Source organism: Afifella marina DSM 2698 (assembly GCF_900102695.1).
Taxonomy (GTDB): domain Bacteria; phylum Pseudomonadota; class Alphaproteobacteria; order Rhizobiales; family Afifellaceae; genus Afifella; species Afifella marina.
The window spans coordinates 337,097-448,998 of record NZ_FMVW01000002.1; the positions used below are offsets into that span (position 1 = coordinate 337,097).

106 protein-coding genes (1 of these 106 cut by a window edge) are annotated in these 111,902 nt (G+C 63.5%); 57 read left to right on the plus strand and 49 right to left on the minus strand.

The annotated features are described in order from the left end of the window. Positions 1–46 precede the first annotated feature (46 nt). On the plus strand, positions 47–403 hold the full coding sequence (locus BLP76_RS06365; protein ID WP_139163708.1) for a hypothetical protein: 357 nt from the start codon (positions 47–49) through the stop codon (positions 401–403). A 581-nt stretch (positions 404–984) separates the two neighbouring features. On the opposite strand, the gene BLP76_RS06370 is transcribed toward BLP76_RS06365, so the two are convergent. Genes BLP76_RS06370 through BLP76_RS06380 form a run of 4 tightly spaced genes read right to left on the minus strand, consistent with a single transcriptional unit; the run spans position 985 to position 4,964 of the window. Next, positions 985–2,091, minus strand: a complete 1,107-nt coding sequence (locus BLP76_RS06370) for a radical SAM protein (protein WP_170130487.1) — start codon at positions 2,089–2,091, stop codon at positions 985–987. Next, positions 2,088–3,839, minus strand: a complete 1,752-nt coding sequence (locus BLP76_RS18555) for a radical SAM protein (protein WP_139163709.1) — start codon at positions 3,837–3,839, stop codon at positions 2,088–2,090. Before BLP76_RS18555 ends, BLP76_RS06370 begins: the two co-directional genes overlap by 4 nt. Continuing rightward, on the minus strand, positions 3,832–4,551 hold the full coding sequence (locus BLP76_RS06375) for a phosphodiester glycosidase family protein (protein ID WP_092810737.1): 720 nt from the start codon (positions 4,549–4,551) through the stop codon (positions 3,832–3,834). The genes BLP76_RS18555 and BLP76_RS06375 overlap by 8 nt, the downstream gene beginning before the upstream one ends. Positions 4,552–4,565: 14 nt before the next feature. Next, positions 4,566–4,964, minus strand: a complete 399-nt coding sequence (locus BLP76_RS06380; RefSeq protein ID WP_092810739.1) for a hypothetical protein — start codon at positions 4,962–4,964, stop codon at positions 4,566–4,568. A gap of 553 nt (positions 4,965–5,517) precedes the next feature. On the opposite strand from BLP76_RS06380, the gene BLP76_RS06385 reads away from it, so the two are divergent. From BLP76_RS06385 to BLP76_RS06400, 4 genes are all read left to right on the plus strand, one after another. Beyond that, positions 5,518–5,979 (plus strand): GNAT family N-acetyltransferase, encoded by a 462-nt coding sequence (locus BLP76_RS06385; protein ID WP_092810741.1) that lies wholly within the window; start codon positions 5,518–5,520, stop codon positions 5,977–5,979. A 58-nt stretch (positions 5,980–6,037) separates the two neighbouring features. After that, entirely contained in the window at positions 6,038–7,621 is a 1,584-nt protein-coding gene (gene guaA, locus BLP76_RS06390) for a glutamine-hydrolyzing GMP synthase (protein WP_092810743.1), read from the plus strand. A 343-nt stretch (positions 7,622–7,964) separates the two neighbouring features. Further along, entirely contained in the window at positions 7,965–8,912 is a 948-nt protein-coding gene (locus tag BLP76_RS06395) for a hypothetical protein (RefSeq protein WP_139163710.1), read from the plus strand. Between the two features lie 450 nt (positions 8,913–9,362). Further along, positions 9,363–10,694: a sodium-dependent transporter gene (locus BLP76_RS06400; protein ID WP_092810747.1), complete on the plus strand. Its 1,332-nt coding sequence runs from the start codon at positions 9,363–9,365 to the stop codon at positions 10,692–10,694. A 103-nt stretch (positions 10,695–10,797) separates the two neighbouring features. On the opposite strand, the gene BLP76_RS06405 is transcribed toward BLP76_RS06400, so the two are convergent. Then, the gene (locus tag BLP76_RS06405) at positions 10,798–11,301 is read right to left on the minus strand and encodes an Lrp/AsnC family transcriptional regulator (protein WP_092810749.1); all 504 of its coding nucleotides are present in this window, start codon (positions 11,299–11,301) and stop codon (positions 10,798–10,800) included. 99 nt (positions 11,302–11,400) lie between these two features. On the opposite strand from BLP76_RS06405, the gene BLP76_RS06410 reads away from it, so the two are divergent. Then, complete coding sequence (locus BLP76_RS06410) at positions 11,401–11,808, plus strand: DUF2000 family protein (protein WP_092810751.1); 408 nt, start codon at positions 11,401–11,403, stop codon at positions 11,806–11,808. Positions 11,809–11,996: 188 nt separating this feature from the next. Here the strand turns inward: BLP76_RS06410 and BLP76_RS06420 are convergent, their stop codons facing one another. Then, a complete protein-coding gene (locus BLP76_RS06420; protein ID WP_092810755.1) occupies positions 11,997–12,896 on the minus strand; it encodes an SDR family oxidoreductase in 900 nt (299 codons plus the stop codon). Between the two features lie 94 nt (positions 12,897–12,990). Here BLP76_RS06420 and BLP76_RS06425 point away from each other — a divergent pair, with 94 nt between their 5' ends. Together BLP76_RS06425 and BLP76_RS06430 are read left to right on the plus strand one after the other, a co-directional pair. Beyond that, positions 12,991–13,830 carry a helix-turn-helix transcriptional regulator gene (locus tag BLP76_RS06425; RefSeq protein WP_092810757.1) on the plus strand — a complete coding sequence of 280 codons (840 nt, stop codon included), beginning with the start codon at positions 12,991–12,993 and terminating at the stop codon, positions 13,828–13,830. A gap of 561 nt (positions 13,831–14,391) precedes the next feature. Further along, on the plus strand, positions 14,392–15,222 hold the full coding sequence (locus BLP76_RS06430) for a hypothetical protein (RefSeq protein WP_092810759.1): 831 nt from the start codon (positions 14,392–14,394) through the stop codon (positions 15,220–15,222). A 15-nt stretch (positions 15,223–15,237) separates the two neighbouring features. Here BLP76_RS06430 and BLP76_RS06435 read toward each other — a convergent pair whose 3' ends face one another. Then, positions 15,238–16,050 (minus strand): IclR family transcriptional regulator, encoded by an 813-nt coding sequence (locus BLP76_RS06435; RefSeq protein ID WP_092810761.1) that lies wholly within the window; start codon positions 16,048–16,050, stop codon positions 15,238–15,240. Between the two features lie 118 nt (positions 16,051–16,168). Here BLP76_RS06435 and BLP76_RS06440 point away from each other — a divergent pair, with 118 nt between their 5' ends. From BLP76_RS06440 to BLP76_RS06495, 12 genes are all read left to right on the plus strand, one after another. Next, positions 16,169–17,728 carry a M81 family metallopeptidase gene (locus tag BLP76_RS06440; protein ID WP_092810763.1) on the plus strand — a complete coding sequence of 520 codons (1,560 nt, stop codon included), beginning with the start codon at positions 16,169–16,171 and terminating at the stop codon, positions 17,726–17,728. A gap of 39 nt (positions 17,729–17,767) precedes the next feature. After that, positions 17,768–19,378 (plus strand): ABC transporter substrate-binding protein, encoded by a 1,611-nt coding sequence (locus tag BLP76_RS06445; RefSeq protein ID WP_092810765.1) that lies wholly within the window; start codon positions 17,768–17,770, stop codon positions 19,376–19,378. A 99-nt stretch (positions 19,379–19,477) separates the two neighbouring features. Beyond that, positions 19,478–20,419, plus strand: coding sequence for an ABC transporter permease (locus tag BLP76_RS06450; protein ID WP_092810767.1), 942 nt, complete (start codon positions 19,478–19,480; stop codon positions 20,417–20,419). Between the two features lie 94 nt (positions 20,420–20,513). Further along, the gene (locus BLP76_RS06455) at positions 20,514–21,308 is read left to right on the plus strand and encodes an ABC transporter permease (protein WP_244514501.1); all 795 of its coding nucleotides are present in this window, start codon (positions 20,514–20,516) and stop codon (positions 21,306–21,308) included. Position 21,309: 1 nt separating this feature from the next. Continuing rightward, positions 21,310–22,995, plus strand: a complete 1,686-nt coding sequence (locus BLP76_RS06460; RefSeq protein ID WP_092810771.1) for an ABC transporter ATP-binding protein — start codon at positions 21,310–21,312, stop codon at positions 22,993–22,995. After that, positions 22,992–24,161, plus strand: a complete 1,170-nt coding sequence (locus BLP76_RS06465; protein ID WP_092810773.1) for a M20 aminoacylase family protein — start codon at positions 22,992–22,994, stop codon at positions 24,159–24,161. Before BLP76_RS06460 ends, BLP76_RS06465 begins: the two co-directional genes overlap by 4 nt. 79 nt (positions 24,162–24,240) lie before the next feature. Next, positions 24,241–25,377: a M20/M25/M40 family metallo-hydrolase gene (locus BLP76_RS06470; RefSeq protein WP_171904377.1), complete on the plus strand. Its 1,137-nt coding sequence runs from the start codon at positions 24,241–24,243 to the stop codon at positions 25,375–25,377. Beyond that, positions 25,377–26,942 (plus strand): gamma-glutamyltransferase family protein, encoded by a 1,566-nt coding sequence (locus BLP76_RS06475; protein ID WP_092810777.1) that lies wholly within the window; start codon positions 25,377–25,379, stop codon positions 26,940–26,942. Before BLP76_RS06470 ends, BLP76_RS06475 begins: the two co-directional genes overlap by 1 nt. Before the next feature lie 9 nt (positions 26,943–26,951). Then, positions 26,952–28,469, plus strand: a complete 1,518-nt coding sequence (locus BLP76_RS06480) for an amidase (protein ID WP_092810780.1) — start codon at positions 26,952–26,954, stop codon at positions 28,467–28,469. Between the two features lie 108 nt (positions 28,470–28,577). After that, on the plus strand, positions 28,578–29,198 hold the full coding sequence (locus BLP76_RS06485; RefSeq protein ID WP_092811348.1) for a biliverdin-producing heme oxygenase: 621 nt from the start codon (positions 28,578–28,580) through the stop codon (positions 29,196–29,198). A 292-nt stretch (positions 29,199–29,490) separates the two neighbouring features. Then, the gene (locus BLP76_RS06490) at positions 29,491–31,965 is read left to right on the plus strand and encodes a hybrid sensor histidine kinase/response regulator (RefSeq protein ID WP_092810782.1); all 2,475 of its coding nucleotides are present in this window, start codon (positions 29,491–29,493) and stop codon (positions 31,963–31,965) included. Beyond that, a complete protein-coding gene (locus BLP76_RS06495; protein WP_092810784.1) occupies positions 31,962–32,330 on the plus strand; it encodes a response regulator in 369 nt (122 codons plus the stop codon). Before BLP76_RS06490 ends, BLP76_RS06495 begins: the two co-directional genes overlap by 4 nt. A gap of 25 nt (positions 32,331–32,355) precedes the next feature. Here BLP76_RS06495 and BLP76_RS06500 read toward each other — a convergent pair whose 3' ends face one another. The 3 genes from BLP76_RS06500 to BLP76_RS06510 form a co-directional block, all read right to left on the minus strand. Then, positions 32,356–32,655, minus strand: coding sequence for an Hpt domain-containing protein (locus BLP76_RS06500; protein ID WP_092810787.1), 300 nt, complete (start codon positions 32,653–32,655; stop codon positions 32,356–32,358). 245 nt (positions 32,656–32,900) lie between these two features. After that, complete coding sequence (locus BLP76_RS06505; RefSeq protein ID WP_338081425.1) at positions 32,901–33,611, minus strand: HAD family hydrolase; 711 nt, start codon at positions 33,609–33,611, stop codon at positions 32,901–32,903. Positions 33,612–33,647: 36 nt separating this feature from the next. Continuing rightward, positions 33,648–34,685 (minus strand): LacI family DNA-binding transcriptional regulator, encoded by a 1,038-nt coding sequence (locus BLP76_RS06510; RefSeq protein WP_092810792.1) that lies wholly within the window; start codon positions 34,683–34,685, stop codon positions 33,648–33,650. A gap of 509 nt (positions 34,686–35,194) precedes the next feature. Between BLP76_RS06510 and BLP76_RS06515 the strand changes: the two genes are divergently transcribed. The 5 genes from BLP76_RS06515 (at position 35,195) to BLP76_RS06535 (ending at position 40,969) form a co-directional block, all read left to right on the plus strand. Then, a complete protein-coding gene (locus BLP76_RS06515; RefSeq protein WP_092810794.1) occupies positions 35,195–36,100 on the plus strand; it encodes a substrate-binding domain-containing protein in 906 nt (301 codons plus the stop codon). Between the two features lie 144 nt (positions 36,101–36,244). Next, positions 36,245–37,762: a sugar ABC transporter ATP-binding protein gene (locus BLP76_RS06520; RefSeq protein ID WP_092810797.1), complete on the plus strand. Its 1,518-nt coding sequence runs from the start codon at positions 36,245–36,247 to the stop codon at positions 37,760–37,762. Next, positions 37,759–38,718, plus strand: a complete 960-nt coding sequence (locus BLP76_RS06525; protein ID WP_092810799.1) for an ABC transporter permease — start codon at positions 37,759–37,761, stop codon at positions 38,716–38,718. Before BLP76_RS06520 ends, BLP76_RS06525 begins: the two co-directional genes overlap by 4 nt. Before the next feature lie 14 nt (positions 38,719–38,732). After that, positions 38,733–39,683 (plus strand): tagatose kinase, encoded by a 951-nt coding sequence (locus BLP76_RS06530; protein WP_092810802.1) that lies wholly within the window; start codon positions 38,733–38,735, stop codon positions 39,681–39,683. Next, positions 39,680–40,969 carry a D-tagatose-bisphosphate aldolase, class II, non-catalytic subunit gene (locus tag BLP76_RS06535; protein WP_092810804.1) on the plus strand — a complete coding sequence of 430 codons (1,290 nt, stop codon included), beginning with the start codon at positions 39,680–39,682 and terminating at the stop codon, positions 40,967–40,969. Before BLP76_RS06530 ends, BLP76_RS06535 begins: the two co-directional genes overlap by 4 nt. Before the next feature lie 99 nt (positions 40,970–41,068). Here the strand turns inward: BLP76_RS06535 and BLP76_RS06540 are convergent, their stop codons facing one another. After that, on the minus strand, positions 41,069–42,082 hold the full coding sequence (locus tag BLP76_RS06540; protein ID WP_092811350.1) for an NADP-dependent oxidoreductase: 1,014 nt from the start codon (positions 42,080–42,082) through the stop codon (positions 41,069–41,071). Between the two features lie 134 nt (positions 42,083–42,216). On the opposite strand from BLP76_RS06540, the gene BLP76_RS06545 reads away from it, so the two are divergent. The 4 genes from BLP76_RS06545 (at position 42,217) to BLP76_RS06560 (ending at position 46,140) form a co-directional block, all read left to right on the plus strand. Beyond that, on the plus strand, positions 42,217–42,774 hold the full coding sequence (locus tag BLP76_RS06545; RefSeq protein WP_092811352.1) for a flavin reductase family protein: 558 nt from the start codon (positions 42,217–42,219) through the stop codon (positions 42,772–42,774). A 7-nt stretch (positions 42,775–42,781) separates the two neighbouring features. Further along, the gene (locus BLP76_RS06550; protein WP_092810806.1) at positions 42,782–43,360 is read left to right on the plus strand and encodes an HD domain-containing protein; all 579 of its coding nucleotides are present in this window, start codon (positions 42,782–42,784) and stop codon (positions 43,358–43,360) included. 105 nt (positions 43,361–43,465) lie between these two features. Beyond that, complete coding sequence (locus tag BLP76_RS06555; RefSeq protein ID WP_092810807.1) at positions 43,466–44,677, plus strand: putative DNA modification/repair radical SAM protein; 1,212 nt, start codon at positions 43,466–43,468, stop codon at positions 44,675–44,677. Further along, positions 44,677–46,140, plus strand: coding sequence for a UdgX family uracil-DNA binding protein (locus BLP76_RS06560; RefSeq protein ID WP_092810809.1), 1,464 nt, complete (start codon positions 44,677–44,679; stop codon positions 46,138–46,140). Before BLP76_RS06555 ends, BLP76_RS06560 begins: the two co-directional genes overlap by 1 nt. A 61-nt stretch (positions 46,141–46,201) precedes the next feature. On the opposite strand, the gene BLP76_RS06565 is transcribed toward BLP76_RS06560, so the two are convergent. Together BLP76_RS06565 and BLP76_RS06570 are read right to left on the minus strand one after the other, a co-directional pair. Next, positions 46,202–46,909 carry an LrgB family protein gene (locus BLP76_RS06565; RefSeq protein ID WP_092810811.1) on the minus strand — a complete coding sequence of 236 codons (708 nt, stop codon included), beginning with the start codon at positions 46,907–46,909 and terminating at the stop codon, positions 46,202–46,204. Further along, positions 46,893–47,315: a CidA/LrgA family protein gene (locus BLP76_RS06570; RefSeq protein ID WP_092810813.1), complete on the minus strand. Its 423-nt coding sequence runs from the start codon at positions 47,313–47,315 to the stop codon at positions 46,893–46,895. Before BLP76_RS06570 ends, BLP76_RS06565 begins: the two co-directional genes overlap by 17 nt. A 91-nt stretch (positions 47,316–47,406) precedes the next feature. Here BLP76_RS06570 and BLP76_RS06575 point away from each other — a divergent pair, with 91 nt between their 5' ends. The 6 genes from BLP76_RS06575 (at position 47,407) to BLP76_RS06600 (ending at position 52,846) form a co-directional block, all read left to right on the plus strand. After that, complete coding sequence (locus tag BLP76_RS06575; protein ID WP_092810815.1) at positions 47,407–48,315, plus strand: LysR family transcriptional regulator; 909 nt, start codon at positions 47,407–47,409, stop codon at positions 48,313–48,315. A 98-nt stretch (positions 48,316–48,413) separates the two neighbouring features. Next, positions 48,414–48,869, plus strand: a complete 456-nt coding sequence (locus tag BLP76_RS06580; protein WP_092810817.1) for an RrF2 family transcriptional regulator — start codon at positions 48,414–48,416, stop codon at positions 48,867–48,869. A 129-nt stretch (positions 48,870–48,998) separates the two neighbouring features. Next, positions 48,999–50,027: a sulfate ABC transporter substrate-binding protein gene (locus BLP76_RS06585; protein WP_200170530.1), complete on the plus strand. Its 1,029-nt coding sequence runs from the start codon at positions 48,999–49,001 to the stop codon at positions 50,025–50,027. Positions 50,028–50,039: 12 nt separating this feature from the next. Next, positions 50,040–50,888: a sulfate ABC transporter permease subunit CysT gene (gene cysT / locus BLP76_RS06590; RefSeq protein ID WP_092810821.1), complete on the plus strand. Its 849-nt coding sequence runs from the start codon at positions 50,040–50,042 to the stop codon at positions 50,886–50,888. Further along, on the plus strand, positions 50,878–51,771 hold the full coding sequence (cysW, locus tag BLP76_RS06595) for a sulfate ABC transporter permease subunit CysW (RefSeq protein ID WP_092810823.1): 894 nt from the start codon (positions 50,878–50,880) through the stop codon (positions 51,769–51,771). The genes cysT and cysW overlap by 11 nt, the downstream gene beginning before the upstream one ends. Positions 51,772–51,778: 7 nt before the next feature. Then, entirely contained in the window at positions 51,779–52,846 is a 1,068-nt protein-coding gene (locus BLP76_RS06600; RefSeq protein ID WP_092811354.1) for a sulfate/molybdate ABC transporter ATP-binding protein, read from the plus strand. A gap of 184 nt (positions 52,847–53,030) precedes the next feature. Here BLP76_RS06600 and BLP76_RS06605 read toward each other — a convergent pair whose 3' ends face one another. From BLP76_RS06605 to BLP76_RS06625, 5 genes are all read right to left on the minus strand, one after another. After that, entirely contained in the window at positions 53,031–54,191 is a 1,161-nt protein-coding gene (locus BLP76_RS06605) for an HlyD family secretion protein (RefSeq protein ID WP_092810825.1), read from the minus strand. A gap of 5 nt (positions 54,192–54,196) precedes the next feature. After that, positions 54,197–55,786, minus strand: a complete 1,590-nt coding sequence (locus tag BLP76_RS06610; protein ID WP_092811356.1) for an efflux MFS transporter permease — start codon at positions 55,784–55,786, stop codon at positions 54,197–54,199. A gap of 249 nt (positions 55,787–56,035) precedes the next feature. Next, complete coding sequence (locus BLP76_RS06615) at positions 56,036–56,482, minus strand: MarR family winged helix-turn-helix transcriptional regulator (protein WP_092810827.1); 447 nt, start codon at positions 56,480–56,482, stop codon at positions 56,036–56,038. A gap of 147 nt (positions 56,483–56,629) precedes the next feature. Next, a complete protein-coding gene (locus BLP76_RS06620; protein WP_244514503.1) occupies positions 56,630–57,088 on the minus strand; it encodes a MarR family winged helix-turn-helix transcriptional regulator in 459 nt (152 codons plus the stop codon). Between the two features lie 29 nt (positions 57,089–57,117). Beyond that, positions 57,118–57,537: an organic hydroperoxide resistance protein gene (locus tag BLP76_RS06625; protein ID WP_092810831.1), complete on the minus strand. Its 420-nt coding sequence runs from the start codon at positions 57,535–57,537 to the stop codon at positions 57,118–57,120. A gap of 124 nt (positions 57,538–57,661) precedes the next feature. Between BLP76_RS06625 and BLP76_RS06630 the strand changes: the two genes are divergently transcribed. The 3 genes from BLP76_RS06630 to BLP76_RS06640 all read left to right on the plus strand — a co-directional run bounded on the left by BLP76_RS06630 (position 57,662) and on the right by BLP76_RS06640 (position 59,091). Beyond that, positions 57,662–58,138 (plus strand): MarR family winged helix-turn-helix transcriptional regulator, encoded by a 477-nt coding sequence (locus BLP76_RS06630; protein ID WP_092811358.1) that lies wholly within the window; start codon positions 57,662–57,664, stop codon positions 58,136–58,138. Then, positions 58,135–58,581: a hypothetical protein gene (locus BLP76_RS06635; protein ID WP_092810833.1), complete on the plus strand. Its 447-nt coding sequence runs from the start codon at positions 58,135–58,137 to the stop codon at positions 58,579–58,581. The genes BLP76_RS06630 and BLP76_RS06635 overlap by 4 nt, the downstream gene beginning before the upstream one ends. A 78-nt stretch (positions 58,582–58,659) precedes the next feature. Then, complete coding sequence (locus BLP76_RS06640; RefSeq protein WP_092810835.1) at positions 58,660–59,091, plus strand: PRC-barrel domain-containing protein; 432 nt, start codon at positions 58,660–58,662, stop codon at positions 59,089–59,091. Between the two features lie 74 nt (positions 59,092–59,165). On the opposite strand, the gene BLP76_RS06645 is transcribed toward BLP76_RS06640, so the two are convergent. From BLP76_RS06645 to BLP76_RS06660, 4 genes are all read right to left on the minus strand, one after another. Beyond that, positions 59,166–60,650: a PAS domain-containing methyl-accepting chemotaxis protein gene (locus BLP76_RS06645; RefSeq protein ID WP_092810837.1), complete on the minus strand. Its 1,485-nt coding sequence runs from the start codon at positions 60,648–60,650 to the stop codon at positions 59,166–59,168. Between the two features lie 108 nt (positions 60,651–60,758). Further along, a complete protein-coding gene (locus BLP76_RS06650) occupies positions 60,759–61,742 on the minus strand; it encodes a CAP domain-containing protein (protein ID WP_092810839.1) in 984 nt (327 codons plus the stop codon). Positions 61,743–61,887: 145 nt separating this feature from the next. Continuing rightward, positions 61,888–62,298, minus strand: a complete 411-nt coding sequence (locus BLP76_RS06655; RefSeq protein ID WP_170130486.1) for an EF-hand domain-containing protein — start codon at positions 62,296–62,298, stop codon at positions 61,888–61,890. A 333-nt stretch (positions 62,299–62,631) separates the two neighbouring features. Further along, positions 62,632–63,267, minus strand: coding sequence for a cytochrome b/b6 domain-containing protein (locus BLP76_RS06660; protein WP_139163712.1), 636 nt, complete (start codon positions 63,265–63,267; stop codon positions 62,632–62,634). Positions 63,268–63,353: 86 nt separating this feature from the next. Here BLP76_RS06660 and BLP76_RS06665 point away from each other — a divergent pair, with 86 nt between their 5' ends. Further along, the gene (locus BLP76_RS06665) at positions 63,354–63,722 is read left to right on the plus strand and encodes a PH domain-containing protein (RefSeq protein ID WP_092810845.1); all 369 of its coding nucleotides are present in this window, start codon (positions 63,354–63,356) and stop codon (positions 63,720–63,722) included. 462 nt (positions 63,723–64,184) lie between these two features. Here the strand turns inward: BLP76_RS06665 and BLP76_RS06670 are convergent, their stop codons facing one another. Then, positions 64,185–64,559 carry a hypothetical protein gene (locus BLP76_RS06670; protein ID WP_092810847.1) on the minus strand — a complete coding sequence of 125 codons (375 nt, stop codon included), beginning with the start codon at positions 64,557–64,559 and terminating at the stop codon, positions 64,185–64,187. A gap of 167 nt (positions 64,560–64,726) precedes the next feature. Here BLP76_RS06670 and BLP76_RS06675 point away from each other — a divergent pair, with 167 nt between their 5' ends. Beyond that, positions 64,727–65,218, plus strand: a complete 492-nt coding sequence (locus tag BLP76_RS06675; protein ID WP_092810849.1) for a class I SAM-dependent methyltransferase — start codon at positions 64,727–64,729, stop codon at positions 65,216–65,218. A gap of 95 nt (positions 65,219–65,313) precedes the next feature. Here BLP76_RS06675 and BLP76_RS06680 read toward each other — a convergent pair whose 3' ends face one another. Continuing rightward, complete coding sequence (locus tag BLP76_RS06680) at positions 65,314–65,802, minus strand: YciE/YciF ferroxidase family protein (RefSeq protein ID WP_092810851.1); 489 nt, start codon at positions 65,800–65,802, stop codon at positions 65,314–65,316. Between the two features lie 410 nt (positions 65,803–66,212). On the opposite strand from BLP76_RS06680, the gene BLP76_RS06685 reads away from it, so the two are divergent. The 5 genes from BLP76_RS06685 (at position 66,213) to der (ending at position 71,432) form a co-directional block, all read left to right on the plus strand. After that, on the plus strand, positions 66,213–66,788 hold the full coding sequence (locus BLP76_RS06685; protein WP_092810853.1) for an NnrU family protein: 576 nt from the start codon (positions 66,213–66,215) through the stop codon (positions 66,786–66,788). 64 nt (positions 66,789–66,852) lie between these two features. Further along, on the plus strand, positions 66,853–67,680 hold the full coding sequence (gene panB / locus BLP76_RS06690) for a 3-methyl-2-oxobutanoate hydroxymethyltransferase (RefSeq protein ID WP_092810855.1): 828 nt from the start codon (positions 66,853–66,855) through the stop codon (positions 67,678–67,680). Between the two features lie 125 nt (positions 67,681–67,805). Continuing rightward, positions 67,806–68,651, plus strand: a complete 846-nt coding sequence (locus BLP76_RS06695) for a tetratricopeptide repeat protein (RefSeq protein ID WP_092810857.1) — start codon at positions 67,806–67,808, stop codon at positions 68,649–68,651. A 36-nt stretch (positions 68,652–68,687) separates the two neighbouring features. Next, positions 68,688–70,004, plus strand: a complete 1,317-nt coding sequence (locus tag BLP76_RS06700; RefSeq protein WP_092810859.1) for a PQQ-binding-like beta-propeller repeat protein — start codon at positions 68,688–68,690, stop codon at positions 70,002–70,004. A gap of 21 nt (positions 70,005–70,025) precedes the next feature. Beyond that, positions 70,026–71,432, plus strand: a complete 1,407-nt coding sequence (gene der, locus BLP76_RS06705; RefSeq protein WP_092810861.1) for a ribosome biogenesis GTPase Der — start codon at positions 70,026–70,028, stop codon at positions 71,430–71,432. A 37-nt stretch (positions 71,433–71,469) separates the two neighbouring features. On the opposite strand, the gene BLP76_RS06710 is transcribed toward der, so the two are convergent. The 9 genes from BLP76_RS06710 to rpsF all read right to left on the minus strand — a co-directional run bounded on the left by BLP76_RS06710 (position 71,470) and on the right by rpsF (position 79,969). Beyond that, positions 71,470–72,216 (minus strand): SDR family NAD(P)-dependent oxidoreductase, encoded by a 747-nt coding sequence (locus BLP76_RS06710; RefSeq protein WP_092810863.1) that lies wholly within the window; start codon positions 72,214–72,216, stop codon positions 71,470–71,472. Between the two features lie 2 nt (positions 72,217–72,218). After that, complete coding sequence (gene purF, locus BLP76_RS06715; RefSeq protein ID WP_092810865.1) at positions 72,219–73,688, minus strand: amidophosphoribosyltransferase; 1,470 nt, start codon at positions 73,686–73,688, stop codon at positions 72,219–72,221. A 3-nt stretch (positions 73,689–73,691) separates the two neighbouring features. Continuing rightward, a complete protein-coding gene (locus BLP76_RS06720) occupies positions 73,692–74,315 on the minus strand; it encodes a CvpA family protein (protein WP_092810867.1) in 624 nt (207 codons plus the stop codon). A gap of 55 nt (positions 74,316–74,370) precedes the next feature. Further along, positions 74,371–75,762, minus strand: coding sequence for a DNA repair protein RadA (gene radA, locus BLP76_RS06725; RefSeq protein WP_092810869.1), 1,392 nt, complete (start codon positions 75,760–75,762; stop codon positions 74,371–74,373). Further along, positions 75,762–76,892 carry an alanine racemase gene (gene alr / locus BLP76_RS06730; protein WP_092811360.1) on the minus strand — a complete coding sequence of 377 codons (1,131 nt, stop codon included), beginning with the start codon at positions 76,890–76,892 and terminating at the stop codon, positions 75,762–75,764. The genes radA and alr overlap by 1 nt, the downstream gene beginning before the upstream one ends. Before the next feature lie 35 nt (positions 76,893–76,927). Beyond that, positions 76,928–78,415: a replicative DNA helicase gene (locus BLP76_RS06735; RefSeq protein ID WP_092810871.1), complete on the minus strand. Its 1,488-nt coding sequence runs from the start codon at positions 78,413–78,415 to the stop codon at positions 76,928–76,930. A gap of 228 nt (positions 78,416–78,643) precedes the next feature. Continuing rightward, positions 78,644–79,258 carry a 50S ribosomal protein L9 gene (gene rplI, locus BLP76_RS06740; RefSeq protein WP_092810873.1) on the minus strand — a complete coding sequence of 205 codons (615 nt, stop codon included), beginning with the start codon at positions 79,256–79,258 and terminating at the stop codon, positions 78,644–78,646. Positions 79,259–79,338: 80 nt separating this feature from the next. Then, a complete protein-coding gene (gene rpsR, locus BLP76_RS06745; protein WP_026379016.1) occupies positions 79,339–79,587 on the minus strand; it encodes a 30S ribosomal protein S18 in 249 nt (82 codons plus the stop codon). A gap of 4 nt (positions 79,588–79,591) precedes the next feature. Next, the gene (rpsF, locus tag BLP76_RS06750; protein ID WP_092810875.1) at positions 79,592–79,969 is read right to left on the minus strand and encodes a 30S ribosomal protein S6; all 378 of its coding nucleotides are present in this window, start codon (positions 79,967–79,969) and stop codon (positions 79,592–79,594) included. 385 nt (positions 79,970–80,354) lie between these two features. Here rpsF and BLP76_RS06755 point away from each other — a divergent pair, with 385 nt between their 5' ends. The 8 genes from BLP76_RS06755 (at position 80,355) to gmk (ending at position 89,706) form a co-directional block, all read left to right on the plus strand. Continuing rightward, positions 80,355–83,147 (plus strand): mechanosensitive ion channel domain-containing protein, encoded by a 2,793-nt coding sequence (locus BLP76_RS06755; protein ID WP_092810877.1) that lies wholly within the window; start codon positions 80,355–80,357, stop codon positions 83,145–83,147. A 147-nt stretch (positions 83,148–83,294) separates the two neighbouring features. Further along, on the plus strand, positions 83,295–84,248 hold the full coding sequence (gene fabD, locus BLP76_RS06760; protein WP_092810880.1) for an ACP S-malonyltransferase: 954 nt from the start codon (positions 83,295–83,297) through the stop codon (positions 84,246–84,248). A 25-nt stretch (positions 84,249–84,273) separates the two neighbouring features. Next, entirely contained in the window at positions 84,274–85,011 is a 738-nt protein-coding gene (gene fabG / locus BLP76_RS06765) for a 3-oxoacyl-[acyl-carrier-protein] reductase (RefSeq protein ID WP_092810882.1), read from the plus strand. Positions 85,012–85,190: 179 nt separating this feature from the next. Next, positions 85,191–85,433, plus strand: coding sequence for an acyl carrier protein (locus BLP76_RS06770; RefSeq protein ID WP_092810884.1), 243 nt, complete (start codon positions 85,191–85,193; stop codon positions 85,431–85,433). A gap of 29 nt (positions 85,434–85,462) precedes the next feature. Beyond that, the gene (gene fabF / locus BLP76_RS06775) at positions 85,463–86,725 is read left to right on the plus strand and encodes a beta-ketoacyl-ACP synthase II (RefSeq protein WP_092810886.1); all 1,263 of its coding nucleotides are present in this window, start codon (positions 85,463–85,465) and stop codon (positions 86,723–86,725) included. Between the two features lie 79 nt (positions 86,726–86,804). Then, the gene (gene mltG, locus BLP76_RS06780; RefSeq protein WP_092810888.1) at positions 86,805–88,061 is read left to right on the plus strand and encodes an endolytic transglycosylase MltG; all 1,257 of its coding nucleotides are present in this window, start codon (positions 86,805–86,807) and stop codon (positions 88,059–88,061) included. A 68-nt stretch (positions 88,062–88,129) separates the two neighbouring features. Continuing rightward, positions 88,130–89,011, plus strand: coding sequence for a YicC/YloC family endoribonuclease (locus BLP76_RS06785; protein ID WP_092810890.1), 882 nt, complete (start codon positions 88,130–88,132; stop codon positions 89,009–89,011). Beyond that, positions 89,008–89,706: a guanylate kinase gene (gene gmk / locus BLP76_RS06790; protein WP_092810892.1), complete on the plus strand. Its 699-nt coding sequence runs from the start codon at positions 89,008–89,010 to the stop codon at positions 89,704–89,706. The genes BLP76_RS06785 and gmk overlap by 4 nt, the downstream gene beginning before the upstream one ends. On the opposite strand, the gene rsmA is transcribed toward gmk, so the two are convergent. The 6 genes from rsmA to lptF are packed head-to-tail and all read right to left on the minus strand — an operon-like array spanning position 89,676 to position 97,277. Next, positions 89,676–90,542 carry a 16S rRNA (adenine(1518)-N(6)/adenine(1519)-N(6))-dimethyltransferase RsmA gene (rsmA, locus tag BLP76_RS06795; protein WP_244514480.1) on the minus strand — a complete coding sequence of 289 codons (867 nt, stop codon included), beginning with the start codon at positions 90,540–90,542 and terminating at the stop codon, positions 89,676–89,678. The genes gmk and rsmA overlap by 31 nt on opposite strands. Then, positions 90,539–91,546 carry a 4-hydroxythreonine-4-phosphate dehydrogenase PdxA gene (gene pdxA / locus BLP76_RS06800; protein WP_092810894.1) on the minus strand — a complete coding sequence of 336 codons (1,008 nt, stop codon included), beginning with the start codon at positions 91,544–91,546 and terminating at the stop codon, positions 90,539–90,541. Before pdxA ends, rsmA begins: the two co-directional genes overlap by 4 nt. A 6-nt stretch (positions 91,547–91,552) precedes the next feature. Beyond that, positions 91,553–92,506, minus strand: coding sequence for a SurA N-terminal domain-containing protein (locus BLP76_RS06805; RefSeq protein ID WP_092810896.1), 954 nt, complete (start codon positions 92,504–92,506; stop codon positions 91,553–91,555). Positions 92,507–92,560: 54 nt separating this feature from the next. After that, entirely contained in the window at positions 92,561–94,969 is a 2,409-nt protein-coding gene (locus BLP76_RS06810; RefSeq protein WP_170130483.1) for an LPS-assembly protein LptD, read from the minus strand. 23 nt (positions 94,970–94,992) lie between these two features. After that, positions 94,993–96,066, minus strand: coding sequence for an LPS export ABC transporter permease LptG (gene lptG, locus BLP76_RS06815; protein WP_092810900.1), 1,074 nt, complete (start codon positions 96,064–96,066; stop codon positions 94,993–94,995). Then, positions 96,063–97,277, minus strand: a complete 1,215-nt coding sequence (gene lptF / locus BLP76_RS06820) for an LPS export ABC transporter permease LptF (protein ID WP_170130482.1) — start codon at positions 97,275–97,277, stop codon at positions 96,063–96,065. Before lptF ends, lptG begins: the two co-directional genes overlap by 4 nt. A 172-nt stretch (positions 97,278–97,449) precedes the next feature. On the opposite strand from lptF, the gene BLP76_RS06825 reads away from it, so the two are divergent. Both BLP76_RS06825 and BLP76_RS06830 read left to right on the plus strand, forming a co-directional pair. Then, positions 97,450–98,943 (plus strand): leucyl aminopeptidase, encoded by a 1,494-nt coding sequence (locus BLP76_RS06825; protein ID WP_092810904.1) that lies wholly within the window; start codon positions 97,450–97,452, stop codon positions 98,941–98,943. A 29-nt stretch (positions 98,944–98,972) separates the two neighbouring features. Further along, a complete protein-coding gene (locus BLP76_RS06830; protein WP_092810906.1) occupies positions 98,973–99,422 on the plus strand; it encodes a DNA polymerase III subunit chi in 450 nt (149 codons plus the stop codon). A 29-nt stretch (positions 99,423–99,451) separates the two neighbouring features. Here the strand turns inward: BLP76_RS06830 and BLP76_RS06835 are convergent, their stop codons facing one another. The 3 genes from BLP76_RS06835 to BLP76_RS06845 form a co-directional block, all read right to left on the minus strand. Continuing rightward, positions 99,452–100,414, minus strand: coding sequence for a CHAD domain-containing protein (locus BLP76_RS06835; RefSeq protein ID WP_170130481.1), 963 nt, complete (start codon positions 100,412–100,414; stop codon positions 99,452–99,454). 36 nt (positions 100,415–100,450) lie between these two features. Continuing rightward, positions 100,451–100,921 carry a CYTH domain-containing protein gene (locus BLP76_RS06840; RefSeq protein WP_092810910.1) on the minus strand — a complete coding sequence of 157 codons (471 nt, stop codon included), beginning with the start codon at positions 100,919–100,921 and terminating at the stop codon, positions 100,451–100,453. 62 nt (positions 100,922–100,983) lie between these two features. After that, entirely contained in the window at positions 100,984–101,898 is a 915-nt protein-coding gene (locus BLP76_RS06845) for a LysR family transcriptional regulator ArgP (RefSeq protein ID WP_092810912.1), read from the minus strand. A 96-nt stretch (positions 101,899–101,994) separates the two neighbouring features. Here BLP76_RS06845 and BLP76_RS06850 point away from each other — a divergent pair, with 96 nt between their 5' ends. Then, complete coding sequence (locus tag BLP76_RS06850; protein ID WP_200170525.1) at positions 101,995–102,603, plus strand: LysE/ArgO family amino acid transporter; 609 nt, start codon at positions 101,995–101,997, stop codon at positions 102,601–102,603. 129 nt (positions 102,604–102,732) lie between these two features. On the opposite strand, the gene BLP76_RS06855 is transcribed toward BLP76_RS06850, so the two are convergent. The 4 genes from BLP76_RS06855 to BLP76_RS06870 form a co-directional block, all read right to left on the minus strand. Then, on the minus strand, positions 102,733–103,011 hold the full coding sequence (locus BLP76_RS06855; RefSeq protein WP_200170524.1) for a high-potential iron-sulfur protein: 279 nt from the start codon (positions 103,009–103,011) through the stop codon (positions 102,733–102,735). A 73-nt stretch (positions 103,012–103,084) separates the two neighbouring features. Next, on the minus strand, positions 103,085–105,403 hold the full coding sequence (locus BLP76_RS06860; RefSeq protein WP_092810914.1) for an MtrB/PioB family decaheme-associated outer membrane protein: 2,319 nt from the start codon (positions 105,401–105,403) through the stop codon (positions 103,085–103,087). 131 nt (positions 105,404–105,534) lie between these two features. Beyond that, the gene (locus tag BLP76_RS06865) at positions 105,535–106,464 is read right to left on the minus strand and encodes a DmsE family decaheme c-type cytochrome (protein WP_244514485.1); all 930 of its coding nucleotides are present in this window, start codon (positions 106,462–106,464) and stop codon (positions 105,535–105,537) included. Between the two features lie 824 nt (positions 106,465–107,288). Further along, positions 107,289–109,175 (minus strand): ABC-F family ATP-binding cassette domain-containing protein, encoded by a 1,887-nt coding sequence (locus BLP76_RS06870; protein ID WP_092811367.1) that lies wholly within the window; start codon positions 109,173–109,175, stop codon positions 107,289–107,291. Positions 109,176–109,275: 100 nt separating this feature from the next. On the opposite strand from BLP76_RS06870, the gene BLP76_RS06875 reads away from it, so the two are divergent. Then, the gene (locus BLP76_RS06875; RefSeq protein WP_092811370.1) at positions 109,276–110,055 is read left to right on the plus strand and encodes a dimethylarginine dimethylaminohydrolase family protein; all 780 of its coding nucleotides are present in this window, start codon (positions 109,276–109,278) and stop codon (positions 110,053–110,055) included. Between the two features lie 12 nt (positions 110,056–110,067). On the opposite strand, the gene speB is transcribed toward BLP76_RS06875, so the two are convergent. The 3 genes from speB to rpsI all read right to left on the minus strand — a co-directional run. Continuing rightward, positions 110,068–111,021 carry an agmatinase gene (gene speB / locus BLP76_RS06880; RefSeq protein ID WP_092810918.1) on the minus strand — a complete coding sequence of 318 codons (954 nt, stop codon included), beginning with the start codon at positions 111,019–111,021 and terminating at the stop codon, positions 110,068–110,070. Positions 111,022–111,260: 239 nt separating this feature from the next. Then, positions 111,261–111,500 carry a hypothetical protein gene (locus BLP76_RS06885; RefSeq protein WP_139163715.1) on the minus strand — a complete coding sequence of 80 codons (240 nt, stop codon included), beginning with the start codon at positions 111,498–111,500 and terminating at the stop codon, positions 111,261–111,263. Between the two features lie 114 nt (positions 111,501–111,614). Further along, positions 111,615–111,902 carry the 3' portion of a 30S ribosomal protein S9 gene (gene rpsI / locus BLP76_RS06890; RefSeq protein WP_092810922.1) on the minus strand. The gene runs 192 nt beyond the window's last position, so the window shows 288 of its 480 coding nt (coding positions 193–480); the start codon falls outside the window, past its right edge — the gene reads right to left on this strand; its stop codon occupies positions 111,615–111,617.

Genomic DNA, 111,902 nt, shown 5'->3' on the forward strand with positions numbered 1-111,902 from the left:
ACATACCGCTTCGACAGACACCACATTCTGAATTGGAGAGCGAACGATGACGAAAATGCTGATCATGGCCGCCAGGGTGTTGGCCCTCGTTGCCCTGGCCCTCGGGGCGGCTTGGTGGTTCGGTTATTACGAATTGCCCATCCATCTTCACATGACGTTCGGCGGGCTTTTCGTGCTGACCTTGTGGGCGCTGGCGCTCAAGGTGATGCCGGTGTCGAAGGGGGTGGCCGCGGGGGCTTTCCTGCTCGGTCTCGCTCTGCCCCTCGTCGGGCTGGCGCAGCTCCATATGCCGATCGCGAGCGCGCCCTGGCTCCTGAAGCTCGTGCATGTGGTGGTCGCCCTTGCCGCCATCGGCATCGCCGAAGCGGCAGCAAAGCGCGCCAAGCTCGTGTCAAATGCGTGACGGCGGGGAGTAGCGAAAAGTCGATGCGCGGGCATCGCGCGATCTCTGCGCGAGCGCTTCGGTTACTCTAAGGTTTTAAGAACAAAAAGGCGACTGCACTTGCGTGCAGCCGCCTCCACAATACCTGGACTGGAAGAGATTACTTCTTGCCGCCCTTACCGCCCTTCGGATCCTTCGGGCCCGGCTTCGGAGTATTTGCCATCGTCTCTATCCTGAAAGCATCGGCGGTGTTGGCTGGGCCGGAATTGGCCTTTAGAGCTCACCGTCGATAGATGAAATCTTGTTTTTGACTTGTGTCCGCGTTGAGGCGGAAATGCGGCGCAAATCCGGCATCGTGAAGGTAATGCCGCGACTTTGCGCCGGCGAATGAACGGGCCGAAGCGCGGGGGCGCCGGTTTGGAAAGCACTGCTGCGCATGCGAGCGAACGGCCGGTTCTCAGCCCTTCACGTAGCACGTGTTTTTAACGTAGCAGGTATCCTTCACGTAACAGGTGTCCTTCACGTAACAGGTGTCCTTCACGTAACAGGTGTCCTTCACGTAGCAGGGATCTTTGACGTAGCAGCTCGCGCGGACATGAAGGTCATCCGCCTCCGCAGCCGGTTGCGATGGCCCCGGTTCCGCGATCTGCTCCCGCCTGTGGCTTCGGCCATAGGCGCTCAGCGTGTAGGTCTTCTTCATCGTGGCTCCTTCGTTCGGCTGTGGCCAGCGGCTTGAAGGCGAGACAGCCGCCCTGGCAGATATCGAGGGTGCGCCATTTGCAGGTCTCACACGCCTTCCGGGTCGGGACCTCCCAGCGCAGCGTTTGGACCGTCTCTTCGATCGTCTCGACGATTTCCTTGGCGTCCGCATAACCGTCGATGCGGCCGAAGCTCAGATGCTTCAAAGGCCCGCAATAAAAAAGCTGAAGGCCGGGCGTCACGTCGATGGCGCCGGGGCAGGCGAAGGACAGGAATATCCCGGCCTCTTTCAGGCGTGCCAGACGCTCGTTGTCGACCGCGCAGACGGGAAGGCAGCAATCCGTGTTGAGGGCGATGCCGTCCTTCTGGCAGCGTTCGGCGATCTTTTCGAAGAGCGGCATCATCGCGGGCAGCGCCTCAAAGCCGACATGGGTGTTGGTTGCCGCGGAATTGGGTTTGGCGACGTCGACCCGCAGATGCCGCGCGCCATAGCGTTCCAGGAGATCGAAGACGAAGTCGACCTCCTGATCGGGCGCGAAGAGGTTGAGGCTGAGGCTGAACGGTTCACGCCCGCGGCCGCGGGCGATGATGTCGAGATTGGCGTTGAGCCGGCGCCACAGGCGCCCGCGATAGCTCAACGGATGGTTGATATTGAGCATCAGTCCGCAGGGCGTTTCGCCGAGGAATTCGGCGATCTGAGGCTCGAAGATGCCGTTGGAGAAAACGTTGACGGGCAGCGGCGCACCGTTCGGCAGAGCGAATTCGCGCGAGCGGGCGATTGCAAGGAGCTCACGAAAGCGCGGGTGCAGCGTCGGTTCGCCGCCGAGCAGGTTGACGCTGTCGCGAAGCCCCGTGGCGACGAAATCCCGCCCGTAACGCAGGGCGAGGCGGAAATTCTCTTCAGAGATGATGTCGTGACCGCCGCGCTCCGCCGGGCGGGCATTCAGGCTGCCGGCGAAGAAGCAATAGGCGCAGGTGAGGTTGCAGCGTTCGATGAGGAGGAGGTTCATGCCAACACCTCGCCGAAGAGGGCCGTGCAATAGCGCCTGAAAAGCGATCCCTGGGGTTCGTCGATGAAGCGCCAGAAGAGCTCTTCCACCAATTCGCGGCTGAAGCGGCATCGTTCGGTCCCGCGCGCGGGATCGGAATCGACGAGGACGGAGACGCCGATATTGGTGCAGCCGTAATGGGCGAGGCTTGCGGCGGGACACGAGCCGCCGCAGAAGGCGAGGATGGGGCAGGCGGCGCAGGAAACCGCGTTGCCGGCCTCCGCGGCACAGGCGTTCGGATGCTCGCAGAAAAGATCGGGATCATAAAAGCTCGTCACCTGCGGGCAGGTCTGTTCCAGCGGTGCGTCGAGCAGACGCCGCGTGCAGTCCGGGGCGGCGACATCGCCGATGAGATAGCGGTCGATGAGGTCGCGGTGACAGGCAAAAGCGCGGCCCGTCGGATCGACGGCGAAATAGATGTCGCCCATGCCGCAGGTCTGGCGTTCGCCGCCGCGGGCCACGCGGTGAAGGAGCGAGGTGACGGGTCCGAAATCGAAGATGCGGCCCGTCCAGTCATAGAGGTTCAGCACCGTCTCGAAGGCGTCGAGATATTCCCGCTTCAAGATTGCCGGATCCGGTGCTGCGACGCCGGCAACCCGTCTGCCATGGGCGACGTCCTGCATGGGGATGAAGGAGGCGGCGCTCAGCCCCCAGGCGGCATATTTCTCGATCGATCGGCGCACGGCGCTCTGGTTGTGATCGCTCACCGTGGCGCGCAGGCCGACGCGCACGCCGGCATCGAGGAGCCGCCGCAGCCCGTTCTCGACCGTCTTGCCGCTCTTTGAATGGTGGCCGGGGAAGGGGCGCTGCCAGTCGTTCACCTCCACAGGCGGATCGAAGGAGAGCGCGACACGAACATCGTAGGCTTTGAAGAAGGCGATGAGATCGTCGTCGATCTGCGTGCCGTTGTCGTCGATCGCGAAGCGGATGAAGATCTTTTCGCGGGCGGCATAGGCGCTGAGGTATGCGGCCGCGTGACAAAGGAAGTCGCGCACCTTGCCCTTCAACGATGGCTGGCCCCCGAAGAACACGACGTTGAGGCATCCAATGCCCCAGCGCTGGCGGATGTAATCGACAAATGTGCGGGCGAAGGCCGCAAGCGTCGCCTCCGACATGACGCCGACGGCTTTTTCGGACGGCTCGGCCGGCGCGTTATCCATCACATGGCAGTACCGGCAGCGCAGATTGCAGGCGTCGGTGATGAGGAGCGACACTTCCACGAAGGGGGCCGAATCCGGTGGAGCGAAGGTCGACCAGGGCCTGGTGCCGTCGCGACGGAAGATCTCCAGCTTCTCGTCCAGGTCCTGGCGGAAGGCGGTTTCGCGCGCCCGCATCGCCGCGTCGTAGCCGCGGCGCACTTGGCGGATGCAGTCTGCGGCCGGCTCGGGCGGGGCGAAGAAACGCTCCTCCTCGAACGCGGTGAGATAATCCTCCGCCTTTCTCGGGACGGCGGCACGGAACGCCTCCTCGTCGAGGCCCCGTCTGAGCGCAAGGACGTCGCTCTCGTCGGCGTCGAAGACGAGGTAGCGGGAAACCGGCACTTCGCAATCGTTGAACAGCGCAAAGCGGCCCGTGCGAAAATCCCGGATGGCTTTGACGCCGGGCGCGAAGACGAGCCGGCGCGGACTGGCGCCACCCGGAAAGGCGACAGCTGGGGAGAGGGCGGCAGTGGAGGCAGTGCCGCGAGAGGCCGCAAGCGTTTTATCCATAACCGATCACCCAGCAGGGGATGGAGCTGTCATTGCCCCCTTTCACGAGGACCTTGTCGTTGACGGCAAGCGAGGTGGAGCCGCCCCCGTCGAGGAAGACCGCGTCGGTGACGCCTCTCGCCTGCATGGCGTCCGCCATTTCGGCGGGCCTCATGCCCTTATGGGCGGGGGTTTCCTTTTCGGTTGCGACGAAGACGAGAAGCCGGCCGGATGTGTCGATGCCGAGCGCCGGCCGCGAGGTTTTGCGGATCGCATCGTCGAGGAAGAACTGGCCGGAATTGTCTTTCAGCGTCGCGCTACCGGCGACATTCTTGCCACCGGAGAGCAGACGCCCGAGACCGCCCAAAGCTGCGTGGTAGGTGGCGCGGTAGCTGGCTTCGAGGTCTTTGGGGGCCTCCGGGAGCAGGGCGCGCTCATAGATCGTCGGCTGGTCGAAGAGGGTGATGGCGAAGCCGAAGCGTTTTCTCGCTTTCGGTTCTGAGGTGAGATGGAGATGGCCGGAAAGCGTCAGGACGTCTCCGAGAAGCCGACCGGCGTAGAAGAAGGTGCCGTTGATGGCGAAACTCTTGCCGGTCTTCGCCTTGCGATGCGCGAGGGCTGCGGCCGAGGCGATGCCGCCCCTGCCGACATGCACGTCGATCTTGAAGCTGGCACCCGGCTTGTCGATCCAGAGGAGGTGGCCGGTTTCCGGGATGTGGGAATGATCGAGCATCTTTTGCACCTCACTCACTCTTTGGGCAGGGTGGCGAGCATCCGGCGATAGCGGTCCGCCAGCGCTCTCCAGGCTGACTGGTCACCCTCCTCGTGGACGACATGGAAGGTGGCGATCTCGGTAAACTGGCGCACCAGATCGCGGCAGAGCGGCTTTGCATCCTTCAGATCGTGCCGGAGGAGGTTGGCGATCTCGTCGTAGAACTGTGTGAGGGCGACGACTTTTCCGGCGTCATCTTGCCGGCCGAGGGCGTTCATCAGCTCCTGGGTCTTGTCGGCGGCGACACTGCCCTGGGCGACGAAGTTGTTGATTTCACTTTGCGTCGCCGTGCCGGTAACGATCCTCGGATATGCGTCTTTTATCGCAAGAAGGATCTTGCAGGCATCCCGAAAGAGCGTCTGAGGCGCCGTCATGGCGTCCCTCCCTCGATGAATTCTCATCGTTCAGGTCGAGCTCGTCTCTCTGGAAAGAGTAAAGTCTAACTTCGGACGCAAAGACGACTTTGCGGCGTGCTCGCATTGCCTGAAAATGTATCATAATTATTGTATTCGTTCATGTGTTTGCTGTTGCGGCCAGTCGCCGCGTTGGGGGCTGGTGCCTGCGGAGCCGCTCCCCGCAACTCCCCATCGCTTGAAAGGCGGCGGTGCGGCGGGCCCGTCGTCAGTGACCGCCATGAGTGACCGCCGTGAGTGACTCGAGCGGCCGGAGGCCGTGTGTCTGGCACGCTGTGAGACCGGGTGCCTCACGGACCGTGCGAACGCTCTCATCTTGTGCAATCGGGGATGTTGGCTTCGGCCGGAATCGGCCTTAAGCACGCGCGGGACCCGACGGGCTGCGCGGTCTGAACGAGATCGTGCGGTCGTCGGCGGGGGCGGGGGAACGCATGTCCCGCTCAAGCTGTCGTGCGCAGATCGCACTTGCATTCGTGACTGCGCTTGCATTCGAGAAAGAGGTTGAGCGACAGGAATGTCTGGACTTTCTATCCGCCGAGCCAAACGGGGTGATCTCGCGGCGTTGATCGCCATCTTTGCGGCCGACGACGTTGGTGGCCATGGCGATACGCTGCATCCTGCGGCCTTGCCGTCCTACCAGAAGGCGTTCGAGGAGCTGGCCGACAGCCCGGACGAATGTCTTTACGTTGCCGAACAAGACGGTGAAGTGGTCGGCACCTTTCAGCTCGGATTTCGCTATTCGCTGCCCGATCGCGGTGCCCTGAAAGCCACGCTCGAAGCCGTGCAGGTGCGCCCCGCCGAGCGGGGGCAGGGGATCGGCGGCAAGCTCGTGCGCTTTGCCATCGCCGAGGCGCGGCGCAAGGGCGCGCATTCGCTCTCCCTCACGTCGAACAACGCCCGCCGCGACGCGCACCGCTTCTATGAGCGCCTCGGGTTTCAGAACACGCATCGCGGCTACAAGCTTTTTCTGGACTGAGGCCTTCTCCGGCGATTGGGTTATTGAGCTCGCGCGCACATGCGCCTAAAGGCGTGCCATGAAAGAGCATCCCTCCGAACAGCACGATACGCTGCTCATCATCGACTTCGGCTCGCAGGTCACCCAGCTCATTGCGCGGCGGGTGCGCGAAGCCGGCGTCTATTCCGAAGTCGTGCCCTTCCAGAAGGCCGAAGAGGCGCTTAAGCGGCTCAATCCCCGTGGCATCATCCTTTCGGGCAGTCCGGCGAGCACGACGGAAATCGACACGCCGCGCGCGCCGCAGGCGATCTTCGAGGCCGGCCTGCCGGTGCTCGGCATCTGCTATGGCGAGCAGACGATCTGCCGGCAGCTCGGCGGCGAGGTGGAGCTTTCCGACCATCGCGAATTCGGCCGCGCCTTCGTCGAGGTGAAAGAGGCCTCGCCGCTCTTTGAGGGCGTGTGGGACAAAGGCTCGCGCTACCAGGTGTGGATGAGCCACGGCGACAAGGTGACGGCCATCCCTGAGGGCTTTCGCGTCATCGCCGCCTCAAGCGGGGCGCCCTTTGCCGCGATCTCCGATGAAAGCCGCAAGATCTACGGCGTGCAGTTTCATCCCGAAGTGGTGCACACGCCGGACGGGGCGCGGCTGATTGCGAATTTCGCGCACAAGGTCGTGGGCCTCAAAGGCGACTGGTCGATGGCGGCCTTCCGCGAAGAAGCGATCTCCCGCATCCGCGAGGATGTGGGCTCCGGCCGTGTCATCTGCGGGCTTTCCGGCGGCGTCGATTCCTCGGTCGCGGCGGTTCTCCTGCACGAGGCGATCGGTGATCAGCTCACCTGCATCTTCGTCGATCACGGGCTGATGCGCTTGGGCGAGGGCGAGGAAGTCGTTTCTCTCTTCCGCGACCATTACAATATCCCGCTCGTGCATGTGCGCGCCGAGGACATCTTCCTCTCCGCACTCGAAGGCGAGGCGGACCCGGAGACGAAGCGCAAGACGATCGGGCGCCTCTTCATCGAGACCTTTGAAGCCGAGGCGGAGAAGCTTGCCGCCGACGGGCGCAAGGCGCCGGAATTTCTGGCGCAGGGCACGCTCTATCCGGACGTCATCGAATCCGTTTCCTTCACCGGCGGGCCTTCGGTGACGATCAAATCGCACCACAATGTCGGCGGCCTGCCGGAGCGGATGAACCTCAAGCTCGTCGAGCCGCTGCGTATGCTCTTCAAGGACGAGGTGAGGGCGCTCGGGCGTGAGCTTGGACTGCCGGAGAGCTTTGTGGGGCGCCATCCTTTCCCGGGGCCGGGGCTCGCCATCCGCTGCCCGGGCGGCGTGACGCGCGACAAGCTCGACATCCTGAGGAAGGCCGATGCGATCTATCTCGACGAGATCCGCAAGGCCGGGCTCTATGATGCGATCTGGCAGGCCTTTGCCGTGCTTTTGCCGGTGCAGACCGTCGGCGTGATGGGCGATGCGCGCACCTATGATTTCGTCTGCGCGCTCCGCGCCGTCACCTCGGTCGACGGCATGACGGCCGACTTCTTCCACTTCGACATGGACTTTCTGGGCGCGGCCGCAACGCGCATCATCAACGAGGTGAAAGGCATCAACCGCGTCGTCTACGACGTGACCTCGAAGCCGCCGGGAACCATCGAGTGGGAGTGAGGGGTAACCCGAGCAAGAAGACAGAGCGGCACAGGATATTTTTTTAATTATCCATAGCACGATCCCAATCGCCCTGACCGTTTTAGGCAACTCTCTGGGTCTTCGTGGTGTAGTGTCCGAGTTTCTGTGAGTTAGTGCTGCCGGCAGAAGTTTTTGGCAGTGTTTCCAGTAGTGTCTTTCAATTGTAAATGAAAGCCCGAGGAGGCTGCCGCTAGCTGGAATGGCTGAAATTGACGCCAGTTTTCTGCCACTCAATGCGCTACTTTCCCTGTAATGTAAAGATTAGAGGCGCTTTATTCTTTTGTGTTGAGCGTTTCGGTTCGCTCTGCGTCAGGGATTCTTAATGAGCGTTTGGCGCCCCGTGACAGACAATCTCTCGGGCTATCTGTTTAGTCTGAGCGATTCACTTCGTCTCGCCGAGGCTCAAAATCCCGATATGTTGGTTTCAGTACACCGCGGTACAATGGTCCTCGCGAGTGATTACTCTGGTCAACATAAGGAAGCGAGCCACGAAGCTTATTCCTTCCTTATTACGACTGATGAGGCGCTGATCCGCTGGCTGCCCTCCTTGAGTGAGTTTCGCGGACAATGGCTACCGGATGGCCGGCGCATTTCGTTCAAGAAACTCAATGAACCTGTCCGTTGGCGGGCGCTTCCAGCTTTTCTCGAAACGGTAAGCGAACTAGAGGGCAATCTTATAACGATCCTTGTTGATAAGCGGGTAGGAAGTTTTATGTCGGGCGGTCCTGAAGCAACTGTAGAAGCGTTTCCTGACTGTTTTGATGCTCGCATTAAGAAAGGAACGATAGAGAAGATGTTCCGCCTTGCGAGCTTTGTTGCCTTGATCTTGGCGGGATTTCGTCACCAGAAGCAGGTTTCGAATTGGATAAGTGACCATGACGAAGCGCTTGATAGTCATGATAAGCGAGAAAAATTTGCGCGCTTGGCTACGTATCTTACATTTGGCCTTACAGGCTGGCGGCAGGCGGCCGATCATCTCTTCGCTACTACAGAGTCACATATGGCGCCCTATTGGTCGGAGGATGTGGCAGCGGTAGCAGACCTCGCCGCAGGCGCCTATTGTCAGTTGAGTGGCTATTTGCCTGCATTCGTGGGCAGGGAGACTTGGCGAATGAGACTGAATCCAAGCAGTATCGAAAATCGGCGTGCGAGTGCGATTGGCAATTGGCTGGCCGAAAGTCGAGGTTCCCTCAAGCATGCGCTACTTCGGTTGGAACAGGATAGCGAGGGTGAGGTTCGGGCATCGGCCCAGGCATTCGTTGGTCGTTAAATTGGCTCTCAGGAGCGACGAACGTGCCGATCTTGCGCGTTTGCGTCCGTGCTCACGCGGCGAGGATGTGGGCTGACGGTCCTTTTGTGCGCCTTCGGGCTTTTCGGATGTCTGGCTCGAGGGATGCCGGCAACCCGAGTGAGAAACGGCTAACGCCGCCGCATGCGCACACCCCCGCATGCGCCGACCGCCAACCCTTTGGAAAGCCGACCCTGGGGCGACGTGCCGAATCGTCGCATTCGCGTGAAAATGTCCCTCGAGAGTGGGGATCGGCGAAATTTTTTGGTTTCGATTATCGACTTTCGCCTCCGGAGAGGGTTTTAAGTCCGCCAGCCTGAGCCGGTGAGGCGAAAGCCCGTCCTTCCCTGCACCGGCACTCATCCACACGAGAGCATTCGTGCCGGCCATGCGACGGCCGGTCGGCATGCGAAAACCCGACAGGATCGATTCATGGACGCTCCGAGAGAAAAGTGGCACTCCCGCATCGGCTTCATCGTCGCCGCTGCCGGCTCCGCCGTCGGCCTCGGCAATATCTGGAAGTTTCCCTATATCACCGGCGAGAATGGCGGCGCCGCTTTCCTTCTTCTCTATCTGGCGATCGTCTTCACCATCGGCCTGTCCGTCCTGCTTGCCGAGGTGGCCATCGGCCGGGCCGGTCAGACCGACGCCCTTTCGGCCTTCAAGGCGCTCGGCCACAAGGGCTGGACCGTCGTCGGCGCGATCGGCCTCACCATCGCCTTCCTCATCCTGTCTTTCTATTCGGTCATCGCCGGCTGGACGATCGCCTATGTGATCAAGTCGGCCGACGGCGCATTCAGCGGCCTGGATATCGGCGCGGTCGGCGATTCCTTCGTCGGCTTCATCTCCGACCCCTGGCAGCCGTTGATCTACCAGGCGGTGTTCGTCGTTCTGACCGTCTTCGTGGTCCTGAAGGGCGTGGCCTCCGGCATCGAACGGGTCAGCAAGATCCTGATGCCTGTGCTGTTCCTCATCCTGCTCGCGCTCGTCGCGCGCTCGCTGACCCTGCCGGGTGCCGAGGAGGGGCTTCGGTTCTTCCTGTCGCCGGACTTTTCCAAGATCGACGGCACCGTCTTCATGGCCGCCCTCGGCCAGGCCTTCTTTTCGCTCTCCATCGGCATGGCGGCTATGCTGACCTACGGTTCCTACCTCGACCGCGGCACGCGCATCGGCCGTTCCGCCTGGTACATCGTCTCCCTCGATACGATGGTCGCGGTGCTGGCCGGCCTCGCCATCCTGCCGGCGGTGTTCGCCTTCGGCCTCGACCCGGAGGCCGGTCCGGCGCTCACCTTCATCACATTGCCGACGGTGTTCCAGGCCATGCCCGGCGGGGCGATCTTCGGGCCTGCCTTTTTCGTGCTCCTGCTGATCGCGGCGCTGACCTCCTCGGTCTCGCTGTTGGAGCCGCTCGTTGCGGTGTTCTGCGACCGTGGCTTCGGCCGGGTGCCGACGACCATCGGCATCGGCGTCGTCACCTTCCTGCTCGGCGTCCCGTCGTCGCTGTCGCAAGGGATCTGGGCCGACTACAAGCTGTTCGGCATGGGGTTCCTCGATCTCCTCGACTTCCTGACGGCCAACATCATGCTGCCGATCTCCGGCCTGATGGTGGCGATCTTCGTCGGCTGGGTGATGGGGCCGCGGGCCGCCAACGAGGTGACCATGGACGGTGAGCATCCCGGCATCCTCTTGACGTTGTGGATCTTCATCCTGCGCTTCGTTGCGCCGATCGCGATCCTGGCGATCCTCATCAACGGGCTGATGTAGGGACATCGAGCCTTACCTGTATGACAGGCGAGGGGACGCGACAGGCGCGCCCCCTTGCGGACCGGATATGTGTCGGTCGCCGGCCCGTCCGCGTGATCGACGATTACTGGTCGTCCGCGACCGGGCTCGGTCCTCGCTCGAGATAGGTCGATAAAGCGATGTAGCTGCGGGTGCCCTTGAAGCCCTCGATGGAATGGATGCGCTCCAGAAGGTCCTCCAGGGCCTGCGTGTCGCGCGTCCTCACCTTGAGGAGCATGGCGCTTTCGCCCGTGACCGTGTGGATCTCTTCCACTTCGGGAAGCTCCTTGAGCGCCAGGAGATGGCGCGTCACCGCCCAGCTCGTCGTGTCGACATGCACGAAGGCCAGAAGGGGTCTTCCGAGCCTTGAACCGTCGAGAACCGCGACATTTGCTTTGATCACGCCATCCTGCCGCAGACGCTTGACGCGCTCGTGCACCGCCGGGGGCGAGAGGTGGAGCAGCTTGCCAAGCTCCGCATAGCTCCGCGTGGAATCCTCAGCCAAAAGACCTAACAGGGTTCGGTCCTTGTCGTCCAAACGGGCCGGGGCTGCGAGCCGCGGCCGAACGTGGTTCGTATCTTTCGTCATGGCCCGGAAAGCCTTTGGTTTGGAATATCATTCGGGATTAGAGAGGAAGCATCTTACCCAATATAATGGAAACTGCTTCTCAGCCGAAGGAAATAAGGCATGTTTGACACAAAGGTCGCCATTCTGGTGCTGGACGATCTCGCGACCTGGCAGAAGCTGAACGTCACCGCGTTCCTTGCCACCGGGGTTGCCGCTATGGCGCCGGAGGCTATGGGCGACCCCTATGAGGATGCGGCGGGACGACAATTCGCCAGTCTCCTCGGGCAGCCGATGCTGATCTTCGCGGCGGGAGAAAGCGAGCTCAAGCGCGCCCACCGCATTTCGGGCGAGAAAGGGCTTCTCACCGCCGCCTATGTCAGGGCGATGTTCTCGACGGGCCACGATGCGGCGAACCGCGAGGCGTTTAAGGCCGAGCCCGCCGATGCCCCCGATCTCGTCGGGATCGCGATCCGCGGTCCGAAGAAGGACGTCGACAAGGCGATCAAGGGAGCGAAGCTGCATCCTTGATCGACGCCGCGGCCGTCGCCTTACGCAACTCTTTGCCTTCGTGACCTTCGCCGTCCTGGCGTCGCTGGGCGCGACGCCAAGACGGTTTTGCGCAAGGCGAGGAGCCTGCCGAGCTCGATCCCGCCGGCATGACGGTCGGCGCGGCATCGATCATCTTCATGCCGCGAGACGGCGAGGGCGTTCCTCGATCAACCGGCGCTGGCCGCGTAATCCATGCGAGCGAGGTTTTCCGAAAGCGTCGGGCCAGTCGGCCGCCAGCCGAGCCGTTCGCGGGTGAGGGCACTGGAGGCCGGCATGTCGAGACTGGCGAAGCCTGAGAGCCACCCAAAATGGGTCTCGGCCTCGTTCTTCGTCACGGATCGGACCGGCACATTGAGGCCGGCTCCGATCGCTTCAGCTATGGCGCGCATCGGAATGGCTTCCTCGGCCACGGCGTGCCAGCGGATGCCCGGCTCATGACGGTCGAGCGCCAGGACATAGAGGCGGCCGACGTCTTCGACGGCGGCGGCGCACCAGCGGTTGCTGCCCTCATCCATATAGGCCGAGACGCCCTTTTCGCGGGCGAGGTCGATCAGTGGCGAGATCAGGCCCTGTTTGACGGGGTCATGGACCTGGGGCAGCCGCACGACGCCGACGGAGACGCCCCGTTCCCCGGCGGCGAGGCCCGCGAGCTCGCTCTTGATCCGGGGCAGGGGATGCTCCCGATCAAAGACATCCTCGCGGGCGAACTGTCCCGGCCCGGGACTGCCCATACCGATGGCCGAGGTGATGAGGAACGGACGATCCGAGCCGGCAAGCACGTCGGCGATTGCCTCGATCACCCGCCGGTCCTTGTCGCAATTCTCCGCATAGCGCGCGAAATCGTGGTTGAATGCCGTGTGGATCACGGCGTCGACGCCCTCGGCGCCCTTCGCCAGCGTCGCCGGGTCGTCGAGATCGCCGCGGTGGACCAAGGCGCCAGCCTCCTGCAGCCGGCGAGCGCCCTCTTCGGAGCGGGCGTTGCCAAGTACCTGGTGTCCCTCCGCAAGCAGATTGGGCAGGATTCGCGAGCCGATAAAGCCGGTTGCACCAGTCAGAAATACACGCATCAGGGTCTTCCTCTTTGAGAGGATGCGTATTTCGTGGGCTGTCGGTACCTGTTAAAGTAGTGAGCTTATCATGGTATAATCCACAACAGGTTCGATGGTGCCCGACGACACGCCAAACCCGCTCGGCATGTATCTGCGCGATCGCCGCACCCGGCTCGATCCGGCGTCGTTCGGCTTCGTCGGCGGCAGGCGCCGCACGCCCGGATTGCGCCGCGAGGAGGTCGCCGCTCGCGCGAACATCAGCACGACCTGGTACACATGGCTCGAACAGGGGCGCGGGGGCGCGCCCTCGGCCGATGTGCTCGACCGGATCGCCAAGGGGCTGATGCTGACGGAGCCGGAGCGCGAGCACCTCTATATGCTGGCCCTCGGCCATCCGCCGGAAGTGCGTTACCAGCCGGTCGAAGGCCTCACCCCGCGGCTCCAGCGCGTGCTCGACGCGATGCCGCTCAGCCCCGCCATTATCAAGACGGCTCTATGGGACGTGGTCGGCTGGAATAGGGCGGCAGCGGCGCTTTTGACCGACTATTCCAAGCTGCCGCACGAGGGACGCAACATCCTCCGCCTCATGTTCGGCAGCTCCCGCGTGCGGGACAAGCAGGAAGATTGGGAAAGCGTCGCTCGCTTCGTCGTCGGCGCGTTTCGGGCGGATGTGGCACGAGCGGGGGCGAGCGGCAGCGCCGAGGTGATGCGGCTCGTTGCCGAGCTATGCGAGATGAGCTCGGAGTTCGAGGCGCTGTGGCGGGACAACGACGTGGTCGCGCACGGCGAGGGCGTGAAATGCATTCATCACCCGGAGGCCGGACTGCTCGATCTGGAATTCTCCTCTTTCGCCGTCGAGGGGCGGCCCGAGCTCGGCATGATCGTCTATACTCCCGCATCGCCCGCGGACGCAGAGCGCTTGCGAGTGCTCATCGAGGCGAAAGCGACCTGATCGGATTGCAGCCGCCTCCGGGCAAGGTCGGTAAGGTCGGCCGGGATATGGCGCATATCCGTCGGGCGCGTGCCGCTCGACCTGCCGACATATCGATATGCCGAGATAGGTCGCCAGCTCCTCCGGCGTGCCGGCGGGAAACGCCTGCCCGACGCTCAAGAAACGCCAATATGCGCGGGCTGAGACGTCTCCTCGCGGATAGAGCGTCCGCAGGCAGTCGCTGGCATATCGACATCGCCCCAGCTCACCTATGTGCTAGCGCAGGCGGCGCGGCCGACCAGGCTCTCATCCGCGTCCAGATTGGTCTGGGTTAAGATGTTTGTGTGATCTAATGGGGAGTTGGATTTGTACTATAGTTAACATTAAATAATAATTGAATTTTGTAAAGTTTATCGGAATGATGTTTCCCGTCTACATGGGGTCTCCCGTGATGTGGCGGGTGGTGATGTCGGAGTTTGCGTTTCGTCGAGGTCATCGCCTCTCGTGGGTTGCCGTTCCGAGAGTTGCCCTTTCGAGAGTTGCCGAGGCGAGGGGCGGGCGTTTTTCGGCGCGTTTTCTCGCATGTTTCGCCTGACAAGCGGCCGGGCCGGGGCGGGGGTCTCGCGGTCGAGTGCCCTGCTTGCCGGAAGCTTCGTCGTCGTCTCGCTCGCCTTGTCTTTCCTCGTCGGCAATTCTCTTGCCCTTGCTGGTGCGTGGACGCTGCAGAAAGGCGCCGGTCAGGTGATCGGGACGTTGGTCTTTTCGCAAAGTCCAGGCGACCTCACGGGCGGCCTCTACGGCGACACGAAAACGGAATTCACGCTCTTCACCGAATATGGCATGACGCGCGACCTGACTTTGATTGCAGTACCTGGTTTTCGCCGCGCCTCGGTCGGCGCTTCGACGAGCAGCGGGCCGGGATATTTCGATTTCGGTGCGCGCTATCAGGTCTTCAGCAAAGGCGCGGCGGTCGCATCCGTTCAGGGGATTGCGCGCATTCCAGGCGCCTCGGATCCCAACGTGTCCGCCAATCTCGGCCACACCAACGCCGAATATGATCTGCGCGGGCTTCTCGGCTACGGCTTCAAGCTCGGCGAAAACGAGGCATTCGTCGACATTCAGGCCGGCTACCGGTACCGCACGGCCGGGCCGGCGGACGAAGTGCGGGCCGATCTTTCCGTCGGCTACCGCTTGCGGCCGGACCTTCTCCTCATCGGTCAGTCCTTCAATACGGTGAGCGTCGGAGAGGCGCAGGGCGGCTTCCGACGCGTTCGAGAGCACAAGCTGCAGGTGAGTGCCGTCTACGACATCAACGCGCGCCTCTCCGTGCAGGCCGGCAGCTATGCGAGCGTCTATGGAGAGAACGCGCTCCGCGAGCGGGCCGTCTTCTCCGCCGTCTGGGTCCGCTTCTGAGCTTTCTGAGGTCCCTCAGAGACTCCCCATGATCGCCCGTGCCGCTTCCATTGCGAGCGGAGAGGCCCGTTTGACGAAATCCTCGGGCGTCCATTCCGACAACGATCCCGCGACGTGGATGGCGCCGAGGGGGATGCCATCACCGCGCGAAATCGCCACGCCGAGCGCAACTTCGCCGTGGAGAAATTCCTCCACGACCAGGGCATAGCCGTCGGTGCGGGCCTTTTGGATTCGCTCCATGATCGCGTCGGGTTCGACGACGGTCTTGGCCGTGTATTTGTGCAAAGGCGTGCGCATGACGATGTCGCGCGCTGCCTCGTCCGAAAGGAGCGACAGGAGGGCCCGGCCGCCCGACGTGCAATAGGTCGGCACGCTGTGACCGACGAGGGTGGCATGGAAGGTCTCGCGTTTGCTCTGCATGCGCAGCGCGTAGACGAGGCGGGTTTCGTCATAGAGGCTGAAGTCGACGCGCTCGCGGACGGTCTTGCGCAATTCCAGGAGCACGGGCGTTGCTTTCTGCACCACGGGGTCGAGCCTGAGCACGTCGAGTGTGTGGTCGAGAAGGCGGATGCCGGGGAGATAGCCGTGATCGCCGGGACCGCGCCGCAGATATCCGAGCTTTGAAAGGGTGTGGACGAGGCGTTGCGCGGCCGACCTGTCGATGCCGGCGTGAAGTGCGATCTCGGAAAGGCTGAGTGGGCCCGGCGCGTGATGAAAGGCGCTCAAAACCTGCATGGCCCGACCGGCAGCGCGGACGAAGAGGCTGTCGTCCTCATAAGGGAGGGAATCGATCGGCTGGGTGGGGTCGGCCCGGAAGCGCTTATTCATGGATAGCTTGACGGCTCGTTCAAGGGGGGTACTATGATCGTTGTGCAATATAGTTGTATTGCATAGCGATACACAACCTCTTTTAACGGTGTGTGCCGATGGGTTGGGGCAAGCAGAGATGACGTTCAGGGTCGCGGTCGCCGGTTTCCTCCACGAAACCAATACGTTCGCTCCGGTTCGGGCGGATCTTGAAGCTTTTCGGGTCGGCGGCGGCTATATCGGGATGACGCGGGGCGCTGCGCTTCTCGATGCGGCGCAGAGGGTCAATCTCGGCATTGCCGGTGCGCTCGATGTTGCCAGGGAGCAGGGCTGGGACGTGGTGCCGACGCTCTGGGCCGGGGCAATCCCATCCGGCTATGTGACGCGCGAGGCGTTTGAGACGATCGCCGGTGAGATCGTGCAGCGGATTTCCGAGGACGGGCCTCTCGACGGCGTCTTCCTCGACCTCCACGGCGCGATGGTGGCGGAGCATCTCGACGACGGGGAAGGCGAGATCGCCCGCCGCGTCCGTGCGGTCGTCGGCGATGCCGTTCCGATCACATCGGCGCTCGACCTTCACGGCAATATTTCGGCGGCCTTCGTCGACACCGTCGACGCGCTCGTCGCCTTCCGCACCTATCCGCATGTCGATATGGCCGCGACCGGCGCGCGGGCGGCGCGGCTTCTTCATCGGATGATGGAGACGGGCAGGCGGCCTGCGAAAGCATTCCGGCGCATGTCCTATCTCGTGCCGATCCCGTTTCAGGCGACGGACATGGCGCCGGGGGACGCGCTTTACGCCGAGATCGACGCGCTGGAGCGGGAGGGGGTTCTGTCGGCCTCGCTCTTCATGGGGTTTCCGGCCGCTGACATTCCAGATTGCGGCCCGACGGCGATGGCGTTTGCGGCGACGCAGGCGGAGGCTGAGCGTGCCGCCGACCGCATCGCGGCCGCCTATGAGGCGGCCGAGCCGCTCTTCGACAACCGCACTTTTATGGCCGAGGAGGCCGTGGCGGAGGCTGCGCGTATCGCTGCAAGCAAAGGCGGACCGGTCGTCATTGCCGATACGCAGGACAATCCCGGGGCCGGCGGCGTTTCGGCGACCACCGGGATGTTGCGTGCGCTCATTGCTGCGGATGCCCAGAACGCCGCGATCGGCCTCATCGTCGATCCGGCGAGCGCGGAAAAGGCGCATCAGCTCGGCGAGGGGGCGACGGCGCATTTTGCGATCGGCAGTCATCCCGGGGTGCCTGGCGACCAGCCGGTCGAGACGGAGGCGGTGGTGGAGTGTCTGTCCGACGGCCGGGTTCACGCGACGGGCCCCTATTACGGCGGCGGACGGCTCAATCTCGGTGCCTCGGCGTGCCTGCGCATCGGCGGCGTGCGCGTCGTGGTGACAAGTGGCATCGCGCAGATGGCGGACCGCGAAATGTTCCGTTTCGTCGGCATTACGCCGGAGGAGCTGGCGATGCTGGTGGTGAAAAGCTCGACGCATTTCCGGGCCGATTTCGCGCCCATCGCGTCAGGGATCCTGGTGGCGATTTCGCCCGGCCCCATGCCTTTCAATCCTGCCGACCTGCCGTTCACGCGGCTTCCGGCCGACATGAAACTCTTCCCGAACGGACCCCTGTTCGGAGAAGCAAGCGCCGCAAAGGCGCATTCCGACCCAGGCGGGGAGAACATCGCTGCGGTCCAATAACGAAAACGCATCAACAGATCGAATCCGAGAGAGGGATGTATGCAGAGCTTGAAACCACTTTCTTGCATGAAGCGTAGCCTTGCTGCCGCATTTGTTGCGGGCGGGGTGCTGTCCGCACCCGCTGTTGCCAACGCACAGGACGATGGCAAGACCATTACGGCGGTGATGCATTCGGGCCTGCGTGTGCTCGATCCCATCATCACGACCGCCCACATCACCCGCGATCACGGCTACATGATCTATGACGTCCTGACGGCCGTGGACGACAATTTCGAACCCCACCCACAGATGGCGGATTGGGAGATCTCCGACGACAAACTGACCTACACCTTCACCCTGCGCGACGGGCTGAAGTTCCATGATGGGGCGCCGGTCACCGGCAAGGATGTCGTCGCTTCGCTTAACCGCTGGGGCAAGCGCGATTCCGGCGGTCAGATGATCTTCGACGTGACGGAGAGCCTCGAGGCGCCGGACGACAAGACCCTTGTGTGGAAGCTCTCCGAGCCGTTCCCGCCGCTGCTCGGCGTCATCTCCAAGCAATCGGCCGTGCCGCCCTTCATCATGCCCGAGCGGGTGGCGGAGACCTCGCCGGACGAGCCGATCACCGAATACATCGGCTCAGGGCCGTTCGTCTTCAATAAGGACAAGTACGAGCCGGGTGCTTCGGTCACCTACGACAAGTTCGAGGATTACGTGCCGCGCGACGAGCCGCCCTCGTGGATGGCCGGCGGCAAGAAGGTCAATGTCGATCACGTGGTCTGGACGACGATGCCGGACAATCTGACTGCGATGAATGCGCTCGCGGCGGGGGAGATCGACTATCTGGAGCAGGTCCAGGTCGACCTTTTGCCGGTGATCGAGAATGCGCCGAACGTGACGGTGGAAATGGGTGATCCGCTTGGCTTCGTCACGATCGGGCGGCCGAACTTCCTGCATCCGCCCTTCGACAACAAGAAGGTGCGCCAGGCGGCGCTTCTGGCGCTGAGCCAGGAAGACGTGCTCGCTACGATGATGGGCTCCGACAAATACTACAAAGTCTGCGGTGCTATCTTCGGTTGCGGGACGCCGCTCGGTGACGAATCCGGCTCCGAGCCGATCACGTCCGGCGCGCATCCGGAAGAAGCCAAGAAGCTCCTGGAAGAAGCCGGTTACGACGGCACGCCGGTGGTGCTCATGCAACCGACGGATGTCGTCAGTCTGAGCAACCAGCCGGTTGTCGCCGCGCAGGCGCTCCGCCAGGCTGGCTTCAACGTCGACATGCAGACCATGGACTGGCAGTCGGTCGTGCAACGGCGCGCGCAGCAGAATCCTCCCTCCGAGGGCGGCTGGAACATCTTCTTCACGAACTGGATGGTGCCGGAGATCTCCGATCCGCTCATCAACGTGATGTTGAGCGGCCGTGGCGACGACGCCTGGTTCGGTTGGCCGGAAGATCCCGAGATCGAAAAGCTGCGCGATGAATTCGCCCATGCGGAAGATCAGGAGGCGCGCAAGGCGGCAGCCGTCGCGATGCAGAAGCACGTGATGGACAATGTGAACTACATCCATCTCGGCGAATACAACATGCCCCAGGCGCGGCGGAATTCGATCCAGAACATGATCCCGTCGCCGGTTCCGGTCTTCTGGAACATGACGAAAGAGGCGGAGTAATCCACCTTCGGAGACGCGCCTTTGCGCGCGTCTCCGGCTGCCGTCTTGTCTCGAAATTTGCGCTGAGGCTCAGCAGGCCTCGCGGCAAGGAGACCGATCATGTTCAGCTATATCCTGAAGCGGATCCTCGCCACGATCCCGGTGATGGCGATCGTCGCGGTCTTCGTCTTCCTCCTGCTTCGGCTGACGCCGGGCGATCCGGCGGCGATCCTCGCCGGCGATGCTGCCACACCTGCGCAACTCGAGCGCATCCGTGACCGGCTCGGCCTCAACGATCCTCTGCATATCCAGTTCTTCACCTGGATCGGGCAGATGCTGCACGGAGATCTCGGCACCTCCCTCATTTCCAGCACACCGGTTGCGGGAATGATCGGAGACCGGATCGGGCCCACGATCAGCATCGCCATCATGACGATCATCATCTCGGTGCTGCTGGCCGTGCCGATGGGTGTGATCGCCGCCTGGCGCCACCGCACCTGGGTCGACTTCCTGGTGATGTCCTTCTCGGTTCTGGGGTTCTCCGTCCCCGTCTTCGTGATCGGCTACATCCTGATCCAGATTTTCGCGATCGAGCTTCGCTGGGTGCCGGTGCAAGGCTATGCGCCGCTTTCCGACGGCATCGGTCCGTTCATGACGCGTGCAATCCTGCCGTCGCTGACGCTCGCCACGATCTATGTGGCGCTGATCGCCCGAATGACGCGCGCCTCGATGCTGGAAGTGCTGGGGGAGGATTACGTGCGCACCGCCCGCGCCAAAGGCGTGCGGGAAAATGTCGTGCTTTTCCGCCATGCGCTGCGCAACGCCGCGGTGCCGATCCTGACCATTATCGGCACCGGTTTCGCGCTTCTGATTTCGGGCGTGGTGGTCACCGAGAGCGTCTTCAACATCCCGGGCATCGGCCGGCTCACCGTCGATGCGATCCTGGCGCGCGACTATCCGGTCATTCAGGCGATGATCCTGTTCACCGCCGGTATCTACGTCTTCGTCAATCTCATCGTCGACGTCTCCTATTCCTTCTTCGACCCGAGGATCCGCTACTGACATGGCTGAGCTTTCCCCCTCCCGCCATAGCGCCTTCCAGGTCTTGACCGGGTTGTTCTCGCTCCCGGCCGGAGCGCGCGTAGGCGCGGGCCCGATGATCGCGGCTGCGATCCTTGTCGCGATCGTGCTGGCTTCTCTGTTGGCGCCGCTTTACGTGCCCTACGATCCGCTGGCGATGGATTCCATGTCCCGCCTGAAGCCCCCTTCGGAGATGCATCTCCTCGGCACGGATCAGTATGGCCGCGACACCTTCAGCCGGGTGATGACCGGCGGGCGCGTGTCGCTCCTAATCGGCGTCGGCGCGGCTCTCGTCAGCGTCGTCATCGGCCTCGTCATCGGTCTCGTCGCCGGCTTCTTCCGCGCCGCGGACGGCATCATCATGCGCATCATGGACAGCCTGATGGCGATCCCGGCGATCCTCCTGGCGATTGCGCTCGTCGCCCTCAACGGTCCGAGCCTCGGCTCGGTGATCATCGCCATCACCATTCCCGAAGTGCCGCGCGTCGTCCGGCTGGTGCGCTCCGTCGTGCTGTCGGCGCGCGAGGAGCCCTATGTGGAGGCCGCCATCGCGCTTGGCTCGTCGATGCCGAAAATTCTGGTCCAGCATTTGATGCCGAACACGCTCGCACCGCTCATTGTGCAGGGGACATATATCTGCGCCTCGGCGATCCTGATCGAAGCGATCTTGAGCTTTCTCGGAGCCGGCGTCTCAACCGAGATCCCGACCTGGGGGAACATTATGGCCGAGGGCCGAAGCTATTTTCAGGTGAAGCCCGGGCTCATCTTCTGGCCGGGACTTCTCTTGTCGTTGTGCATTCTCGCGATCAACCTCCTCGGCGACACCGCCCGCGATCTCCTCGATCCGCGGATGAAGAAGCGGGAGGGCTGAGATGCAGCTTTCATCGCGAGACTTTTCGAACGCGCACCGCGTCCTCAAAATCCGCGGACTGAAGGTCGGCCTGACCGGGCGGCCCAATGCAGCCGCAGTTCTGAATGGCATCGATCTCGATATTCGTGCGGGCGAAACCCATTGTCTGGTCGGCGAAAGCGGATCGGGGAAATCGGTCACGTCGCTCGCCGTCATGGGGCTTCTGCCGAAAGGGGCTCTCGAAGTGCAGGGCGGCGCGATCGACGTCGAAGGCTTCGAGATCACCACCGCGACGCATTCCCAGATGCGTGAATTGCGGGCCCGCCGGATCGCCATGATCTTTCAGGAGCCGATGACGGCGCTCAACCCGGTGCTGCGGGTCGGCGAGCAGATCGAAGAGGTGCTCAACATGCACACCGATCTGTCGCAGGCGGAGGCCAAGAAGCGCACGCTCGACATCATGGAGCAGGTGCATCTGCCGGATGTGGAGCGGATTTATAAATCCTATCCGCATCAACTGTCCGGCGGCCAGCGCCAGCGCATCATGATCGCGATGGCGCTGGTGCTCGATCCGCATCTGTTGATCGCGGACGAGCCGACGACGGCGCTCGATGTCACGACGCAGCTGCAGATTCTGAAGCTCATCGCGGAAATGCAGGAGCGCAAGGGAACGGCGCTTCTCTTCATCACGCACGATATGGGCGTGGTGGCGGAAATCGCCGACACGGTGAGCGTGATGCAGAACGGCCGGATCGTGGAGAAGGCCCCGATCCGCGAGCTGCTGACGGACCCGAAAGAGGATTACACCAAAAAACTCCTGACCGCCGTTCCGAATCTTGCGCCACGGCCGGCGCGAGCGCCTGCCTCGGCCAAGGAGGTGCTCGAGGTCCAAGATCTCGAAATGGTCTATGGCGGTGGTGGCTTCCTGAAGCGCTCCGGCGGTGTGACGGCCGCTCAGGACGTGAGTTTTGCGATCGCGCCGGGCCGCACGCTCGGCATCGTCGGCGAAAGCGGCTCCGGCAAGTCCACGGTGGCGCGCTGCATCATCCGTCTGATCGATCCGACGGGTGGACGGGTGAATGTCGCCGGCACGGATATTTCGACGCTGTCGCGTCGTCAGCTGCAGCCGCATCGCAAACATCTGCAGATCGTCTTCCAGGATCCCTACCGTTCGCTCAATCCGCGCTGGACCGTGGCTCGCAGCCTTTGCGAAGGGCCGATCAATTTCGGCACCTCGAAGGCCGAGGCGATGGAGCATGCCGCCGAGCTGATGGAGCTCGTCGATCTGCCGCGCGATGCGCTCAAGCGCTATCCTCACCAGTTTTCGGGGGGGCAGCGGCAGCGCATCGCGATCGCCCGCGCCGTCGCGATGAAGCCCGACCTCTTGATCGCCGACGAGGCGGTCTCCGCGCTCGATGTGAGCGTGCAGGCGCAGGTGCTCGACCTCCTGGACGACGTGCAGGAGAGGTTCGGTATCGCGATGCTCTTCATCACCCACGATCTGCGGGTCGCCGCACAGATCTGCGACGAGGTGCTCGTCATGCAGAAAGGCCGGGTGGTGGAGCATGGCCCCGCCGGCGACGTCCTGCAGAACCCGCATGATCCCTACACACGCAATCTGATCGAGGCCGCGCCCGGCCGGCAATGGGACTTCGCCAATTTCCGCGCGCTCGGCACGTCGCCGCTTAACGAAGGAGCCCCCGCATGAGCGTCATTCCGAAGATCGAAGAATTCGCTGCCGAACTGACCGCGATCCGGCACGACTTTCATGCGCATCCCGAGCTCGGCTTCGAGGAGACGCGCACCGCCGGCATCGTGGCGGAAAAGCTGCGCGCCTATGGCGTCGACGAGGTGCATGAGGGCATCGGCGGCACCGGCGTCGTAGCGCTGATCAAGGGAGAGGGCGGCGGCAACCGCAGGGTCGGACTGCGCGCCGATATGGACGCGCTGCCAATCGAAGAGGCGTCGGGTGTCCCCTATACCTCGCAGAATCCGGGGCGGATGCATGCCTGCGGCCATGACGGGCACACGACGATGCTGCTTGGCGCGGCCCGGTATCTTGCCGAAACGCGCGATTTCGACGGCACGGTCGTGTTGATCTTCCAGCCGGCCGAAGAGGGGCTCGGCGGGGCACGACGGATGATCGCCGAAGGCCTATTCGAGAAATTTCCCTGCGACGAGATCTACGGCATGCACAACGATCCGAATGCGGAGCCCGGGATCGTCACCGTCGCGCCGGGGCCGGCGATGGCGGGGGCGAGCTTCTTCGACATTACGGTGAAGGGCACCGGCAGCCATGCCGCCATGCCGCATCAGTCGAAGGATCCGATCGTCATTGGGACGGCACTCGTGCAGCAATTGCAGAGCGTCGTCAGCCGCAATACGCCGCCGACGAAGCCGGTGGTGATCTCGGTGACGACCTTCCATGCCGGCGCCGCCTACAATGTCGTGCCGGACACGGCGACGATTTCCGGTACGATCCGCTATTTCCACGACGAAGTCGCCGAGATGGCGCATCAGCGGATCAAAGATCTCTGTGCGGGGCTGAGCCAGGCCTACGGTGTCGAGATCACCGCCGATCTGCGCAACGTCTTCGACGTCTTGATGAACGATCCGGAACTCTCCACCGCCTATGTCGATGCGGCAAAAGAGGTGGTGGGTGCCGACATGGCCTTCGAAACCAGCGACCAGATGACCGGCTCGGAAGATTTCGCCGACATGCTGAAGGTGGTGCCGGGAGCTTATTGCCGGGTGGGGCATGCGGGGTCGATCGGGCTGCACAACCCGGCTTTCGTGCTTGACGACGCGATCCTGCCGGTTGGGGCCTCGATCTATGCGCGCATCGTCGAAAACCGCCTGAAGCGCGGCGCCTGACGACACCCACGTTCTTTCCTTCTCAAGTTTACCAGCTCGGCCAGCCACACGCGGCGGCCGGTAGAGGAGCTGTCTGATGATGAATCCGCTCGATCTGCCCTTCAATGCGGAGGAGATGCTCGCGGGCCTGAAGCCTTGGATCGAGACCGAAAGCCCGACCTTCGAGGCGGCGGCGGTCAATCGCATGATGGATCTCGTGCAGCACGAGCTTGCAGCGCTCGGGGGCAAGGTCGAACGCATTCCGGGCCGTATGGGGCTCGGTGACAGCGTGCGCGCGACGATGCCGCATCCGCGCGCAGGCGAGGGAGGCATCCTGCTTCTCGGCCATCTCGACACGGTGCATCCGCTCGGCACGATCGACGTTCTGCCGTTCAAGCGGGAGGGCGAGATCTGCTACGGCCCCGGCCTGATGGACATGAAGGGGGGCAATTACGTCTATCTCGACGCGCTTCGGAAACTCTTTGCCGCCGGGATCGAGACGCCCCTGCCGGTGACCGTCCTCTTCACGCCCGACGAGGAGATCGGCACGCCATCGACGCGCGAGCTGATCGAGGCCGAGGCGAAGCGCCACAAATATATCCTGGTTCCGGAACCGGCGCGCCCGGACGGAGGCGCGGTGATCGGGCGTTATGCGATCGTGCGCTTCAACCTGACGGCGCGCGGCAAGCCGAGCCATGCGGGCTGGCAGCTCGCCGATGGGCGTTCTGCGATTGCCGCGATGGCGAAGAAAGTCGCCGAGATCGAAGCCATGACAACGGAAGACTGCACGTTTTCTGTCGGCGTTTTCAATTCGGGAAGATGGGTGAATTGCGTCTCCTCCGTCTGCGATGCCGAGGTTCTGAGCATGGCGAAAACGCAGGAGCTTCTCGACGAAGGCATTGCCAAGATGATGGCCTTCAATTCCACCGAAGGCGATGTGACGCTGGAGGTCACACGCGGCGTCACCCGACCGGTCTGGGAGCCGGATCAAGCCGGCACGATGGCGATGTTCGGGCTCGCCAAGGAGATCGCCGGCGAGATCGGTTTCGAGCTGAGCGCCGCTTCCGCCGGTGGTGGATCGGACGGGAATTTTACCGGCTTTCTCGGCCTGCCGACGCTCGATTCGATCGGCGTGCGCGGCAAGGACCTGCACACGCTCAACGAACATATCTTCGTCGACAGCCTGGTGGAGCGGGCGCGGCTTGCGGCAGCACTCTACTGCAGGCTGGGTGCGTGATGTCGGAAGCTCTGTCGCGGACGATGGAGATCCGCAAACATGTCGTGGAGACGGAACGCGGCATTGTCGCCTCGCAGCATCGTCTCGCATCGGAGGCCGGCGCTGAGGTGTTGCGGGCCGGCGGCGATGCCGTCGATGCGGCTGTCGCCTGCAGTTTCGTCTGCGGCGTGCTCGAACCGTGGATGAGCGGCCCGGCCGGCGGCGGCGCGGCCATGCACTGGCGCGCCGATCGTGGCGAGGCGCATGCTCTCGATTTCGGCATGCGTGCGCCGGCGGGATTGAAGACTGAGGATTTTCCGCTGTCGGGCGAGGGGGCGGCCACCGACCTGTTCCCGTGGGAGCGTGTCGTCGACGACCGCAACGTCGTCGGCGCGAAAGCCGTGGCGGTGCCGGCTCTCGTTGACGGCCTGGAAGCTGCGCATCGGCGCTGGGGGCGCATGCCTTGGGCGGAATTGGTGGCGCCCGCCATCGCCCATGCCCGAGAGGGGATGAGGGTCGACTGGTATGCGGCGCTCATCATCGCCACGGCTACCCGCGATCTGGCGCGTGATCCCGACGCGGCGGCGATGTTCCTCACCGACGGCCAATGGCCGCGGCCGTTCTCCTGGACGGGGATCGCGGAAGACCGGATCGACCAGAGCCGCATGGCGGACAGTCTCGACATTCTCGCCCGAGACGGGGCGGCGGCGATGCATGGCGGCGATCTCGGCGCCGCGATGGCGCAGGATATCCGCGACAAGGGCGGGTATCTTACGCTCGATGACCTCGCCGGCAACCGTGCCAGGTTCAAGGCGCCGCTGTCGGTCGCCTATCGCGATGCGCTCTTTCACGTCATGCCCGGGCTTACCGCCGGACCGACCTTCGCGTGTGCCATGCGCGAGCTTGCTGGCGAGCAATTGTCATCACCGGAGCTTGCCTATCCCGCCTATGCGCGCGCCCTTTTTGCGGCCTATCGCGACCGGCTGGAGCGTATGGGTCATGACGGCGAAATCCCAGAATGCGCCGGCTCCACGACGCATTTCTCGGTCGTCGACCGTGACGGCAATATGGTGGCCCACACTCAGACCCTGCTGTCGCTCTTCGGATCGCGCGTTGTGTCGCCCTCGACCGGCTTTCTGATGAACAACGGCATCATGTGGTTCGATCCGGTCGAGGGGCGCCCGAACTCGCTCGGACCCGGCAAGACATGTTTGATGAATGTCTGTCCGGTGCTGGGCGAGACCACGGGGCGCCGTTTTGCGTTCGGCGCTTCGGGCGGGCGGAAGATCGTCTCGGCGGTCACGCAGCTTGCGTCTTTCATGACCGATTTCGGCATGGATCTCGGCGCGGCGTTTCGGCAGCCGCGCATCGATGCCTCGAGCGGAGAGCAGATCGTCGCCGATGCGGCACTGCCGGCCGAAGTGGTCAGGGCGCTGGAGGCGGTCGCGCCCGTCAAAGCCGCGCGCCGGTCGATGCTGCCTTATCCCTTCGCCTGTCCGTCGGCGGTGATGGATGAGGGCGGCAGGCATTTCGGCATGACGGAGACGATGAGCGCCTGGGGCGACGCCGTCGCGGAAGGGGAGTGAGGCGTGGCCATGGTCGCCAATTTCAGACCTGACGCGTCGGATCCGGCCGATCTCAGCGCCATCGAGGCGCGGCGGTTGATCGGGCGGGGCGAGCTTGCCGCCGAAGAACTTGCGCGGGCCTGCATCGCCCGCGTCGAAGCAATCGATCCGGCGGTGAACGCGCTGGTGGCGCGCGATTTCGACGCCGTGATCGAAGGCGCGCGAAAGGCGGATGCGGACAGGGCGGCCGAGAACGCTCTCGGTCCTCTGCACGGCCTGCCCGTCGCCATCAAGGATATGAACGACGTCGCGGGTCTTGCGACGACGTTCGGCTCCGAGATTTTTCGGGGCAACGTGCCGAAGCGCGACGATGCGCTGGTCGCCGGTCTCAGGAAGGCGGGTGCGCTGCCGATCGGCAAGACCAACAATCCAGAATGGAGCGCCGGCGCCAATACGCGCAACCGCGTCTTCGGCACGACGGCCAATCCGCATGACCTCACCCGCAATTGCGGCGGTTCTTCAGGCGGCTCTGCGGTCGCGCTTGCCTGCGGCTACGCACCTCTCGCCTCGGGCTCGGATCTCGGCGGTTCGCTGCGCACGCCGGCGGCTTTCTGCGGGGTCGTCGGGTTTCGCCCGAGTTTTGGTGTGGTGCCCGGAGACGCCCGTCGCACGAGCCTGTTGCCGCTTGCGACCTCCGGGCCGATGGCGCGCAACGTCGCCGATTGCGGGCTGATGCTCTCGGTCATGGCGCGGCCGGATCCGCGCGATCCGTTCACCGCCGTCGCCGGGGGCAAGACGGCGTGGCGGCCCGAAGATTTCGCCAATCTGCCGCGCTGCGATCTTGCCTCGCTCCGCTTTGCGGTGACAGAGGATTTCGGCTTTGCTCCAGTCGAGGCGGCGAGCCAGCGCACGTTCCGCGAGGGGGTGAACGCCCTTTTGCCGTTTCTACGCTCGTGCGAGGAGGCAAGTCCCGATTGCACGGATGCCGATCGCATCTTTGCCGTGCTGCGGTCGGTCATCTTCCTGTCGACGCATGCGGCCTTCGTCGACAAGAGCCCCGAGCTCGTCGGCGAGAACGTGACGGAGAATGTCCGTGAGGGGCGGTCTTACAGCGCCGAAGATGTGGCGCAGGCGCTGGTGATGCAGGGCAATTACGACCGGCGCTGGCAGGGCTTTTTCGAAGATTGCGATTTCATCCTGGCGCCGGCGGTCACCGCGCAGCCGCGCGACTGGCACGAGGCCTATCCGAAGGAGATCGATGGGCAGGCGACCGCGAGCTATTATCATTGGCTCGCTTGCGCTTATGCATCGACGATCGCCGGCTGCCCATCGATCACGATTCCGTGCGGGCGGGACGAGAACGACATGCCGTTCGGCCTGCAGATCATCGGGCGGCGGCATGACGACCTGCGCCTGCTTGCCGTCGCAGCCGAGCTCGAAGCTTTGATTGCCGGTCTGTCGGAGCTTGCACCGAAAGGCCCGGATCTTGCGGCCCTTGCGCGTGCTCCGAAGCTCAGTGCGGCGGAGGGGTTTTGGGATGTGCCATGAGGGGCAGGGGGGCGCATCCCCGCCGTTACGGCGCTGCGTCGGCCGGCCCGCCGCGTGGCGACGACTTGAGGGGGGACGCGCGGTCTTTTGCGTGTTATGGCCGATAGCATGAGTGCCACCGATTTCGCGCAATGTGTGGAACCGAGCCGGGCGAAAAGGCTCAAGACCGCGACACATGAAACACATATGCGGCTCGACCAGACGGTCATGGCCTGCGATCCGTTTTCCAGCCTGGAACGCTACCGGCTGTTTTTGAAGATGCAGCATCGCGTCTTTTTCGACGTCGACGCGCTGTGTTTTCATCGCGAGCTCATCGCTCTCGTGCCCGACCTTCCCGAGCGCCGGCAGCTCCATCTGGTGGAGCAGGATTTCGAAGATCTCGGGCTCGTCGTTCCGTCGCCGGAATTGGAACCCGTCTTCGGCGAAGGCGCGATCGATGTGCCGACGGCGCTCGGCTATCTCTACGTGACCGAAGGCTCCAATCTCGGCGCCGCGTTCCTCATCAAGGAAGCCAAGAAGATCGGTCTGTCGGAGAGTTATGGGGCACGCCATCTCGCCGGTGCGGAAGAGGGCCGGGCCCGGTCGTGGCGAACCTTCACGAATGCGCTCGACGCCGTCGATCTCTCACCGGCGGAGGAGGCCCGGGCCGTCGCCGGGGCGGAAGCCTCCTTCGAGCGTGTCTTCGTGCATGTCGAGAGCGCCTTCGGCAAGGTTCAGACGCTCCGCTAGAGGCTGTGTCCGCGCGCTGGAGCTGCTGGCGCGGCGCGGCAGCTGCGTCCTCACGCCCTCGTGCGTTGCCGTGCTCATGTCGCGCTCGTCTTGCATCCTGTCGTTGTTTTGCGCCGCGCGGCACGTCGCGCTGCTGTTCTCGCCTCTATGAGCCGGCAACATAGCGCCTTGGCCAAATCGTTGTTCGCCTGCGGTTTACGAGGTTCGGGGATAGAACGACGCTGACCTTGTATTCTTGGGCCGTTCCATCAACTCTGACGGGTGAAGATGCGAACGCGGCGATGACATTCGAATGCTCCAGTTTATCCATATGATCGAGAGTGCGGCTCTCGTGACGCTCGCCATCCTGGCGCTGTCGTTTCTCGGACCGAGGCTCGACCAGTCGCTGTGGCTGAAGGGCGGCGTCACCGGCCTGATTTTCGGGTTGACGGGTCTGTTGAGCATGGCAGCCCCCATCGAGGTTGCGCCGGGCATCGTGGTGGATGCGCGCAATGTCGTGATGGCGCTTTCGGGCGGGCTCGGCGGACCGGTCAGCGCGATCATCACCGCAGCGATGCTCATCGCCATGCGCGTCTGGTTCGGGGGCGCCGGGATGGTCGCCGGCATCTTTGCCGTCCTGCTCGTCGGGGGCGCCTCGACGGTTCTCTGGTTCGTGATCAACCGGCGATATCAGGGGCGCCTCAGTGTCGGCGCGCTTTTGGCGCTTGCTGCGATCGCGGGGGTGACGCCGATGCTTACGCTCGTCTTCATCCCGAACCTCTCGGGAGAGACGGCCTATTCCCTTCTGTTGCTGCTGGTGCCGACCAACTTCGTCGCTGTCATCGTGCTCGGGCTTTTGTTCCTCGGCGATCTGCAGAGACGCTGGGCGATCGCCGCCTATGGCGAAAGCCGGCTGTTGCTGCAGGCGATGGTCAACAACGCGCCGGGTGTTCTCTTCCAGCTCAAGGAGGCACGACCGGGATCGGCCTCCTTCACCTATGTGTCGGCGGGCGTGAAGCGGTTCCTCGGGATTGGCGTAGACGAATTGTTGGGGGATCCCACGCATATCGAACGCCTGTTTTCGTCCAACGATCTCGCCCGGGTGAGGGAAAAGCTCGCGACTTCGGCGAGCAGCATGCAGTCCTGGGTGATGGAAGCCGAGCTCGCCGTTCGTGGCGGTGGCAAGGTGTGGGTGCGCATTGCCGCCAAACCCCGGATGGATCCGAGCGGCAAGGTGATCTGGGACGGCTCGCTCTTCGATATCACCGACCGCAAGCGCATGGAGCAGATGAAGAACGATTTCATCTCAACGGTCAGCCACGAATTGCGCACCCCGCTCACCTCGATCCGCGGCTCTCTCGGCCTTGTCGCGGGCGGTGCGGCCGGAGAGTTGCCGCAGAAGGCGGCGAGCCTGATCAACATCGCGCATTCCAATTCGGAACGGCTCGTGCGCCTCATCAACGATATCCTCGACATCGAGAAAATCGAATCGGGGCGCATGCCCTTCGAGCCGATACCTGTCGGACTTCATCCCGCCGTCGAACAGGCGGTGGAGGCGAGCCGCGACTATCTTCTGGAACGCAATGTCGAGATCAGCGTCGTCGACGATGCGCCGGACGCAAATGTCTACGTCGATCCCGACAGGCTGCATCAGGTGCTCACCAACCTCCTGTCGAATGCGATCAAATATTCGCCGGAAGACGGGACGGTCGTCGTCAATCTCTGCCGCCATGGCGGCAATCTGCGCATCTCCGTCATCGACAACGGGCCGGGGATTCCCGAAGCGTTCAGAAGCCGCATTTTCCGGCGATTCGAGCAGGCCGATTCCTCGGCGACACGTCAGAAGGGCGGCACCGGTCTGGGCCTCAATATTGCGAAAGCCATCGTGGAGCGCTCCGGCGGCGACATCACCTTCGAAAGCGAACCAGGCATCCGCACCGTTTTTCATGTCGATCTTCCCGAATGGCACGTCGCCAGCGAAGGGGGCGAGGCCGGCAAGATGCCGGTGCCGGCCGACGCGTCGCGGACGGTTCTGATCTGCGAAGATGCCGAAGACGTCGCGGAACTGATTGCCGAGAACCTGCAACAGGAAGGTTTTCAGAGCACGATCGCCCGCAATGTGGCAGCTGCGCGCCGCGACATCGCCGCCAAGGATTATCTCGCCGTGATCGTCGATCTCGATCTGGAGAACGAGGCAGGGTTGTCGCTCATCCGCGAACTCTGCGATGCGACCGCCAACAGGGGCGTGCCGGTCATCATGATCTCGGCCAGCATTGATGACGCACAGCGGGTGCTCAACGGTTCCGCCGTCGGGGTGGTCGCATGGCTGGAGCGGCCGAGGAACATGGAAGAGTTGCGGCGGGCGGCGTCGGTGATCGCGGCACGTCTGTCGCACCGGCGTCCCTCCATCCTGCATGTCGAAGACGACGACAGCCTTCTCGAGGTGATGGCGGCCGAACTCGGCGAGGAGATGCAGGTCGTCAAGGCGCGTACGATTGCGGAAGCGAAAGCCGCTCTGTCGCGCACGACGTTCGACCTCGTCATCCTCGATCTCGGCCTGCCGGACGGGCAGGGCGCCTGCCTTCTCGGTACGATCCCGAGCGGGACGGCGGTGATCATCTTTTCCGCCGCCGATGCGGAAAAGGACATCGCAAAACGGGTGCAGGCGGCGATGACGAAAACCCGGACGTCTGAGAAGGCGATCGCCGATCTGGTGCGCAAGCTGGCCTTCGAGCATCGCGAACGGGATGAGGCCGCGCAACGCCGCGAAATGGGAGCCGTCAGATGAACTTTCGTGTGCTTTATGTCGACGACGAACCGGATATCCGCGAGGTGGCGGCGCTGTCGCTCGAACTCGACGAGACGTTCACCGTGCGCACCTGTTCGTCGGGAACCGAAGCGCTCGTTGAAGCTCCGAAGTTCGAACCGCATCTCATTCTGCTCGATGTGATGATGCCGGGTATGGACGGGCCGGAAACTCTGCGACAGCTGAAAGCCGATCCGCGCACCTCGGATGTGCCGATCGTCTTCGTCACCGCGAAGACGCAGACGACCGAGATCGCCCGCTTTCTGGCAATCGGTGCGGCCGGCGTCATCCGCAAGCCCTTCGATCCGATGACGCTCGCCGCGCAGGCGCGAGGCTTTTTGAGCTGAACAAGGCGGCGTCTGGTGCCGCGGTCTATTCTTCGGCTGCCGCCTCGAGGGCCTGAAGCAGGGCTTCGACGGCCTCACGGCTTTCGGGGCCGGTGCAGGATGTTTCCCGCATCACCTGCTCGGTCCGCAAAGCACGCTCGCTGATTTCGGGATAGCCGAAAGTTCCACCCGCCCCGGCGAGCGAATGCACACGCAAGATGAGCTCCGCCTCTTCGTCGGAGGAGAGCGGCTCATTGCGATTGATGAGTTCGTCGATCCAGTCGTGCTCGCGCCGGCAGCGCTTGCGAAAGCGGTTGTGGATCGATCCGGAAGTGGGGCCCGACATCTGCGCTCCTGGAGACGGTGTCTCGCCTGTTGGGTCTGTGGCGCTGGCTGGCGGAGACGCTGCCGGCCAGAATGTCTCTCTTTAAGTGCCATCGCCCAAACTGCAGGGCCGCCACGACAGGCATACGCAGGTGCGGTTAAAAAAAGACGGGCAAGTCTTATAAATAACTAGAGATTTGCCGGCTTATTATTGTTGCGGCGCACGCGGCCGAAGAACTCGCGCGAGGCGCTGGAGAGCGCGGTGCTTCAGCCTTCGATGTGGGAGAGCAGGAAGGGCCGCAGGCGCGGATCGTGATAATCGCGGATCGCAAGGGCTGCACCCGCCTGAAGCAGGGTTTCCTCCGCAAGGCTCGTGCGCAGGCCGATGGTCGGAACGCCGGCGCGCACGGCCGCCGTCAGACCCGGAATGGCATCTTCGAAGGCGACCGAGTTTTCAGGGGCGACGCCGAGCCGCTCCATCGCCGTCCGGTAAGGCAGCGGGTCCGGCTTGCCGCGGGGAAGCTCGTCGGCGGAGATTAGAATGTCGAACGCGTCGGAAAGCCCGACACCGGCAAGGATCGCCTGCTGGTTGGCGATCGGCGCATTGGTGACGAGCGCGAGCCCCCAGTTTTTCGCCCGGGCCCGGGAGAGAAGCTCGGGCAGGCCGGCGATCGGCTCTGCACCCCGCTCCAGAAGCTCGCGGAACAGCGCTTCCTTTTCGTCGGCAATCTCGGCGTGTCGCGATTTGTCGATATGGGGAAAGAGCTCGGCGCAAATCTCCTCGTTGGTGTGTCCGGAGATGCGGGTGCGAAAGATCTCTTCGTCGATCTTGGCGCCGTATTTGTCGCAAGTCTTCTGAAAGGCTTCGAAATGATAGGGGTCGCTGTTCATCACCGTGCCGTCGAGATCGATGAGAAGAGCGCCTTTGAGCGAGCGGGAAGGGGACAGGATCGCCTCGTTCGGGTGAGAGGTTGAGATTTGCGCGGCTCTGTGTACGGGCCGCGAGCGCGCGCCTCAGGCGGAATCGCGCATGATCAGCTTTGCTTCAAGGAGCGTGGGCCCGGCTGGTTCCGTTTTCGGCGCCGCCTCGTCGGATTTGCCGATCATGTCGAGCAGAAGTCTCAGGCTCGCGGTCGCAAGACCGGAATAATCCTGCGCGACCGTCGTCAGCGCGGGGCAGGTGTAGCGGCTCAACGGATGATCGTCGTGGCCGGCCACCCGGAGATCGGCATCGGCGCTGCGGCCGATTTTGAGGCCGCGCTGATAGGCGGCGGACATGACGCCGAAGGCAAGGCGGTCGTTGGCGCACAAAACCGAGCGCGTCGGAAAGCCGCCCTGATCGAGGATCTTGTTGGTTTCCTCAAAGCCGACGGTTTCGAAATCCCAGTCGGCGGAATCGACGGACAGCACATGCGCCTCGAAGCCGAGATTGGCCATCGCCCGTTCATAGGCGGCACGGCGCTCGGTGGCGTTGCGGTTCACCCGAGGCATTTCGAGGAAGCAGGGGCGCTCGCCGGTGCGGCAGAGATATTCCACCATCAAGGAGATGCTTTGCGCATTGTCGGTGCCGACGAAGGGCTGGTCTTCGGCCGCGCGCGAATCGAGGAAGACGAGCGGCATCGCCTGGCGCAGCTCGCGGATGAGGTCTGCATCGGATTCGTAGCCGAGCGGCGCGACGACGGCGCCCGAGAGCTTCAGAGATTGCAGCATCTGGATGGCTTTGGCCTCCAGATCCGGCTCGCCGTGGGAGCTCAAAACGATCGCCCAATAGCCCTGGCGAAGGCTCGAAATCTCGATCTGCCGGACGATCTCCGCATAGAACGGGTCGGAGATGTGGGGGACGATGACGCCGATGTTGCGCGGATTGCGGCGGTTCAGGTTCACCGCGAAAATGTTCGGCTGATAATTGTGGCGCGCCAGCGCCTCCTCGATGCGCTGCCGGGTCGAGGCGCGCACGGAATTCGGATCCTGAAAGTACTTGGAGATCGTCGGACGGGAGATGCCGGCGGCGACCGCGAAATCCTCCATGTTCCTGATTTTCTTGCCGCTCATCGGGAGGTTCCGCAGATGTCTCTGTCGAGGTTGGCGTTGCTTTGGGCCGGCCAGGGGATTCGGACGGCGAAGGAATTCGGCATGATTGAACCGATTTCCGGCTCAATCCAAAACGAAGACAATCGGCCACGCTCCTTTTCGCCGTGAGAGAGGAGAATGCTCACGGACAAGTTATCTGGCACGCGACATTTCAATTCTTTACGCGCGACAAATTTAAATTGACATTTTGTCCCATGAAGTGTCATCTGGCGTCAATAACAATCTGATGAAAGGAGGCGCGGCCCGTGCCCGCGCATGTGCCGGTTCAGGTTTTTCGCGGCCCCGTTTCCGCCTCTCTCATGCACGGTTTTCGCCGCTGCCACTGCCGGGCGGGCAGATGACCCGAAGATCAGAAGCTGGCGCGTCGGCGTGACGAGAAAGCCGTTCGCGGCAAAGCCAGTGATCGGGCGTCTTTCATGCTCGCCATCAGAAAAGGCGAAGAGTACCGCCCGATAATCAGGAGGAAGCCTATGTTCAAAAGTTTCGTTTCGAAGTTCCTGCTTGCAGCCGGGATCGCGCTTGCCGGGTTCGCCGGCTCGGCATCTGCCGAAGGGATCGGAGCCTCGCTTCTGACCCAGCAGCACCCGTTCTATATCGCGCTCGCCGATGCCATGCGCGCCGAAGCGCAGGCCGAAGGCGTGCCGCTCGAGATCAAGATCGCCAATCAGGACCTCAACAAGCAATTCGCCGACGTCGAGGACTTCATCACCAAGGGTGTCGACGTCCTGGTCATTTCCCCGGTCGATTCCACCGGCGTGCGCACCGTCATCGGGCGCGCCCAGAAGGCCGGCATCAAGGTCATCACCGTCGACGTGCCGGCGAAGAACGTCGATGTCACCTCCTATGTCGGCACGGACAATTACGCCGGCGGCGTGAAGGCCGGCGAGCTGATGGCCAAGATGATCGGCGACAAGGGCAAGGTCGCCATCATCGATTATCCGATGGTCGCCTCGGTCGTCGCCCGCACCGATGGCTTCAAGAAGGCGATGGAATCCCATCCCGATATCGAGATCGTTGCGCAGCAGGCCGGTATCACCCGCTCCGAAGCGCTGACCACGGCGCAGAACATTTTGCAGGCGCATCCCGATCTCGACGGCATTTTCGGCTTTGGCGATGACGCGGCGCTGGCGGCGGCTTCCGCTGTCGCTTCTGCCGGGCTTGAAGGCCAGGTGAAGGTCATCGGCTTCGATGGCATGAAAGAGGCCCGCGACGCGGTTGCCAGCAATCCCGTCATGGTGGGCGTCATCGCTCAGTACCCCGATGAGATGGGCAAGGTTGCGGTCGAGACGGCCGTGAAGGTCATGAACGGCGAAGAGGTCGCGGCCGAACAGCCGATCGAGCCGGGCGTCGTCACCAAGGACGGCGAGACCAAGTAGCGAGAAGAGGTCAGGAGAGAGCCGCCCCCCACTCTCTCCTCCTGTGCCCCGCGCCCACCCCCTCATCTGGTGGGCGCGGGCACTTCCTCGCCACCTGACAGCCTTCCTGCCAGTCTTCCTGCCAGCTTCGGCGGAGCTTTCGCCATGACCGCCCCCCAAGACGAGACGGTTCTCGACATCCGCAACGTGACCAAGACCTTCGGGCCGGTCACGGCGCTCAAAGACATGACGCTCTCGGTGAAGAAGGGACGCGTCCACACGCTCATCGGCGAAAACGGTGCCGGCAAAAGCACCTTGATGAAGATTCTTGCCGGGGTGCATCCGCAGACCTCCGGTGAAATCACCTTCAAGGGCGAGCCTTACCGCCCGAAGAGCCCGCGCGAGGCGCGGCTTTCGGGCCTGACGATCGTCTTCCAGGAGCTGAGCCTCTGCCGTCACATGACGGTGGCGGAGAACATTTTTGCGACGCACGAGCCGAACCGCTTCGGCTTCATCGATGACGCGGAACTGGTGCGTAAGGCCGAAGAGCTGATCGAAGAGCTCGGCCTGCCGATCAAGGCCCGCGCCAAGGTCAGCCAGCTTTCGATTGCGCGCCGGCAGCTCGTCGAGATCGCCAAGGGGCTGAGCTATCCGGCCGATCTCGTCATTCTCGACGAGCCGACCTCGTCGCTGTCGGAAAGCGAAGCGGAAATCCTGTTCTCGCTGATCGGGCGCCTCAAGGAAAAGGGCGTCACGGTCATCTACATCTCGCACCGCATGGAAGAGATCATGCGGCTGTCCGACGACATCACCGTCATCCGCGACGGCGAGCTCGTCGGCACGATGACGCGCGAAGAGACGAGCATCGACAAGCTGATCGCCATGATGGTGGGACGCGAGATGCACGACATCTACCCGCCGCGCGTGGCGCCGAAGCCCGGACCAGAGGTCGAGCCGGTCCTGCGTGTCGATGGGCTGAACGGCGGGCATCTCTTCCACGACGTGACGTTCGATGCGCGACCCGGCGAAGTGCTGGGCTTCTTCGGGCTGGTCGGTTCGGGACGCTCCGACGTCATGAACGCGCTGTTCGGCGTGAAGCGGCCGGAAGGCGGTGAGATATTTCTCGATGGCAAGAAGATCCGGCCGCGCTCGCCCGATGACGCGATCCGGCAGGGCATCGCCTTCCTCACCGAAAACCGCAAGGAAGAGGGCCTCGTTCTCGCTCATACGGTGGAGCGCAACATCAACATGGTGTCGCTCGGCGAGGTTTCGAACGCCTTCGGCTTTGCCAGGCGCTCCGCCGAGCGCCGTGCGGCCGAAGACGAGGTCGCGCGGCTGACGATCAAGACCGACACGATCGACACGCCGGCCGCGAACCTTTCCGGCGGCAACCAGCAAAAAATCGTGCTCGCCAAATGGCTGCGCATCAAGCCGCGCATCCTGATCCTCGACGAGCCGACGCGGGGCGTCGATGTCGGGGCGAAATTCGAGATCTATCGGATCATCCGGCAATTGGCCGCCGATGGGGCCGCCATCCTGATGGTGTCTTCCGATCTGCCGGAAGTGCTCGGCCTCTCCGACCGGCTCGTCATCATGCACGACAAGAAGGTCGCCAACATCCTCGACGGGGAGGGGCTCACGCCTGAGACCGTCATGACCTACGCCGCAGGAATGCAATCATGAAGAGCTTCGTCTCGAAATTCACCTCGGCGCCGGCCGTTCGCGAATATGGCGGCATCGTCGCTTCGTTGATCGTGCTCTGTGTCGTCTTTTCGGTGCTGAGCCCGCGCTTTCTCGTCTTCTACAACCTGCTCAATATCGTGCAGCAGGTGTCGGTGGTGGCGGTGCTCGCCTTCGGCATGACCTATGTCATCCTCTTGGGCGAGATCGATTTGTCCGTCGGCTCCATCCTGGCGGTCGCCGGCATGGTGGCGGCTCAGTGTTTCGCGATCGGTTTGGGCTTCTGGCCGACGCTTGGACTGACGCTTTTGTCCGGCGCGATCATGGGCGCCTTCAACGGAGTGCTCGCGGCCTATCTGTTGCTGCCGTCCTTCATCGTGACGGTGGCGACGATGGGGATTTTTCGCGGGCTCGTGTCGCTGCCCACGGGTGGCCTGCCGGCGCCGATCAACAACGACGCGTGGCTTGCGATCGGGGCTGAGAACTGGCTCGGCCTGCCGATCATCATCTGGATCGTGCTCGCGCTCTTCGCCTTCAATTTCGTGCTTCTCGCCAAGACGGTGTTCGGCCGGCGCGCCTATCTCGCGGGTGGCAACAAGGAAGCGGCGGTCTATTCCGGCATCCGCGTCAAACGCATCAAGGTGATCATCTTCACCATTTCCGGCGTGATGGCGGCCGTCGGCGGCATCCTTCTGTCGTCGCGTCTCGGCTCGGCGCAGACCAATGCCGGTCTCGGCTACGAGCTCGATGCGATCGCCGCCGCCGTGCTCGGCGGGACCAGCCTTGCCGGCGGCGTCGGCACCATGGTCGGCACGCTTCTCGGCGCACTCATCATCGGCATCATCAACAACGGCATGAGCCTTCTGTCGGTGCCGTATTTCTACCAGCTCATCGTCAAGGGGCTCGTCATTCTGCTGGCGGTGTGGATCGACGTGCGCTCCAAAACCAACCGCGGCTGAAGCCCGCTCATCTCATGAAAAAGATCGTCACCATCGGCGAGGTGCTCGTCGAGATCATGGCCGAGGAGCGCGGCAACGGCTTTCTGGAGCCGATTACGCTCGTCGGCCCGTTCCCCTCCGGCGCACCCGCCATCTTCATCGATCAGGTGGCGAAGCTCGGCCAGCCTTGCGGCATTATCAGCGCGGTCGGTCCGGACGATTTCGGCACCGTCAATGTGGAGCGGCTGAAGGCCGACGGGGTCGATGTCTCCGCCATCGCCGTCATCCCCGATGCCGTCACCGGCTCCGCCTTCGTGCGCTACCGCGAGGATGGCAACCGCAACTTCATCTTCAATATCCGGCAATCGGCCTGCGGGCAGGTGAGCCTCGATCAGGGCGCCGAAAAGATGCTGCGCGAGGCGGATCATCTGCATGTGATGGGCTCGTCGCTCTTTTCCGACAACATCGTCACGCTCATCCGCGCCGCGATCGGGCAGGTGAAGGAAAAGGGCGGCACAGTCTCCTTCGACCCCAACATCCGCAAGGAAATGCTGGACTTTCCCGGCATGCGGGAGGCGCTCGTCCATATCTTCGAGAATGCCGACATCTTCCTGCCGAGCGGCGAGGAGCTCTTCCTCTTCACCGAGGCGAAGGAGGAGGAAGCGGCGATCGCCGAAATCCTGACGCGCGGCACCAAGGCCGTGGTCATCAAACGCGGCGCCGAGGGAGCGAGCTATTTCGACACCTCCGGCGAGACGCGCGTGCCGGCCTTTGCCGTCGAAGAAATCGATCCGACGGGGGCCGGCGACAGCTTTGGCGCCACGTTCGTCACCTTCTGGCTGCGCGGCGTCTCGCCCGAAGACGCGCTGTTGATGGCGAATGCCAGCGGGGCGCGCGCCGTCGGCGTCAAAGGGCCGATGTCGGGCACGTCGACGGGCGCCGAGCTTCAAGACTTCATCGAAAGACACAAAGGCATAAGGGCATGAGCACGGCCTATCTGGCGAGCCTGCCAAGGCGGCATCAGGCACATGAGAATGTCGGCATTTCCTCCATCTGCTCGGCGCATCCGATGGTCATCGAGGCGACGCTTCGCCATGGCCTCACGAGCGGCGCGCCGGTCCTGATCGAGGCGACCTGCAACCAGGTCAATCACGAGGGCGGCTATACCGGCATGACGCCGGCGGATTTTCGCCGCTTCGTCGAAGAGATCGCGGCAAAGGTCGGCTTCGATACGAGCCGGCTGATCCTGGGCGGCGATCATCTCGGCCCCAATCCGTGGAAGAGCCTGCCGGCCGAAGAGGCGATGGGCAAGGCCGAGGCGATGGTGGACGCCTTTCTGAAAGCGGGCTTCACCAAAATCCATCTCGACACCTCAATGGGCTGTGCCGGGGAAAGTGTGGCCCTTGCCGACGAAGTGACGGCGGAACGGGCCGCGCGGCTTGCTGCCGTCTCGGAACGGGCGGCGAAGGAATCCGGCTTCGATCTTCCGGTCTATGTCATCGGCACGGAAGTGCCGATCCCGGGCGGGGCGATGGAAGAGATCGAGGAGCTTGCCGTCACCGATCCGGAGGCGGCGCTTGCGACCGTCGAGGTGCATCGTGCCGCCTTTGCCGCGCGTGGACTTGAGGATGCCTTTGCACGCGCCATCGGCGTCGTCGTGCAGCCGGGCGTCGAATACGGCAACGAGAATATCGTTTTCTACGACCGGGCGAAGGCGGCCTCGCTGAGTGCTGTCTTGTCGAAGATGCCGCAATTCGTCTTCGAGGCGCATTCGACCGATTACCAGCCGGTGGAGCTTCTGGCGGGCCTCGTCGATGACGGCTTTCCGATCCTGAAGGTCGGGCCGGCGCTCACCTTCGCCTATCGCGAGGCGCTTTACGGGCTCGATCAGATCGCGGTCGAACTCGACGGGCTTTCGCCTGAAGAGACGCTGAAGCATGCGATGGAAGACGTGCTTGTCGGCGATCCGCGCGAATGGGCGAAATATTATCACGGCAGCGAAGCGGAGAAGCGCATCAACCGCCATTTCAGCTATTCCGACCGCATCCGCTATTACTGGCCGCAGCCGAAGGCGGTTGCCGCCGTGACGACGCTTCTGACACGCCTCAAGGGCCGGCAATTGCCGCTGCCGCTCGTCAGCCAGTATCTCGGCGCGCTTTATCCGGCGGTGGCGGAAGGACGGCTTGCGGCGACGCCCGAGGCCTTGATCCTCGCCAATATCGACCGCGTCGTGTCCACCTATGCTGCGGCGGCGCGCACGCCCGCCGTCTGATTTTCTCATATGCCGCGGGCTGATCCGCGGCGTGCCGTTCTCATCATTGAGCCCCCGCCGCGGCGGGGGCTCTTTTCGTGATGGCGTGTTTTCACCGCCTCAGGCGACCTTGACGATCAGCTTGCCAAAATTCTTGCCCTCCAGAAGGCCGATGAAGGCGTCCGGCGCTTTGTCCAGTCCTTCGACGATGTCTTCCTTGTAGCGGATGCGTCCATCGGCGACCCAGCTGCCCATCTCCTTGATGAAGTTCGGCATCTGATCCTTGAATTCCGTCTGGATGAAGCCGCGGATGGTGAGGCTCTTCGTCAGGACGTCGCGCATCAAGCCCGGCAGCTTGTCCGGGCCTTCGAACGGGCCGGTGGCGTTGTATTGCGAGACGAGGCCGCAGACGGGCACGCGCGCATAAAAGTTGAGAAGCGGGCGCACCGCCTCGAAGACGGGGCCGCCGACATTTTCGAAATAGACGTCGATGCCGTCCGGGCAGGCGGCCTTCAGATCCTCCGCGAATGTCTCGGAGCGATGGTCGATCGCCGCGTCGAAGCCGAATTCTTCGATGAGGGCGCGGCACTTCTCCGGTCCGCCGGCGATGCCGACGGCACGTGCGCCCTTGATCTTGGCGATCTGGCCGACGGCGGAACCGACAGGGCCGGTCGCCGCGGCGACGACGACCGTTTCGCCTTCCTTCGGCTTTCCGAGCGTGAGGAGCGCCGAATAGGCGGTGAAGCCCGGCATGCCGAGGACGCCGAGGGCGGTCGTGACCGGTACCTTTTCGGGATCGAGTTTGCGCAGGTGAGCGGCCTTCGCGACCGCATGGGTCTGCCAGCCGGAATAGGAGAGGACCATATCGCCGGCTGCGAAATTCGGGTCGCGGCTTTCCACGACCTCCGCCACGGTGCCGCCTTCCATCACGGCGCCGACTTCGACCGGGGCGGCGTAGGATTTCGCCGCACTCATGCGCCCGCGCATATAGGGATCGAGCGAGAGGTAACGGATCTTCAGGAGGACTTCGCCCTCCTTCGGCGCCGGCACGGACGCGGTCTCTGTGCGGAAATTCTGAGGCGTCGGCCGCCCCTCGGGGCGTGACGCGAGGAGGATCTGCGTGCTTTCTGTCATGGAATGAACCTGATTGAGATGTGAGTGGATCTGTTGCTCCATCTATGCCGCATGCGCGCCTTGGCGAGGCCTCGACGGGTCTCAGACGGCATTCGGTGGCGGGACGGAGCCATGCCATTTCGAGGAGGCAGAGGATGACGGCGGTGAAGAAAATCGATTTCGACGTGTCGGATGTGCGGCGCTATCTGGAGCCCGGGCCAGTCGTGCTCGTCTCGTCCGCCCATCAGGGCGCGCATGACATCATGACGATGGGCTGGCACACGATCATGGAATTCTCGCCCTCGCTCGTCGGCTGCATGATCTCTGCCGGCAACCATTCCTTCGAGCTCATCCGCGCGAGCGGCGAATGCGTCATCAATCTGCCGACGACGGCACTGACGGAGACCGTCGTCAAGATCGGCAACACTTCCGGAGAACGGATCGACAAGTTCACGGAGTTCGGCCTGACGGAAGAGGAGGCCGAAATGGTGGGCGCGCCGATGATCGGCGAATGCCACGCCAATTTCGAATGCCGGCTGTTCGAGGATGCGCTCGTCGGACGCTACAATTTCTTCGTCTTCGAGGTGGTGAAGGCGCATGTGGCGCCGGAGCCGGAACATCCCGAGACGCTGCATTACAAGGGTGGCGGCATCTTCATGGTCTCAGGCGAGATCATCGACAAGAGCGCGCTCTTCCGTCCGGGCATGCTGTGAGGGCACGATGAGGCAGGAGGACCTTTCCGGGGCGCTCGATTTTCTGCGGGCGGCCGAGCGGCTCAAGGACACGTTCCGCTCAGGCTTTACGGCGGAGGGGCGGCCGGAGAGCACCGCCGCGCATACCTGGCGGCTCGCCCTGATGGCGATCATCTTCGAAAAAGATCTCGGCGAAATCGACTTCGGCCGTCTTCTCAAGATCCTCATTGTGCACGATCTCGGCGAAACCCTCTCGGGCGACGTGCCGGCGGTTGCGCAGATGCCGGGCGAGGAGAAGGTGGCGCAGGAGCGCGCCGATCTCCTGGAGCTGACCGCGCCGATCGACCCGACGCGGCGGCAGGCGATCCTCGATCTCTGGGAGGAGTACGAGGCGGGGACGACGCCGGAGGCGCGGCTCGCCAAGGGGTTCGATAAGCTCGAGACGATCCTTCAGCACAATCAGGGGCTTAACCCGCCCGACTTCGATTATCGATTCAATCTCGATTATGGGCGGAGCGCAACCGACGCTCATCCTTTGCTTCAAGCAATCCGGGCGGTGCTGGATGCGGAGACGGAGGCGCGCGCGGAAAATTCCCGAGTCGATTGAAGCGGATGGGATGAGCTTCGGAGATTGCGATTCAGACAGGCTGATTCAGCCCGGGCGCCACATAGGCCTGTTGCGAACAAAAGAAGAACATGGCATCATCCAGGTATGGATGAGAAGCTCGCAACCAAGCTCGGAATTCTGGCGGATGCGGCCAAATATGACGTGTCCTGCGCCTCGTCGGGCGCGCCGAAGCGCAAGGCGGGGAAGAACGGGCTCGGCGCGACGGCGCCGTCCGGCATCTGCCACGCCTTCACGCCGGACGGGCGCTGCGTCTCGCTTCTGAAAATCCTTCTGACGAATTACTGCCTGTTCGACTGCGCCTATTGCATCAACCGGCGCTCCTCGAACGTGCCGCGGGCGCGCTTCTCGGTCGAGGAGGTGGTGCGGCTCACGCTCGAATTTTACAAACGCAATTATATCGAAGGCCTCTTCCTCTCCTCCGGCATCGCGCGCTCGCCCGACCGGACGATGGAAGAAATGATGCGGGTGGCGAAGACGCTCAGGCGCGTCCACGGCTTTCATGGCTATATCCATCTCAAGGCCATTCCCGAAGCGAGCCCATGGCTGATCGAAGAAGCGGGGCGGTATGCCGACCGGCTGTCGATCAATCTGGAGCTTGCGAGCGGGGCGAGCCTGAAAACGCTCGCGCCGGAAAAGAACGACCGGACGATCACCCATGCGATGGGACAGATGCATGAGCGCATCTTGGAGGCGCGCGACGAGCGCCGGCGTTTCTCGCCCGCAGGACAGAGCACGCAGGTGATCGTCGGGGCGGATGATGTGAAGGATGCCGCGATCATTCGCAGGAGTGCCAGGCTCTACGGCGATTATGCGTTGAAGCGGGTGTATTATTCCGCCTTCAGCCCGATCCCCGAGGCGAGCGTCCTTCTGCCGGCGAAGGCGCCGCCGCTTCGCCGTGAGAACCGGCTTTATCAGGCCGACTGGCTGATGCGGTTTTACGGGTTTTCGGCCGACGAGGTCGCAGATAGCGGCGAGGACGGCATGCTGGCGCTCGATGTCGATCCGAAGCTCGCCTGGGCGCTGAAAAATCGCGAACGCTTTCCCGTCGACGTCAATCTTGCGGAGCGGGAGATGCTTTTGCGGGTGCCGGGGCTCGGGCAGCGCGCGGTGGAGCGCATTCTCACCTCGCGCCGCCACCGGAAGCTTCGTCTGGACGATCTCGCGCGGCTGACGGCGGGCCTGAAGCGGGCGCTGCCGTTTCTCGTCACGCCGGACCACCGGCCCGTCTCCCTCATCGACCGGCTCGATCTGCGGCAAAGGCTCGCCGAGCCCGCCCAGCAAATGAGCCTCTTCTGATGGCCGGCATACGCATCGATATGAAGGCCGGGGCCGATTTCGACGGTTTTCGCCATGCATTGCGGGTTCTCGTGCGCGATGGGGTCGCGCCGGAGGATGTCGTCTTCGCGGCGGAGGGCGCGCAGGATCTCTTCGGCGCGCCGGTTTCTGGCGAGGCGCCGCCGGTCGCCCTGCCGCGCGTGGTGACGCGGCTCATCGCCGATGTCGTCTGTCACCGCGATCACGAGCGCTACGGGCTTCTCTATCGGCTCGTCTGGCGCGTTCTGAAAGGCGAGCGTGCGCTTCTCGATGTGGCGAGCGATCCGCTCGTCTACCGCCTTCAGCGCATGCAGCAGGAGGTGCGGCGCGACATCCACCATATGCACGGCTTCTTGCGTTTTCGCCGCGTGGCGCTGGAGGAGGGCGAGGCTGAGGGCTTCCGCGCGGAGGAAAAGGAGCGCTTCGTCGCCTATTTCGAGCCCAAGCATTTCACCCTGCTTGCGGCCGCGCCTTTCTTCACAGAGCGCTTCGCCAATATGGCCTGGTCGATCCTGACGCCCGATGGCTCGCTGCATTGGGATGGCAAAGAGCTCGTCGAAGGGCCGCCGGCGCGCCGTGATCCGGCCGTCGCCGGTGACGGGTTTGAAGACGGGTGGCGTACCTATTATGCGGCCACGTTCAATCCGGCGCGGGCCAATCCCAAATTGATGGCGCAGCATATGCCGCGGCGCTATTGGGCCGACATGCCGGAGGTGGCGGCGATCCCGGAGCTCATCAGTTCTGCTCCGTCGCGCGTGCGTGAGATGATCGCGCGCGAGGCCGCCGCTTCGCCCCGCCGCACACCGGAGAAGGCGCTTCAGAAGATGCGCGATGACCGGCCGAAGAGCCTTGCGGAGCTGAATGCGGTGATTGCCGCCTCGGAGCCACTGGTATTAGGGGCGATGCTGGGAGCGACGCGCGCAGTGCTCGGCGAGGGGCCGACAGACGCTGAAATCGTCTTCGTCGGCGAGCAGCCGGGCGATCAAGAGGACCGCGAGGGCCGGCCTTTCGTCGGACCGGCCGGTCAACTTCTCGATCGGGCGCTGGCGGAGGCGGGTCTCGACCGTCGCTCGCTTTATCTCACCAATGCCGTGAAGCACTTCAAATTCGAGATGCGCGGCAAGCGGCGCATCCACCAGAAACCGTCCCTGTCGGAGGTGAAGCATTATCGCTGGTGGCTGATGGCGGAGCTCGAATTTCTGTCGCCGCGCCTCGTCGTGGCGCTCGGCGGGACGGCGGCGCTGGCGCTTTCGGGACGACAGGTTTCCGTGACGAAGATGCGCGGCCGGCAGGAGTTTCCGCCTTTTGCCGGCTTCCTCACCGTGCATCCGTCCTATCTTCTGCGACTGCCGGATGCGGAGGCCAAGGCGGGCGCTTACCGTGCCTTCGTGGATGACCTTCGGCAGGTGCGCGAGCTTGCGGGCGAAAGACGGGAGGCAGCGTGAGGCGGCTGAACTGGGAAGCCGGCCTGAGGAGCCGGCCTGGGGCGGCCGCCCGTGGAGGGGCTCAGAGATAGGGCAGGCCGTGGGCGATCAGCGGCGCGACGAGGACGTTCAAAAGGCCGACGAGCACCATGACGAGGCCGGCAACCGAGCCTTCCTCGTGGCCGATCTCGTGTGCCTTGGCGGTGCCGCTCGCATGGGCGGCGACCCCGAAGAGGGCGCCGCGGGCAAGTGCCGATTTGACCGGCAGGATCGTCAGCATCAATTCGCCGAGGATGGCGCCGAAGACGCCGGTCAGGACGACGAAGACGGCAGTCAGATCGGGGGCGCCGCCGATGTCGGAGGAGACGACCATGGCGAAGGGCGTGGAAACGGACCGCGGCAGAAGGCTGAGGCGCAAGGCGTCGTCGAGACCGACGAGGCTCGCAAAGGTCCAGCCGGAAAGAATGGCCGTGGCCGTGCCCGCCAGCATGCCGACGACGAGCACCGGCCAATGGCGTGCAATCAGGGCGCGCTGCTCGTAGATCGGCACGGCGAAGGCGACCATGGCCGGGCCGAGCAGGCTGACGAGCCAGCCGGTGGAGCGGATATAATCGCGGTAGGTCTCGTCGGCGGTGACGACGATCAGGATGAGAAGCGCCGGGGTGATGGCGAGCGGCATCAAAAAGGGCTGCCGCCAGCGCAGGTAGATGCGCTTTGCCAGAAAATAGGTGCCGATGGTCAGGGCCGACCAGAAGAGGCCGTGGAGGAGGATTTCACTCGAAGAGGGCATGGCGGTCCTCCGCGGCCAGGCGGCGGCGATAATAAAGGTCCGCCGTCAAGGCCGTGACTGCCATGACCGAGGCGGTGCCTGCGAGGATGACGAACAGGATCTTGAGGCCGAGCAGGCCGACGAATTCGCGGTGATCGACGACGGCGAGAACCGCCGGCACGAAGAACAGGATCATCTCGGCCAGAAACCACTGGGCGCCGCGGCGCATGCTGAAAAGGCTGAGACGGCCGGAGATCAAAAGAGCGAGCACGAGCGCCATGCCGACGATCCCGCCGGGCACCGGAAGCCCCGCAAGGCGGACCGTCGTCTCGCCGATCCCCCAAAACACGAAAATCGCCGCGATCTGGGCGAGGCGGCTGTTGTGAAGGCTACGGCGGAAGCGAAGCGCGAGGCTGCGGGGGGTCATCGGAATCTCCTGGAAGGAGCGGCATATAGTTGCAGTCGATCGATCGACAAAATGAATTGACTGAATAGACTTCATTCCGTATCGGAATGTCATGGAATTTCGCAATCTGCGGGCCTTTGTCGAAGTGGTCCGTCAAGGCGGTTTCACGCCCGCCGCGAAGGCGCTTTTCGCCACGCAATCGACGATCTCGAAGGCCGTGCGGCAGCTCGAAGACGAGATCGGTCTGCCGCTTCTCGACCGCATCGGGCATCGCAGCCGCCTGACCGCGCCGGGCGAGGTGGTCTACCGAAGAGCGGTGAAGCTTCTGGCGGAACGGGAAGATCTCGCACGCGAGCTCGACGAGATCCGCGGTCTGAAGCAGGGGTCTTTGTCTCTCGGCCTGCCGCCGGTGGCGAGCAGCGCTTTGTTTGCGCCCCTGTTTGCGATCTACCGCCAGCGTTTTCCGGGCATCGATGTGCGCCTCGTCGAGCATGGCAGCGACCGGCTGGAGGAGATGCTGCGGACGGGCGAAATCGAAATGGCCGCCTCGCTTCTCCCTTTCGGAGAGGATTTCGAATGGCAGGGCGTGCGGCGCGAGCCGCTGATGGCGGTCCTGCCCAGAGCGCATGCACTTGCCGGGCGCCAGACGATCCGGCTTGAGGATGTGCGAGAGGAGCCCTTCATCCTTTTCGAAGCCGGTTTCGGCTTGAACCGCATCATCGGCGACGCCTGCCGCCGGCACGGCTTTTCGCCCGCCGTTGCCGCGCGCAGCAGCCAGATCGAGTTCATCGTCGGCCTTGCGGCGGCGGGTCTCGGCATCGCCTTCCTGCCACAGATCATTGCACCGCGCTCGGAGGCGGGCCATGCTGCCTCGGTGCTTCTCGACGAGCCGGAGACCGCCTGGCACATCGCCATGATCTGGCGGCGCGGCGCCTACCTGTCTCATGCCGCGCGGGCCTGGCTTGCCCTCGTTGCCGAAATGCACCCTGACGAAGGGCGCACCGACCGCCCGCAGACCTGACCGGAACGCGTGCGGATGCCCTCTGTAAGCTTGCCGCAACGGCTTCAATATACTACCCAATTAATAGGAAATAGCCCAGCCAAGAGGTGCCCGCGCGGATGATTTCCCAGAAGGCCAAATACGCCCTGCGGGCGCTGCTTGCGCTCGCAGAGATGGAGAGCGATTCCATTTCCGCAGGCGAGCTTGCCAAGGGAGAGCGGATTCCGCGCAAATTCCTGGAGCAGATCCTGATGGAATTGAAGCGCGACGGGCTGATCCAGAGCCGGCGCGGGGTGAATGGCGGCTATTTCCTGCAGCGGCCGGCCGATACGATCACGTTCGGCCAGGTTCTGCGGCTTTTCGACGGGCCGATCGCGCCGCTTCCGTGCCTCAGCCGGGTGGCCTATCGCCGTTGTGCCGATTGCAAAGACGAAGGCGCATGCCGTGTACGCCGGGTTTTCGCCCATGTCGCCAATTCCGCGCGTGCCGTTCTCGACCAGACCACGCTCGCCGATGCGATCGCCGATCCAGACAGTGTGGATCGGATTTCCGGGCTTTCGATCAACGCTTCCTGAGCCTTCTGGCGCGACCTGGCCGCCGGCATTTCTTCTGGTATTTCCGCTGGCATTTCCGGGGTCATTTCGCCTCCGTTGACATAGCCTACCAAACGAGTAGGCTATTAATCCCTACCAGATCGGTAGGTGATGGAGGTTGGCATGCGAAGGATGCGACGATCTCTTGCGGCGGGGCTCGCCGCGCTTTGGGCGATGGTGGCACCGGCCGTCGCCGACACCACGCTTCTCAACGTTTCCTATGATCCGACGCGCGAGCTCTACGAGGCGTTCAACGCCGCCTTCGCCGCGCATTTTAAAACCGAGACCGGGGAGACCGTCACCGTGCGCATGTCGCATGGCGGGTCCGGCAAGCAGGCGCGGGCGGTGATCGACGGGCTCAAAGCCGATGTCGTGACGCTGGCGCTCGAAGCCGATATTGACGCGATCGCCGAGGCGACCGGAAAGATTCCCGCGAACTGGCGCGATCGGCTTCCCAATCACAGCGCGCCCTACACCTCGACCATCGTTTTCCTCGTCCGCAAGGGCAATCCGCAGGGGATCCACGACTGGCCGGATCTGGTGAAGGAGGGCGTCGAGGTCATCACGCCCAATCCGAAAACTTCTGGCGGGGCGCGCTGGAGCTATCTCGCGGCCTGGGCCTATGCCAGCGAGGCCTTCCATGGCGACGAGGAGGCGATGCGCGGCTTCATGGGCGAGCTTTTTCGGCATGTGCCGGTGCTCGATACGGGCGCACGCGGCGCCACCACCACCTTCGTGCGGCGGGGCATCGGCGACGTTCTGATCACCTGGGAGAACGAGGCCTTTCTGGCCCTCAAAGAGCTCGGTCCGGACAAGTTCGAGATCGTGGCGCCGTCGATTTCCATCAAGGCGGAGCCGCCGATCGCCCTCGTCGACGGCAATGTCGACAAGGCTGGAACGCGTCAGGCGGCGGAAGCCTATCTCGCCTATCTCTATTCGCCGGAAGGGCAGAGGCTGGTGGCGAAGAATTTCTATCGCCCGGCGGAGCCGGCCTTCGCCGATAATGCGGACATGGCGCGGTTTCCCCATCTCAAACTCGTCACCATCGACGATCCGCTCTTCGGCGGATGGAAGAAGGCGCAGCCGGCGCATTTTGGCAATGGCGGTGTCTTCGACCAGATCTATCAGCCGGCGCGATAGGGACGGCGGCAGATGCGCGGGCGCGCTCGGACCTGGCGGAAGCGAAGCGTTCTGCCGGGTTTCGGTCTCTCACTCGGCTTCACGATCGCCTATCTGGGGCTCGTCGTCCTGGTGCCGCTCGCGGCTCTCGTCATCAAAAGCGCGGGCCTCGGCGCGGCCGAATTCTGGCGTCTCGCCACCGATCCCCGCACGCTCGCGGCCTTGCGCCTGAGCTTCGGCACGGCGCTTGTCGCCGCCACGATCAACGCCGTCTTCGGCGCCCTCATCGCCTGGGTCCTGGTCCGCTATCGCTTTTTCGGACGCCGGTTTCTCGATGCCGTCATCGACCTGCCGTTCGCCTTGCCGACGGCGGTGGCGGGTATCGCGCTCACCTCGCTTTATGCGCCGAACGGCTGGGTCGGGCAGTTTCTCCAGCCGCTCGGATTGAAGGTCGCCTATGCGCCGGCGGGTATCGTCGTCGCGCTCACCTTCGTCAGCCTGCCCTTCGTCGTACGCACCGTCGAACCGGTGCTCGCAGAGATCGACCGCGAGCTCGAAGAGGCGGCGGCGACGCTCGGGGCGTCACGAGCGCAGACGATGTTCAAAGTGATCGTTCCGGCCCTGCTGCCGGCGCTCCTGACGGGGTTCGCGCTCGCGCTCGCCCGGGCTGTCGGCGAATACGGCTCCGTCATCTTCATCGCCGGAAATATCCCCTATGTGTCGGAAATCGCGCCGCTTCTGATCGTCATCCGGCTTGAGGAATTCGATTACGCCGGGGCGACTGCGGTCGCCGCGGTGATGCTTGCGATTGCCTTTGTCATGCTCTTCGTCATCAATCTGCTTCAGGCGTGGAGCCGCAGGAGGTTCGGCTATGGCAGCTGAATTGTCGGGCGCGCCGTTGAGGATTTCGAGGCCGGTGCGACGGGGCCGATCGGCCACGACGGAGGCACCCGCCGTACGCGTGGCGCTGGTCGGCCTCGTCTTCGTCTTTCTCGGCTTCTTTCTCATGCTGCCGCTTGTCGCCGTCTTCGTGGAAGCGCTGCGCGGGGGCATCTCCGCCTATCTTGCGGCGATCGTCGAGCCGGATGCGCTCGCGGCCATCCGGCTGACGCTGATCGTGGCGGCGATCGCGGTGCCCGCCAACATGGTCTTCGGGGTCGCGGCCGCCTGGGCCGTCGCCAAATTCGAGTTCAAGGGCAAAAGCCTGCTCGTGACGCTGATCGATCTGCCGTTTTCTGTCTCGCCGGTGATTTCCGGCCTTGTCTACGTGCTTCTCTTCGGGGCGCAGGGGTTCTTCGGTCCCTTTCTCGACGCGCATGGCGTGGAGATCATCTTCGCGGTGCCGGGCATCGTTCTTGCGACGATCTTCGTCACCTTTCCCTTCGTGGCGCGCGAACTCATCCCGCTTATGCAGGAGCAGGGGAGCGGCGACGAAGAAGCCGCGCTGTCCCTCGGCGCTTCGGGCTTTACGACCTTTCTGCTCGTCACGCTGCCGAACGTGAAATGGGCGCTTCTCTATGGCGTTCTCCTTTGCAACGCCCGCGCCATGGGCGAGTTCGGGGCCGTCTCCGTCGTCTCCGGGCATATCCGCGGTCTCACCAATACGATGCCGCTGCATGTGGAGATCCTCTACAACGAGTACAGTTTCGCGGCCGCATTCGCCGTCGCCTCGCTGCTCGCTCTCCTGGCGCTTTTCACCCTTGCCCTGAAGACCTTCCTGGAATGGCGTTTCGCCGGTGCGATCGCCGCCGAACGTGCGCATTGAGGCCCAGATGGACATCGTTCTTCAAAACATCTCCAAGGCGTTCGACGATTATCCGGCGGTGCACGATATTTCGCTCGCCATTCGCTCGGGCGAACTCATCGCCTTGCTCGGGCCCTCGGGCTCCGGCAAGACGACGCTTCTGCGCCTCATCGCCGGGCTCGAGTTTCTCGATCGCGGCCGCATTCTCTTCGGTGACGAAGATGCCTCGGCCAAGAGCGTGCAGGAGCGCAATGTCGGCTTCGTCTTTCAGCATTACGCGCTCTTCAAACAGATGAATGTCGCCGACAATGTCGGCTTCGGCCTTCGGGTGCGTCCGCGCGCGAGCCGGCCCGGCCGGACGGAAATCCGGCGCCGCGCTTTGGAGCTTCTCGATCTCGTGCAGCTTTCGGGGCTCGAAAAGCGCTTTCCGATGCAGCTCTCCGGCGGGCAGCGGCAGAGAGTGGCGCTTGCGCGGGCGCTCGCGATCGAGCCGGCCGTCCTGCTGCTCGACGAACCTTTCGGCGCGCTCGACGCCAAGGTGCGCAAGGAACTGCGGCGCTGGCTGCGCGATCTGCACGAGCGGACCGGCCATACGACGGTCTTCGTCACGCACGATCAGGAAGAGGCGCTGGAGCTTGCCGATCGCGTCGTGGTGATGAATGCCGGGCGTGTCGAGCAGGTCGGCACGGCAGACGACATCTACGATGCGCCCGCTTCGCCCTTCGTGCACGGCTTCATCGGCGAATCCTCGAGCCTCCCGGTGACTTTATCGGGCGGTACCATCCTCGTTGCAGGTCGCCCGAGCGGGCTTGTCGGCGCGGGGGCGGGCGCGGCACGGCTCTTCTTCCGGCCGGGCCATGTGGACCTCCTCCGGCCGGGCGAGCGCGGCATTGCGGGCGTGGTGACCGGAAGCCGGCGCCTCACCGATCGCAGGCGGCTCGAGATTGCGGTCGGCGGGAGCCATTCCGTCGAGATCGACGTGCCTTCGCTTCCGGAAACCAGCGGCGTTTTGGAGACGGGAAGCGAGGTGGTGTTTCGCCCGCGAGAATTCCGGCTTTACGGGGAAAGCGAGACCGCTCCTCGTCGCGCGGCCTGACGAGGGGCGTTTCCGTTTGCACTCGCCGCGTGCGTGCGGCGCGCCGGGCTATCAAACCGGGCCATGAGTGAGATCGGCCGGCTCCTTGGGAGCCGGCCGATCCAGGCCTCGACGCGAAGGGAGGTCCGCTCCAGGTCGAGACCGGGCACGCCGACAGGTGCGGCTGGCCTTCAGCGTGCCGAGCTCAATTGGTTTCCAGACGCGCGTCTCCCGCTCTGGATTCCGTGCGTCCGATCCTGACGGGCTTTTTGCCGGAGGCGTTTCCCGAGGTTGGTCGATCTCCTTCGTCGGCGATTTCGGGTGCGCTCTTGGCCGCGGTGTCGACCGTCGCCACCACCGACATTCCGGGCGCAAGGCGTTCGGACAGAGGCTGGCCCGGATCGATTGCGATGCGCACGGGCAGGCGCTGTGCCACCTTGGTGAAGTTTCCGGAGGCGTTGTCGGATTTGATGACGCTGAATTCCGACCCCGTCGCCGGCGAAAAGCGCTCGATATGGCCTGAAAGACTTGCGCCTTCGAGCGCGTCGACGGTGAAGGTCACCGGCTGGCCGATGCGCATCTTTGCCACCTGGGTTTCTTTGAAATTCGCCACCACCCAGATGCTTTCCGGCACGAGCGCCACGAGCTGCGTGCCGGCGGAGACATATTGGCCGATGCGCGTTCCGACCTGGCCGAGACGCCCGCTTGCCGGCGCAGTGATGTGGGTGTTGTCGAGGTCGATCTCGGCGAGGTGCACGGCGGCTTCCGCGCCCTCGACGGCGGCCTTCAGAGAGGCGCGGTTGACGATGGTCGATTGCAGCTCCTGTCTCGCCACTTCGATCTCCGCCTTGGCTTCATCGTAGGCGGCCTGCGCCTGATCGCGCCTTGAGCGGCTTTCGTCGCCCGACGCCTTGTTGACGACGCCGCGATCAACGAGGGGTTCGACCCGCTTCCAATCCGCCTCCGCCTGTTGGAGGGCCGCTTTCTTGCCGGCGAGCTGCGCCTGCGTGGAGCGGAGTTTCGCTTCGGCCGAATGCCGGCTCTGCTCGGAATTGGCGAGCGCCGCCTTCTGCGCATCGAGCTCCGCACGCGCCTGTTCGAGCTTCTGCCGGTAGATGCGATCGTCGAGCTGGACGAGGAGATCGCCTTTTTCGACGGTCTCGAAATCCTGCACCGGGACCTCTGTGACATAGCCGGCAACTTGCGGGGCGATCATCGTCACCGGCCCGCGCACATAGGCGTTCTCGGTCACCTCCACGGCACTGGTGAAGGGCGGCAGCCGCCAAGCATAGAGCACGACGCAGATGCCGAGGAGGCCGATCGTGACGGCGAGGATTGTCGAAAAGGAGCGCAGGAAATTGAACATCGGGATTACGAAGACTGGGTTTGAAGTGCCGGGGCGGGCTGCAGCTGTTTCATCAGCCGGGCCCCGGCGACGTGGATCGTGAGCGCCAGAAGGGCCGTCGCGGCGAGCGCGGAAACGGCCATAAAGGCATCGTTGTAGGCGAGGATGTAGGCCTCTCGGGACGTCGCTTGGGAGAGAAGGGCGGCGCCTTCCGCCTTGAGAAGCGCGTGATCGCCGAGGACACCGGCGTAGCTTCCGGCAAGCTGGGAGATGCGTTCGGCAACGATCGGATCGGTCGATTTCAGCCCTTCGATCAGCGCTTCGGAGTGAAACTTCTCGCGGATCTGCACGAAGGTTCCAAAAAGCGCCGATCCGAAGAGGCTTCCAAGGCTCTGCGTCGACAGGAAAACGACGACGAAGCTCAAGATATAGTTCGGGCCCTTCTTGAAGGCGGCGACGAAGCCGCGGGCCATGGCCGCCGGCAGGAAAAGGGCGCCCCCGAAGGCGACGAGGCCCTGGCTGACCATCAATTGCTCGGGCCGGGTGAGATTGGTCGATTGACCGTCGAGATAGGCGCCGACAGCGAGCGCTGCGAGGGCAACGGCGTGAATGGCGGGCTCGCGCCCCGGTTTCAGGACCATGGCCGAAAGCGCGCCGCCGGCGAGCACGCAGGCGAAGACCACCCAGTAAAGCGGCATGGCCTGGGCGTTGGTGACGTCGATCTGGCTGAAAAGGCCGCGAATGCCGGCCGATTGTTCGGCGAGCACCGTGCGGAAAATGATGAGCGCGCCGGCGAAATGCAGGATCGGCGGGCTGCAGATCCAGCGGATATCGACGAGCGGATATTTTCGGTTGAGCTCGATGACGGCGGCGAGCGTGAGCGAGGCGATCGAGATGACCAGGAGCCAGCCGAGCCAGTCGCGCTCGAACCACCAATAAACGCGCCCAAGCGTCAGGAACACGGCCATGCAGCCGGAGCCGACGGCGATGAGCGGATAGCTGACGAAATCGAGAGGATCGACGACCTTCGCCTGGGGCGGCGAGGTCAGAGGCAGCATGTAGACGCCGCAAAAGCAGAGCATCGACAGGCCGAGCTCGAACGTCGTCAGGCCGTGCCATTGGTCGATGTCGAAGAGCGTCGGCGAAATGAGCCGGGCGATCGGCATGGCCAGAGTGAGGTTCGTCATCGCGAAGGAGACGCCGATCGTCAGCTTCTTTTCGCGCGGCAGGACCTCCATCATGTAGAGGATGCTCAAGGCGGAGAGGGGCGCGGCCGAGATGCCGGCGATGAAACGCAGGATGACGGCGCTCTGAAGGTCGCGCGCAAAAGAATTGAGAAGCGCCACGACGACGAAGACGAGGATCGAAAGCTCGGCGAAACGGCGCAGGCCGAACTGGCGGCGCAGCTTCACGAGCGCGAGGGCCAGGGAGGCGTAAGGCGCCATATAGGCGGCCATCAGCCACATCGTCTCCGATTGCGTCGCGCCGATCGAGCCCTGGATCTGGAAAAGATTGGCCCCGACCATCTGCGTCCCGAGGCCTTGGGTGATGCCGAGAAGAGCGGAGGTCGCGATATAGGCGGCCGCCCGTGCCGGATGTTTCGGCACGTAGGGCATGGGCTGAATGACGGGCGGACGTTCGGGCTCGGCCGGTGGGGGAGGCGCGGCCGTGCTCTTGGCAGGCGCTGGGGCGTCTGCCTGAGACGGTGCCACCTTCGGCTCGGCGCGCCCGGCGTCCATGCCGCTGCCTTTGCCCAAAGGCCGCCGGCGGTCGAGGTGCGCGGCCCGCGGTGCGGGTGTGCGGACCGCGCCTTTTACGAGGGGGTCCGTGCCTTGGTCGCTCGGGCGTCGTTCAGGCATGGGTGCTCACGATTGCGCCGCGATATTGGCGGCGACCTTTTGCAGTGTGAGCGTTGCCTGCCGCAGCTCTTCCGCGTCTATGCCTTCCAGCACGGTGGCTTTCAATTCGCGCGCGAAGGGGAGGATTTCACCGGCTTTTTCGCGGCCGGCTTCGGTCAGGTAGATGTGCTTGGAGCGACGATCCTCTTCCCCGGCCTGTCGTTCGATGAGGCCGCATTTTTCCAGACCGTCGACGAGGCGGACCATGCTCGGCTGTTCGACTTCAAGGAGGTCGGCAAGCTCCGCCTGGCTCGCCCCTTCGTGACGGGCGAGAAGCACGAAGAGTCGGGCGCGCGAAAAGGTGAGGCCTCGGCTCTTGGCCATGGCGTCGAAACGTGTGCGCAGCTTGCGCGTGACGTTGGTGACGGCCTCGATGAATGCGTCATGTGTGGGAGAGTTCTGCGAAGGCGGCATAATACATAGCAAGCTAATTGTGTTATCGCTATGTAATGCGCGACCAATGCGGCGACAAGACGCCTTGTGCGAAAGTTGGTATGCTGAATGAGGCGGCCAGGGTTGCGCGATCCGACCATATCTCTCGCACCTGGGAGGCGCGCCTGCTCAGGCCTTCGGGGCGCCGTTTTCGTCGAGCGCTGCGTTGAGCTGCCTCAAAGCCTCGCGCAGCGAAACCATGGTCTCCCGGGGGAGGCCAACGCGGCAGACGATTTCTTCGGGCACTTTCGAGGCGGATACGCGCAAGGCCCGCCCGGCCTCGGTGAGATCGACGATGACGCGGCGTTCGTCTTTTGGATCGCGGCGACGATCGACGAGGCCCTGCGCTTCCAACCGCTTCAGGAGAGGGCTCAGGGTGCCGAAATCGAGGCCGAGCGCCTCCTTGAGGCTGCCGACGGACCGGGGCGCCTTTTCCCACAAAGCGAGCATGGCGATGTATTGCGGGTAGGTGAGGCCGAGAGGCTCGAGGAGCGGCCGATAGAGCTTCGTCATCCGGCTCGACGCCGAATAGAGCGCAAAGCAAATCTGTGCATCGAGGGTCGTCGCCCGAAGCGCGTCGGGCGACAATCCGTTCTCACAGGTCTCGTCTTTGTCGCTCACTTCGCCTCGACGGTGATCGCTACGTTCACATTGCCCTTGATGGCGCGCGAATAAGGGCATGCCTCATGCGCCGACGCGACGAGATCCTCGGCTGCTGTCCGGTCCAGGCCTTCCGTCTCGGCGATGAGATCGACATCGAGCCCGAAGGCGGTCTCCGACGCCGCACCCAGGCGCACTTTGACGGTGACCGATGCGCCTTTCAAGGGAAGCTTCTTTTTGCCGGCGAGGAAGCGCATGGCGCTTTCGAAACAGGCGGCATAACCGGCAGCAAAGAGCTGCTCCGGATTGGTGGCTCCGCCCTTGCCGCCCATCTCTTTCGGCGTGGCGAGATCGACGCTGAGGAGGTGGTCCGGCGTCTCGGCGTGGCCCTGGCGGCCGCCAACGGCACGGGCTTCGGTCTCGTACATGACTTTCATGATATTACTCGCGTTAGATTAAATCGTACGCGATTTAGATAGGTGGTCCACAACGTGGTGCAAGCGGCGCCAAGCGGGAAAAATAGTAATTGACAGCATGCTGCTATAATGTATGTATGCTGTCATGTTTGAGAAAGCTCCGTATCCCTTCGACCATCCGCTCAACGCCCTCGTGCTGGAGGTTTTCCGGCTCAACGGGGCTCTCATCGCCTCAGGCGATGCGCTCGTCAGGCCGCTCGGTCTGACGAGTGCTCGCTGGCAGGTGATGGGATCGGTGGCGCAGGGGAGGGGCGGGTTTTCCGTGGCGCAGCTCGCCCGGAACATGGGCCTTACGCGCCAATCGGTGCAGCGCATCGTCGATGAACTCGTGGACGATGGCATCTTCGAGCTCGCCGACAACCCGCATCACAAACGGGCGAAACTCGTGCGGCTGACCGAGAAGGGAGAAGCGCTCTTTGCGGAGGCGACGGCCCGCTGGCTGCCGCATGCCGAAGATCTCGCCTCCGTTCTCGCCCCGGGCGAACTCGCGCGGCTGACGGAGCTCCTGGCGCAACTCAGGGCCCGGCTGGAACAGGGACCTATTTCTGGAGGTGGAAGATGATCCGCAAACTGCACCCGGTGGCGGGAGGCGCCGCCTTTCTCATCATTTTGACGTTCTGGACGTCGACGGTTCTCACCGAGCTCTTCGGCAGCGAGACCGCGATCCTGGCCGTCAAAACGGCCATCCTCTGGGGGATGCTTGTCTTGATCCCGGCGATGGCGGCGGTCGGCATATCGGGCTTCCGGCTCGGGGGAAAGTCGCGCCATCCAAGGATTGCGGCCAAACGCCGGCGTATGCCGGTGATCGCCGCGAACGGCCTTTTCGTGCTCGTGCCGTGCGCGTTCTTTCTGCAGGCAAAGGCGGCGGCTGGGGACTTTTCTGGCGCGTTCGTTGCCGTGCAGGCGATCGAGCTTCTTGCCGGTGGGCTCAACCTCACTTTGCTCGGCCTCAGCCTTCGCGACGGCCTTCTCGTTGCACGCGAACGCCTGCCGCGTCCGGCATGAAATCTGCGCTGCGATCAGCCGCGACCATGAAACGATTCACGCCGGCACGGCTTGTCCTTTCAAAGAAAGGAGACTGACATGCTGAACCGCAAGATCCTGATCGCCGGCCTTTTTGCGGCGCCCCTCTTGGTCGCGGGTGGCGCTGGCGCGCAGACGAGCGAGCCGGCGCCCGCCGGCTCCGCGACACAGAATGCTGCTGCAGGCCTCGACATCTATGTCGAGGTGGATGACGACAACGCCACCGTGCCGCGCCTCAATGTGCGTGTCGGCGAGCTGAAGGACATGAAGATCTATGGCTCGAACGGCAATGTGATCGGTGAGATCGACGATGCGCTCGGCACGCCGGATGGTGCGGTTAAAGCCGTTTCGGTGGAAGTCGGCGGCTTCCTTGGTATCGGCGACAAGGAGGTGATCGTGCCTCTCGACGAGCTCCAGCTCGACGGTTTGCGTCTGACGCTCCCCCTGAGCAAGAACGAGATCGAAGAACTGCCCGAATGGAACGAAGGGTGAGGTCGCGCCTGCGGTGAAGCGCAAAAGCCGCCTCCTGACGAGGCGGCTTTCAATTCTTTATCGGCTCGTCGCGTTTAGGCGGCGATCGATTGCGAGACTTCCTTGACCTGACGGGTGGCCTGATCGATCTGCGAGGCGCTCGAGGCGATCTGCGACATCGAATGCGTGATCTCCGACACGCCTTGCGCTGCGGTGTGCATGTTGGAGGAGATCTCGCGGGTGACGGAGGCCTGCTGCTCGACGGCCGCCGAGATGCCGGACGAGATTTCCTTCACCTGATTGATGATCTGGGAGATGGCTTCGATGGCGCTGACGGCGCTCGAGGTCGATCCCTGCACTTCGCTGATCTGCGTGCTGATTTCGCCCGTCGCCTTGGCGGTCTGGCCGGCGAGATCCTTCACTTCTGCGGCGACAACGGCAAAGCCCTTGCCGGCCTCGCCGGCACGCGCCGCTTCGATCGTCGCGTTGAGGGCAAGAAGGTTCGTCTGGCCGGCGATATTGTTGATGAGATCGACGATGTGGTCGATCTTCTGCGCGGAGCTGGCAAGGCCGGAAACGATCCGGTTGGTTTCGTCTGCCTGCTTGACCGCTTCAATTGAAATGGCGAGCGCGTCGGTGACGCGGCGGCTGATCTCCGCGACCGAGGCGGCCATCTCTTCGGCGCCGGAGGCGACGGCCTGCACGGTCGTCGAGGTCTCCTCCGAGGCGGATGCCGCGGTCGATGCCTGGTGATTGGTGTGCTCGACGGCCTTCAGGATTTCACCGAGGTCGATGTCGATGACTTCCTGCGCCTTGGCCCGGCGCATGCGGTCTTTGACCTGCGCCGTGCGGTCGGTGGCGAATTTCACCACCTTGATGACCCGGCATTCGCTGTCGAAAATCGGATTGTAAGAGGCCTGGATCCAGACTTCGTTGCCGTCCTTGCCGATGCGCTTGAACTCGCCGGCCTGGAACTCGCCGCGGCGCAGCGCTTCCCAGAACGCCTGATAGCTGGGAGAGGCGACTTCGGACGCCTCCATGAAAATCTTGTGATGCTTGCCTTCGATCTCGGAGAGCTCGTAGCCCAGAGCTTTGAGAAAATTCTGATTGGCGGTGATGATGGTGCCGTCGGTCTCGAACTCGATGATCGCCTGGGATTTGTGGATGGCCGCGAGCTGGCCCTCATGATCGAAGCTCTTGAGCTTCGACTGCGTGATATCGCTGGCGAGCTTCATCACCCGGTAGGGCTTCCCGTCGCGCCCCATGATCGGGTTGTAGGAGGCCTGGATCCAGACGTCGTCGCCGTTCTTGGTTTTGCGCTTGAACTCGGCGGAGAAGAATTCTCCGGCCCGCAGTCGATCCCAGAACTCCCGATAGGCTTTGCTGTCGCGCTCTTTCTCGTCGACGAAGATCGCGTGTTTGCGGCCCTTAATTTCGTCGAGGGAATAGCCCATCGTCTTCAGAAAGTTGTCGTTTGCCCTGACGATCGTACCATCGAGTTCAAACTCGATAATTGCCTGCGAGCGGTCGAGGGCGGCGAACTGGTCGCTCAGAGTGTTGATGTTGCGGAGGAAAGCCATGGGGTGCCATTCAGTTGATCTGCTCGCTCCCTCTGCCCGTGAAAGCTGGTGCGGGGCTTGACGCTGCGGCAACGATCTTCCGATTTGTCCTTTTGTAGCGCAAAAGACCTATTTCCCAGCAAGAATAGCAACGGCCATCTTCTTGCCTTCACCATCGGCGGCGATAACCAGCCCGATCCCCGTCAAATCATTGTTGAGAAGCATGGCCCGGTAGTCTTCGGTTTCCAGCCATTGTCCCACGAAAAAGCGGACGTCCGCATCCGTCGGCTCCGCCCCGCATCCGCCACAGCTTCCAGCCACGACCCGGAAACGCCGGAAGGTCGTCTCCTCCGGCAATGCGCCTTGGAGGTTGCGGAGATCATCGAGCGATGCGCCCTTTAGCGGCTCGGGCAGCATCCCGGATGCGGTTGCGATGAGAGAGGTGTCGGCAAAGACGCTGTCGTCGCCGGAGCGGGCCTCGTTGATAAGTTTTGCCGCCAATTCCGTCTGGGCTTGAGGCGTCAGCGGCGTTGCGTCCTTCGCATCCTTATTCGAGGTGCTTTCCCGCGGTGTGCCGGGACCGGCGAAATTCTGCACCGCGTAGCGTCGGCCGTCGGCGTTCTCCGCTAGGCCGAAGCCGTATTCTGTCAGCCCCTTGCGCAGAATATTGGCACGGTGTTCGGGGCTCTGCATCCAGCCTTCGTGAAGATTTTCCACCGCCGCCTGATCGGCCGGAACCGCGCAACCGCGGCAACGCGCGATATTTTCGGCGACGAGCCGGCCGGCATTGCCGCCGGCCGCCTGATAGCGATCCATGACGGTGCGCCCTTCGGGCGTGGTGTGGCTGTAGTAATTGCGCTCCAGCATGTCGCGGGCATGCGCCTGCGCCGCCTGGTCCAATATCTCGCTCAGCGTGAGCGGCGGGAGGCCGGCCTCGCTGCGGGCCTCGTTGACGAGGCGCAGGCTCTCCTGGCGCAGAGCATCCATCTCGTTCGGTCTCGCGGCCGGTGTCTGGGCCGGTGTCTGGGCCGCAGCCGTATCGAAGACGCCGGCGAAGGCGAGGAGAAGCGCGAGCGAAACGGCGCGTGCGGTTATGAGGGCGGAATGAAACATGGGATGCCTTGGACGCAGTGTTGACCCGGGGTCAACACTTCAGATGGCGCCATGCTCCGTGGAGAGGGCGATGAAATGTCCGTCCCGACTTGGATCCTGCCGCGTGGGCGGCAGGACCGGGGTCAGATGGAAGCGTTCTCGACGCTCAGAAATTGCGCGATGCCGCAAACTCCGCCGGCGTCACGCGACCGTCTTTGTTGTAGTCCGCCGCGGCAAAACGGCTCTTGCCCGAGGTCATGAACTCGTCCTTCGACAGGCGGCCGTCCTTGTTGGTGTCAGCGGCTGTGAAGCGGGCTTCCTTGCGCTGCGCCATCTGGGCCGCACGCGGCCCCTGGCCGCCGCCCGGACCGAAGGCGAAGCGGACGGACATGTATTCGTCCTTCGTCAGCTGGCCGTCGCCGTTGCTGTCCATCGTATCGAAGACGGATTGGTGCCAGGCCGCAGCTTCGTCCAGCGAGATCACGCCGTCGCCATTGGTATCCATGGCATCGACGCGGGCGGCCATGCCTTGGCCCATACCGCCGCCGCCCATGCCGCGGCCCATTCCTTGACCCATGCCTTGGCCCTGGCCCATGCCGCCGCCAGGACCTTGTTGCGCCCATGCGGGCGACAACGCCATTGCAGCAGCCAGCACAGCAGGCGCCGCAATCTGCACAAATGCCCGTCTCGGTGCGGTGCGATCGTTTCTCATTTTCGCTCTCCTTCCGACACGTGCCCCCTGAGGCTTACATACACCTTCTGCGTGGCATTGCCTTGACGGAAGGCAAGGCGTTCTGCGTCTTATTCACGCGTTCGAATAGAACAATATCAAAAAAGAAAGCCGGATGACGGTCTGTCATCCGGCTCAAGTTGGTCCAATGAGGAGCGGAATTTCGAAAGTCGGGCGCCCTCAGCGGCCGGGCGCCACCATGCGCAAGAGCGACGGGCGCGTGACCCAGAGCTTCAGAGCCCCGAGGACATGCACCAGAAAGAGAACGAGGATCACCTTGCTCGTGACGACGTGTGCCGTCTCGAACGCCTCGTGCAGGGCGTGGTTTTCGGCAAGCGGGCTCGGGATCGTGAACAGGCCGAAGACCGGCAGCGGGTGGCCAGCGGTCCAGATGGTCATCGGGCCGGAGACGATGAGGATGGTCAGGCAGAGGAGGAGGCCGACCTGCACGGCGCGTGCGAAGATGCGCAAGGCGGGCGCTTCGTCCGGACTGTCGGGCAGGGTGCTGAAGAGCCGCCAGAGAATCCGCCCCGCCAGAACGACGAAGAGGGCGACACCGACCGACACGTGCAAATCGAGCGCCGCGGTCCTTTCCGGCCCGCGGGGCAGGTCTTCCATCTGATTTCCGAGGAGCCAGAGTGCGATGATGCCCGCGGCTGCAAGCCAATGGATGGTGAGCGAGAGCGCGCCATAACCGCCTCGAGTATCTTCAACCTGTATACGCGTGCTTCCCCTAAGGAATGGCGATGCGGCCGTCATATATCCGAACGCGAATGTCAGCCAATGAAGCTTTGGTAAGGAAGAAAGCTGCGGCATAAGCAGCGATTGCGGAACATGCCGCAAATCGGGCCGTTTTTCCTGTGACCCACCGCTTTTTGCGACATCCTGCCCCGGAGAACAGAATGCCCACTCAAGCCGAGCCGCTTTATTCCGCTCATCCCTCGATGTTCAAGTCGAGCCCGCTTCTCTTCATCATCTGCGTCGTCACGATCCCGGTCCTCGTGGGTCTGATCGTGATCATCGGCTGGTATATCAAGACCCGTTCGGAGCGGTTTACGATCACGGCCGACGAAGTGCAGTACGAGGTTGGGCTGTTCTCCAAGCAGATCAAGGAGATGAAGCGCAGCTCCGTGCGCTCCGTGAACGTCGACCAGTCATTCATCGACCGCATCGTCGGCGCCGCCAAGGTGACGATCTACTCCGCGGGCGATGAGCCGGAGATCGTGGTAAGCGGCCTGCCGGAGCCCGGACGGCTGCGCGAGCTCCTCTAGAGAGGGCTTGCGGCGCTAAGCCGTTTGGCCGGCCCGGGAGGCTGGCAAGGCGATCAGCGCCCGCTGGCCGCGCTTTGCTTAAGCCGCGCCGCGAGAGAACTTGCGGCTCGCACGATCGAGAGCCGGGATCATCATCCCGGCTTATCCGGCATCCCGGCTTAGCCGGTTCGCGCAGGTCCGGCCTCTTCGGCTGCGGTCAGGCGTGGGTGCGCCTCGCCGCAAAGAAAGGCTCAGAGGCCCGGCTTGCCGCTCGTCAAACCTTGCGCAGCCTTTGTCGATCCGGCCGGCGCCCGGCCTTTGGCCCGCGACACGACTGGCGGGATGCTGGCGGCTAGTTGCCGGTCAGCGTTGTTGCCGTCGAAACGGGAGGATCGCTCCGTGAGAAATGTCTGCGTCGTCTTCATGCTGTTCCCTTTCCAACACTGATCGTGAGGCCTCTTGCGAGGAAAATTTTTCCTCGTTTCAGCCTTCTCCTGCCATGCCCGGAAAGAGCGGTTCCTCCTGACCCGTCTGTCCGTTGATCTGGTCGAGCCAGGCGCGGACATGTTCTTGGGTGTAGGCCTCGCGGCTGAGCTCCGCCTCGTCGATGCGTTTCGTGATGTCGTCGAAGAGAAGCTCGTGCGTCGTGCCGGAAAAGGCCGCCGCATCGATGCCGTCGGTGGTGCCGATCTGGTAGTTCGGATCAAGTCCGTGTTCGGTCTTCACCAGCCGGAGCTGCAATGTGTCCGTCGCGGCGCCGAGCGCCTGAGAGGCGAAGTCGAAATTGCGCAAAATTCCGGTGACGAAGGCTTCCGGGTGGTGCAGACGACCGATCTGCGGAATCTGAAAATCACTCATGATGATCCTGTGTTTGCAGGGTTTCATGGGCAATGGCGGCGGGGCCGCTCCGGTTCCCTAGGAGACCCGCGCGTTGTCGCCGGCTTTGCAGACTTGGCGTCGAGCCCCGTTCATGCCACAGCGGGCTTGCGCCGAACTGAAGCACACCGAACCGAAGGATAAAGCCGATGAGCCGCCTTGAAAGCACGATCAACCGCCTGATTGCGCAAAAGGTGCTGCTCGATCATGTCGCCACGTTGATCGGCGCGCGGGAAGGACCGGTCTTCGAACTCGGTCTCGGCAATGGCCGCACATTTGATCATCTGCGCCAGATTTTCCCGCAGCGGGACATTTTCGCGTTCGATCGCTCGATCCGCGCGCATGCAGGCTGCATCCCGGATGCGGAGCATATGGTCGTCGGGGATATGCGCGACACGTTGCGGCTCGTGCATCCGCGCGTTCCGGGGAAGCCCGTGCTCATCCACGCGGATATGGGGGCAGGGGATCCGACCGCCGATCTTGCGACGCGAGAATGGCTTTCACCGCTCGTTGCGGCCTGGGCGGCGGATGATGGCTATGTGTTGAGCGATCGCCCTCTCGAATTGCCGGGCTTTGCGGAGCTTAAGCGTCCGGCCGAGGCTCCCGTCTCGCCGCATATTCTCTATCAGAAGGCCGCCTAAGGCTCAGACGGCAGACGCAGAGGGCAGACGCACAAAGCCCCGGCAGGGCCGGGGCTTTGCAGGGTCCGACAGATGCCGGACGAAGGCATGGCGGATTAAGCCGCCTTCTTGTTGAGTTCGCTCTCGCCAACCTTGCTGAGCTTGGCGTCGGCGCTCTTTTCTTCCTGAAGAGTTTCGCCGAGGCGCTTCGCGGCTTCCTTATGGCCGAGACGATGGGCCCAGGCCTCAAGTGTGCCGTAGCGCGCAATCTCGTAATGCTCGACGGCCTGCGCTGCGGCGGCCATCGCCGCATCGCGCGTTTCTCCGTCTGAGATCTCGCTCATCAGCTCTTCGGCTTCGGTGATGATGCCCTGGATCGCCTGGCAGGTTTCGCCTTCCGGCTTGACACTCACGAGACCGAATACCGCCTCCAGACGATCGACGTGACCCTTGGTTTCTTCGAGATGCGTCTCGAAGAGGTGCTTCAAGTCCTCGTTCGTCGCCTTGTCTGCCATTTTCGGCAGAGCCTCGAGAATTTGCTTCTCGGCGAAATATATGTCCTTCAGCGTATGAACGAAGAGTTCTTGAAGATTCTGCATAGCCATTGGTGTCTCCCTGTCTTCGTTATGAAGAAGTCACGAGGAAAACCTTATGACGGGGCGTCTCGTTCCGGCCGCAGAGGCGTTTTTCGTTTAGCCGTCGTGGGAGGCCGGAATTCCGCCAGAGAATGTGTCAAATGATTGGCAGGGCGGGACTTTCAGGCTTCGGCGAGGTGTCGGGAGCGATGATTTCAAGGGTCTTTGCAGACATGCCAACTCACGCGCCAACGCGGTCCGTTCCCTGCAAGTAGTTTTGGCGTGTGGGGGCGTTTTCTGATGCGCTGGTGAGGCGCATGCGGCAGGGAGACACCCCGCCTCATTGTTTGTCGCAGCCAAAGAAGCTAGCCCTTTCTCGAACAGTTCCATCCGGGCCATGACGGCGGTCCGTCTCATCGGGCGTTGGGGAGCCTCGTCACATGTTCGTTCTTATCCTGGGCCTCATCCTCTTTCTCGGCGCCCATTCTGTGCGCCTTTGGGGCGAGGAGCTTCGTGACCGGATCATCGCCGAGCGCGGCGACGGGGTCTGGAAGGGCATCTACTCGCTCGCCTCTATCGTCGGGCTCGTTCTCATCGTTTGGGGATATGGCCTGACGCGCCTCAACCCGATCGACGTCTGGTATCCGCCGATCTGGACGCGGCACCTCGCCATTCTGCTCAACGCGTTCGCCTTCGCCCTGGTGGCGCTCAATGGCTCTTCGGGGCCGATCCGCGCGGCGGTCGGGCATCCGATGGTGCTTGGCGTCAAGGTCTGGGCTTTCGCCCATCTCCTCGCCAACGGGCGTCTCGGCGACATCCTCTTGTTCGGCGCTTTCATGGTGTGGGCGATCGTCGATTACGCCGGTTCGCGCCGTCGCGATAAGCGTGAAGGCGTCGTGCGCATGGCCGGTCCGTGGAAGCCGGAGCTCATTCGCATGGGCATCGGGCTTGCGCTTTGGCTTGTGTTCCTGCTCTTCCTGCATCAATGGCTGTTCGGCGTCTCGCCGCTTGGATGAGCGCTGGCTATGCCGGTGCTCTGAGAGAGCGCTCGAAGAGACAGTGATGGATTGAGGAGGCAGCTTGTCCAAACATACGGTTTCGCGCCGTCTGACGGCGGTCGATATCGCGCGCCGCAAAGGCGGCGAGAAGGTCGTCTCGCTCACGGCCTATCACGCTCATACGGCCGGGATCGTCGATCCTTTGGTCGACTTCATCCTCGTCGGTGATTCGCTCGGCAACGTCATGCACGGGCTGGAGACGACGGTTCCCGTCACCCTCGACATGATGATCTTGCAGGGGCTCGCCGTCATGCGCGGCTCGAAGCGGGCACTGGTCGTCGTCGACATGCCTTTCGGCTCCTATGAGGAAAGCCCGCAGCAGGCGTTTCGCAATGCGGCGCGCATCCTGAAGGAAACCGGGGCCGGGGCGGTGAAGCTCGAAGGCGGCGTCCATATGGCCGAGACGGTCGCCTTCATGACCAAGCGCGGCGTGCCGGTGATGGGCCATGTCGGCCTGACGCCGCAATCGGTCAACACGATGGGCGGCTTCCGTGTGCAAGGGCGTTCCGAAGAGGGCCAGAAGGCGCTCGAGGACGACGCGATGGCGATCTCCGATGCCGGTGCTTTCGCCATCGTCATGGAAGGCATCGTGGAACCGGTGGCGCGCCGCATCACCGAAAAGGTGCCGGCGGTGACGATCGGTATTGGCGCTTCGCCCGCCTGCGACGGGCAGGTGCTCGTGCTCGAAGACATGCTGGGCCTCAACGAATGGGTGCCGAAATTCGTGCAGAAGTTCGGCTCACTCCGGGCGCATATCGAGGAAGCGGTGACGGCCTATGCCGAGGCCGTGCGCGAAGAGCGCTTCCCGGGGCCGGAGCACGTCTACCAAGAGACCAAGAAAGAGGCCTGAGGGCGATCCCGGAGGGCCGTTGCGCGGTGTGCGCAAAGTGGCTAGGTTCCGGCGCGCTTCTCAAGGCTCAACGTCAATCCACTGAACAATAATCGGCAGGCCGGGACGATTCCCCGAAGAGGTAGATGACCCACGACGACCGTACATCTGACCACTTCATCCGCGAAGTGGATGAGGAGCTGCGCCGCGAGCAGCTGAAGACGCTTTGGGAGCGCTTTGGTCTCGTCATCATTGGCGTTTGCATTTTGATCGTCGCCATCACCGCAGGCTATCGCGGCTATGTGTGGTGGCAGTCGAAGCAGGCAGCCGAGGAAGGCGACCGGTATCTGACGGCGCTCGAAGCCATCGACGCCGGCAATGAGGCGGAGGGGCGCGAGACGCTTGCGGCCCTGGCGAAGGACGGCGGGGGCTACGGCATGCTCGCCCGTCTGCGCAACGCCGAGATTCTGGCCAAGACCGACGAGCCGGCCGCGATCGCAGCCTACGACGAGGTGGCGAACGACGGCAGCGTCGCTCCGGTGATGCGCGATCTGGCGCGGGTGCGGGCCGGGCTTCTCGCCCTCGATGCGGGCGACCTCGACGGCGCGGAAAGCCGCGTCTCGTCTCTCGACGAAGCCGGCAACGCCTGGCGCCATACGGCGCGGGAAATCCTCGGCATGGTCGCCTATCAGCGTGACGCGCTCGAAAAGGCCCGCGATTACTTCGTGGCGATCGACCAGGATGTGCAGGCGCCGCAGGGCGTGCGCAATCGCGCCGGCCTGATGATCAGCGTGATCGACGGGCAGCTTGCGCCCTCGTCCTCCGCAGACGCGGCATCCGGCGACGAAGCGCCCGAGGCGGCGGCCCCAGGAGCTGGGGATGCATCTGGAGACACATCCGGGCCTGCATCTGCGGAAGAGGGTGCGGAAAGTAGCGAAAACGGGTCTGCCGACGCGAACAGCGGCGCATCCGACACACAATCGACGCAATAGAGCCGTTTTGAGCGAGCGAGAAAGCGGGCGGGAATCATGACCACGCAGACGAAATTCGCGGTCCGACTTGCGGGCATCGCTTTGACGGCGGCTCTGCTTGCAGGCTGCGGCAGCTTCACGAACCCCTTCAGCAGCAAGGATGAGATTCTGCCGGGCGAACGCCGGGCGATCGCCGGCGTCGACGATGCCGACCGGGCCTCCGGTTCAGCCGCAGTCGGCGGGGCGAGCGCGATGCAGGATTGGACGCAGCCCGGCGGCAACGCCGCGAACGCGCCCGGCAATGTCGCTCTTTCGGGCAACGCCTCACAGACGGTCTTCCGTGCCCGGGTCTTCGGCAGCGGCAGGCGCGCGGCGCGCGCCTCGGCCGCGCCGCTCATCGTCGGCGGAAACATCTACGTCTACGACGCGGCGGGCACCGTGACGGCCCTTTCGACCGGCGGCGGCAAAGCCTGGTCCGTCTCGCTTGCGCCCGAGAAGGAAAAGAGCCGTTCACCGGGCGGCGGTATCGCCTATTCCAATGGCATGGTGATTGCCGCGACGGGCTATGGCGAAATGGTGGCTCTCGATCCCGCGACTGGCGGGCGCGCCTGGTCTTATGATCTCAAAGCTCCTGCGCGCTCGGCCCCGACAGCGGCTGGTGGCAAGGCCTATGTGGTCACCTCCACCAACGTTCTTCATGCCGTCAATCTGGCCGACGGCTCGGAAGCCTGGAGCTATCCGGGTATCCCGGAAAATGCCGGCGTGCTTTCGGGCGCGAGCCCGGCCGTCGTCGGCAACACGGTCGTCGTGCCTTATTCGTCGGGCGAGGTGATCGCCTTCGATGCCAATAAGGGCGATCTCAAATGGGCCGATGCGGTCATTCGCTCGACGCGCACGCTCGCCGTTTCCGGCCTCACCGATGTTGCCGCGAGCCCTGTCGTTTCCGACGGTGTCGTCTACGCCACCGGCGTTTCCGGGCGGACGATCGCCGTCAGGCTCTCCAATGGCGAACGGCTCTGGGAACAAAATCTCGGCGGCTCGTCAACGCCGGTCGTTTCCGGCAACGCGCTCTTTCTGATCGATTTGCAGGACCGTATGGTGGCACTTGACCGCCGCACCGGCAAAATCTTCTGGCAAACCGACCTTCCGGTGGTGCGCAAGAAGCGTTTCTTCTCCACCTGGGTCGGGCCGATGCTCGCAGGCGGGACGCTTTGGGCGGTTTCGAACGACGAGAAGCTGATCGCGGTCGATCCGTCGAGCGGCAACATCGTCGGCGAGCGCTCCATTCCGGCGAAGGGTCTCCAGCGCCCGATCGCCGCCGGCGGCAGGCTCTATATCGTGACCAGCGACGGATCCCTGTCGGCGCTGCAATAAGAGAGACGGGGCGCTTCTGCGATGTCTTTGACCGTCGCCCTCGTCGGGCGCCCGAACGTCGGTAAATCGACGCTCTTCAACCGCCTCGTCGGGCAAAAGATCGCGCTCGTCGACGATCGGCCCGGCGTCACGCGCGATCGCCGCGAGGCTCCGGCCAAGCTCGGCGATCTCGACTTCATCCTGATCGATACGGCGGGCCTCGAAGATGCCGCCGACGAGACGCTCCAGGGGCGCATGCGTGCGCAAACGGAGCGGGCGATCGCCGATGCCGACATCTCCGTCTTCATGGTCGATGCGCGCGTCGGCATCACGCCCGACGACGAGCATTTCGCCCGACTGATCCGCCAGGGCGGCAAGCCGGTCGTTCTCGTCGCCAACAAGGCAGAGGGGCGCGCGGCGGAATCGGGGCTTCTCGAAGCCTATTCGCTCGGCTTTGGCGAGGCTGTCGCGGTCTCTGCCGAGCATGGCGTCGGGCTTCCGGACCTTTATGAGGCCGTCGTTGCGACGCTCGGTGAGAAGGCCGCGCTTTATCTTCCCAAGGAAGAGACGGACGAGGACGACGAGGACGAGGCAGCCGAGGGCACGGGCGAGGAAACCCGCACGCTCAAACCCATCCGCGTTGCGATCGTCGGACAGCCGAATGCCGGCAAGTCGACGCTGATCAATCGAATGATCGGCGAAGAGAGGCTTCTGACCGGGCCCGAAGCCGGGATCACGCGCGATTCGATCGCCGTCGACTGGACCTGGCGCGGGCGGCCGTTCCGGCTCATCGATACGGCGGGCATGCGCCGCAAGGCGAAGGTGATCGACAAGCTCGAAAAGCTCTCCGTCGGCGATGCGCTGCGGGCGATCCGCTTTGCGGAGGTCGTGATCATCGTGATCGACGCGACGATGCCGTTCGAAAAGCAGGATCTGCAGATCGCCGATCTCGTGGCACGTGAAGGACGCGCCCTGGTTCTCGCCCTCAACAAATGGGACGAGGTGCGTGATCCAGACGGGCTGCGCCGCGAATTGCAGGCCGATCTCAGCGAGACGCTCGTACAGGTGCGCGGCGTGCCGCTCATCCCGATCTCGGCGCTTACGGGTTCCGGCATCGATCAGCTTCTGGAAGGTGTCAGCCGGATCTACGAGACGTGGAACCGGCGCGTGGCGACGGCCGCGCTCAATCGCTGGCTCGATCATCTGATCGCACGCCATCCGCCTCCTGCCGTCGCTGGCAGGCGTCTGAAGATCAAATATCTGACGCAGTCGAAGACCCGGCCGCCGACGTTCTTTCTCGCCTGTTCGCGGCCCGAGGCGCTGCCCGAGGCGTATAAGCGCTACGTCGTCAACGGGCTGCGGGAGGATTTCGACCTCAAGGGCGTGCCGATCCGGCTGATGACGCGCGGCGCCAAGAATCCCTATGAGGGAAGGGGCCGGAAAGGCTGAGTGCCAACCGGCCGCTTCTCAAGCTCGGTTTTTGATGTCAGGCCGGGGCGTGGAAGTTCTGAAACGCCTTGGAGCGGAAGTCGAAGAGGACATCGCTCTGCTCGAAATCGGGCGCTGCGAGCTTCACGAGGTCCGGTGCGATCTCGGAGGGATGCGGCAGCGTCTCGGGATCTTCACCCGGCATCGCTTGCGCCCGCATCGCCGTGCGCATGGCGCCCGGATCGACCATCACCACCTTGATCGGGGATTTCTGCGTCTCGTGCGCATAGGTGCGCGCCAGTGCCTCAAGCGCTGCCTTGGAGACCGCGTAGGGGCCCCAGAACGGCTTCAGGCTGTGCGCTACGCCGGACGAGATGAAGATCGCCCGTCCGGATTCGGAGCGCTTCAGAAGCGGATCGAGCGAGCGGATGAGGCGCCAATTGGCGGTGACGTTGATCGCCATCACCTTGTCCCAGTCCTTCGCCTGCACGTGACCGAGGGGCGACAGGGTGCCGAGGATGCCGGCATTGGCGAGGAGAATGTCGAGGCGTCCCCAGCGCTCGTTGATGGCGCCGCCGAGACGGTCGATGCCCGGCCCGTCGGTCAGGTCGAGCGGCACCAGCGTGCAAGCCCCGCCGGCGGCACGGATCTCGTCGTCCAGTTCTTCAAGCGCGCCTTGCGTGCGGGCGACGGCGACGATATGCGCGCCGGCTTCGGCCATGGCTTTTGCAGCGAAATAGCCGATGCCGCGCGTCGCGCCGGTGACGACGGCGATACGGCCGGCGAGCGGTTTTTTTTCGGTCATGATTATCCGGCTTCAGACAACAGGTTGAGCTGGCGGACGGTGCCGACCGATTCGCGGTCGGTGAGGCGCGTCGGATACTCGCCCGTGAAGCAGGCGTCGCAATATTGCGGCTGTGCCGCATTGCGGACCTCTTCGCCGACGGCGCGGTAAAGCCCGTCGATCGTCAGGAAGGCGAGGCTGTCGACGCGGATGAAATCGGCCATCTCCTCGATCGACATGCGCGAGGCGAGGAGCTTTGCCTTTTCCGGCGTATCGACACCGTAGAAGCAGGGATTGGTCGTGGGCGGGCTCGCGATGCGCATATGCACTTCGGCGGCGCCGGCATCGCGCACCATTTCCACGATCTTGAGCGAGGTCGTGCCGCGGACGATGGAATCGTCGACGAGCACCACGCGCTTGCCCTTGAGGATCGCCGAATTGGCGTTGTGCTTCAGCTTCACGCCCATATGCCGGATCGAGTCGGAGGGCTCGATGAAAGTGCGGCCGACATAATGGTTGCGGATGATGCCGAGCTCGAAGGGGATGCCGCTCTCTTTGGCGAAGCCGATGGCGGCCGGATTGCCGGAATCCGGCACCGGGACGATGAGATCGGCTTCGGCCGGGGCCTCGCGCGCGAGCTCCATGCCGATCTTCTTGCGCGATTCGTAAATCGACGCGCCGGCGATGACGGAATCGGGTCTGGCGAAATAGACGTGCTCGAAAATGCAGAAGCGCGGACGCTCCCGCTTAAACGGCCGCAGAGAATCGATCGAATGGTCGGTGATGACGATCATCTCGCCCGGCTCGATCTCACGCACGAACCGCGCGCCGATGATGTCGAGCGCGCAGGTCTCCGAGGCGAGCACATGGGCGCCATCGAGATCGCCGAGGACGAGGGGACGCACGCCGAGCGGGTCGCGGCAGCCGATCATCTTCTTTTCCGACAGGGCGACCAGCGAATAGGCGCCCTCGACCTGGGTGAGCGCATCGATGAGGCGGTCGATCAGGGGGGCCTTCTGACTCGTGGCGATCAGATGGATGATCGTTTCGGTGTCGGAGGTCGACTGGAAAATGGAGCCGCGGTTTTGCAGGTCGCGCTGCAAGGTGCGGGCATTGGTGATGTTGCCGTTGTGCGCGACCGCGAAACCGCCGCCGGCGAATTCCGCAAACATCGGCTGGACGTTGCGCAGAACCGGGGCACCGGTCGTGGAATAGCGGTTGTGGCCGATCGCCTTGTCGCCGTGCAGGCGTGCGATCACCTCCGGCGCGGTGAAGTTGTCGCCGACATGGCCGATGTGGCGCTCCACATGGAACTGGCGCCCGTCATAGGAGATGATGCCCGCCGCCTCCTGGCCGCGATGCTGGAGCGCATGCAGGCCGAGCGCCGTCAGCGCTGCAGCCTCGGGATGACCGAAAATGCCGAAGACGCCGCATTCCTCGTGGAACTTGTCGTCGCCGGCGGCCTGGAAGGGATGGGCGGGAAGGATCTGCATGGCCTATTGCGAGAGCTGGCGGTTGAGGGCGTTCTGATCGTCGGCATCGTAGGTGCCGGCCGGACCGGTGGCGTCGCTGCTGCTGCCCGCGGGCTGGGCACGGCGCTCGGCGTCTTCCTGACGGAAGCGTTCGATGATCTCCGCTTCCGGATCCTCCGGCAGTGCGTTCATCAGATCCTGGCCCATGGAATCGAGCCAGGGTTTGGAGCGCGCGTCGGCGATCCAGGTCGGCTGATGTTCGGGCGAGATGAAGAAGTTGAGGAAAAGCACCGCGATGACGACGAGGAGGAGGCCGCGCGCCGCTCCGAAAACGAAGCCGAAGGTGCGGTCGAGAGGACCGGCCTTGGAATCGAGGATGAAGTCGGAGATGCGCATCGTCACCAGCGAGACGACGATCAAGGTGATGAAGAAGATGCCGGCCACCGTCAGCCCGAGCGCCACCGTGCGGTCATCCACATATTGCTGGGTGTAGGGCAGGACATCCTGCCAGAACATATAGGTGACGATCGCTGCCACCACCCAAGAGGCGATGGAGAAGACCTCACGGGTGAAGCCGCGGATCATGGCAAGAACCGCAGAAATGAACATGATCAGCAGGAGAACGCCGTCGAGTAGCGTTATCGGCATTGCAGGTGGTTCCCTCGTCCGCGATAGATGACGGCGCGTCGTGGCATCGCCGAGCTCACTGATGGTTGCGGTCCCGGCCGCTTTGTTCCTGGGCACGTGCCGCAAAGGCGGCCACCATATCGGCCAAGGTCGCGATCTTGTCCAGAGCCAGCCCGGTCACTGTGTCCTCGCTGCCCGCTTCGGGCAGAAATGCTTTCCGAAAGCCAAGTTTTTCCGCTTCCTTCAGCCGCTGTTGGCTTTGTGCGACGGCACGGATGGTGCCTGAAAGGCTGACCTCGCCGAAATAGATACTGTCGGGCGGCGTCGCAACCCCGGTGCGCGAGGAGATGAGCGCCGCCGCAATCGCCAGATCGGCGGCCGGCTCGGCTATGCGAAGTCCGCCGGCGACGTTGAGATAGACGTCGAACTGGCCGAAACGAAGGCCGCAGCGCGCTTCAAGAACCGCGAGAAGCATGGCGAGGCGGTTGGGGTCCCAGCCGACGACGGCGCGCCGTGGCGTGGCGAGGCTCGATTGGGAGACGAGCGCCTGCACCTCGACGAGAAGCGGCCGCGTGCCTTCCATGCCGGCGAAGATCGCCGTGCCCGGGCTTATCGCATCGCGTTCGCCGATGAAGAGATCGGACGGATTGGCGACCTCGCGCAGGCCATCGCCCGCCATCTCGAAGACGCCGATTTCGGAGGCCGGGCCGAAACGATTCTTGACCGCCCGCAGAAGGCGGAAACGGTGGCCGGCATCGCCTTCGAAATAAAGCACCGCGTCGACCATGTGCTCGACGACGCGCGGCCCGGCGATCTGGCCGTCCTTGGTGACGTGACCGACGAGGATCACGACGGCGCCGGTCGATTTGGCGAGGCGGATGAGGTTTTGCGAGGCAAGACGCACCTGCGTGACCGTGCCAGGCGCACTTTCGGCGAGATCGGTCCACATCGTCTGGATGGAATCGACGATGACGACATCGACCTTGGGCCCGGTCTTCAGCGTTGCGAGAATGTCCTCGATATGGGTTTCGGCAGCGAGCTGCACGGGCGCATCGACGACGCCGAGGCGCTCGGCACGCAAACGGACCTGATCGATCGCCTCTTCGCCGGAGACATAGATGACGTGGCGGCCATCGCGGGCGAGCGAGGCCGCGGCCTGGAGGAGAAGGGTGGATTTGCCGATGCCCGGATCGCCGCCGACGAGAAGGGCGGAGGCCGGCACGAAGCCGCCGCCTGTGACGCGGTCGAGTTCGGCGATGCCGCTCGTCAGGCGCGGCGGGCTTTCCGTCTTGCCCGAGAGGGGACGAAGCATGACGACGTTGCCGCGCCCGGCGGCCGTCGAGGCGGGGGCGGCCGGGCCTTCCTCCTGCAGCGTGTTCCATTCTCCGCAGGCGTCGCAACGCCCCTGCCAGCGCGGCCAGACGGCCCCGCAATTCACGCAGACATATTGCGTCTTCGGGCGCGCCATCAGGAGGGGCCGCCGCTTTCGACGCCGCCGATATAGCGGCGATGGGCACGGCGGGAGAGATTGGTCAGAAGTTCGTAGGAAATGGTGCCAGCATGGCGGGCGACGGCGTCGATATCGACGTTCGGGCCAAAAAGCTCGGCCGTCTTGCCGGGGAGCGCAAGACCTTCCGGAATGTCGGTCACGTCGACCGAAATGAGATCCATCGAGATACGCCCGAGCAAGGGCGCAAGATGCCCGCCGATGGAAACGAGGGCGCCCGACGCCATGTCCGAGGAGCCGGCGGCGCGCAGATAGCCATCGGCGTAACCGGCGGAGAGGATCGCGATGCGGGTCGTGCGCCGCAGAGTTTCCAGCGCGCCGTAGCCCACCGTCTCGCCGGGATGGCCGGTGCGCACCTGCAGGATGCGCGCTTCCGCGGTGACCACCGGGTCGGAGATCGCCTCCGGATGCGAGGCACCGCCGTAAAGGGCGATGCCCGGGCGGCAGAGTTCGTGGCGATAGGCGCGGCCCATATGGATGCCGGCCGAATTGGCGAGCGAAGCCCGCGGCAGCCCGAGCAGCGCTTTGGCATGCGCAAAGCGCTCGCGCTGCCTCTCGTTCAAGGGCTTTTCCGGTTCGTCGGCGCAGGCGAGATGGCTGATCATCAGATCGATGCCGGGGCCCGGGCCTCCAGCTTCTGCAAGCGCCTCGGTGTCCGCAAGCGTCAGACCGAGACGGTTCATGCCGGTATCGACGTGAAGCGCGGCCTTGTCACGGCCCGGCCATTTGCGCCAGCTCTGAAGCTCGCCGAAATGGCCGAGGACCGGAGAAAGACGTGCCTCGCGGTAGAGCTCGGCCGCGTCCGCGAAAAAGCCGGCGAGCACATAGATCGCGGCACTCCCGGCGGGATCGTGGTTTGCCAAAGCGGCGCGCAGGGCGGCACCTTCTTCCGGGACCGCGACGAAAAACGTCCGGCAACCCGCCGCAAACAGGGCCGGCCCGGTCATCGCAATGCCGGTGCCATAAGCGTCCGCCTTGACGACGCCGGCGCATTCGGCCGGCGCGACAAGGTCCTTCAGCCGACGCCAATTGCCGACGAGGGCGTTCAAATCAATGGTCAGGCAAAGACCGGCGGCCGCCTCTTGGCTCACGTCTCCAACCTCGCGCACACGGGAATCATCAAGGCTCAATCGTAACGTACCGGAAGCCGCTCTTCGTGGGCCAGGGACGAGAAGCGCGTCACGTCGGCCTCGAAGGCGAGATCGATCGTGCCGGTCGGGCCGTGACGCTGCTTGCCGACGATGACTTCGGCGCGGCCTGCGACACCCTCCATCTCCGCCTGCCACTTGAAGAACTCCTCGGTGCCTTCCTTCGGCTTCTTGTTCTTCAGATAATATTCCTCGCGGAAGACGAAGATGACGACGTCGGCGTCCTGCTCGATGGAACCCGATTCGCGCAGATCCGAGAGCTGCGGGCGCTTGTCGTCGCGCGCCTCGACCTGACGCGAGAGCTGGGAGAGGGCGAGCACCGGCACGTTCAGCTCCTTGGCGAGGGCCTTCAGGTTGGTGGTGATCTCGGTGATCTCCTGCACACGGCTGTCGGAGGAGCGTTTCGAAGAACCCTGGATGAGCTGCAGATAGTCGATGACCAGAAAATCGAGGCCGCGCTGGCGTTTCAGACGACGCGCGCGCGCCATGAGCTGGCCGATGGAGATGCCGCCGGTCTGGTCGATGTAGAGCGGCATTTTCTGCATTTCCTGGGCCGCCACGACGATCTTGTCGAATTCTTCCTCGTGGATGTCGCCGCGCCGGATCTTCGATGAGGGGACGGCGGCCTGTTCGGCGATGATGCGGGTCGCGAGCTGTTCGGACGACATTTCCAGCGAGAAGAAGCCGACGATGCCGCCGTCGATGGTCTTCATCGTGCCGTCGCCCTGCTGTTCGCCGCGCCAGGCGCGCGCAACATTGTAGGCGATGTTGGTGGCGAGCGCCGTTTTGCCCATGCCCGGGCGACCGGCGAGGATGATCAAATCCGAAGATTGCAGACCGCCCATGAGGCGGTCCATGTCGTCGAGGCCCGTGGCGATGCCCGACAGGTGGCCGTTTCGCTCGTAGGCGGCGGCCGCCATATCGATGGCGGTCTTCAGCGCGTCGCCGAAACCCTGGAAGCCGGTTGCGCCACGGCCCTTTTCGGCGAGTTCGAAGAGCGATCTCTCGGCTTCCTCGATCTGGTGGCGAGGCGTCATGTCGACCGGCGCGTCATAGGCGACGTTCACCATGTCCTCGCCGATGGTGATCAGCGAGCGGCGCAGCGCCAGATCGTAGATCGTGCGGCCGTAATCCTGGGCGTTGATGATCGTCGCCGCCTCATAGGCGAGGCGGGAGAGATATTCCGCGATGGTGATCTCGCCGACGCGCTGTTCCTCGTTGAGGAAGCTCTTGAGCGTCCGCGGATCGGCGATCTTGCCGACACGGATCAGCTGGCGCGCGACTTCGTAGATGCGCTGGTGCAGGGGATCGTAGAAATGAACGGGTTCGAGGAAATCGGAGACCCGGTCGAGCGCGTCGTTGTTGATCAGAATGGCGCCGAGAAGCGCCTGCTCGACTTCGATATTATGAGGCACCTGGCGAGGCGAAATGGGCTCGGCTTCGCGTAAACGGGCTGCGGCTGTCATGGGACCGTCGTTGGTTAATCGCCCCTTACTAGCAAGCCTGCAGGACGTCGGGGCGAGACGGTGCAGGGTATGAGTCTTTTCCTAGTTGTTCCTTGTGGGGAACGACAAAACACCATTCCGGGCTTGACCGCGATCTCGTTGCCGCAGCGTCGACTCATACCGAACAAAAGAGCAACAAAAAAGGGGCGCCCGCAAGCGCCCCTTTCGATAATCCTCAGGAGAAGGCGATTATTCGCGCTCCTCGTCCTCCGCGTCGACCTCGGTCGGCTCGAGCTGCAGATCCTCGGGATTCTCGAAGACCTCTTCGAGAGCCGCGGCTTCCGCATCATCGGCCTCTTCGTCATCGAAGCGATCGCGACCGGAGAGGTTCTCGCCACGTTCCTGACGCTCGGCCTCATCGGCGTTGCGCGCGACGTTGAGCGTGATCGGAGCCTCGACCTCAGGATGCAGCGAAATCAGAATCGGATGCAGACCGAGCGTCTTGATCGGACGATCGAGCCAGACCTGGCTGCGCACGACCGTGAAGCCTTCTTCGCCCAGAATCTCGGCGATGTCGCGGGTCGAGACGGAGCCGTAAAGCTGGCCCGTTTCGCCGGCGGAGCGGATGACGCTGAAGGTCTTGCCGGCGAGCTTTTCGGCCACCGCATCGGCTTCCTTCTTGGCTTCCAGGTTGCGCGCTTCGAGCTGCGTCTTCTCACGCTCGAAACGGGCCTTGTTGGCCTCGGTGGCGCGCAGAGCCTTGCCTTTGGGCAGGAGGAAGTTGCGGGCGTAACCGTCACGCACGCGCACTTCGTCGCCCATCTGGCCGAGCTTGGCAACGCGCTCCAGAAGAATGACTTTCATTTCTATCTCCTTGCTGTCCCGCCTGGCCTTGGCCGGCGGTTAGAGGCGTCAGACAGGCCGACGCCCCAACGGGTTGGATCTTACTTCAGGACGTAAGGCAGTAGGCCCAGGAAGCGGGCGCGCTTGATCGCCTTGGCGAGCTCACGCTGCTTCTTGGCGGAAACCGCCGTGATGCGCGAAGGAACGATCTTGCCACGCTCGGAGACGTAACGCTCCAGAAGCTTGACGTCCTTGTAGTCGATCCGCGGTGCATCCTCTCCGGAGAACGGGCAGGACTTGCGACGACGGTGAAAGGGCCGACGGGTCGGCAGCTGTGCGATATCGACCATGTGCTTATTCTCCATCCTCGCGGCGGCGTTCGCGTTCGCGACGGCGACGCTCATCGCGCTCACGCTTCTGCATCTGCACGGAGGGCTCTTCCTCGTGCTCGTCGACGCGGATCGTCATGAAGCGGATGATGTCTTCATTGTAGCGCATCTGACGCTCCATCTCCGCCACCACCGGGGAGGGGGCATCGATGTTCATCAGTGCGAAATACGCCTTGCGGTTCTTTTCGATGCGGTAGGTGAGGGACTTCATGCCCCAGTTCTCGGTCTTACCGACAGAGCCACCACCCTGCTCGACGACACCCTTATAGTGTTCGACGAGCTCATCGACCCGCTGGCCCGACACATCCTGTCGGACCAGGAATACGTGCTCATAAAGTGACATAACTGGCCTTTCCATTCAGCAACCTGCCTGGCGCGGAGCCTCACCGAAGCCTCAGCCGGATCTTTCGAAAACCGGAGAAAGGCTCAAGAGTGCGTCTTCAGGAGCGGAGACACCGGGAACCGACCGGTCTTGCCGGTCTCGGCCACCTCTTGGGTAGCCGTCCCCATTCAGCCCCCGGCCGAAGCCGGTCGCATCGCTGCGTTATAGGGATTTTTCGTTTCCGTGCAAGCCTGTGGGGACCATGCCCTGATGAATGCCGGAAAAAGCGCACGATCTCTTGCGTTCATGCTCTTGCCCTTGCGTCGGGTTGCCTCATTCTAGTCCCATCCGACGCCCATGAGGCGGCGTTCCGCCACCCGCTGATGCTCTTTCCGACCGGACACCGATGCTTTTGACCGATCTCTTTCCTGCGCGTCTTTTGCGCCTTTCCGCCGTTCTGCTCGTGCTTTTCACACTTGCGGGTCTGGCGCCGAGCGGTGCCGGCGCGCAATCCCTGCCGATGCCGACCATGCCCGGCACCTCCGACACGTCGGGCTCTTCGGATACGGCGAATGAGGGAGAGGGCGATACGAGCGGTGACAGCGCGCTCCGCGCCAAGTTGCTCGCCGACATTTTGAAGGACGAGAAAGCGCGTCAGGCGCTCATCGACCAGCTCGAGCAACTTGCAAATCCGCAGTCGCAGGCGGCGGAGGCCGCGGCGCCGCAGGAAGAGGAAGACCAGTCGCTTGCCCGGCAGCTCGCCGATGCCACCAAGGGCGCGGCCGAGGCGAGCTACGGCGTGGTCGAGCGTCTCTTCCGCGACCTGAAAGGTCTTGGCGCGCTCGCCAAGCAGGCGGGTGATCTCGATTGGGGCGCCCTGCAGGTCGCCATTTTGCGGCTCTTCGGAACGATCGCGGTCACCGGAGTGGGCCTCGTCGTCTTCAGTTATCTCTTTCAAAAGCTCACGCATCTCGTGACGCGGCGCATATCCGGGCCGCACGCGGTCGTCAGGAGCATTGCTTTCGTCGTCGAAACGCTCGCCGACATCCTGGCTCTGGCGATCGCCTATGCCGTCGGCAGCGGGCTTGCGGTCGGCGTCTTCGGCGATGGCGGACAGATGCAGATCGAGCAGTCGCTTTATCTCAACGCCTTCCTCATCGTCGGCGGCGTGCGGGTCTTTTTGCGAGCGATCGTCGCTTCGACGCCGGAGACGACCTCTCTCATCCCCTACCGGGAAGGCATCACCGATTACGCCTATGCCCGGCTGATGGTGGTGGCGGCGCTCTTGATCACCGGCATCGCCTTTCTGGTGCCCGTCGTCAACACCAGCCTCTCCTTCGTCGCCGGGCGCGGGCTGCGCGTGACCGTCATGCTGGTGGCGGCCTTCGTGGCGCTCACGTCGATGCGAACGCTGGCCGCGCGTATCAGGGAGCGGCGTGACCCGGATACCCAGGGCATGGGCGGCCAGGTCGTGACCATGTTCGTGCAGCTCTGGCCCTGGATCGGCACGCTCTACGTGCTTGCCGTCCTCTCCATCGGCATCACCCGGCCTTACCTCCTCGTCTCGTTCGTGGTCGGCGCCTCCGTGCGCACGGCGGTGGCGATCGGGATCGGCGTGGCGCTCGTGGCGCTGGTGAAGCTCGCGCTGCAGCGCGGCGTGCGTCTGCCGCAATGGATGGCGCGGGAAGTTCCAGTTCTGGAACGGCGGATGAATACGCTCATCCCGGCGATTCTGAAGATCGTGCGCACGCTCGTGATCGTCGCCGTGATCCTGGCCATCATCGACGCCTGGCAGGTGCTCGACATTTCCGGGTGGATGTCGACCGAGCGAGGCGCCGATCTCGTCGCGCGGATTATCAGCGCCCTCATCATCGTCGTCGTCACCTATCTTCTGTGGATCGGCATCTCGTCCTGGATCGAGCACAGGCTCAACTACGGCAAGCAGGGAGCGATGCCGAGCGCGCGTGCGCGCACGATCCTCTCCCTCATGCGCAACGGGCTTTCCATCACGCTCTTCGTGATCGCGGGTATGCTCGCTTTGTCGCAGCTCGGTGTGAATATCGGGCCGCTTCTCGCCGGTGCCGGTGTCCTTGGTCTTGCCGTCGGTTTCGGCTCCCAGAAGCTCGTTCAGGACGTCATCACAGGCGCCTTCATCCAGTTTGAAAACGCGATCAACGAGGGGGATGTCGTCACGGTCGCCGGTATCTCCGGCGTGGTGGAGAAGCTGACGGTGCGCTCTGTGGGCATTCGCGATCTGGCGGGCGTCTATCACATCGTGCCGTTCTCGTCGGTCGATGCCGTCTCCAACTCGATGCGCAAATTCGCCTATCACCTGGCCGAGGTCGGCGTCGCCTACCGCGAGAATATCCGCGAGGTGAAGGAGGCGATGCGTGAGGCCTTCGACCGCCTCAAGGCGAGCGAATACGGCACCGATATCATCGACGATTTCGAGATGCACGGGGTGACCGCACTGGCCGATTCGGCGGTCATGGTGCGCGGGCGCATCAAGACGCTGCCGGGCAGCCAATGGGCGGTCGGCCGCGCCTATACGGAGATCATGAAAGAGGTCTTCGATGAGCGCGATATCGAGATCCCGTTCCCGCATCGCACGCTCTATCTCGGCGTCCACAAGGATGGGCATATCGACACCTTGCCTATCGCGATCGAAGAACAGGCCCGACGCAAAGCGCTGGAAGAAACGGCGGTTTCTGCGGACGGCGAGAAAAAGGACGGCGGAAAGAAGGACGAAAAATCCGAACCGGCTCAAGGCGCGAGCGCTTCGGAGCCCTACACGGCACCGACCCAGGATCTGCCGGCGGAAGAGGGACAGGCGAAGGCCGCAGCCCTCAAGGCTGCCGCACTCTCCGGCGGAAAGGTTGCCGAGGGTGAGCCGTTTGCGGACCAGTTCACCGAGGATCAGCTGCCCGATACGGAGGATTCGCGCAAAGCCGCCGCTTCCGTCGATCAGCCGGATGAGGATGAAGCGGCTAAGAACAAGCCGTCTGGGGAGAAACCGGCCGGGGAGGGGGCAAGCGCGAAGGCGTCCGACAAGACCCCAGCGAGCCGTCGCACGAGCGGGCAGGGCGCGAAGGGGTCGCGTTCGCAAAATCGCAACCGCAGACCGCGTCGCCGGCGCAAGGACGAACCGAAGCTGCCGGAACCGACACAGGATTCTGACGGCGATTCGGACGAGCAATAGAGGCGCGCACGATATTTTTGCCGGGTGCCGCGGCGGGCGTCATGGCGCCTTGACAGTCCACGCACAGCGTGATCACACCCGCTCAACTGACGTCGCGGCCCTTTGGGCGGCGAGAGCAAGAAGCGGCAAGAACAAAAAGGAGAAGCCATGGCCACCGTGTTCGCTTTCCCGGGGCAGGGGAGCCAGGCCGTCGGCATGGGAGCTGCGCTCGCAGACGCTTTTCTGGAAGCGCGCGCGGTTTTTCAGGAAGTGGACGACGCGCTCGGTGAGGCTCTTTCGAAGACCATTTTCGAGGGCCCGGACGACGCGCTCACTTTGACGCGCAACGCGCAGCCGGCGTTGATGGCGGTTTCCATGGCGGCTCTGAAGGCGCTTGAGACGCAGGGAATTTCGGTTTCGACACATGCCGATTTCGTCGCCGGGCATTCGCTTGGCGAATATTCCGCGCTGGCGGCGGCCGGAAGCCTTTCGATCGCCGATGCGGCGAAGCTCTTGCGCATTCGCGGCGATGCCATGCAGGCGGCGGTGCCGGTCGGCGAGGGCGCCATGGCGGCGATCCTCGGCCTCGACATCGAGGCTGTGCGCGAGATCGCAAAAGAAGCCGCGCAGGGCGATGTCTGCGAAGCGGCGAACGACAATGCGCCGGGACAGGTGGTCGTCTCAGGTAGCAAGGCGGCCGTCGAACGGGCGGCGGAGATCGCCAAGGCCAAGGGCGCGAAGCGCGCCATGCTTCTGCCGGTGTCCGCACCCTTCCATTGCGCCTTGATGCAGCCGGCAGCCGAACGTATGGCCGAGGCGCTCGCGCAAACCGAGATTGCGCCGCCTGCAGTGCCTGTCGTGGCGAATGTCACGGCGCGGCCGTTGACGGACGTTTCGGAAATCCGTCAACGTCTCGTCGAACAGGTGACGGGTGCTGTCCGCTGGCGCGAATCAGTTGCCTGGATGGGCGAGAACGGCGTGACGCTCATGGCCGAGATCGGCGCGGGGCGCGTCCTCTCCGGCCTCGTCCGCCGTATCGCGCCTGGAATCAGCGCGCTTGCCGTCGGCAAGCCCGAGGAGATCGAGGCTGCCGTGGCAGCGCTCAAAGCAGCGAAAGAATAGGCAGAGAAAGAAGAGGGGAGAGGGCATGTTCAGCCTCGAGGGAAAACGCGCGCTCGTCACCGGTGCGAGCGGGGGAATCGGCGGCGCCATCGCGCGTGGGCTTCATGCCCAGGGCGCGAGGGTTGCGCTGTCGGGCACCCGTGAAGAGCCGCTGAATGCGCTTGCAGCCGAGCTTGGCGACCGCGCGCATGTGCTTCTTGCCAATCTCTCCGATACGGCGGCCGTCGATGGGCTCATCGGTGAGGCCGAGAAGGCGATGGGCGGGCTCGACATTCTCGTCAACAATGCCGGGCTCACGCGCGACGGCCTCGCCATGCGCATGAAGGACGCCGATTGGGAGATCGTTCTCAAGGTCAATCTGGAGGCGGCGTTCCGCCTGTCGCGTGCCGCGCTCAAAGGCATGATGCGCCAGAGGGCCGGACGGATCATCAACATCACCTCGGTCGTCGGGGTGACCGGCAATGCCGGTCAGGCGAATTACGCTGCCTCAAAAGCCGGTCTCATCGGTATGTCGAAGGCGCTGGCTCAGGAGGTGGCGAGCCGCGGCATTACCGTGAATTGCATCGCTCCCGGATTCATCACCAGCGCCATGACCGATCAGCTCAATGAGAAGCAGCGCGAAGGAATCATGTCGAGCATTCCGGCCGGTCGGCTCGGAAGTGGCGAAGACATTGCTGCGGCTGCGGTTTTCCTGGCGAGCCAGGAAGCCGACTACGTCACCGGGCAGACACTGCACGTCAATGGCGGCATGGCGATGATCTGACGCCAAAGAACCGCACGACCACCGTCTTTCGACTGCTGGTCAAGGCCATAGAAACATGATAACGGACCGCGCGACCATCCCCGTTCGACCCCTCGACCGCGCGGCAATCCGGGTTTTTCAGGGGATAAGGACTGTTTTTCACGGTCATACCAGACCAGGCAATCGAGGAAGCTGAGGCTATGAGTGAGAGCAATATCGAGGAGCGCGTCAAAAAGATCGTCGTGGAGCACCTTGGCGTTGAAGAAGAAAAGGTCACCAAGGAAGCCAGCTTCATTGATGACCTCGGCGCCGACAGCCTGGACACGGTCGAGCTTGTGATGGCGTTCGAAGAAGAGTTCGGCGTGGAAATTCCGGACGATGCTGCTGAGACCATCCTGACGGTGGGCGATGCCGTGTCGTTTCTTGAGAAGAACGCCGGCTGACCTTCTCTCGTGATTTGCGGTACAGTGGAATGAGGCGCGTCGTCGTTACGGGTCTCGGCATGGTTTCGCCCCTCGGTTGCGGGGTGGAGGAAACCTGGTCGAGACTTCTTGCTGGTGAGAGTGGTGCTGCACGCATCGAGGCCTTCAAGGTCGACGATCTTGCGTGTCAGATCGCTTGCCAGATTCCGCGTGGCGACGGCTCCGGCGGCACCTACAATCCGAACGATTGGATGGAGGTGAAGGAGCAGCGCAAGGTCGATGAATTCATCACCTTTTCCATGGCCGCTGCTGCCCAGGCGCTGAAAGATGCCGAGTGGGAACCCGACGAATACGAAGACCAGATCCGCACGGGTGTGCTGATCGGGTCCGGTATCGGCGGGATCCGCGGCATCGTCGAAGGCGGGCTTTTGTTGGAGGAGAAGGGGCCACGTCGCGTGTCTCCCTTCTTCATCCCAGGCCGCCTCATCAACCTTGCGGCAGGGTACGTCTCGATCCAGCACAATCTGAAGGGCCCGAATCATGCCGTCGTGACGGCGTGCTCCACGGGCGCTCATGCTATCGGCGACGCGTCGCGTCTCATCGCGCTGGGCGACGCCGAGGTGATGGTGGCAGGCGGTACCGAATCACCTCTCAATCGCGTCTCGGTGGCGGGCTTTGCCGCCTGCCGGGCGCTATCGACGAATTTCAACGAAACGCCGACGAAGGCGTCGAGACCCTATGACCGCGACCGTGACGGCTTCGTCATGGGCGAGGGCGCGGGTGTCGTCGTTCTGGAAGAGCTCGAACACGCCAAGGCGCGCGGCGCGCGCATCTATGGCGAGATCGTCGGCTACGGCATGTCGGGCGATGCCTATCACATCACGGCTCCGGCCGAGGATGGCGACGGCGCGTATCGCTGCATGACCGCCGCTTTGAAGCGGGCCGGGGTGAGCCCCGACGAGATCGACTATATCAACGCGCATGGCACTTCGACGCCGCTCGGCGACGAGATCGAGCTGCGCGCTGTGGAACGCCTGACCGGTCAGCATGCCTCCGAGATGACGATGTCGTCGACGAAGTCTGCGGTCGGGCATCTTCTCGGAGCCGCCGGCGCGGTCGAAGCGATCTTCTCGATCCTCGCAATTCGCGACAATGTCGCGCCGCCGACGATCAATCTCGACAATCCGTCGGTCAACACGCCGATCGATCTGGTGCCGCATCAGCCGAAGGAAAAGCCGATCAATGTCGCGCTTTCCAACTCTTTCGGGTTCGGCGGCACGAACGCCTCGCTCGTCTTCCGGCGTTACAATTAGCTGATCGGCCGGCAGCGGCCCTCTTTCGCCATATTCGAGCTTAGTTGTCGGATCGGCGGCGACGTGGGAAAAGCGGGCAATGAACGAAAAAGTGCCGAGCGAGCAAACAGGGAATCCTGAGGCCGACGCTGCCAATGGCGAATCGCGGCCTGCGGAGCACAACGGTGCGCGCTCGGGTCGCCGAATCAATCCGAAGAGCCCGCGCCAGGCGATTCAGCCTGAGCCGGCGCCGCCGCCTCCGCCACGCTCCAAGCAGGCGAAGCACCCGCTCGTGGTGACGCTCAATTTCTTTCTGATGATGGCCGTGCTCGCCGTCCTGTTCGTCGGCGGCGCGCTTTATTTCGGCAAGCAGCGGTTCATCGCGGAGGGGCCGCTTGAAGAGCCGCGGACGGTGTTGATCACCCGCGGCTCGGGCGTCGATGCGATTGCTGCGCAGCTGAAGCGCAACAACGTCATCGACAGTCCGCTGATTTTCAATGTCGGAGTGCGCCTCAACGAGGCTGCGAGCCGGCTGCAATACGGCGAGTATCTCTTCCAGCCGCATGTCTCGATGCGGGAGGTGATGGAGATCCTCACCTCGGGCAAATCGATCCTGCATGCCGTGACGATTCCGGAGGGGCTGACCAGCCAGCAGATCGTCGACAAGCTGCGGGCCGACGACGTGCTCATCGGCGATATCGAGACGGTGCCGCCTGAGGGCTCGCTGCTGCCGGAAACCTACAAGTTCACGCGCGGCGCGACCCGCCAGCAGATCCTGGAGCAGATGGAGCGGGCACAGGACCGGCTTCTGGACGAGGTTTGGGGACGCCGCTCGCCGGATCTGCCCATCGAAACGCCGGAAGAGCTCGTGACGCTGGCCTCGATCGTCGAGAAGGAGACCGGCAAGGCCGACGAACGCCCGCGTGTCGCCGCCGTCTTCATCAATCGGCTGAGGCGCGGGATGCGCCTGCAGTCGGATCCGACGATCATCTACGGGCTTTTCGGCGGCGCGGGAAAACCGTCCGACCGGCCGATCCTTGCCTCCGATCTGGACAAGGAGACCGAGTACAACACCTACCAGATCAGCGGTCTGCCGCCGGGGCCGATCGCCAATCCCGGGCGCGCGGCGCTTGAGGCCGTCGCCAATCCGTCGCGCACGGACGATCTCTATTTCGTCGCCGACGGGACGGGTGGCCATGTCTTCTCCACGACGCTTGCCGACCACAACCGCAACGTCGCGCGCTGGCGTCGCATCGAGCGCACGCAGAGGGCTGCCGAGGAGGCGGAGGTTCTTCAGGAAGAGCCGATGCCGGGGGCGGAAAAGATCATCCCGCGTCCGCGACCCGAGCCGGAATGACGGGCAAGGCTTGTCCGGGCGGCGCGCCCGCGCTACGCCCCTTCCACACTTACAGCTGATTACGGCACATGCGCATTCAAAGCATGACGGGCTTTGCCCGTCAGGTCTTCACCGTCGTCTCGTCGAGCTATGTCTGGGAACTGAAGAGCGTCAACGGACGCGGTCTGGAGCTGCGCTTCCGTCTGCCGCCCGGCTTCGACGGTCTCGAACCGTCAGCGCGCGAAGCCGTGCGCAGCCATCTTTCCCGCGGCTCTTGCTATCTGAATTTGCAGGAAGACGGCGGCGGCGCGGAAGCCGGGGTCACGATCAACGAGGCGGCTCTGCGTCTCGTCCTGGAGCGCGCGAAGCGCCTGGCGGAGGAAGACGAAGTGCAACCGGCGCGCGCCGACGGACTTCTGGCGCTGCGCGGCGTGATCGTCCAGGGCAGCAACAGCGAGGGCGCTGCCGAGGGGCCGGTCGCCGAGGCGGCGGTTGCGGCTTTGCACGAGGCGCTCGATGCTCTTGTGACGACGCGGCTTGAAGAAGGCGAACGACTGCGGACGCATCTCACGGAGATCATCGATCGCATCGAAGGCCTGGTGGAAGCCGCGGAGGCTCGCCTCGGCGGGATGGTGGAGCGTCTGCGTGCCCGCATTCGCGAGCAGGTGGAGTTCATTTCCTCCGAGACGCAGCTCGACGAGGGGCGCCTCTATCAGGAAGCGCTCATGACCGCGACGAAAGCCGATATCCGCGAGGAGATCGACCGCCTCAAGGCGCATATCGCGGAGGCGCGCACACGGCTTTCCGAAGGCGGCGTCATCGGGCGCAGGCTCGATTTCCTGTCGCAGGAGTTCAACCGCGAAGCCAACACGTTGTGCTCCAAATCGAGCGACCACGAAACGACGGCGATCGGCCTCGATCTCAAATCCGCGATCGATCAGTTCCGCGAGCAGGTGCAAAATCTCGAATGACCGCCGACCCGATCAAGCTTGTCCGTCGTGGCCTCATGTTCGTTCTGTCCTCGCCTTCGGGGGCAGGCAAGTCGACGCTCGCGCGGCAGCTCCTTGAAGCCGACAGCGGCCTGGAATTGTCGGTTTCGGTGACCACGCGCCCCCGCCGGCGAAGCGAGCGCGAAGGCGTCCACTACCATTTCATCGACGACGTGCATTTCAACCGCATGGTGGAGCGCGGCGATCTTCTGGAATGGGCGACGGTCCACGGCAATCATTACGGCACGCCGATCGAGCCCGTCGAGGACGCCTTGTCCGCGGGTCGGGACGTGCTTTTCGACATCGACTGGCAGGGGACTGCGCAGATCGCCGAGAAGCTGCCCGACGATCTCGTGCGCGTCTTCGTGCTGCCGCCGTCCATGCGCGAATTGAAGGCGCGGCTGGAGCGCAGAGCCGAAGATTCGCGCGAAACCATCGGCCGGCGGCTGGTCGGATCGCTCGAGGAAATCGAGCAGTGGAGCCGCTACGACTACGTCATCGTCAATGATGATCTGCAGCGGGCTTTCGAGGCGGTGAAGGGGATTCTGACGGCCGAAAGGTTAAAGCGGGACCGCGTCCTGGGTCTGCGTTCCTTCGTCAGCCAGCTTCTCTCCGAGGGGCGCGACCTCGTCGATCACCTTCAGGCTCAGGACGAAGAGCGCTCAAGCTCCTCGTAAATCCGCGCAAGATCGAGAAAGCCCGCGACCGGGATCTCTTCGGCACGCCGCGTCGGTGCGATGCCGCATGCTTCCAGAACCGCCTCCGGCTGTCGAAAAGCCTGTTTCAGGCTCTGGCGGAGCATCTTGCGTCGCTGGCCGAAGGCAGAGGCGGTGACGGCCTCAAGGGCGGAAGGCGCGACTTTCACGGCATCGGGCCGCGGTTCCAGCCGGACGACCGCGGAGGTGACCTTCGGGGGCGGCAGAAAGGCACGCGGTGGCACTTCGAAGAGAATATGGGCGTGGCAGCGCCATTGAGCGAGCACCGCGAGGCGTCCATAGGCCTTGGAGCCCGGCTCCGCGACGATCCTCTCCGCCACCTCCTTCTGGAACATGAGCGTCAGGCTGCGCCACCAGGCGGGCCAGTCGGGCGGGGTCAGCCAGCCGGTGAGAAGCGGTGTTGCGACGTTGTAGGGGAGGTTGGCGATGATGCGCCCGCCATCCGACCCGACGAGTTCGCGATAATCGGTTGCAAGCGCATCGCCCTCGATCACATGGAGGCGACCCTGTGCAGCGGCCGCGATTTCCTCAAGAGCCGGAAGCGCCCTGTGGTCGCGTTCAATGGCGATCACATGCGTCGCGCCTTCAAGAAACAGCGCCCTTGTCAGGCCGCCCGGTCCCGGGCCGACCTCTACGATCGTCTCGCCGCTGGCGCTGCCCTCACGGGCGATGCGGCGCGTCAGATTGAGGTCGAGCAGAAAATTCTGCCCGAGGGACTTCTGCGCCCAGAGTTCGTGTTTTGCGAGAACGTCGCGCAGCGGCGGCAGGGCCGCCACGCGTTCGATGACGTCGCTCACGCCTGGACGGGAGAACGGCTCATCTCGGCTGCCATACGCAGCGCCGCCATCAGGCTCGACGGACGTGCACGGCCTGTGCCGGCGATCTCCATCGCCGTGCCGTGATCCGGGGACGTGCGCACAAAAGGCAGACCGAGCGTCACGTTGACCGCATGATCGAAGTCGAGGGCCTTGACCGGGATGAGCGCCTGGTCGTGGTACATGCATAGCGCCAGGTCGTAGCGGCGGCGGGCCGCGGGATGGAACATGGTGTCGGCGGGCAGCGGCCCCTCCGCTTCGATGCCAGCCTGGCAGAGGAGGTCGACGGCCGGACGGATGACCTCGATGTCTTCCTTGCCGATGACGCCCTTCTCACCCGCATGTGGGTTCAGGCCCGACACGGCGATGCGGGGGGAGGAAATGGCAAAGCGGCGCTTCAGCTCCTCCGCGGCGATCTTGCCGGTTTCCACGATGAGTTCGGTGGTCAGAAGACGCGGTACCTCGCAAAGAGGCACATGAATGGTGACGGGCACGGCGCGCAGGTCGGGCCCGGCCAACATCATGACCGGCCGGCGCTTTTCCCCGAAGAGCTGCTCGCCGAGATCGGCGAGGTATTCGGTGTGACCCGGATAGGCGAAGCCTGCTTCGTTGAGCGCGTGCTTGGCGATCGGATTGGTCACCATCGACGAGCAGCGGCCGTCGGCCACGAACTCCGCGGCCTGACGGATCGACTGGATCGTCAGCGCTGCGTCCTCGCGGGCGATAAGCCCTGGCTCGGCCTTCGCCTCCGGGAAACCCGGCAGGCACGGCAGCGCCATCGGGAAGACGAGAGCGGCCTCTTCCGGTTCCACTTCGCGCGTCGGGCAGTCGATGCCGAGGAGAATGGCCCGCTCGGCAATGTTCGCGGCCGAGCCGAGGAAAACAAACGGCGGCAGGCGTTCGCGCTCGCGCCGAGCCCAGGCAGCAATGGTGATGTCGAGGGCGACGCCAGCCGCCTCTCCGAGGGTCAGTGCAATTGGAAGCATCGGTTCCTAACGGTACTCGATTATCGCGTCGGATTTCAGATCGCGCAGATAGCGTCGGGCGAGAAGCTGACCACGCTCATTGGTCAGCTCATCGCGGACCTCGTCGGCCGCCTGGGTTTTGCCGGCGACCGCCTTCTTGTTGCAGATGCCGAGAACCTGAAAACCCTCATCTACCTGCGTCGGTGGAAGAGCCGTACCAACCTTGGCTTTGCTGAGGCTGCCCTGCAGGGAATCGGGAAAATCGCCGCTCTCCCGGCGAACCGTCGGCTTCACGAAGACGCCTGCCATGCCGCGGGTTTGTTCCAGCGTCGCGTCGCAGTTCCTGAAGCGGCTGCGGAAGGCTTCGGCTTCCCGCTTGCGCTGAGCAGCGATGCCGCTCTTGCCCTTCTTGGGGACGATGAAAAGAACCGGCTGAACGTCGTATTCGGTGACGGTTCCAGACGTCTCGGCGTCGTCGTCGCGGCCGAGCATGGCCTGGGCCACGTCCGATTCGGTGATACGCACCGTGGCACGGAAGCGGGCACGCACCACGTCACGCCAGGCGAGCTCGGCACGAATGCGGTCCTTGAGGGTGTCCGGATTGACGCCGTTCTGACGCAGCGCCGCTTCGAGCTTCGACGGCGGCAGCTTGGCGCGGCTCGCAATGGAGGCAAAGGCGCGGTCGACTTCGCTTTGCGAAACGGTGACGTTGCGGCGCTTGGCTTCCTGCAGTTTCAGCGCTTCTTCGATCAACTCGTCCGTCGCCTGTTTCGCACCCGCCTGGCCGCGTGAGGTCAGGCGAAGAAATTTGGCGCGGTTGTTGATGTCGTAGGTCGTGATCGGCTGGTCGTTGACCAGAATCTTGATGGAGCTCTGAGCCTGTGCGCTGTCGGCGACGGGCAATGTGGCCATGGCCATCAAGGCACTTGCCGCAACAAGCCAAGCGGTTTGCGTGAGGGTTCTAAACATCGATGTTCGCATCGTTCCGTTGCAGCGTTTGATGGCGCTCTTACGCGCGAATTATGGCGCTAATTTTTAAAAGAGCCCAGAGTAGAGGTCATCGTCGTCATCGTCGTCGTAATCGTCGCCCGATGCCGCGAAGCTCACCTCGCTGTCGCCCAATGTGCGCAGATTGAAGCGCACAAACACCTCGCGGCCGGAGACGATGTCCGTGTAGCGGTCACGCGTCTCGCTGTAGACCACCGATAGATTGAAGCATTCGTCGTCATAGGCAAGACCCACGGCGTGCTTGACGCGGCTCATCTGATCGATGTCGAAGGTGATGCCACCCTTGACCGACCAGAAATCGCTGACGGCGACCTGGCCTGTCGTCGAGATTTCCGATTGTTCGTCGTCGATGCCGAGCTCGGGAATTTCACGACGATAGAAATAGGTGAGGGCGGCGCTGTTGCGCCGGCCCTTGGATACGCGCGCCGTCGCTTCCGCACGGTTGACATCGAAGGTGTCGTTGTCGAAGCGGCCGCGGGCTGTCAGCGTCAGCCCTTCGCCGGAATCCAGGGTGACGCGTCCGACATAGTCGGAATCGTCGGTTGAAAGTCCCGACCCGATGCCTGTGAGCGTGACATTGCTCTTGGAGAAGGAATTCGCTCCGGCCAGCTGGAAGGATTGGCCGAAGAGGGCGTCGATGCTCGCCTTGCCCAGCATCGCATGATAGGTGAAGCCCACATTGGCGCGCGTGCCACCCTCCTGGCGGTCATAGCCGGAGAATTTGTCCCATTCGAACAGGTTCGTGTCGTCGAAGACGAGGCTTTGCGCGTCTTCGTTCGGCAGGTCGTTGATGTGCTGCTCGTCGGGACGAACGATGATCTGGGCGACCGGGCTGAAGGTCTGGGAGACTGGACCCATCTGCGCCAGGAACGGATAGCGGTAGTCCAAGCCGACGGCGGGCATGGCGCGCAGATAGGTTTCGTCCCCCGCCAGACCCGTATCGGTATCATCGGCCTGGACGTTGTAGACGTCGCCCTTGAGATACGCGAACGGGGTGAAGACCTGACCGAGCGGACCGATCACCTTGCTCTTCCAGGTTACGTTTGTGCTCGCTCGTGTGAAGGTGCCCGCCACGCCGGCGTAATACTCTTCCTGCGTGCGATTGCCGGCATCGTCGTACTGGAAATACGCGCGCTCGTCGGTGTCGCCACGGGTGAGGCTCGTGAAGTTCGAGGTCAGGCTGAGTTCACCGCCCAGGATGGGCTGGTCGAAGATGTAATTGTGGTCGAGCACCGGGTGCACGACGGCCTGTTCGTCCTGATAATTGCGGGTGGAATTCACCGGGTCGTTGCGCTGAATGCGGAACGCATAGCCGCGCAGGTCGAAGAAGTTGCGATCGCTGAGGCCGGTCAGGAAGATGGTGTTGACCACTTCCGTGTCGGTCAGCCCCCGAATGTCGTAATCGCGGCCGAAGGTGCGATCCGTCGTCGTGGCGAGATCCCAGCCCCAGTTCCAGCGCGAATTGATGTTGAAGCGCCCCTTCGTGGCGACGCTGCCGCGGAAGTCCCTGACGCCCGACGAGACGAAATTGCCGAGCTCGAACTCGTCCTTGTTCTGCTGCAAAATCCCGGCAAGCCGGATGCTGTAGGAGCCGTTCATCAGCCGATGCCGCCATTCCGTCTCGGCGAGCAATCCCTGCTTCGAATAGACGGTGGGGGTGAAGGTGATGTCGTAGTTCGGCGCGAGGTTCCAAAAATACGGCGTGCCGATGCCGGTGCCGAGGCCCGAGCTCTGATGGAAGTGCGGCGGCAGGAAGCCGCTCTTGCGCTTCACCGTCGGGTCCGGATGGTAGAAATAGGGAATGTAGACCATCGGAATGCCGAAGAATTCCAGGCGGGCATTGCGATAGTAGACGGTCTTTTCTTCCTTGTTGTGGACAATGCGCGAGGCCTTGATCTGCCACAGGGGCGGCCGATCCGGGTTTTCGCGGCACTGCTCGCAGGCGGTGTAGACGCCCTGGCGGAAAATCAAGAGGTTATTGCCGCGCCGCTCGGCGCTGTTGGCGGCAAAGCGCGCGCGATCCACCGTGAGGACGTTCAGGCTCTCGATGAAGCCGTCGCTGAACGTGTCGGTGATGTCCATTTCGCGGGCGGTGATGACGTTGCCGCCCGGCTCCGTCATGCTGACGCCGCCCGAGGCGATGAGCCGGCTGTCGCTCTCGCGGTAGGTCACCTGCGGCGCACGCAGCGTATAGCCTTCGTAATAGATCTCGACGCCGCCGCGGGCCGTCACGATGTGCCTGTCGAAATCGTAGACGAGCTCGTCCGCCTCCAAGAGCATCTTGGCGTTCGGGTTTTGCGTCACCTGGTCGGCGAAGTTCAAATCCTGCGCCAGGGCGGCAGGCGTCCATGGATTCGCCCCAAAGGCGACCAAAGCCAAAGCGGAGACGGCCGCCAGCCGCCGCGCAAGCCCCCAGCCTGCGCGCCCTCGCGTCACTCCTTCTCGTGTGTGGACGGGAATCATCCGTCCTCCTGATAAAGCAGGGCCGTGGCTCCGAACAACATCGCGAGAACCGCAGGACTCCAGGCGGCCAGGACGGGATTGAGGATCCCGTTGCTGCCCATATCGCTGACGATCTCGGTCGCGACATAAAGCAGAAAGCCGATGATGATGCCAGTCAGGGCGAGCTTTCCTACGCCACCGTAGCGCGAAAGCCTCAGGCTGACGGTGGCGGCGACGGTGACCATGGCCATCAGGAAGAGCGGTCGGGCGAGAAGGCTATGGAAAGCCAGGGTGAAGCGTGCGGTGTTCAGGCCGGTCTGTGCGGCCGTGTCTATGAAGCGACGCAAAGTCCAAACGGAGAGCCGGTCGGGGCGCAGAAGCGTCAAATTGACCTGATCGGGCGTCAGCGATGTCGGCAGGATGTAGCGGTCGAATCGATCCGCGGCACCTTCGCCGGACATGTAGCGGGTCTTGGCAAAGATCCAGCGGCCCGGACGGTAGCTGGCGGAGAGGCTGACGAGCTTCGCCTGGAAGCTGCCGTCGGGATTGAAGAGGAAGGCCGTGACGCCGCGCAATTCCTTCGCGGAACTGTCGTAGTTTGCCGCACGAATGATCGACGGCCCGTCCAGCCCTTCCTGGCGGAACCAGATGGCGTCGGCGGAACTCGCCGCAATGCCGTCGGAGAGCGAGGCCTCGATTCGATCCGAGCGCTCTTTGAGCTCCGTCGCGAGCGGGTTGAAGAGAAATGTCGATGCCAGACCGATCACCAGAGCAAGAAAGAACGGCGCACGCAGGAAGCCCCAGACGGAGACCCCGGCACCGCGCGCCACCACGAGCTCCAGCTTTCTAGACAAATTGAGGAAACAGATCGTTGCCGAAAAAAGGAAAAGGAAAGGCAGGATATCTTCCAGCAAGGCCGGCGCGCGCATCAGGGCGAGCTTGAGCCCGATCAGGGAGGTAAAGGCCTCCGCATCGGAGAAGCGGCGCAAGAGCTCGACGTAGTCGACCAGAAAAACGAGGGTGAGAAGCGCGATCAGGATCGTGCCCAGGGAGACGAGGAAGCGGCGGCCGATATAGGTTGCAAGGATCATGCGTGGCCGGTGCTCTTGCGTTGAAACAAAGCAAGGGGGGAGAGCTTCATGAGCTTGTGGCCCAGCCGAGCGAGAGTGTCGAGAAAGCGCGCGATACCAACCGGCGTGCGCCAACGATAGCCGCGCTTGAGCGCGAGGGCCGAGACGACGATGCCGCCGATGGGCACGGCGTAGAGCAGCGGAATGAGGGTCGCGTCGTTCGTTGCCGCGGCCAGAACGCCGAAGCCGAGGCCGCGAAGCGTGAAGCCGGAGACCACCGCAAGCGCCGTCGCATAGCCGCGATCCTGTCTGTTGGTGCGTGCGCGACCGCAAAACAAAAGTGCGATGAACGCGAAAGCGATGGTGTAAAGCGGCGCCGTGATGCGATCATGCAACTCCGCCTTCCAGCGCGTCGGAAATTCCTCGCGGTACGGGTTGTCCGGCGCCGGGTTGAGGAGTTCCCGCGTCGTCAGCTCGCGCGGCTTGCGCGTTGCGTTGACCTCGCCCGCCTTGAACTGGCTGAGGTCGAAACCGTAGGTGTCGAATTCGACGACGCTCGTCTCGCCCTTCATGCGGTTGTCGCGGACGAGTTCGCCATCCTTCATGATGAGATAGGCATTGCCGCCGCTTTCCACGAGCACGCCGGTTTTGGCGATGTACTGGGTGGAATCGCTCGGGATGCGATCGTCGCTGACGAAGATGTTCTTGAAGCTCCCGTCCGGCGCCTTGGCGCGGATGTGGAGGGTGAGGCCGTTGTCGACGGTGCGGAAGCCGCCGTCCTTGACGAGCGTGGCAAGAAGATCGGCACGCACATGCGCCACGATCTCGCGCAAGGCGCCGAGGCTTGCCGGCGCGACGACGTGATAGAGCAGGGTAACGGCGACCAGAATGACGGCGCCCAAGACGATGATCGGCCGGGCGACGACACGGCTGGAGGCGCCCGCCGCCGCCATCACCGGCAATTCGCTGTCGGCGTTGAGATTGTTTAAGGTGACGGTCGCGGCAATGAGGTAGGCGATCGGGGCGATCACCTGAATGAGGGCCGGCAAAGCGAGGAGCGTCATGAAGACGAACATCCAGATCGCCTGGCCTTTGGCCGTCACCACGTCGAGCTCGCGCAGCACCTGGGTCATCCACATGGTGGCGACGAGCGCCCCCAGAACGAGCAGGAGCAGCATCAATGCGCGACGAAAAACGTAGCGTTCCAGAAGGGGCAGCCTGAAGATTTGCATCCGGTCCTTGTTCGGCAAGATCGGGCTTGCGAGGTCAAGCCTTACACGGGCATGGATAAAATTCACCCAACAAGCATGGTTAACGGCGATTGGCCTTGACGGCCCGGCTCTCACGGCTAATCCAGTCGCACCCCCACTTTCCATGACAAAAGCCGAGGATCGAGGCAACAGCATGGTCGCCAACACCACCATCACTTTTAAGAAACCCGCCGCTCCCGAAAAGGGGACCGCCGTCCTTTTGACCGGCAAAGAGCTCGCTTTGGGGCCGGTTGCGACCTCGCTCGACGAGGCCGCCGGCTCTCGATTCGCGGTGGCTGCGAAAATCAAAGGCTACAAAGGCGCCTTGCGCAAAACTCTCGAACTCGTCGCCCCGTCCGGCGTCGACGTGGAGCGAATCATTTTTGTAGGACTTGGCGACGTCGATCCCGATATCGACTGGCTGCGCCTTGGCGGCGCGACCGCGAAGGCCCTGCCGGATGAGGGCGAGGTGACCATCGTTCTGCAGGATCCCGAAGGCCGCAGCCCGAACAGCGAAGATGCGGCCGCGTTCGCTCTTGGTCTCGTCATGCGTCGCTACCGTTTCGATCGCTACAAGAGCCGGAAGAGCGATGAGGATGCGCCGCGCGGTCCGATGACGGTGACGATCGGCGTCGACGATCCGGAAGCTGCAGAGGCGGCCTGGAAGGAGGCTGCGGCCGTTGCGGAGGGCGTCGAACTTGCGCGCGATCTCGTCAATGAGCCGGCCAATATTCTGGGCCCGGTCGAATTCGCCGACCGTCTTGGGGAACTCAAGGCGAAGGGGCTCGACGTCGATGTGCTCGACGAGAAGGCGCTGACGGACTTGAAGCTCAACGCGCTGTTGGGGGTGGCGCAGGGGTCGGTGCGTCCGCCTCGGGTCGTCATCATGCGCTGGAACGGTGCCGGCGATGAGGCGCCGATCGCCTTCGTCGGCAAGGGCGTCGTCTTCGATACGGGCGGCATCTCCATCAAGCCGGCAGCCGGCATGGAAGACATGAAGGGCGATATGGGCGGCGCGGCCGCCGTTTCCGGCGTCATGCTGGCGCTCGCCGGCCGCAAGGCCAAGGTGAATGCCATCGGCATCGTCGGTATCGTGGAGAACATGCCCGACGGGAATGCGCAGCGGCCGGGCGATATCGTGACTTCGCTCTCCGGCCAGACGATCGAGGTGATCAACACCGACGCCGAAGGCCGGCTGGTGCTCGCCGATATCCTGACGCATGTGCAGAATGTCGCCAAACCGAAGGCGATGATCGATCTGGCGACCTTGACCGGCGCCATCATCGTGGCGCTCGGCCACCATTATGCCGGGCTCTTCTCCAACGACGATGCGCTTGCCTCGGCTCTTCTCGATGCCGGGCAGGAGACCGGCGAGAAGGTCTGGCGCATGCCGCTCGGCGAGGAATACGACAAGCTCATCGATTCCAAGAACGCCGATATGAAGAATGTCGGCGGGCGCTGGGGCGGTTCGATCACGGCCGCGCAATTCCTCAAGCGCTTCGTCGAGAACGACACGCCCTGGGCGCATCTCGACGTCGCCGGGACGGCGATGGGATCTCCTTCGAGCGACACCAACGATTCGTGGAGTTCGGGCTTCGGCGTCCGGCTTCTCGATCAGCTGGTGAAGTCGAGTTACGAAAAGGCCTGAACCCCTGGGTGATGATGTGAGGGAGCGCCTTGCCTGAGATCCTCTTCTACCATCTGGAGACGAGGCCCCTCGACAAGGCGCTTCCGGATCTTTTGCAGCGCTCGCTCGATCGCGGTTGGCGGGCGGTCGTGCAGGCCGGGAGCGAAGAGCGGCTGGCTTCGCTCGATACCGCGCTCTGGACCTTCGACGACGCGTCGTTTCTGCCCCACGGAATGGCCGAAGACGGCCGTTCGGAAGATCAGCCGGTGTTTCTCACCACGAAGCTCGAAAATCCGAACGGGGCTGCGATCCGGTTTCTCCTCGATTGTGCCGAGGAGGGAGATTTTTCCGACTATGAGCGGGTCGTCTATCTTTTCGAGGCGGCGAACGAAGCGACCATGCAATGGGCGCGGCAGGCCTGGAAACGCCTCAAGGGCGAAGGCGCCGAGATGACTTACTGGAAACAGGATTCCGACGGCCGCTGGAAAAAACAGGGCTGAATTGAGGGGCGGCCGGTCGCGTTCGCCCGTCAGCTGTTTTCGGCGCGCTCGTCTTCCGCGGCCGATGTCGCCAGATGCGCGCGCGGCTTCTGCGCTTCCTCTACTGCCGCCTCCCAGTAGGAGGTCATGCGTGCCGCCAGGGCATCGGGGGATTCCGCACAGAGCTTTGCCCCGATATCGAGTGCGGCAGACCGCAACTCGCTTTGCCGGCGGTCGAGGAGTGCAAGCAGAAGCTCCTGGACCTTCTTCTTGCCGAAGAGTTTCGGCTCCTCGATGAGCGTGCCCCGATAGACGGCAAGATCGTGCTCGTCTCCGAGGATATCGGCGAGCGCCTTGGCTTCGTCGCGGCGCGCCTTCATCGGCTCCGGCCAGATCCTGCGCAGAAGCTTGAGATGCACCCAGTGATATTTGGCGCGCTTGCGCCAATCGTGGAACACCGCTGAATCTTCTGCGGTCTGGGCCTTGCGGTAGCCTTTGTCGAGACGCTTGTAGGTCTTGGCGAACCCTTCAGCGACCGTCTCGAAATCATCGGGGAAGGAAAGCTCGTCGAGCCGTTTCTCGCCGGCATCGAGCGCCTTCATCGTGGCTTCGATGCGCGCGTCGAGATCGGTGACCTTGTCCGTCATTTCGGCGCGGCGCTCGTCGAGCCGCTGGCGGGTGCTGTAGAGAATGCCGTCCTCGATGCGATCACCGAAATGGCTGGTGAGGGCGTCGTGCGTCTCAAGCAGCGCGGTTGCGTCTCGGATGACGGAGAGCTCGCGTGCGATATCGCGCCAGCGGGCGTTTTCGATCGCGTAATCCTCACCGAGGCCGGGCCGGGCGAGGCGCAAGAGACCGCGGATCTTCTTGAAGCGTTTGCGCGCCAGATGCACCGCTTCGTGGCGATCCTCGGCCTCGTCGGAAAGTTCGGCGCGCGCCCGCTCGATCTGTTCGGCGGCGGTCCGCTTCAGTTCTTCGGCAATGGACGCGGATGGATCGAGAGAGAAGCTCATGGCATCCATATGGGTGCGCACCCAGTGCGCCTCAAGTCATGTCCAGTCATGATAGGGGTGCTGCGACAGAGAGGCATTGGTGTAGCGGCCGTCGCCGGAAACCTCTTCGCCCAGCCAATCCGGATGCTCGAATTCCTGATCAGGATGGTCGAGCTCGATCTCGGCGACGACGAGGCCGGCATTGCGATCTTCGAAGACGTCGATTTCCCAGGCGAGATGACCCTGCCGGATGATGTGACGGGTCTTCTCGATCAGGCGGCCGGCGCATTTCGCGATCAGTTCCTCACCGTCTTCAAGCGGGATCGCGTATTCGTATTCGTCGCGGCTGATGGCCGCCTTGCCGCTCTTGATGGTGAGATAGGCCTTTTCGTCGTCGACGATGCGCACGCGCAGGCTCGCCCGCTCGTCGTTGCACAGATAGCCCTGCCGGATATGCCGGGTTTCGTTGACGGACTTCCGCCAGTCATCGCTGGCCAGAAGGAATTTGCGTTCGATTTCGAGTGCCATGATGCGGAAATTAGCGAAGGCGTGCGAAGTTCCCGCGACATCGTCGTCGCAGGGACGAACGGTCAGGATAGCGGGCCGTCAGAGACTCGTCTTCGAGGCTGAACGAGATGCCGGCCCGCGGCCGAGCGAACTGCTGCACTCACGTCTTCGATCGCCGTTTCCAGGGCGCGCGTCGTCTGCCAGTAAAGCGGGATATCGAGAGCCGTCTTCGGGACGAGTTCAACGAGTGCACCTGAGCGCAGATGCGTTGCCACCAGTGAAAGCGGGTTGAGCCCCCAGCCGAGGCCTGCCAGCGCCGCGTCGACGAAAGCGTGGGTCGCCGGCAGCCAGTGACAGGGCATGTCGATGGAGTGGCCGAGGAGGCGGGTGACCCATTGTCTCTGCAGGGCGTCTTTGGGGTTGAACTGCAGGCACGGCGCCTTTGTGAGCGCTGCCTCGTCGACGCCTTTGGAAAACCACCGGGCGGCGAAGGAGGGGGACGCGGTAGCGACATAGCGCAGCGCGCCCAGCGGTCGGCTGCTGCAGCCCTGAATCGCGCCGCCTTGCGCGGATACCGCCGCGCTCACCTCGCCGCGGCGCAGCCAGTCGGCGCTGTGATCCTGATCGTCGAGGACGAGGTCGAAGAGGAGATTTTCCACCTGCGCCATCGCGTCGAGGAACCAGGTCGCGAGGCTGTCGGCGTTGACGGCAATGCGCAACGTCGCACCGTGCTGTCCCGCCAGTGCGGCGCCCAGCTCGGCTTCGAGCGTCCGTTCCAACAGCGCGACTTCTTCCGCGTGACGGCAAAGACGTGCACCTGCGGCGGTTGCGGTGCAGGGCTGACCTCGGACGACGAGGACCGCGCCGAGCCTCTCCTCGAGCAGTTTGAGGCGCTGAGAGACGGCGGAGGGGGTGACGTGCAGCCGTTCCGCAGCGCGCTCGAAACTGCCGGTGCGCACCACCGAAGCGAGCGCGGCCAACTGGTCATAAGGAAGCACGGATTAGCGTTCCTAACTCTGATTTAGAGAATTTAGCTTCGCTAATTTCCGTCAGCCGCCTAGTCAATGCCGCGGAACGAGAGCGGGGTTTGCGGCATGTCACCTATTGAGAGCGCTGTTGCCGGCTTTTCGCTGGGGCTGGGCCTCATCTTGGCGATCGGTGCGCAGAATGCCTTTGTCTTGCGGCAGGGGCTGGTCGCCCGCCACGTCTTCGCCGTCTGCCTCGTCTGCGCGCTCTCCGATGCGGTTCTGATCTCGGCCGGTGTTGCCGGTGCGTCGGGTCTGATGAAGGCGGTGCCGTGGATCGAGCCGTTGATGCGCTATGGCGGCGCGTCGTTTCTCATTGCCTATGCGCTGAAGAGTTTTCATGCCGCCCTCAAACCGGGGCCTGGCTTGCAGCCGCTCGATGCCGATGGAGGGAGCCTCGGCGCGGCGATTGCCACCTGTCTCGCCTTCACCTGGCTCAACCCGCATGTCTATCTCGATACGCTCGTGCTCCTCGGTTCGGTGTCCTCGCAATATGAAGGAGAGCGACCGGCCTTCGCTTTGGGCGCGGTGACTGCGTCCTTTTCATTCTTCTTCGCGCTCGGTTATGGGGCGCGGCTTCTGCGGCCGGTCTTTGCCGATCCGCGCGCCTGGCGGGTGCTGGATCTGGCGATCGGCATCATCATGGGCCTGATCGCGGAGAGCCTGCTGCGCGGATGAGCGGTGAGGCGCAGAAGGCGAAGCGCGGACGCCGGAGATGAAAATGCGGGACGTGACGTCCCGCATGGATTGAAAGGTCAGGCGGGATCTCTGAAGAGGTCTTCCGGCCTGTTTGCCGGCGCGGCCGCGCTACTTCTTGGCGTAGAGGCGGCACCAGCCCTTCGGTGAGATCGTCCCCTGCACGACCTTACACGCGTCCGGCGCCTGGAAGTGCCGGCAATTGTCGCATTCCTGCCGCCCCTTCGGCGTCGTCTGGTAGCCGGCGATGGCCTGCTTGGCCTTGTTGGCGATTTGCGCATTCGCCGAACCCGTTCCGACCAGCGCCAGAGAGCCGGCTGCGATCGCGCAGGCCCCCAGAATCTCGCGCCGGGACATGCCGCTGTTCGATGTCTTCGAATCGTCTTTCATTTTGGGTTTCCCTCCTTGGTTTTTCTTTAAATGCGCCGCTGATGTGTCGCTGCGACAGAACCGGGGCGTTTCCTCACCAGCGGTAGACCAGTGAGGCCATGACGGCGTGGACGTTGTAGTTGGTGTCCCAGAAGCCCATGGCGTAGCTCGTGGTGACGCCGTCCTCGATCAAATGCTGATAGGGCGTGTCGAGCTCGTCCTGCCAGTTGTCGACGAAGTTGCGTTCCCAGGAATATTTCAGGGTCAAAGTCAGGTCGCCGTCGAGACCAAGAATACCTCCGGCTTCCGGGTGGTAATTCAGCGCCGCGTCGAAGCGATTGTAGTTGGTCACCATGTCCGGGAAGGGCAGGCAGTTGGTGTCTCCCGGGCAAAGAGGCGTGGCGATCGGCGTGCGCGAGCTTGCGGTTGCGGTCCATTTGGAGACGCCGCGGGCGAAGCTGTCATAGAATTCGAGATCGAGAACGCCCGGGATGATCTCGATGTTGGCGCCGGCGACAAGCGTGTGCACCTGTTCGGTCATCTTGCTGTCCCAGCCGCCGGTGACGACGTTGGCGCCGCCGCCGGTGATGCTGGCGGCGACCATGTCACGGTCGAAGTCCTCGTAGACATAGGCGGCCATCAGATTGATTCCGGGGGCCGGCGAGAATGCGACCTCAAGGCCGCCGTCCCAGCTGTTGTCCTTCAAGAGCCCGTATTCCGGGATGGCGGGATCGGTCAGGTAATCGTCGAAGCGCAGGCCGAAGGACGGCGTGATGACGAGATTTTCGAGCGCTTCGTATTCCAGCGAGACCTTGGCCTTGTGGCGGTCCCGATCGGCCATGTCGTATTTGCGCACGCCCGGATCGGCATTGGTGCCGAGCGGGTCGCTCACCATGGCATCGAGCACCGGGCCGAGATCGTAGCTGTCGTAGCGGCGCTGCGAATACTGGTAGCTGGAGCGAAGCTGCGCGCGATCGGTGATGCGGGCGTCGAGCGTGATCTTGCCCAGATATTCGTCCGTCACGTTGACGGAGCGCCTGTCGCGGTCCCAGCGCTCCCAGCCGATTTCGCTGCCGAGCGTGATGCGGTTGGTCGCGAGCCAGCTCACCTCGGCTGAGGCGTTTTGCTTGGTGTATTGATAGGCGAGGGCTCTCAACCCGCCGGTCGCCGGTGTGGCCGTCGTTGAATCGCCCATAATGTATTGATCGATCAGCCATTCCGGCGTGCGATTGTCGAGGTCGTAATAGCGGTAGCGCAGCGTCGTGGAGACATCCTCTGCGATCTGCGTGCTGATCTTGTTGTTGATGAGGAGTGTGTTGATCTTCGCCCTGGCATCCGTGGTCGGCAACGAGAGCGCCGGGGCGTTCGGGTTGATCGTATACGGGATGAGCGTGTCGCTCTGCTCCATCGTCGTATAGGAGACCGTGCCCATGTAGCGGCTCTTCCAGGGCAGATCGATGCCGGTCGTAACGCCGAGCGAATAGGCCTCGTTGTCCGGAGCAAGGCTGACGCGGCCGAATTGCGGGAAGGCGGTACCCGGCACCTGGTAGTACGGATTCTGGAATGTGAAGGAATCGTACTTGTTCTCGTAAGTCGAGGCGTGACCCGTCACAGAGACGTTGAAGCGGCCCCAAGGAGTCTTGGAGAAATACCCGCCGGTTGCCTTGAGGTTTTGCGTCACGTCGTCGACCGGACGGGGAACATCGACGCGGTGCACTTCGCCCGCGCCGAAGCCGTTCATCAGGATGCCGGCGGGCTGCGTTCCTTCGCGGTGGTCGTTGAGGTAGCTCGCCTCGAACTCCCAATTCGGGCTCGGCGTGTAGGTCTGGTCATAATGGATGCGGCGGCGGTCGATGCCGATGTCGATCGGATGGACGGCACCCGAAATCGCCGCGTCGTATTGTGCCGGACTTGGCGGGCTTTCCGGAAACGACACGTCGGTCGACAGGAAGTCGGTGCCCACGCCTTGCCAGATGCTCTGTGCGGTCGTCGAGTAGAGATGCGGGATCTCGTCCCACATGAAGGTGCCGTCAAGCAGCCCGGTCCGCGACCAGTCGAAGATATAGCGACCGTTGTTCTGGCCGATGTTTTCGGCACGAACCTCGCCGGAATAGAGGCCATCGCCCGATTGCCAGCCGAACATCAGCTTTTCGAGAAGCAGGCCTGAAGGGACGTCGCCATATTCCTCGAACTTGGCGGAGCTGTACCTTTGCGGCGACAGGATGCTCGGCGTGTCCCAGACAGAAGCGTGGTCGGGCGGTTCGTCGATGAAGACGCGGGCGCCCACTTCGATCTCGCCCCAGGTGACCGCTTCGGTGTCTTTCTCGTCCTGTGCCTCGGTTGCCTGCGGCAGTGCCACGCCACCGGCGAGGAGCGCCATCGTGGCCAGCGTCAATCGGCGTTGAACCTTCATCGTTTCCTCCCCCCAGAGAAATGTCTTCAGGCCTTGGCGTGTGAGCGAAGCTCCTTGCGTGTCGTCGCTTGGTGGGTGGCTGCGGGGCGATGCCTGTGAACCTGCACGCGCCCCGCGCCTCCCCCCTATGGCTAGCGGTGCCAGCGCCTCCCTGATGGGCTGTTGGACCCGTGGATGTTGGTGTGGCAGTTCTGGCAGGCGCTGTTGACCATGTAGCGGTTGGAGCTGATGCCGAGCGCTGGGTTGCCGAGATGGCGACCCGGCGTGTGGCAGCGCTGGCACAGCCGCGGCCGCATCACCGTCAGAAGATTGCGGTTCATGGAGCCGTGCGGTTCGTGGCAGTTGAGACAGTTCTCGCGCACCGGCGGATGCTCGAAGAGGAACGGCCCGCGCTTGTCGGCATGACAGGTGTAGCAGACGTCGTTGACGGTCGCTTCCTTGAGCATCTTGTCGTGCGGACCGCCGTGCGGGTTGTGGCAGCTGCCGCAATCCATCTTGCCCTCGCGCATCGGCATATGGGCGGTGCGCACCGAGTGGGCGCGCCGGTCCTTGTGGCACTGGAAACAGGTGTCCATGACATTGCCCTTGGCCATCTGCATGCGAGGTGAGGTCCGCCGCATCACCGTGTGGCAGTTGGTGCAGGCGACGCCGCGGGTTTGATGGACGGAGCCGCGCCAGTAGGTCCGGTCGCCCTTTTCATGGCAGGTCAGGCAGATGCCGTTGATGTCGGCCGCCGAGGACCGCGGGTCGTTCGCACGGAAGGAACGAATGACGCCGGTGCCGATGTCGTTGCGGCCGCCGCCGGCGTTGACGTGCGAGGAGCCGGGTCCGTGGCAGCTCTCGCATTCCATCTTGCCGCCGACGGTGTGATGGCCGCTCTCCAGGAGGCGGCCCATCACCGTCAGCTTGAACTCGTCGAAGGAGCCCGCATGGCAAAGGCGGCACGGCTCGGAGCCGACATAATGGGCGCCAACCGCGGCACCGCTCGCCTTGACCTGCAGCACGTCCTGGCGCGGCAGGTCCTTCAGCGTGTCTTCTCGGGAGAGAAGATCCATGGCCATCTGGGCGGTGTCTGCCGTCTGCGTTCTGGCAGAATCGGGGACGAATACCGCTGCGGCCAGCAAGACGATCGGAATCAGGAAAATAGCAATCGCCGGCCGCCGACCTGCCGATAAGGCAATAGAGATCGCGCGGCCTACACCGCTGGCAAGTATCATCGATTTCCCCCCTCATCTAGCGCCAAAGCGCTAGGGCAATTCTGTCCAGATTTATTCCATCCGCGGAAAACTATGCGAAAAGCACAGTTCGTCCGCGAGCGTTACCGGATACGATTGCCGTTTCATTGCAGGTTAAGGGGCGCAAATTGGAATTGTCAATTATGACATTAGAAAATTTTGTATTTTCGCAAGTGCAAAATGAAATTTTACATGGAGCGCGCTAGTATATTAGAATTATTACAAGGATATATATGGAATATTTTGTTGTATTTTATGTCGCGCGCATGATGTGTTGATTTTGCAAGGGTTTGGCGGTTCGTAAGGGCGGCCGAGCTCATGTGGCGGAGCTTGTGTTAGGAGCTCCGTCGTCCCGGGGGAGGCCGGGATGATGATGCTTCGAGCCGCGAAACGGCGCACGCCGGCTGCCGCGAAGGGGATGAAAAAACACATTCGTTTTGCAGCGCGGAATCGGGCTGAACTCCCCGATCTCAACGCCTTCTTCTATCGCCGACGCAAACGCTTTCCTTGCCCAAGCGCGTGGAGGTCTTCGTCAACACGCGCAGATGCTTCCGCGTCTTTCGCGTGCTTCAGCCCGCGCGACGCCAGGTGCCTTGCCTTAATCGAACACGCTGCGACGGAGATCTGGATCTTGCGCGGAAAACGGTGGCTTAGGCTGCGTCAGGTTCGCGGCCGAGCTCCTCCAGCATGGCACCAAGCTCGATCCAGCGCTCTTCCAGGCGTTCCAGCATGGCCGCCTTTTCACCGCGCTTCTTGGCGAGTGTCGCGGCCTTTTCGGGCATGGCGCGATGCAGCGCGGGTGATGCGAGTTCCTCGTCCAGGGCTTCGATCTCGTTGGTGAAGACGTCGATCAGCCGTTCGCATTCCTTGAGCTTCTGGCGCAACGGTGCCGAGGCACGGCGTTTGTCTGCCTGCTTCTGGCGGCCGGCTGCCGGCGCTGCGGGGGCCTTCTCCGCTGCCGGTTTCTTTGCCGGACCCTCGAGCACTTCGCGGCGATAGTCTTCGATGTCGCCGTCATAAGGGGCGACGGTGCCTTTCGATGTCAGCCAGAGCCTGTCGACAGAAGCTTCGATCAGATGGCGGTCGTGGCTGATCAGGATGACGGCGCCGGAATAATCGTTGAGGGCGTGGATGAGCGCCTCGCGGCTGTCGACGTCGAGATGGTTCGTCGGTTCGTCGAGGATGAGGAGATGCGGCTTGCCCAGAGTGGCGAGGCCCATCAACAGGCGCGCCTTTTCACCGCCGGAGAGGTCCTTCGCCTTGGTGTCCATCTTCTGCGTGGCGAGCCCCATCTGCGCGACACGGGCGCGGAGCTGCGGCTCCGAAAGATCGGGGAGGCGGGCGCGGATGTGCTCCACCGCCGACTGGCCGGGGATGAGTTCGTCGAGCTGGTGCTGCGCGAAAAAGCCGATCTTGAGCTTGTTGGAGCGCTTGAAGATTCCGGTCTCGGCCTCGAGCTGGCCGGAAATCAACTTGGCAAAGGTCGATTTGCCATTGCCGTTGGCTCCAAGGAGGGCGATGCGATCATCGTCGTCGATCCTGAGATTGAGGTCCGTCAGGATCGGATGGCCCGGCTCGTAGCCGACCGAAACGCCTTCGAGCTGCAGGATCGGTGGGGCGGCACGCTTTTCCGGATCCGGGAAGCGGAAGGGTAGGACCGTCTCGTCGGCGATCGTGGAGACCGGCTGCAGCTTGGCGAGGGCCTTCAGGCGCGACTGGGCCTGGCGCGCTTTCGACGCCTTGGCACGGAAGCGGTCGACGAAAGCCTCCATGTGCTTGCGCTGCGCTTCCTGCTTGTCCTTGAGCTTGGCCTGCAGGGCCTGCCGCTCGGCGCGCTGACGCTCAAAGCTGTCATAGCCGCCGGAATAGGTGGTGAGCTTTTGCTCCGACAGATGCACGATCATGCGCACGGCGTTGTTCAGGAGATCGCGGTCGTGCGAAATCAGGATCGCCGAATGCCGGTAGCGGGCGATGTAGCGCTCCAGCCACAACGAGCCTTCAAGATCGAGATAGTTCGTCGGTTCGTCGAGGAGGAGAAGATCGGGCTCGGTGAACAGAACCGCGGCGAGGGCGACGCGCATGCGCCAGCCGCCGGAAAATTCCGAGCAGGGACGGTTCTGCGCCTCTTCGTCGAAGCCGAGACCTTTCAGGATGCGGGCTGCGCGGGCCTCCGCCTCATGGGCGCCGATTTCGGCAAGGCGGGTATGGATCTCGCCGATGCGTCCGCCTTCCTTGGCGGTCTCGGTCTCGGCCAGAAGCCGGCTGCGCTCTTCGTCGGCGGCAAGCACGGTCTCGATCAGCGTCTCCGGGCCGCCCGGAGCTTCCTGCAGCACGCGGCCGATGCGGGCGCGCTTTGGCAGGATGATTTCGCCCTCGTCGGGGGCGATGTCGCCGGCGATGGCACGAAACAGCGTGGTCTTGCCGGCGCCATTCTTGCCGACGAAGCCCACCTTCGAGCCCGCGGGAAGGTTGAGGCTTGCCTTGTCGATGAGGGTGCGCCCGGCAATGCGGAGCGTGATGTTTGAAAGCTGCAGCATGGCGAGGGCATAGAGGCTCAGCCGGGCGGAAGGCAAGCGCTTCGAATCACGCGCGCTCTTGGCGCTTGCAATGCGCATGAGCGGCGGCTACCGCCGTTGCATGTCCAATGATCCTTTCCCAGCTTACCGTTTTTCTCGTGCGCTCCTGCGCGAGCCCGCGGCAAGCGTCGTTTGCGGTCTGCGTGCAGTCGACCGCGGCGATCCGAGCCTTGAGCTTTTTCATCTGGAACATGCCGCCTATCGGGCCATTCTCGAGAGTGCGGGTGTTGAGACGCATCTCCTGCCGGCGCTTTCCGACTGGCCGGATTCCGTCTTCATCGAGGATCCGGCGATGGTGCTGCCGGAAGGCGCCATTCTCTTCAGGATGGCGGCGCCGAGCCGTGCCGGCGAGCCGGACACGGTGCGCGAGGCGCTTCAGAAGTTCGTGCCGGTGACGCCGCTTGAAAACGGCCATGTGGACGGCGGCGACATCCTCGTCACCGGGCCCAAGATCTTTGCGGGCCTGTCGAAGCGCACCGACAAAGAAGGGCTCGATGCGATGGGCGCAATCGTGTCCGGCTGGGGCTATGAGCTCGTCGGCGTCGACATGCCGGAGGGGCTTCTGCATTTGAAGACCGGCTGTGCGCTTCTCGACGAGGAGACGATCCTGGCGGTCGAGCCGCTCAAGGAGACGTTTTCAGATTTTCGCGTTCTGACGCTGCCGGAAGGCGAGGAAGCGGCGGCCAATGCCATCCGCGTCAACGACATCGTGCTTCTTGCTGCCGGTTATCCGCGCACCGAAGAGCTGCTGCGCCGCTCGGGCTACGATGTGCGCACCACGAAGATGAGCCAGGCGCAGCTTCTCGACGGCGGGCTGTCCTGTCTGTCGATCAGGTTTTGAGGTTCCGGGCGCTCAGCGCCCGGCACGCTTCAATGCCAGCAAGCCGAGATAATGCTGTGCGACCGTGGAGGCGGCGATCGCCGTGATGTCAGCGTGATCGTAGGGCGGTGAAACCTCCACGACGTCACCTCCGACAAAATTCACGCCTCTGAGGCCGGCAAGCGTCATCAGGGCCTGGGCGGAGCTCGGTCCGCCGGAGACCGGTGTGCCGGTGCCCGGCGCAAAGGCCGGGTCGAGGCAGTCGATGTCGAAGGTGAGATAGGCCGGATGGTCGCCGACGCGTTCGGCAATGCGCTCCGCCGTCTCGTCGGCATGCATGCGCTGCCAGTCATAGGCGGAGATGATCTCGATGCCGCATGTCTCCGGCGCATGTGTGCGGATGCCGATCTGGATCGATTTCTCGGGATCGATGATGCCTTCGCGCACGGCGCGCAGCACGAAGGAGCCATGCGAGAGTTTCGAGCCGTCATCGTCCCAGGTGTCCTGATGGGCGTCGAACTGGACGAGGGCGAGCGGCCCGTGGCGTCTGGCATGCGCTTTCAGGAGCGGCCAGGTAGAATAATGGTCGCCGCCGAGGGTGAAGAGATGTGCGCCGGCGGAGAGGATCGTCTCGATCTCCGCCTCGATTGCGGCCGTCAGCTTCTCCGGATGATGCAGCGGCAGGTCGACATCGCCGTAATCGACGACGGCGAGATTTTCGAAAATATCGATGCCCCACGGATATTGCGGATCGCCATCGAAGATCGCCGAAGCGCGGCGGATCGCCTGCGGGCCGAAACGGGCGCCGGGGCGGTTGGTGACCGTCACGTCGAGCGGAATGCCGAGGATGGCGACGTCGACGTTGGTGAGGTCGCGCGAATACTTCCGTCGCATGAAGGACAAGGCGCCGGCATAGGTCGGATCGGCAGCGCCGCCCTTCAATTCAGTGGCGCGGAAGGCGTGGTCGATTGCAGGCTTTTCAGACATGGCTCGCCTCTAGCAGGTGTGGCCCCCGGAGACCAGCGGCGGGGCCGCCAAGATGGATGAAACCAGAATCAGACGGTCGGTCTAGACGCCAGCCGGGGGGAATGTCCGGCTATTCGGCGGGCCCTTGGCGATGGCGCAGCTCTGCCTCATGCCGGTCAAGCCTGCGGCCCCAGACCCAGAAGACGAACAGGCCAACAAACCCAAAAATGACGGCCGCAATCGGCGGCCAGAGCGGGAGATCAGACACTTCCTTCCTCCGCGCGCATCAGCCGGATCACGCTTTGCGCGACCATGTGCAAGATAATGCTCAGCGCGATCCAGGACCAGCGAATGGTAGGGCTTGGGTCGCGCGCTATTAGAGGCTGGATCAGTCCGCCACCGAAAATGACGAGGCCGATCGCATTCACGGTCGACGAAAACAGTTTCACGTGCTCGTTGAAGCGCTTCGCCTGAAGCTTCATCTGGGTTTCTGCGCTCACCGGTTCGCCCCCTGAACCTGCTCCATCGGTGAATAACAGGCGAGGGGAAGTCTTCACAACAAAAAGGGCGGGTCCGAAGACCCGCCCCTTGAGAACCCAAAAGAGAAACGCCGTTCAGCGCTTGGAGAACTGGAACGAACGACGTGCCTTGGCGCGGCCGTACTTCTTGCGCTCGACCACGCGGGAGTCGCGGGTGAGGAAGCCGACCTTCTTCAGAATGGCGCGCAGCTCCGGCTCATAATACGTGAGCGCCTTGGAGATGCCGTGACGCAGTGCGCCCGCCTGGCCCGACAGGCCGCCGCCGGAGACGGTCGCCATGATGTCGTACTGGCCGTTGCGGTCGGCGACGAGGATCGGCTGCTCGATGATCATCTGCAGCACCGGACGACCGAAGTAATCCGT

Bases quoted from the DNA above. Each gene is read 5' to 3' on its own strand.
- BLP76_RS06755 (WP_092810877.1), top strand. From the start codon at position 80,355: ATGCTTTTGACCGATCTCTTTCCTGCGCGTCTTTTGCGCCTTTCCGCC.
- BLP76_RS06405 (WP_092810749.1), bottom strand. From the start codon at position 11,301: ATGACGAAAGATACGAACCACGTTCGGCCGCGGCTCGCAGCCCCGGCC.
- BLP76_RS06680 (WP_092810851.1), bottom strand. From the start codon at position 65,802: ATGGCTATGCAGAATCTTCAAGAACTCTTCGTTCATACGCTGAAGGAC.
- BLP76_RS06570 (WP_092810813.1), bottom strand. From the start codon at position 47,315: ATGACCCCCCGCAGCCTCGCGCTTCGCTTCCGCCGTAGCCTTCACAAC.
- BLP76_RS06520 (WP_092810797.1), top strand. From the start codon at position 36,245: ATGACCGCCCCCCAAGACGAGACGGTTCTCGACATCCGCAACGTGACC.
- pdxA (WP_092810894.1), bottom strand. From the start codon at position 91,546: ATGCTTCCAATTGCACTGACCCTCGGAGAGGCGGCTGGCGTCGCCCTC.
- BLP76_RS06850 (WP_200170525.1), top strand. From the start codon at position 101,995: ATGTCACCTATTGAGAGCGCTGTTGCCGGCTTTTCGCTGGGGCTGGGC.
- BLP76_RS06645 (WP_092810837.1), bottom strand. From the start codon at position 60,650: ATGGCTTTCCTCCGCAACATCAACACTCTGAGCGACCAGTTCGCCGCC.
- BLP76_RS06635 (WP_092810833.1), top strand. From the start codon at position 58,135: ATGATCCGCAAACTGCACCCGGTGGCGGGAGGCGCCGCCTTTCTCATC.
- BLP76_RS06510 (WP_092810792.1), bottom strand. From the start codon at position 34,685: ATGAGCGGCAAGAAAATCAGGAACATGGAGGATTTCGCGGTCGCCGCC.
- mltG (WP_092810888.1), top strand. From the start codon at position 86,805: ATGAACGAAAAAGTGCCGAGCGAGCAAACAGGGAATCCTGAGGCCGAC.
- BLP76_RS06650 (WP_092810839.1), bottom strand. From the start codon at position 61,742: ATGTTTCATTCCGCCCTCATAACCGCACGCGCCGTTTCGCTCGCGCTT.
- BLP76_RS06545 (WP_092811352.1), top strand. From the start codon at position 42,217: ATGACGGCGGTGAAGAAAATCGATTTCGACGTGTCGGATGTGCGGCGC.
- BLP76_RS06535 (WP_092810804.1), top strand. From the start codon at position 39,680: ATGAGCACGGCCTATCTGGCGAGCCTGCCAAGGCGGCATCAGGCACAT.
- BLP76_RS06875 (WP_092811370.1), top strand. From the start codon at position 109,276: ATGTCCAATGATCCTTTCCCAGCTTACCGTTTTTCTCGTGCGCTCCTG.
- BLP76_RS06575 (WP_092810815.1), top strand. From the start codon at position 47,407: ATGGAATTTCGCAATCTGCGGGCCTTTGTCGAAGTGGTCCGTCAAGGC.
- lptF (WP_170130482.1), bottom strand. From the start codon at position 97,277: ATGCAAATCTTCAGGCTGCCCCTTCTGGAACGCTACGTTTTTCGTCGC.
- BLP76_RS06365 (WP_139163708.1), top strand. From the start codon at position 47: ATGACGAAAATGCTGATCATGGCCGCCAGGGTGTTGGCCCTCGTTGCC.
- BLP76_RS06470 (WP_171904377.1), top strand. From the start codon at position 24,241: ATGAATCCGCTCGATCTGCCCTTCAATGCGGAGGAGATGCTCGCGGGC.
- BLP76_RS06860 (WP_092810914.1), bottom strand. From the start codon at position 105,403: ATGAAGGTTCAACGCCGATTGACGCTGGCCACGATGGCGCTCCTCGCC.
- BLP76_RS06555 (WP_092810807.1), top strand. From the start codon at position 43,466: ATGGATGAGAAGCTCGCAACCAAGCTCGGAATTCTGGCGGATGCGGCC.
- fabD (WP_092810880.1), top strand. From the start codon at position 83,295: ATGGCCACCGTGTTCGCTTTCCCGGGGCAGGGGAGCCAGGCCGTCGGC.
- guaA (WP_092810743.1), top strand. From the start codon at position 6,038: ATGAAAGAGCATCCCTCCGAACAGCACGATACGCTGCTCATCATCGAC.
- BLP76_RS06665 (WP_092810845.1), top strand. From the start codon at position 63,354: ATGCCCACTCAAGCCGAGCCGCTTTATTCCGCTCATCCCTCGATGTTC.
- BLP76_RS06395 (WP_139163710.1), top strand. From the start codon at position 7,965: ATGAGCGTTTGGCGCCCCGTGACAGACAATCTCTCGGGCTATCTGTTT.
- BLP76_RS06530 (WP_092810802.1), top strand. From the start codon at position 38,733: ATGAAAAAGATCGTCACCATCGGCGAGGTGCTCGTCGAGATCATGGCC.
- BLP76_RS06465 (WP_092810773.1), top strand. From the start codon at position 22,992: ATGAGCGTCATTCCGAAGATCGAAGAATTCGCTGCCGAACTGACCGCG.
- BLP76_RS06430 (WP_092810759.1), top strand. From the start codon at position 14,392: ATGTTTCGCCTGACAAGCGGCCGGGCCGGGGCGGGGGTCTCGCGGTCG.
- BLP76_RS06380 (WP_092810739.1), bottom strand. From the start codon at position 4,964: ATGACGGCGCCTCAGACGCTCTTTCGGGATGCCTGCAAGATCCTTCTT.
- BLP76_RS06655 (WP_170130486.1), bottom strand. From the start codon at position 62,298: ATGGGTCAAGGAATGGGCCGCGGCATGGGCGGCGGCGGTATGGGCCAA.
- speB (WP_092810918.1), bottom strand. From the start codon at position 111,021: ATGTCTGAAAAGCCTGCAATCGACCACGCCTTCCGCGCCACTGAATTG.
- BLP76_RS06565 (WP_092810811.1), bottom strand. From the start codon at position 46,909: ATGCCCTCTTCGAGTGAAATCCTCCTCCACGGCCTCTTCTGGTCGGCC.
- rpsR (WP_026379016.1), bottom strand. From the start codon at position 79,587: ATGGTCGATATCGCACAGCTGCCGACCCGTCGGCCCTTTCACCGTCGT.
- BLP76_RS06490 (WP_092810782.1), top strand. From the start codon at position 29,491: ATGCTCCAGTTTATCCATATGATCGAGAGTGCGGCTCTCGTGACGCTC.
- der (WP_092810861.1), top strand. From the start codon at position 70,026: ATGTCTTTGACCGTCGCCCTCGTCGGGCGCCCGAACGTCGGTAAATCG.
- radA (WP_092810869.1), bottom strand. From the start codon at position 75,762: ATGGCGCGCCCGAAGACGCAATATGTCTGCGTGAATTGCGGGGCCGTC.
- BLP76_RS06475 (WP_092810777.1), top strand. From the start codon at position 25,377: ATGTCGGAAGCTCTGTCGCGGACGATGGAGATCCGCAAACATGTCGTG.
- BLP76_RS06855 (WP_200170524.1), bottom strand. From the start codon at position 103,011: ATGAAAGACGATTCGAAGACATCGAACAGCGGCATGTCCCGGCGCGAG.
- cysT (WP_092810821.1), top strand. From the start codon at position 50,040: ATGCGCGGGCGCGCTCGGACCTGGCGGAAGCGAAGCGTTCTGCCGGGT.
- BLP76_RS06825 (WP_092810904.1), top strand. From the start codon at position 97,450: ATGGTCGCCAACACCACCATCACTTTTAAGAAACCCGCCGCTCCCGAA.
- BLP76_RS06460 (WP_092810771.1), top strand. From the start codon at position 21,310: ATGCAGCTTTCATCGCGAGACTTTTCGAACGCGCACCGCGTCCTCAAA.
- BLP76_RS06805 (WP_092810896.1), bottom strand. From the start codon at position 92,506: ATGCGAACATCGATGTTTAGAACCCTCACGCAAACCGCTTGGCTTGTT.
- gmk (WP_092810892.1), top strand. From the start codon at position 89,008: ATGACCGCCGACCCGATCAAGCTTGTCCGTCGTGGCCTCATGTTCGTT.
- purF (WP_092810865.1), bottom strand. From the start codon at position 73,688: ATGCAGATCCTTCCCGCCCATCCCTTCCAGGCCGCCGGCGACGACAAG.
- BLP76_RS06585 (WP_200170530.1), top strand. From the start codon at position 48,999: ATGGAGGTTGGCATGCGAAGGATGCGACGATCTCTTGCGGCGGGGCTC.
- cysW (WP_092810823.1), top strand. From the start codon at position 50,878: ATGGCAGCTGAATTGTCGGGCGCGCCGTTGAGGATTTCGAGGCCGGTG.
- BLP76_RS06480 (WP_092810780.1), top strand. From the start codon at position 26,952: ATGGTCGCCAATTTCAGACCTGACGCGTCGGATCCGGCCGATCTCAGC.
- BLP76_RS06385 (WP_092810741.1), top strand. From the start codon at position 5,518: ATGTCTGGACTTTCTATCCGCCGAGCCAAACGGGGTGATCTCGCGGCG.
- BLP76_RS06770 (WP_092810884.1), top strand. From the start codon at position 85,191: ATGAGTGAGAGCAATATCGAGGAGCGCGTCAAAAAGATCGTCGTGGAG.
- BLP76_RS06440 (WP_092810763.1), top strand. From the start codon at position 16,169: ATGACGTTCAGGGTCGCGGTCGCCGGTTTCCTCCACGAAACCAATACG.
- BLP76_RS06785 (WP_092810890.1), top strand. From the start codon at position 88,130: ATGCGCATTCAAAGCATGACGGGCTTTGCCCGTCAGGTCTTCACCGTC.
- BLP76_RS06425 (WP_092810757.1), top strand. From the start codon at position 12,991: ATGGTGCCCGACGACACGCCAAACCCGCTCGGCATGTATCTGCGCGAT.
- fabF (WP_092810886.1), top strand. From the start codon at position 85,463: ATGAGGCGCGTCGTCGTTACGGGTCTCGGCATGGTTTCGCCCCTCGGT.
- BLP76_RS06560 (WP_092810809.1), top strand. From the start codon at position 44,677: ATGGCCGGCATACGCATCGATATGAAGGCCGGGGCCGATTTCGACGGT.
- BLP76_RS06525 (WP_092810799.1), top strand. From the start codon at position 37,759: ATGAAGAGCTTCGTCTCGAAATTCACCTCGGCGCCGGCCGTTCGCGAA.
- BLP76_RS06670 (WP_092810847.1), bottom strand. From the start codon at position 64,559: ATGAGTGATTTTCAGATTCCGCAGATCGGTCGTCTGCACCACCCGGAA.
- BLP76_RS06685 (WP_092810853.1), top strand. From the start codon at position 66,213: ATGTTCGTTCTTATCCTGGGCCTCATCCTCTTTCTCGGCGCCCATTCT.
- BLP76_RS06660 (WP_139163712.1), bottom strand. From the start codon at position 63,267: ATGCCGCAGCTTTCTTCCTTACCAAAGCTTCATTGGCTGACATTCGCG.
- BLP76_RS06720 (WP_092810867.1), bottom strand. From the start codon at position 74,315: ATGCCGATAACGCTACTCGACGGCGTTCTCCTGCTGATCATGTTCATT.
- BLP76_RS06735 (WP_092810871.1), bottom strand. From the start codon at position 78,415: ATGACAGCCGCAGCCCGTTTACGCGAAGCCGAGCCCATTTCGCCTCGC.
- lptG (WP_092810900.1), bottom strand. From the start codon at position 96,066: ATGATCCTTGCAACCTATATCGGCCGCCGCTTCCTCGTCTCCCTGGGC.
- BLP76_RS06625 (WP_092810831.1), bottom strand. From the start codon at position 57,537: ATGAAAGTCATGTACGAGACCGAAGCCCGTGCCGTTGGCGGCCGCCAG.
- BLP76_RS06615 (WP_092810827.1), bottom strand. From the start codon at position 56,482: ATGCCGCCTTCGCAGAACTCTCCCACACATGACGCATTCATCGAGGCC.
- BLP76_RS06580 (WP_092810817.1), top strand. From the start codon at position 48,414: ATGATTTCCCAGAAGGCCAAATACGCCCTGCGGGCGCTGCTTGCGCTC.
- BLP76_RS06640 (WP_092810835.1), top strand. From the start codon at position 58,660: ATGCTGAACCGCAAGATCCTGATCGCCGGCCTTTTTGCGGCGCCCCTC.
- BLP76_RS06610 (WP_092811356.1), bottom strand. From the start codon at position 55,786: ATGCCCTACGTGCCGAAACATCCGGCACGGGCGGCCGCCTATATCGCG.
- BLP76_RS06865 (WP_244514485.1), bottom strand. From the start codon at position 106,464: ATGGCCATGGATCTTCTCTCCCGAGAAGACACGCTGAAGGACCTGCCG.
- rpsF (WP_092810875.1), bottom strand. From the start codon at position 79,969: ATGTCACTTTATGAGCACGTATTCCTGGTCCGACAGGATGTGTCGGGC.
- BLP76_RS06835 (WP_170130481.1), bottom strand. From the start codon at position 100,414: ATGAGCTTCTCTCTCGATCCATCCGCGTCCATTGCCGAAGAACTGAAG.
- BLP76_RS18555 (WP_139163709.1), bottom strand. From the start codon at position 3,839: ATGGATAAAACGCTTGCGGCCTCTCGCGGCACTGCCTCCACTGCCGCC.
- BLP76_RS06710 (WP_092810863.1), bottom strand. From the start codon at position 72,216: ATGACCGAAAAAAAACCGCTCGCCGGCCGTATCGCCGTCGTCACCGGC.
- BLP76_RS06840 (WP_092810910.1), bottom strand. From the start codon at position 100,921: ATGGCACTCGAAATCGAACGCAAATTCCTTCTGGCCAGCGATGACTGG.
- BLP76_RS06870 (WP_092811367.1), bottom strand. From the start codon at position 109,175: ATGCTGCAGCTTTCAAACATCACGCTCCGCATTGCCGGGCGCACCCTC.
- BLP76_RS06500 (WP_092810787.1), bottom strand. From the start codon at position 32,655: ATGTCGGGCCCCACTTCCGGATCGATCCACAACCGCTTTCGCAAGCGC.
- BLP76_RS06445 (WP_092810765.1), top strand. From the start codon at position 17,768: ATGCAGAGCTTGAAACCACTTTCTTGCATGAAGCGTAGCCTTGCTGCC.
- BLP76_RS06605 (WP_092810825.1), bottom strand. From the start codon at position 54,191: ATGTTCAATTTCCTGCGCTCCTTTTCGACAATCCTCGCCGTCACGATC.
- BLP76_RS06420 (WP_092810755.1), bottom strand. From the start codon at position 12,896: ATGCGTGTATTTCTGACTGGTGCAACCGGCTTTATCGGCTCGCGAATC.
- BLP76_RS06700 (WP_092810859.1), top strand. From the start codon at position 68,688: ATGACCACGCAGACGAAATTCGCGGTCCGACTTGCGGGCATCGCTTTG.
- BLP76_RS06695 (WP_092810857.1), top strand. From the start codon at position 67,806: ATGACCCACGACGACCGTACATCTGACCACTTCATCCGCGAAGTGGAT.
- BLP76_RS06400 (WP_092810747.1), top strand. From the start codon at position 9,363: ATGGACGCTCCGAGAGAAAAGTGGCACTCCCGCATCGGCTTCATCGTC.
- BLP76_RS06450 (WP_092810767.1), top strand. From the start codon at position 19,478: ATGTTCAGCTATATCCTGAAGCGGATCCTCGCCACGATCCCGGTGATG.
- BLP76_RS06375 (WP_092810737.1), bottom strand. From the start codon at position 4,551: ATGCTCGATCATTCCCACATCCCGGAAACCGGCCACCTCCTCTGGATC.
- BLP76_RS06540 (WP_092811350.1), bottom strand. From the start codon at position 42,082: ATGACAGAAAGCACGCAGATCCTCCTCGCGTCACGCCCCGAGGGGCGG.
- rplI (WP_092810873.1), bottom strand. From the start codon at position 79,258: ATGAAAGTCATTCTTCTGGAGCGCGTTGCCAAGCTCGGCCAGATGGGC.
- BLP76_RS06370 (WP_170130487.1), bottom strand. From the start codon at position 2,091: ATGAACCTCCTCCTCATCGAACGCTGCAACCTCACCTGCGCCTATTGC.
- BLP76_RS06600 (WP_092811354.1), top strand. From the start codon at position 51,779: ATGGACATCGTTCTTCAAAACATCTCCAAGGCGTTCGACGATTATCCG.
- BLP76_RS06485 (WP_092811348.1), top strand. From the start codon at position 28,578: ATGAGTGCCACCGATTTCGCGCAATGTGTGGAACCGAGCCGGGCGAAA.
- BLP76_RS06410 (WP_092810751.1), top strand. From the start codon at position 11,401: ATGTTTGACACAAAGGTCGCCATTCTGGTGCTGGACGATCTCGCGACC.
- BLP76_RS06550 (WP_092810806.1), top strand. From the start codon at position 42,782: ATGAGGCAGGAGGACCTTTCCGGGGCGCTCGATTTTCTGCGGGCGGCC.
- BLP76_RS06675 (WP_092810849.1), top strand. From the start codon at position 64,727: ATGAGCCGCCTTGAAAGCACGATCAACCGCCTGATTGCGCAAAAGGTG.
- BLP76_RS06630 (WP_092811358.1), top strand. From the start codon at position 57,662: ATGTTTGAGAAAGCTCCGTATCCCTTCGACCATCCGCTCAACGCCCTC.
- BLP76_RS06455 (WP_244514501.1), top strand. From the start codon at position 20,514: ATGATCGCGGCTGCGATCCTTGTCGCGATCGTGCTGGCTTCTCTGTTG.
- BLP76_RS06435 (WP_092810761.1), bottom strand. From the start codon at position 16,050: ATGAATAAGCGCTTCCGGGCCGACCCCACCCAGCCGATCGATTCCCTC.
- BLP76_RS06515 (WP_092810794.1), top strand. From the start codon at position 35,195: ATGTTCAAAAGTTTCGTTTCGAAGTTCCTGCTTGCAGCCGGGATCGCG.
- fabG (WP_092810882.1), top strand. From the start codon at position 84,274: ATGTTCAGCCTCGAGGGAAAACGCGCGCTCGTCACCGGTGCGAGCGGG.
- BLP76_RS06495 (WP_092810784.1), top strand. From the start codon at position 31,962: ATGAACTTTCGTGTGCTTTATGTCGACGACGAACCGGATATCCGCGAG.